The sequence below is a fragment of the Salegentibacter sp. Hel_I_6 genome (assembly GCF_000745315.1).
GTDB lineage: Bacteria > Bacteroidota > Bacteroidia > Flavobacteriales > Flavobacteriaceae > Salegentibacter.
On sequence record NZ_JQNQ01000001.1, the window covers coordinates 2421657 to 2536999 of the forward strand.

98 protein-coding genes and 2 tRNA genes (1 of these 100 only partly in view) are annotated in these 115343 nt (G+C 36.4%); 49 read left to right on the forward strand and 51 right to left on the reverse strand.

Features of this window, described 5'->3' with window-relative positions:
* Both FG27_RS10650 and odhB read left to right on the forward strand, forming a co-directional pair.
* Positions 1–2376, forward strand: partial view of a 2-oxoglutarate dehydrogenase E1 component gene (locus FG27_RS10650; protein ID WP_037318870.1) — the 3' portion only. 393 nt of this gene lie to the left of the window's left edge; 2376 of the gene's 2769 nt are visible here — the last part of the coding sequence; its start codon lies off the left edge, out of view; it ends in the stop codon at positions 2374–2376.
* A gap of 63 nt (positions 2377–2439) precedes the next feature.
* Positions 2440–3735, forward strand: a complete 1296-nt coding sequence (gene odhB, locus FG27_RS10655) for a 2-oxoglutarate dehydrogenase complex dihydrolipoyllysine-residue succinyltransferase (RefSeq protein WP_037318873.1) — start codon at positions 2440–2442, stop codon at positions 3733–3735.
* A gap of 259 nt (positions 3736–3994) precedes the next feature.
* Here the strand turns inward: odhB and FG27_RS10660 are convergent, their stop codons facing one another.
* Entirely contained in the window at positions 3995–4432 is a 438-nt protein-coding gene (locus tag FG27_RS10660; RefSeq protein ID WP_037318876.1) for a retropepsin-like aspartic protease, read from the reverse strand.
* A gap of 52 nt (positions 4433–4484) precedes the next feature.
* On the opposite strand from FG27_RS10660, the gene FG27_RS10665 reads away from it, so the two are divergent.
* From FG27_RS10665 to FG27_RS10705, 9 genes are all read left to right on the forward strand, one after another.
* Positions 4485–5252, forward strand: a complete 768-nt coding sequence (locus FG27_RS10665; RefSeq protein WP_197051684.1) for a TatD family hydrolase — start codon at positions 4485–4487, stop codon at positions 5250–5252.
* A gap of 50 nt (positions 5253–5302) precedes the next feature.
* Complete coding sequence (locus FG27_RS10670; protein ID WP_037318881.1) at positions 5303–6445, forward strand: 1-acyl-sn-glycerol-3-phosphate acyltransferase; 1143 nt, start codon at positions 5303–5305, stop codon at positions 6443–6445.
* On the forward strand, positions 6429–7457 hold the full coding sequence (locus tag FG27_RS10675) for an asparaginase (RefSeq protein ID WP_037318884.1): 1029 nt from the start codon (positions 6429–6431) through the stop codon (positions 7455–7457). Before FG27_RS10670 ends, FG27_RS10675 begins: the two co-directional genes overlap by 17 nt.
* A gap of 72 nt (positions 7458–7529) precedes the next feature.
* Positions 7530–7617: transfer RNA gene (locus tag FG27_RS10680), tRNA-Ser, on the forward strand.
* 78 nt (positions 7618–7695) lie between these two features.
* Positions 7696–8499, forward strand: a complete 804-nt coding sequence (locus tag FG27_RS10685) for a MotA/TolQ/ExbB proton channel family protein (RefSeq protein ID WP_037318886.1) — start codon at positions 7696–7698, stop codon at positions 8497–8499.
* Positions 8500–8513: 14 nt separating this feature from the next.
* A complete protein-coding gene (locus FG27_RS10690) occupies positions 8514–8951 on the forward strand; it encodes a hypothetical protein (RefSeq protein ID WP_037318890.1) in 438 nt (145 codons plus the stop codon).
* 4 nt (positions 8952–8955) lie between these two features.
* On the forward strand, positions 8956–9567 hold the full coding sequence (locus tag FG27_RS10695) for a biopolymer transporter ExbD (RefSeq protein WP_037318892.1): 612 nt from the start codon (positions 8956–8958) through the stop codon (positions 9565–9567).
* 37 nt (positions 9568–9604) lie between these two features.
* A complete protein-coding gene (locus tag FG27_RS10700) occupies positions 9605–10087 on the forward strand; it encodes a biopolymer transporter ExbD (protein WP_037318894.1) in 483 nt (160 codons plus the stop codon).
* 102 nt (positions 10088–10189) lie between these two features.
* The gene (locus FG27_RS10705; RefSeq protein ID WP_037318896.1) at positions 10190–10909 is read left to right on the forward strand and encodes a porin family protein; all 720 of its coding nucleotides are present in this window, start codon (positions 10190–10192) and stop codon (positions 10907–10909) included.
* On the opposite strand, the gene FG27_RS10710 is transcribed toward FG27_RS10705, so the two are convergent.
* From FG27_RS10710 to pyrH, 8 genes are all read right to left on the reverse strand, one after another.
* A complete protein-coding gene (locus FG27_RS10710) occupies positions 10904–11509 on the reverse strand; it encodes a hypothetical protein (RefSeq protein ID WP_037318897.1) in 606 nt (201 codons plus the stop codon). The genes FG27_RS10705 and FG27_RS10710 overlap by 6 nt on opposite strands.
* On the reverse strand, positions 11509–12975 hold the full coding sequence (gene rpoN / locus FG27_RS10715; RefSeq protein ID WP_037318899.1) for an RNA polymerase factor sigma-54: 1467 nt from the start codon (positions 12973–12975) through the stop codon (positions 11509–11511). Before rpoN ends, FG27_RS10710 begins: the two co-directional genes overlap by 1 nt.
* A 141-nt stretch (positions 12976–13116) precedes the next feature.
* The gene (locus FG27_RS10720; RefSeq protein ID WP_037318901.1) at positions 13117–13983 is read right to left on the reverse strand and encodes an RluA family pseudouridine synthase; all 867 of its coding nucleotides are present in this window, start codon (positions 13981–13983) and stop codon (positions 13117–13119) included.
* A 210-nt stretch (positions 13984–14193) separates the two neighbouring features.
* Positions 14194–15636 carry an asparagine--tRNA ligase gene (gene asnS / locus FG27_RS10725; protein WP_037318904.1) on the reverse strand — a complete coding sequence of 481 codons (1443 nt, stop codon included), beginning with the start codon at positions 15634–15636 and terminating at the stop codon, positions 14194–14196.
* 108 nt (positions 15637–15744) lie between these two features.
* The gene (locus tag FG27_RS10730) at positions 15745–18168 is read right to left on the reverse strand and encodes an RND family transporter (RefSeq protein ID WP_037318906.1); all 2424 of its coding nucleotides are present in this window, start codon (positions 18166–18168) and stop codon (positions 15745–15747) included.
* Between the two features lie 79 nt (positions 18169–18247).
* The gene (locus FG27_RS10735; RefSeq protein WP_037318909.1) at positions 18248–20701 is read right to left on the reverse strand and encodes a DUF5686 family protein; all 2454 of its coding nucleotides are present in this window, start codon (positions 20699–20701) and stop codon (positions 18248–18250) included.
* 152 nt (positions 20702–20853) lie between these two features.
* Positions 20854–21408: a ribosome recycling factor gene (frr, locus tag FG27_RS10740; protein WP_037318912.1), complete on the reverse strand. Its 555-nt coding sequence runs from the start codon at positions 21406–21408 to the stop codon at positions 20854–20856.
* Between the two features lie 32 nt (positions 21409–21440).
* Positions 21441–22148 carry a UMP kinase gene (gene pyrH, locus FG27_RS10745; protein ID WP_037318915.1) on the reverse strand — a complete coding sequence of 236 codons (708 nt, stop codon included), beginning with the start codon at positions 22146–22148 and terminating at the stop codon, positions 21441–21443.
* Between the two features lie 217 nt (positions 22149–22365).
* Between pyrH and FG27_RS10750 the strand changes: the two genes are divergently transcribed.
* The gene (locus tag FG27_RS10750) at positions 22366–23052 is read left to right on the forward strand and encodes a zinc metallopeptidase (protein WP_037318918.1); all 687 of its coding nucleotides are present in this window, start codon (positions 22366–22368) and stop codon (positions 23050–23052) included.
* A 102-nt stretch (positions 23053–23154) separates the two neighbouring features.
* Here the strand turns inward: FG27_RS10750 and FG27_RS10755 are convergent, their stop codons facing one another.
* The 4 genes from FG27_RS10755 to FG27_RS10770 all read right to left on the reverse strand — a co-directional run bounded on the left by FG27_RS10755 (position 23155) and on the right by FG27_RS10770 (position 26155).
* Positions 23155–23685 carry a ferritin gene (locus FG27_RS10755; RefSeq protein WP_037318920.1) on the reverse strand — a complete coding sequence of 177 codons (531 nt, stop codon included), beginning with the start codon at positions 23683–23685 and terminating at the stop codon, positions 23155–23157.
* A 214-nt stretch (positions 23686–23899) separates the two neighbouring features.
* Positions 23900–24214 carry a hypothetical protein gene (locus FG27_RS10760; protein WP_037318922.1) on the reverse strand — a complete coding sequence of 105 codons (315 nt, stop codon included), beginning with the start codon at positions 24212–24214 and terminating at the stop codon, positions 23900–23902.
* Between the two features lie 43 nt (positions 24215–24257).
* Positions 24258–24728: an Lrp/AsnC ligand binding domain-containing protein gene (locus tag FG27_RS10765; RefSeq protein ID WP_037318924.1), complete on the reverse strand. Its 471-nt coding sequence runs from the start codon at positions 24726–24728 to the stop codon at positions 24258–24260.
* A 53-nt stretch (positions 24729–24781) separates the two neighbouring features.
* A complete protein-coding gene (locus tag FG27_RS10770; RefSeq protein ID WP_037318926.1) occupies positions 24782–26155 on the reverse strand; it encodes a saccharopine dehydrogenase family protein in 1374 nt (457 codons plus the stop codon).
* A gap of 68 nt (positions 26156–26223) precedes the next feature.
* Between FG27_RS10770 and FG27_RS10775 the strand changes: the two genes are divergently transcribed.
* Together FG27_RS10775 and pckA are read left to right on the forward strand one after the other, a co-directional pair.
* Entirely contained in the window at positions 26224–26613 is a 390-nt protein-coding gene (locus FG27_RS10775; protein WP_037318929.1) for a DUF423 domain-containing protein, read from the forward strand.
* 76 nt (positions 26614–26689) lie between these two features.
* Positions 26690–28291 carry a phosphoenolpyruvate carboxykinase (ATP) gene (gene pckA / locus FG27_RS10780; protein ID WP_037318930.1) on the forward strand — a complete coding sequence of 534 codons (1602 nt, stop codon included), beginning with the start codon at positions 26690–26692 and terminating at the stop codon, positions 28289–28291.
* Between the two features lie 89 nt (positions 28292–28380).
* On the opposite strand, the gene FG27_RS10785 is transcribed toward pckA, so the two are convergent.
* Positions 28381–29127, reverse strand: a complete 747-nt coding sequence (locus tag FG27_RS10785; RefSeq protein ID WP_037318933.1) for a uroporphyrinogen-III synthase — start codon at positions 29125–29127, stop codon at positions 28381–28383.
* 28 nt (positions 29128–29155) lie between these two features.
* Positions 29156–29833 (reverse strand): DUF4271 domain-containing protein, encoded by a 678-nt coding sequence (locus FG27_RS10790; RefSeq protein WP_369794138.1) that lies wholly within the window; start codon positions 29831–29833, stop codon positions 29156–29158.
* Between the two features lie 85 nt (positions 29834–29918).
* Between FG27_RS10790 and FG27_RS10795 the strand changes: the two genes are divergently transcribed.
* The 3 genes from FG27_RS10795 to FG27_RS10805 are packed head-to-tail and all read left to right on the forward strand — an operon-like array spanning position 29919 to position 32525.
* Complete coding sequence (locus FG27_RS10795; RefSeq protein WP_037318939.1) at positions 29919–30653, forward strand: polyprenol monophosphomannose synthase; 735 nt, start codon at positions 29919–29921, stop codon at positions 30651–30653.
* On the forward strand, positions 30650–31993 hold the full coding sequence (locus tag FG27_RS10800; protein ID WP_037318941.1) for a dihydroorotase: 1344 nt from the start codon (positions 30650–30652) through the stop codon (positions 31991–31993). Before FG27_RS10795 ends, FG27_RS10800 begins: the two co-directional genes overlap by 4 nt.
* Before the next feature lies 1 nt (position 31994).
* The gene (locus FG27_RS10805; protein ID WP_051935823.1) at positions 31995–32525 is read left to right on the forward strand and encodes a DUF4296 domain-containing protein; all 531 of its coding nucleotides are present in this window, start codon (positions 31995–31997) and stop codon (positions 32523–32525) included.
* Here the strand turns inward: FG27_RS10805 and FG27_RS10810 are convergent.
* Positions 32522–33535 (reverse strand): NAD-dependent epimerase/dehydratase family protein, encoded by a 1014-nt coding sequence (locus FG27_RS10810; RefSeq protein WP_037318944.1) that lies wholly within the window; start codon positions 33533–33535, stop codon positions 32522–32524. The two genes, FG27_RS10805 and FG27_RS10810, sit on opposite strands and share 4 nt — an antisense overlap.
* Before the next feature lie 267 nt (positions 33536–33802).
* Between FG27_RS10810 and tyrS the strand changes: the two genes are divergently transcribed.
* Complete coding sequence (tyrS, locus tag FG27_RS10815; protein WP_037318949.1) at positions 33803–35098, forward strand: tyrosine--tRNA ligase; 1296 nt, start codon at positions 33803–33805, stop codon at positions 35096–35098.
* Between the two features lie 238 nt (positions 35099–35336).
* Here the strand turns inward: tyrS and FG27_RS10820 are convergent, their stop codons facing one another.
* From FG27_RS10820 to FG27_RS10835, 4 genes are all read right to left on the reverse strand, one after another.
* Positions 35337–36380: an acyl transferase gene (locus FG27_RS10820; RefSeq protein ID WP_369794139.1), complete on the reverse strand. Its 1044-nt coding sequence runs from the start codon at positions 36378–36380 to the stop codon at positions 35337–35339.
* A complete protein-coding gene (locus FG27_RS10825; protein ID WP_037318954.1) occupies positions 36377–36721 on the reverse strand; it encodes a T9SS type A sorting domain-containing protein in 345 nt (114 codons plus the stop codon). The genes FG27_RS10820 and FG27_RS10825 overlap by 4 nt, the downstream gene beginning before the upstream one ends.
* A gap of 149 nt (positions 36722–36870) precedes the next feature.
* Positions 36871–38160: a hypothetical protein gene (locus tag FG27_RS10830; RefSeq protein WP_037318956.1), complete on the reverse strand. Its 1290-nt coding sequence runs from the start codon at positions 38158–38160 to the stop codon at positions 36871–36873.
* A gap of 40 nt (positions 38161–38200) precedes the next feature.
* The gene (locus FG27_RS10835) at positions 38201–40960 is read right to left on the reverse strand and encodes a TonB-dependent receptor (RefSeq protein WP_037318958.1); all 2760 of its coding nucleotides are present in this window, start codon (positions 40958–40960) and stop codon (positions 38201–38203) included.
* A 177-nt stretch (positions 40961–41137) separates the two neighbouring features.
* Between FG27_RS10835 and FG27_RS10840 the strand changes: the two genes are divergently transcribed.
* Together FG27_RS10840 and FG27_RS10845 are read left to right on the forward strand one after the other, a co-directional pair.
* Positions 41138–41821, forward strand: coding sequence for a response regulator transcription factor (locus FG27_RS10840; protein ID WP_037318960.1), 684 nt, complete (start codon positions 41138–41140; stop codon positions 41819–41821).
* Positions 41821–42906, forward strand: coding sequence for a cell wall metabolism sensor histidine kinase WalK (locus FG27_RS10845; protein ID WP_037318962.1), 1086 nt, complete (start codon positions 41821–41823; stop codon positions 42904–42906). Before FG27_RS10840 ends, FG27_RS10845 begins: the two co-directional genes overlap by 1 nt.
* Here FG27_RS10845 and FG27_RS10850 read toward each other — a convergent pair.
* Positions 42838–43896 carry a glycosyltransferase family protein gene (locus tag FG27_RS10850; RefSeq protein ID WP_037318964.1) on the reverse strand — a complete coding sequence of 353 codons (1059 nt, stop codon included), beginning with the start codon at positions 43894–43896 and terminating at the stop codon, positions 42838–42840. The genes FG27_RS10845 and FG27_RS10850 overlap by 69 nt on opposite strands.
* A 186-nt stretch (positions 43897–44082) precedes the next feature.
* Here FG27_RS10850 and FG27_RS10855 point away from each other — a divergent pair, with 186 nt between their 5' ends.
* The 3 genes from FG27_RS10855 (at position 44083) to FG27_RS10865 (ending at position 47567) form a co-directional block, all read left to right on the forward strand.
* Complete coding sequence (locus FG27_RS10855; protein ID WP_037318966.1) at positions 44083–45522, forward strand: tyrosine-type recombinase/integrase; 1440 nt, start codon at positions 44083–44085, stop codon at positions 45520–45522.
* A gap of 31 nt (positions 45523–45553) precedes the next feature.
* Positions 45554–45826, forward strand: coding sequence for a hypothetical protein (locus FG27_RS10860; RefSeq protein ID WP_037318968.1), 273 nt, complete (start codon positions 45554–45556; stop codon positions 45824–45826).
* Positions 45827–45932: 106 nt separating this feature from the next.
* On the forward strand, positions 45933–47567 hold the full coding sequence (locus tag FG27_RS10865; RefSeq protein WP_037318970.1) for an ATP-binding protein: 1635 nt from the start codon (positions 45933–45935) through the stop codon (positions 47565–47567).
* A gap of 107 nt (positions 47568–47674) precedes the next feature.
* Here the strand turns inward: FG27_RS10865 and FG27_RS10870 are convergent, their stop codons facing one another.
* The 5 genes from FG27_RS10870 to FG27_RS10890 all read right to left on the reverse strand — a co-directional run bounded on the left by FG27_RS10870 (position 47675) and on the right by FG27_RS10890 (position 54448).
* A complete protein-coding gene (locus FG27_RS10870; protein ID WP_037322179.1) occupies positions 47675–48280 on the reverse strand; it encodes a recombinase family protein in 606 nt (201 codons plus the stop codon).
* 184 nt (positions 48281–48464) lie between these two features.
* Complete coding sequence (locus FG27_RS10875) at positions 48465–49322, reverse strand: AbaSI family restriction endonuclease (protein WP_037318972.1); 858 nt, start codon at positions 49320–49322, stop codon at positions 48465–48467.
* Positions 49323–49349: 27 nt separating this feature from the next.
* The gene (locus FG27_RS10880) at positions 49350–53165 is read right to left on the reverse strand and encodes a hypothetical protein (protein WP_037318974.1); all 3816 of its coding nucleotides are present in this window, start codon (positions 53163–53165) and stop codon (positions 49350–49352) included.
* A gap of 66 nt (positions 53166–53231) precedes the next feature.
* Positions 53232–54131, reverse strand: a complete 900-nt coding sequence (locus FG27_RS10885; RefSeq protein ID WP_037318976.1) for a hypothetical protein — start codon at positions 54129–54131, stop codon at positions 53232–53234.
* 11 nt (positions 54132–54142) lie between these two features.
* The gene (locus tag FG27_RS10890; protein WP_037318978.1) at positions 54143–54448 is read right to left on the reverse strand and encodes a winged helix-turn-helix domain-containing protein; all 306 of its coding nucleotides are present in this window, start codon (positions 54446–54448) and stop codon (positions 54143–54145) included.
* 872 nt (positions 54449–55320) lie between these two features.
* Between FG27_RS10890 and FG27_RS10895 the strand changes: the two genes are divergently transcribed.
* The 8 genes from FG27_RS10895 to FG27_RS10930 all read left to right on the forward strand — a co-directional run bounded on the left by FG27_RS10895 (position 55321) and on the right by FG27_RS10930 (position 60963).
* Entirely contained in the window at positions 55321–55965 is a 645-nt protein-coding gene (locus FG27_RS10895; RefSeq protein WP_037318979.1) for a hypothetical protein, read from the forward strand.
* Positions 55966–56183: 218 nt separating this feature from the next.
* Positions 56184–56858 (forward strand): tRNA (guanosine(46)-N7)-methyltransferase TrmB, encoded by a 675-nt coding sequence (gene trmB, locus FG27_RS10900; RefSeq protein WP_037318981.1) that lies wholly within the window; start codon positions 56184–56186, stop codon positions 56856–56858.
* A gap of 6 nt (positions 56859–56864) precedes the next feature.
* The gene (locus FG27_RS10905; protein ID WP_037318982.1) at positions 56865–57488 is read left to right on the forward strand and encodes a LysE family translocator; all 624 of its coding nucleotides are present in this window, start codon (positions 56865–56867) and stop codon (positions 57486–57488) included.
* A 2-nt stretch (positions 57489–57490) separates the two neighbouring features.
* The gene (locus FG27_RS10910; RefSeq protein ID WP_037318984.1) at positions 57491–57820 is read left to right on the forward strand and encodes an MGMT family protein; all 330 of its coding nucleotides are present in this window, start codon (positions 57491–57493) and stop codon (positions 57818–57820) included.
* Positions 57821–58018: 198 nt separating this feature from the next.
* The gene (locus FG27_RS10915; protein WP_037318986.1) at positions 58019–59152 is read left to right on the forward strand and encodes an Mrp/NBP35 family ATP-binding protein; all 1134 of its coding nucleotides are present in this window, start codon (positions 58019–58021) and stop codon (positions 59150–59152) included.
* The gene (locus tag FG27_RS10920) at positions 59153–59395 is read left to right on the forward strand and encodes a NifU family protein (RefSeq protein ID WP_037318988.1); all 243 of its coding nucleotides are present in this window, start codon (positions 59153–59155) and stop codon (positions 59393–59395) included.
* Positions 59396–59427: 32 nt separating this feature from the next.
* Positions 59428–60489: an NAD(P)/FAD-dependent oxidoreductase gene (locus FG27_RS10925; protein ID WP_037318990.1), complete on the forward strand. Its 1062-nt coding sequence runs from the start codon at positions 59428–59430 to the stop codon at positions 60487–60489.
* 138 nt (positions 60490–60627) lie between these two features.
* Positions 60628–60963 carry a 2Fe-2S iron-sulfur cluster-binding protein gene (locus FG27_RS10930; protein WP_037318991.1) on the forward strand — a complete coding sequence of 112 codons (336 nt, stop codon included), beginning with the start codon at positions 60628–60630 and terminating at the stop codon, positions 60961–60963.
* A 132-nt stretch (positions 60964–61095) separates the two neighbouring features.
* Here FG27_RS10930 and FG27_RS10935 read toward each other — a convergent pair whose 3' ends face one another.
* Entirely contained in the window at positions 61096–61905 is an 810-nt protein-coding gene (locus FG27_RS10935; RefSeq protein ID WP_037318992.1) for a DUF3050 domain-containing protein, read from the reverse strand.
* Between the two features lie 349 nt (positions 61906–62254).
* Between FG27_RS10935 and FG27_RS10945 the strand changes: the two genes are divergently transcribed.
* Complete coding sequence (locus FG27_RS10945) at positions 62255–63691, forward strand: hypothetical protein (protein WP_037318995.1); 1437 nt, start codon at positions 62255–62257, stop codon at positions 63689–63691.
* A gap of 63 nt (positions 63692–63754) precedes the next feature.
* Here the strand turns inward: FG27_RS10945 and FG27_RS10950 are convergent, their stop codons facing one another.
* The 6 genes from FG27_RS10950 to rplM all read right to left on the reverse strand — a co-directional run bounded on the left by FG27_RS10950 (position 63755) and on the right by rplM (position 68668).
* A complete protein-coding gene (locus FG27_RS10950) occupies positions 63755–64933 on the reverse strand; it encodes an acyl-CoA dehydrogenase family protein (RefSeq protein ID WP_037318997.1) in 1179 nt (392 codons plus the stop codon).
* A gap of 56 nt (positions 64934–64989) precedes the next feature.
* The gene (locus tag FG27_RS10955; RefSeq protein WP_037318998.1) at positions 64990–65733 is read right to left on the reverse strand and encodes a tRNA1(Val) (adenine(37)-N6)-methyltransferase; all 744 of its coding nucleotides are present in this window, start codon (positions 65731–65733) and stop codon (positions 64990–64992) included.
* A 117-nt stretch (positions 65734–65850) separates the two neighbouring features.
* Positions 65851–66678 (reverse strand): translation elongation factor Ts, encoded by an 828-nt coding sequence (gene tsf, locus FG27_RS10960; protein ID WP_037318999.1) that lies wholly within the window; start codon positions 66676–66678, stop codon positions 65851–65853.
* Between the two features lie 88 nt (positions 66679–66766).
* Positions 66767–67660 carry a 30S ribosomal protein S2 gene (gene rpsB, locus FG27_RS10965; RefSeq protein WP_037319001.1) on the reverse strand — a complete coding sequence of 298 codons (894 nt, stop codon included), beginning with the start codon at positions 67658–67660 and terminating at the stop codon, positions 66767–66769.
* Between the two features lie 166 nt (positions 67661–67826).
* On the reverse strand, positions 67827–68213 hold the full coding sequence (gene rpsI, locus FG27_RS10970) for a 30S ribosomal protein S9 (RefSeq protein ID WP_037319003.1): 387 nt from the start codon (positions 68211–68213) through the stop codon (positions 67827–67829).
* Entirely contained in the window at positions 68213–68668 is a 456-nt protein-coding gene (gene rplM, locus FG27_RS10975; protein WP_037319005.1) for a 50S ribosomal protein L13, read from the reverse strand. The genes rpsI and rplM overlap by 1 nt, the downstream gene beginning before the upstream one ends.
* Before the next feature lie 346 nt (positions 68669–69014).
* Between rplM and FG27_RS10980 the strand changes: the two genes are divergently transcribed.
* Entirely contained in the window at positions 69015–69602 is a 588-nt protein-coding gene (locus tag FG27_RS10980) for a hypothetical protein (RefSeq protein ID WP_037319006.1), read from the forward strand.
* 113 nt (positions 69603–69715) lie between these two features.
* Here FG27_RS10980 and polA read toward each other — a convergent pair whose 3' ends face one another.
* Positions 69716–72547, reverse strand: a complete 2832-nt coding sequence (gene polA, locus FG27_RS10985; RefSeq protein WP_037319007.1) for a DNA polymerase I — start codon at positions 72545–72547, stop codon at positions 69716–69718.
* Positions 72548–72690: 143 nt separating this feature from the next.
* Between polA and FG27_RS10990 the strand changes: the two genes are divergently transcribed.
* Positions 72691–73620, forward strand: a complete 930-nt coding sequence (locus tag FG27_RS10990) for an isoaspartyl peptidase/L-asparaginase family protein (RefSeq protein ID WP_037319008.1) — start codon at positions 72691–72693, stop codon at positions 73618–73620.
* Positions 73621–73752: 132 nt separating this feature from the next.
* On the opposite strand, the gene FG27_RS10995 is transcribed toward FG27_RS10990, so the two are convergent.
* A complete protein-coding gene (locus FG27_RS10995) occupies positions 73753–74610 on the reverse strand; it encodes a cyanophycinase (RefSeq protein WP_037319009.1) in 858 nt (285 codons plus the stop codon).
* A gap of 115 nt (positions 74611–74725) precedes the next feature.
* Between FG27_RS10995 and cphA the strand changes: the two genes are divergently transcribed.
* Positions 74726–77353: a cyanophycin synthetase gene (gene cphA, locus FG27_RS11000; RefSeq protein WP_037322180.1), complete on the forward strand. Its 2628-nt coding sequence runs from the start codon at positions 74726–74728 to the stop codon at positions 77351–77353.
* Positions 77354–77506: 153 nt separating this feature from the next.
* Here the strand turns inward: cphA and FG27_RS11005 are convergent, their stop codons facing one another.
* Positions 77507–78385, reverse strand: a complete 879-nt coding sequence (locus tag FG27_RS11005) for a N(4)-(beta-N-acetylglucosaminyl)-L-asparaginase (protein WP_081912614.1) — start codon at positions 78383–78385, stop codon at positions 77507–77509.
* A gap of 200 nt (positions 78386–78585) precedes the next feature.
* Between FG27_RS11005 and FG27_RS11010 the strand changes: the two genes are divergently transcribed.
* Complete coding sequence (locus FG27_RS11010) at positions 78586–79809, forward strand: metallophosphoesterase (RefSeq protein WP_037319010.1); 1224 nt, start codon at positions 78586–78588, stop codon at positions 79807–79809.
* A 125-nt stretch (positions 79810–79934) separates the two neighbouring features.
* Complete coding sequence (locus tag FG27_RS11015; RefSeq protein ID WP_037319011.1) at positions 79935–80231, forward strand: co-chaperone YbbN; 297 nt, start codon at positions 79935–79937, stop codon at positions 80229–80231.
* Here the strand turns inward: FG27_RS11015 and FG27_RS11020 are convergent.
* Together FG27_RS11020 and FG27_RS11025 are read right to left on the reverse strand one after the other, a co-directional pair.
* On the reverse strand, positions 80228–80941 hold the full coding sequence (locus tag FG27_RS11020; protein ID WP_037319012.1) for a polysaccharide deacetylase family protein: 714 nt from the start codon (positions 80939–80941) through the stop codon (positions 80228–80230). The two genes, FG27_RS11015 and FG27_RS11020, sit on opposite strands and share 4 nt — an antisense overlap.
* Before the next feature lie 44 nt (positions 80942–80985).
* A complete protein-coding gene (locus FG27_RS11025) occupies positions 80986–84282 on the reverse strand; it encodes a DUF2723 domain-containing protein (RefSeq protein WP_037319013.1) in 3297 nt (1098 codons plus the stop codon).
* A gap of 234 nt (positions 84283–84516) precedes the next feature.
* Between FG27_RS11025 and FG27_RS11030 the strand changes: the two genes are divergently transcribed.
* Positions 84517–84589, forward strand: a tRNA-Gln gene (locus FG27_RS11030).
* Between the two features lie 78 nt (positions 84590–84667).
* Here FG27_RS11030 and FG27_RS11035 read toward each other — a convergent pair.
* Positions 84668–85426 carry a DUF481 domain-containing protein gene (locus FG27_RS11035; protein ID WP_037319014.1) on the reverse strand — a complete coding sequence of 253 codons (759 nt, stop codon included), beginning with the start codon at positions 85424–85426 and terminating at the stop codon, positions 84668–84670.
* A 198-nt stretch (positions 85427–85624) separates the two neighbouring features.
* Between FG27_RS11035 and FG27_RS11040 the strand changes: the two genes are divergently transcribed.
* From FG27_RS11040 to FG27_RS11055, 4 genes are all read left to right on the forward strand, one after another.
* On the forward strand, positions 85625–86857 hold the full coding sequence (locus FG27_RS11040; protein WP_037319015.1) for a PAS domain-containing sensor histidine kinase: 1233 nt from the start codon (positions 85625–85627) through the stop codon (positions 86855–86857).
* Between the two features lie 30 nt (positions 86858–86887).
* A complete protein-coding gene (locus FG27_RS11045; protein WP_037319016.1) occupies positions 86888–87916 on the forward strand; it encodes a response regulator in 1029 nt (342 codons plus the stop codon).
* A gap of 84 nt (positions 87917–88000) precedes the next feature.
* A complete protein-coding gene (locus tag FG27_RS11050; RefSeq protein ID WP_037319017.1) occupies positions 88001–88744 on the forward strand; it encodes a universal stress protein in 744 nt (247 codons plus the stop codon).
* A gap of 167 nt (positions 88745–88911) precedes the next feature.
* Positions 88912–89478, forward strand: a complete 567-nt coding sequence (locus FG27_RS11055; RefSeq protein ID WP_037319018.1) for a carbonic anhydrase — start codon at positions 88912–88914, stop codon at positions 89476–89478.
* A gap of 181 nt (positions 89479–89659) precedes the next feature.
* On the opposite strand, the gene FG27_RS11060 is transcribed toward FG27_RS11055, so the two are convergent.
* The 6 genes from FG27_RS11060 to FG27_RS11085 all read right to left on the reverse strand — a co-directional run bounded on the left by FG27_RS11060 (position 89660) and on the right by FG27_RS11085 (position 94219).
* A complete protein-coding gene (locus tag FG27_RS11060) occupies positions 89660–90067 on the reverse strand; it encodes a group III truncated hemoglobin (protein ID WP_037319019.1) in 408 nt (135 codons plus the stop codon).
* Between the two features lie 9 nt (positions 90068–90076).
* A complete protein-coding gene (locus FG27_RS11065) occupies positions 90077–90358 on the reverse strand; it encodes a hypothetical protein (protein WP_037319020.1) in 282 nt (93 codons plus the stop codon).
* A 139-nt stretch (positions 90359–90497) separates the two neighbouring features.
* Entirely contained in the window at positions 90498–91076 is a 579-nt protein-coding gene (locus FG27_RS11070; RefSeq protein WP_037319021.1) for a YceI family protein, read from the reverse strand.
* A 129-nt stretch (positions 91077–91205) separates the two neighbouring features.
* Positions 91206–92474, reverse strand: coding sequence for a hypothetical protein (locus tag FG27_RS11075; RefSeq protein WP_037319022.1), 1269 nt, complete (start codon positions 92472–92474; stop codon positions 91206–91208).
* 24 nt (positions 92475–92498) lie between these two features.
* Complete coding sequence (locus tag FG27_RS11080; RefSeq protein WP_037319023.1) at positions 92499–93083, reverse strand: YceI family protein; 585 nt, start codon at positions 93081–93083, stop codon at positions 92499–92501.
* A 257-nt stretch (positions 93084–93340) separates the two neighbouring features.
* Positions 93341–94219 (reverse strand): ABC transporter permease, encoded by an 879-nt coding sequence (locus FG27_RS11085; RefSeq protein WP_037319024.1) that lies wholly within the window; start codon positions 94217–94219, stop codon positions 93341–93343.
* Between the two features lie 250 nt (positions 94220–94469).
* Here FG27_RS11085 and FG27_RS11090 point away from each other — a divergent pair, with 250 nt between their 5' ends.
* The gene (locus tag FG27_RS11090) at positions 94470–95396 is read left to right on the forward strand and encodes a ketopantoate reductase family protein (protein WP_037319025.1); all 927 of its coding nucleotides are present in this window, start codon (positions 94470–94472) and stop codon (positions 95394–95396) included.
* Here the strand turns inward: FG27_RS11090 and FG27_RS11095 are convergent.
* From FG27_RS11095 to FG27_RS11110, 4 genes are all read right to left on the reverse strand, one after another.
* The gene (locus FG27_RS11095; protein WP_037319027.1) at positions 95393–97807 is read right to left on the reverse strand and encodes a glycoside hydrolase family 31 protein; all 2415 of its coding nucleotides are present in this window, start codon (positions 97805–97807) and stop codon (positions 95393–95395) included. The genes FG27_RS11090 and FG27_RS11095 overlap by 4 nt on opposite strands.
* A gap of 112 nt (positions 97808–97919) precedes the next feature.
* Positions 97920–99830 carry a 1,4-alpha-glucan branching protein GlgB gene (gene glgB / locus FG27_RS11100; protein WP_037319028.1) on the reverse strand — a complete coding sequence of 637 codons (1911 nt, stop codon included), beginning with the start codon at positions 99828–99830 and terminating at the stop codon, positions 97920–97922.
* A gap of 1 nt (position 99831) precedes the next feature.
* Positions 99832–101100 carry a glucose-1-phosphate adenylyltransferase gene (locus FG27_RS11105; RefSeq protein ID WP_037319030.1) on the reverse strand — a complete coding sequence of 423 codons (1269 nt, stop codon included), beginning with the start codon at positions 101098–101100 and terminating at the stop codon, positions 99832–99834.
* Positions 101101–101102: 2 nt separating this feature from the next.
* A complete protein-coding gene (locus tag FG27_RS11110) occupies positions 101103–102512 on the reverse strand; it encodes a glycogen synthase (RefSeq protein WP_037319032.1) in 1410 nt (469 codons plus the stop codon).
* A 323-nt stretch (positions 102513–102835) separates the two neighbouring features.
* Here FG27_RS11110 and FG27_RS11115 point away from each other — a divergent pair, with 323 nt between their 5' ends.
* From FG27_RS11115 to FG27_RS11130, 3 genes are all read left to right on the forward strand, one after another.
* Positions 102836–105820: a leucine--tRNA ligase gene (locus FG27_RS11115; protein WP_037319035.1), complete on the forward strand. Its 2985-nt coding sequence runs from the start codon at positions 102836–102838 to the stop codon at positions 105818–105820.
* Between the two features lie 287 nt (positions 105821–106107).
* Positions 106108–107208: an alanine dehydrogenase gene (gene ald, locus FG27_RS11125; protein WP_037319041.1), complete on the forward strand. Its 1101-nt coding sequence runs from the start codon at positions 106108–106110 to the stop codon at positions 107206–107208.
* Between the two features lie 218 nt (positions 107209–107426).
* On the forward strand, positions 107427–107738 hold the full coding sequence (locus tag FG27_RS11130) for a GIY-YIG nuclease family protein (protein ID WP_037319043.1): 312 nt from the start codon (positions 107427–107429) through the stop codon (positions 107736–107738).
* A gap of 447 nt (positions 107739–108185) precedes the next feature.
* On the opposite strand, the gene rimM is transcribed toward FG27_RS11130, so the two are convergent.
* Entirely contained in the window at positions 108186–108713 is a 528-nt protein-coding gene (rimM, locus tag FG27_RS11135) for a ribosome maturation factor RimM (protein ID WP_037319046.1), read from the reverse strand.
* A 14-nt stretch (positions 108714–108727) separates the two neighbouring features.
* Positions 108728–109306, reverse strand: coding sequence for a 30S ribosomal protein S16 (locus FG27_RS11140; protein ID WP_037319049.1), 579 nt, complete (start codon positions 109304–109306; stop codon positions 108728–108730).
* A 262-nt stretch (positions 109307–109568) separates the two neighbouring features.
* Here FG27_RS11140 and FG27_RS11145 point away from each other — a divergent pair, with 262 nt between their 5' ends.
* From FG27_RS11145 to dnaE, 3 genes are all read left to right on the forward strand, one after another.
* Positions 109569–110015 carry a PA2169 family four-helix-bundle protein gene (locus FG27_RS11145; RefSeq protein ID WP_037322183.1) on the forward strand — a complete coding sequence of 149 codons (447 nt, stop codon included), beginning with the start codon at positions 109569–109571 and terminating at the stop codon, positions 110013–110015.
* A gap of 24 nt (positions 110016–110039) precedes the next feature.
* On the forward strand, positions 110040–110486 hold the full coding sequence (locus FG27_RS11150; RefSeq protein ID WP_037319052.1) for a PA2169 family four-helix-bundle protein: 447 nt from the start codon (positions 110040–110042) through the stop codon (positions 110484–110486).
* 240 nt (positions 110487–110726) lie between these two features.
* Positions 110727–115118, forward strand: a complete 4392-nt coding sequence (gene dnaE / locus FG27_RS11155; RefSeq protein WP_037319055.1) for a DNA polymerase III subunit alpha — start codon at positions 110727–110729, stop codon at positions 115116–115118.
* Positions 115119–115343: the final 225 nt, after the last annotated feature.

Here is a 115343-nt window from a genome sequence, read left to right on the forward strand (position 1 = left end):
CCTAGCTCGCTTCGTGATATTATAAAACACCTGGAAAAGGTGTATTGTGAATCTATCGGGATCGAATATATGTTTATTCGTAAGCCGGAAGAAATTCAATGGATTCAGGATAGGTTGAATAAAAATGAAAATCATCCCAACTTTAGTGATGACGAGAAAAAGAAGATCCTGAAGAAATTAAATCAGGCAGTTTCCTTTGAATCATTTTTGCACAGAAAATATGTAGGTCAAAAACGTTTTTCACTAGAAGGTGGAGAGAGTTTAATTCCTGCCTTAGATGCGCTTATTGAAAGAGCCGCAGATCTTGGCGTAAAAGATTTTGTTATGGGTATGGCTCACCGTGGCCGACTGAATACTCTTACTAATATTTTCGGAAAAAGCGCTAAAGATATTTTTAGCGAATTCGATGGGAAAGATTATGAGCAGGATATATTTGATGGAGATGTAAAATATCACCTGGGTTGGACTTCTTGTCGTCAAACCGATAATGGAAAAGAAATTAATATAAATATAGCGCCAAATCCGTCTCACCTTGAGGCTGTGGGTCCTGTAGTAGAAGGTATAGCAAGAGCTAAACAGGATAGACACTATGGTGGTGATAATATGAAAGTATTGCCCATTTTAGTGCACGGGGATGCCGCAATTGCTGGTCAGGGAGTTGTTTATGAAGTAGTGCAAATGGCGCAACTGGAAGGTTATCAAACCGGTGGAACTATTCATATTGTAGTAAACAACCAAATTGGTTTTACCACCAATTATCTTGATGGTCGTTCATCAACGTATTGTACCGATGTTGGTAAAGTAACCCTTTCTCCAGTATTACACGTAAATGCAGATGACGCAGAAGCTGTTGTTCACGCTATTATGTTTGCTCTGGATTTTAGAATGAAATTCAAACGTGATGTATTTATAGATCTTTTAGGATATAGAAAATATGGGCATAATGAAGGAGATGAGCCTAAATTTACTCAGCCAAAATTATATAAAGCAATTTCCAAGCATAAAAATGCATTGGATATTTATGCTGAAAAACTTAAATCGGCTAATATTATTGACGATGAATATTTGTCTAAACTCGAAGAGGAATATAAAGCTGATTTAGAAGAAAACCTGGAAGATTCCAGGAAAGAAGAAACCACCAGGATCACTCCTTTTATGCAAGATGAGTGGGATGGTTTCGAGAATGTTTACGAAGATGAAATGATGAAGGAAATGGATACCACTTACAAGATAGAAGATCTTGATAAGGTGGCAGATGCTATTTCCAAACTTCCTGATGATAAAAAGTTTATGCGTAAGGTGAAAAAGATCATTGATCTTCGCCATACACTTTACTTTGAGGATGACAAGCTTGATTGGGCTATGGGCGAGCACCTTGCTTATGGTTCTTTAATGAAAGAGGGATTTAATATTAGAATTAGCGGGCAGGATAGTGAAAGAGGTACTTTTTCTCACCGTCACGCAATTGTAAAAGTAGAAGATAGTGAAGAAGAAATTATTCTTCACAACAATATAGAAGGTAGAGATGGCGATTTTTTCGTCTATAACTCTCCGCTTTCAGAATATGGTGTAATGGGGTTTGATTATGGTTATGCTATGGCAAGTCCTAATACACTAACAATTTGGGAGGCCCAGTTTGGAGATTTTGTGAATGGCGCCCAAATAATGATAGATCAGTATATTTCTGCAGCAGAAGATAAGTGGAAATTACAGAACGGATTGGTGCTTTTCTTGCCTCATGGGTATGAAGGCCAGGGAGCTGAACACTCTTCAGCAAGAATGGAGCGTTTTCTTCAGCTTTGTGCTAAAGATAATATGTATGTGGCAGATGTTACTACACCAGCCAATATGTTTCATATCTTACGTAGGCAGATGAAAGCCGGGTTTAGAAAGCCTTTGGTAATTTTTACACCTAAAAGCTTGTTGAGACATTCAAAAGTAATTTCAACAAAAGAAGATTTCGCAGAAGGTAGTTTCCAGCCGCTATTAGACGATCCAAAAGCGAAAGCTAAAGACGTGAAATCCCTGGTATTTTGTACAGGTAAATTTTACTACGATCTGTTAGAATATAAAGAAGAAAATCATCGGGATGATGTAGCTTTAGTACGTGTAGAACAATTGTTCCCACTGCCTATAGAGCAAATGAAGAAAACGATCAAGAAATACAAGAATGCTGAAGATGTAGTTTGGGCTCAGGAAGAACCTAGAAATATGGGAGCTTACGGGCATATGTTACTACACTTTGATGAAGCTAAGAGTTTTAGAGTTTGCAGTAGAAAATTCTATGGTTCTCCGGCTGCCGGTAGTTCTGTAAGATTTAAAAAGCGTCACGAAAAAGTGATCGCAAGTGTTTTTGACAAAACAGTAGAGAATTAATTAAATTTAAATAACGAATCCAATGTTTTCGCCTGGCGGAAACTTTAAATAAAAACAAAGATCATGGCCTTAGAAATGAAAGTTCCTTCTCCGGGGGAATCTATAACCGAAGTTGAAATAGCCGAATGGCTGGTTGAAGACGGTGACTACGTAGAAAAAGATCAGGCAATAGCCGAAGTTGATAGTGATAAAGCTACCTTAGAACTTCCAGCTGAAGCCAGCGGAATTATCACGCTTAAAGCTGAAGAAGGAGATGCTGTTGCTGTGGGCGAAGTAGTTTGTCTAATCGATACCGAAGCTGAAAGGCCAGGTGGAGGTGATGATAAAAAAGAGTCTAAAGACAAGAAAGAATCTAAAGACAATAAAGATAAAGAGGAGTCTAAAGACGAATCTTCAGAGAAAAAAGAGAAGGAAGATAAGGCTGAGGCTAAAACTGAAGAACCTTCCAAGTCTTCAACACCTTCTCAAAAGCAGGATTCACATGCAAAAGGTAGCCCATCTCCAGCGGCTAAGAAGATTCTTGATGAAAAAGGGATTGATAGTAAGGATGTGAATGGTAGCGGTAGAGATGGCCGTATTACGAAAGAGGACGCTGTGGAGGCGAAAGCTTCTATGGGAAGTCCTGGGACAGGAAAACGTGGTGAATCTAAGAAGAAAATGTCCATGCTTCGTAGAAAAGTAGCCTCGAGATTGGTTTCAGTTAAAAATGATACCGCGATGCTTACTACTTTTAATGAAGTAGATATGCAGCCTATCTTTAACCTGAGAAAAAAATATAAAGAAGAATTTAAAGACAAGCATGGGGTAAGTTTAGGCTTTATGTCTTTCTTTACGCTGGCAGTTGTGAGAGCGCTGGATCAATATCCAGGTGTGAATTCTATGATAGATGGCGATCACCAAATTACCTTTGATTATAAAGATATTAGTATTGCGGTTTCAGGGCCAAAAGGTTTGATGGTTCCGGTAATTAGAAATGCTGAAAATCTTAGCTTTAGAGGTGTTGAAGATGAGGTGAAACGTTTGGCTACGAAAGCACGTGATGGAAAAATCACTGTAGATGAAATGACTGGTGGTACTTTTACAATTACCAACGGAGGAGTGTTTGGATCTATGCTTTCAACTCCAATTATCAATCCTCCACAAAGTGCAATTTTAGGAATGCATAATATCGTAGAACGTCCAGTGGCTATAGACGGTCACGTTGAGATTCGTCCTATTATGTATGTAGCCCTTTCTTATGATCACAGGATTATTGATGGGAAAGAATCTGTTGGTTTCCTTGTAGCTATTAAAGAGGCTATTGAGAATCCAGAAGAATTATTGATGGATAAAGATGTAAAAAGAGCTCTTGAGCTTTAATTTATACAATATTTAAATACTAAAAAAGGCAGCCAATTGGCTGCCTTTTTTTTTTGATACCACAAATAACAAATTAAAATAATAATAAATTCAGAATGTTTAAAAATAGAACGCATACCACAAAGATTCCCAGTAAAATATAAAGGAAACTGTTTTGAGTTTTATTTTTTGACACGCCAGGCATTCTACTAATATTGATTACCTCAAACTTAAAAAGTATGCGGTGACGGGTCAAGGGGATATTTCCCCTTATCTGTTTCTACTTTAAGTATAACGCCGGTGCTTTGTAATCTATGACGGCTTTTCCTTTTCTTAAAAGGTCAGCGCCAATTATCCCATGAACCTTTTCAGCTTCGTGGTTTATAAGGGCTTCATTTACGTGACGAAGATCAAAAAGGACAAGGTCTACTTTTTTCTTTTTCCAACCTTTAATTTCTATTCGGTTCTTTTGTGCAATTTGAGTGATCATGTTAGTTGCACCTGCCCCGGCAGCCTTAACATCGCTATCTTCTGCCAGGAGTTTAAAATGTTTAACAGATTCAAGACCAACACAAGTGCTGGAAGCTCCGGTGTCTAATATAAAGTTTCCTTCAATATTGTTAATTTTGGCTACCAATTCAAGATGTTGGGTTTTGGTATATTTCAGTTTTATACGCTTAAATCCTTTTTCTTTCAGCAATTTTTTTAAAGATGACATTCTTTGTGTTTTTCGCAAAGATAGGTCTTCAAAATAAATTATTTTTGCTTTTATGATTTTAACCGATACGCATATACATCTTTACAGCGAAGATTACGAAAATGACAGGGACGAACTGATAGAAAATGCCTTTAAACAAAACATTGAGCGGTTCTTTCTTCCCGCAATAGATTCTGATACTACAGAAGCTATGTATAGTCTTGAGGCTCGTTATCCCGATAATATTTTTCTCATGATGGGTTTGCATCCAACTCATGTTCAGGAGAATTTTGAAGCTGAATTGGAGCATGTAGAAGAACAATTTGCAGAAAGAAGACTCTACGCTGTAGGGGAAATAGGCATAGACCTGCACTGGGATAAAAGCACATTAGAGATTCAGCAGGAAGCTTTTAGGAGGCAAATTAAGCTTGCTAAAAAGTACAAGCTTCCAATTGTAATTCATTGCAGGAAAGCTTTTGATGAGGTTTTTGATGTTTTGGAAGAAGAAAAAAGTGACGATCTCTTCGGAATTTTTCATTGTTTTACAGGGAATTTCGAGCAGGCTAAAAGAGCTCTTTCTTATAATCTTAAGTTAGGAATTGGGGGAGTAGTCACTTTTAAAAATGGAAAAATTGATAAATTTTTAAAAGAAATTCCGCTTACGGAAATTCTGTTAGAGACCGATGGGCCCTATCTATCACCCTCTCCTTACAGGGGGAAACGAAATGAACCCGAGTATCTTTTAAAAGTTGCAGAAAAGCTTGCTGAAGTTTACGACAAGCCCCTGACCGAAATTGCTGAAATTACTACCCAAAATTCAAAAGATATATTTGGGATATAAAGGAGGTTAAAATTAAAATTTGTTCATTTGCCTAGCTAACACAATATTGCGTGAAAGAATTTGAAGACATAAGGTTTTATAACGAGAACGAGGTGCAAACGGCCTTGCAGGAATACAAGAGGCATCCAATGGTAAAAGCCCTTTTGCAATTTACGTTCCCCGAAAAAAGTTATTCAGAAATTGAAACTGTGCTGGGAGAATGTAATTCCATTAGAGATTTTCAAACGAAGGTGATCTATAATTCCGTGCTTAAAGTTATCGAAAAAAGTACTGAAGGGCTTACCTATAACGGCTTTGATAAATTGGATAACGATCAGGCTTACTTTTATATTTCCAATCATCGCGATATTATTCTCGACACCTGCCTTATAAACACCACGCTTTATGAGCAGGATCTTATAATGACAGCCTCTGCTATTGGAGATAACCTGGTGCGAAAGCCTTTTCTTATGGCTTTGTCTCGTTTAAACAGGAATTTTCTTGTAAAGCGAGGAATAAGCCCCAGGGAGATGCTAAAGAGTTCTATGGTACTTTCAGAATATATTAAAAAATTACTTCTGGAGGATGGACGATCGGTTTGGATGGCGCAAAGAGAAGGAAGAACTAAAGATGGAAGTGATTATACACAGCAAGGGGTGTTAAAAATGCTGGCGATGGCCAAGGGTGAAAAAAGTTTGGCAGAATATTTTACCGAAATTAAAATAGTTCCGGTAGCTATTTCTTATGAATTTGACCCTACAGATATTCTAAAAATGCCTGAACTTATGGCAAAAAGAATGAAGGAAGAATATGTTAAATCTGCTAACGAAGACTTTAATTCCATTATGCAGGGTGCTATGGGAAATAAAGGTCGTATTCATATTAACGCAGGGGAAATTCTTGGTAAAGAAGTTTTTGAGGATATTGAAAAAGAACATACTTCTATTAATGCGCAACTAAAAGCGGTAGCAACAAAGATAGATCAGCATATTTACAAGAATTATAAATTGTGGCCAGCAAATTATATCGCATTCGATTTACTAAAGAATTCAGAAAACTACGCAGATAAGTATTCCGATAAGGAAAAAAGACAGTTTGAGCGGCGCCTTAGCCGAAGAGTAGATGTGAAGAACCCCCTGGAGCTTAACAGTTATTTATTAATGTATGCAAACCCTGTAATTAATAAAGAAGCGCTTTATGAAGAAAAGAGCTAAGATCCTACTTATTTATACCGGCGGTACTATAGGGATGATTAAAGATTATGATTCGGGAGCCCTTAAAGCCTTTAATTTTGATGAACTTTTACAAAATATACCCGAATTAAAAATCCTTGAACACGAGATTAATACCTTAAGTTTTGAAGATCCAATAGATTCCTCGAATATGAATGTGGAATGTTGGATTAAGGTTGCTAATACTATTCAGGAGAATTTCGAAACCTATGATGGTTTTGTAGTCTTGCACGGGAGTGATACCATGTCTTATACCGCTTCGGCCCTGAGTTTTATGTTTGAAAATCTTACCAAGCCTATTATTTTTACCGGCTCTCAATTGCCTATTGGAGATCTTAGAACTGACGCTAAAGAGAATTTAATTACCAGTATTCAAATTGCAGGTTTACAAAAAAATGGAAAACCGGTAATTTCTGAAGTCGGGCTTTATTTTGAATATAAATTATACCGGGCTAACAGGACCACGAAAATTAATGCAGAACATTTCCAGGCCTTTGCTTCATTAAATCATCCTCCGTTGGCTGAATCTGGTGTTTATCTTTCAGTGAATTATAACGCACTATGGCGTCCAAACTGGAGACAAAGAACAAAACTTCATACAGGATTTAATAACGAAGTACTTATTTTAAAAATTTTCCCGGGAATTAATGCCAGTACAGTAGAATATATGTTATCTAAACCCGGTTTAAAAGGAGTGGTTTTAGAAACTTATGGGAGCGGTAATGCCCCAAGCAATGATTGGTTTTTAGATATTCTAAAAAGAAAAATTGCTGAAGGATTATTGGTGGTAAATGTAACACAATGCATTGGGGGTAGCGTCATGATGGGGCAATATGAGACTAGTGTTCAGCTTAAAAAAATAGGAGTAGTTTCAGGAAAAGATATAAGTACTGAAGCTGCGGTGGCAAAATTAATGTACCTTTTGGGCAAAGAATTGTCTCCAAAAGTGTTTAAAACTATCTTTGAAACCTCTCTTAGAGGGGAAATGTCATAAAATTAACGGCAGATGCTTGACGAAGTATATTTTTTTTCGTTATTTGGCGCACCGTTTAAAAAACGTTAAGAAAGAGAGGTGGCCGAGTGGTCGAAGGCGCACGCCTGGAAAGTGTGTATACGCCACAAGCGTATCGAGGGTTCGAATCCCTTCCTCTCTGCAATAATTATTATATTTTTATTAAAAATTTATTTTTATATCTTTAACCCTTTAACTAATTAAATTAAGACAAACAGTAATGAAAAGATTATTTTCTATTTTGGTAATCGCCGCGGTGATGGTACTTGGAGCCGGAAACCTAAATGCGGCCGATAATGTAAACACATTACCTGGTACAATTGTGAATTTTGTACAAGACGAAGAGGCTGCAGCTGCCGCAGATGAGGCAGAGGAAGAAACTCTTGGTTTTCATCAGGAACTTAAAAAACGATTTATAGAAGGTGGGCCTGCATTTATGGGGATCGTTCTTCTATGTTTAATTCTTGGTTTGGCTGTTGCCATAGAGAGAATTATCTTTTTAAACTTATCTACAACGAATACCAGAAAACTGGCTAGAAATGTAGAAGATGCTTTAAACAGTGGTGGTGTAGAGTCAGCTAAGGAAGTTTGTAGAAATACAAAAGGACCTGTTGCTTCTATCTATTATCAGGGTCTGGATCGTGCAGACGAAAGTATTGACGCTGCAGAGAAAGCTGTTGTAGCTTACGGTGGTGTGCAAATGGGGCAATTAGAGAAGAATGTTTCCTGGTTGTCTTTATTTATTGCTATTGCTCCTATGCTTGGTTTCATGGGTACTGTAATTGGTATGATTACCGCCTTCGATAGAATTGAAGCTGCAGGTGATATGCAACCATCTCTTGTTGCCGGAGGTATTAAAGTGGCACTTCTTACTACCGTATTTGGTTTGATCGTGGCTATTATTCTTCAAATATTTTACAATTACATCATCGCTAAGATAGATAGTATTGTAAATGATATGGAGGATGCATCTATCACTCTTATCGATATGTTGGTAGCTTACAAAAACAAAAAAAGAATCTAAGACCAGATTAAATTATGACTTTACATAAAATATTAAAATATGTATCTATCGTTATAGGCGTTATAGGTCTTATCCTACTGGGAAGGATCTTGGCTGAAGACGGTGATGCTATAGAGGCCTCGGCCGATTTGCAATCCAGTCTCCTCAATCCATTTATGTATGTAGCATATTTAGTATTGTTGATTGTTATTGCTTTGGTTGCTATCTTTGTGATTAAAGGCCTGTTTAAAGGAAATATTAAAACTACACTTATTGCAATTGGATCTTTTATAGGGATTATATTAATCGCTTATCTTGTTACAGAAGGATCTCAAATGACGCTTAAAGATGGAAGTATACTTTCAGCCGATACAGCGCATTGGATAAGTGCAGGTTTAGTAACTTTCTATATCCTTGCGGGAATTGCGATTCTGGCAATGGTGATTTCAGGAGTTAAAAAATTAACGAAGTAAAATTATGGCAAAAAGAGATGCACCAGAAGTTAATGCCGGTTCTATGGCCGATATTGCTTTCTTGCTCCTTATCTTCTTTCTGGTTACTACAACTATTGAGACAGATACAGGGATTAGCAGGAAGTTGCCGGAATGGCAACCTGAAGAGCAGGATCCGCCGATAATTAAAGAACGGAACATCTTCCAGGTACTGGTTAATTCTAATAATGAATTGCTAGTAGAAGATGAGAACATGGAAATCGGGGAATTGAGACAGGCAGCTGTTGAATTTCTTGATAATGGTGGAGGTACAGGCGAAGAAGCTTGTGATTTTTGCCAGGGACTAGGAGACCCGGCATCTTCTGTTAACCCACAGAAAGCAATTATTTCTTTGGTAAATAACAGGGGTACCGAGTATGGAACCTATATCGCAGTTCAAAATGAACTTGTTGCAGCTTATAATCAATTAAGAGATAGAGAAGCGCAACGTTTATTCGGAACTAGTTATACAGAAATGGAGGCTGGATATAATGACTCTCGTACGAGTGAAGGTGATAAAGAAACGCTTAAGGAACGTATCGAATTAATTAAAGATATGATTCCTCAAAAACTTTCTGAAGCAGAACCTCAGGGTTAATAGCCTTATAAACTAAACTTAAATTTAAGACTCAATTATGTCTAAATTCAAAAAGAAAAAATCTGAAGGCCAACCAGCTATTAGTACAGCATCTTTACCAGATATTGTATTTATGTTATTGTTCTTCTTTATGGTGGTAACCGTAATGAGGCAGAATACATTAATGGTAGAGAATAAATTGCCTTTTGCCGATCAGGTTGAGAAGCTGGACAAGAAAGACCTTGTAATGTATATTTACGCAGGGAAGCCGAGTCCGCGTTATCAGGAAAGATTCGGTTCTGAAGCCAGAATCCAGTTGAACGATAAATTTGCCAGTGTGGATGAAGTTCAACAATTTATTTTCGCTGAAAGAGAGACTAAACGTGAAGAATTGATACCATATCTTACAACTGCCCTTAAGGTAGATGAAGAAACAAATATGGGATTAGTTTCAGATATTAAGCAAGAGCTTAGAAAAGCTGAAGCCTTAAAGATCAATTATACCACTAAACAAGGTGATGCGGCTGAAAATATGCAATAACAGCCAATAATCTTTTTTCAAAACTGTAGAAACATCCTGTTCAAATTTAAATATTGGGCAGGATGTTTTTTTATCTTTAAATGCTATATATCTTCGGTTTAAATGAAAAAAATATTCACTGCCTTTCTCTTCTTTCTCTTTCTTTGTATTCCTCTTTTAGCTCAAACTGAAAGCCAGGAAGGCCGTATTCCAGACTCAGTTCCTTCGGTAATAGACAGCCTTTATAGGGAAGATCAATTTTATGTAGGATTTACTTTTAATTTAATAGGTAATAAGCCAGAGTCAATTTCTCAATCTGGTTTTTCTGGAGGACTACATGCAGGATTTACAAGAGATTTCCCTCTAAATAAACGTCGAAATATAGCCATTGCAGCAGGTTTAGGATGGTCTTTAAATAGTTATAGCCATAATCTTTTTATAGGAGAGGATGAAGGTGGAGAAAGTATTTTTAGAAACTTAACCCGGGATTTAGATTATAATACCAATAGATTTACGATGCAACTCGTAGAGGCTCCGCTGGAATTTCGTTGGCGCACTTCTACGGCTGAAACTTACAAGTTCTGGAGGATTTACACCGGATTGAAATTTGGCTATGTCTATCACTTTAGAAGCAATTTTGTCCAGCCCGATAATCAAGTTGTTCAAACAGATGTGCCCGATTTAGATCGTTTCCGTTTGGGTGCAACTTTTACTTTTGGGTATAATACATTTAATTTTCACTTTTATTATAGCCTGAATTCGCTATTTCCTGATGTAAATTTAAATGGAGAAACCCTTGATATCTCTGTATTTAGAGTTGGTTTAATGTTCTATATCTTATAACCAATAATAAAGAACCACAGCCTGCGGGATTACTCCACAGGCAAGTCCGAGTAAAAGTTCGCCGTAGGTGTGTGCTTTATAGTAAATTCTAGAGGAAGCGGTCAATCCAAGAGCGAGGATTAAGAAACTAATAGTGTAGGTTATATTAATATTGAAATTTAAGCTTAAACCTATAAGGAAGACGATAAGTCCACCCATACCCATCATATGTAGGCTGGCTTTTATTCGAAAACTCGCTAAAGTAAAGGCTAATATGGTAGCAAATAAAATTCCTACAAAATAGTAATACAAAGCTGCATAATTATAGGAATTTAAAATTTGATTTAATACCATTAAGATCAAAATGGTAAAGAAGAACAACGGCCATTTTCTTTCTCTTACATCTTCAAGAAATATAGATTGAGCTTTACCAAGATTTTTCAGTAAAAAGTAAAATACTACGGGTATAAATATGGTTAAGATAGATATCGCTAAAAGTTTAGCCTGAATTACCCCATGTGGAAAAAACCGCGGTGTAAATAAGAAATAAAGTGAACTTCCTGCTAGTGGTATCCAAAGCGGATGGAAAATAAAAGAAGCACTTTTTAAAAGGAATCTCATTAAATTTCTTTTCGCAATCTTGCAACCGAAATATCTAACTGTTCCCTGTATTTCGCTACCGTTCTTCTGGCAATTGGATAACCTTTATCTTTTAAAACTTTCGCGAGTTTTTCATCGGTAAGCGGTTTGCGTTTGTCTTCCTCTTCAATAGACATTTCCAGAATTTTCTTGATCTCTCTGGTAGAAACATCTTCCCCCTGGTCGTTTTTCATAGATTCAGAGAAGAATTCTTTTATAAGTTTAGTTCCATATGGAGTGTCTACATATTTACTATTAGCCACCCTGGAAACTGTAGAAACATCCATTTCTATCTCATCGGCAATGTCTTTTAAAATCATTGGTCTAAGATTTCGCTCATCACCAGTAAGAAAGTATTCTTTTTGATAATTCATAATTGAACTCATCGTAACCATCAAAGTTTGCTGGCGTTGTTTTATCGCTTCAATAAACCATTTTGCAGCATCCAGCTTCTGCTTTATAAACATTACCGCATCTTTCTGCGCTTTTGTTTTTTCTTTAGATTCTTTATAGCCTTTTAGCATATCACTGTAATCACGGGAAACGTGCATTTGAGGCGCATTTCTGCCGTTAAGGCTAAGTTCTAAATCCCCGTCTACAATCTTGATTGTAAAATCTGGAATAACGTGTTCCACCATTCGAGTATTTCCCGAATAAGAACCACCAGGTTTTGGATTTAAATGTTCAATTACATCTATAGCCTGGCGAAGTTCATCTTCAGAAATATCGTGTCTTGAAAGTATTTTGGAATAATGCTTTTTACTGAATTGATCGAAAGAGCGCACCATAATATCCTCGGCCAATTCTACGGCTTTTGTTGGTTCTTTTCGTTTCAATTGAATAAGAAGACATTCCTGAAGCGATCTTGCACCCACACCCGCCGGATCAAGTTCCTGGACTTTTTTAAGTACTTTCTCTACCGATTTTTCATCGGTGTAGATATTTTGAGTAAAAGCAAGATCATCAACCACATCCTGCAACTCTCTTCTTAAATACCCACTTTCATCAACACTTCCTACCAAAAAAGCGGCAATTTGCTCTTCGGTTTCATCAAATCTAAGTGTACTTAATTGTGTGGTTAGGTATTGTGTAAATGATGTTCCGGCAGCATAAGGCACGCTTTTTTCATCATCATCTGGGCTGTAATTATTCGCCTGAAGCCTATAATTTGGTACCTCATCATCACTCAAATATTCATCAACATCAATTTCGGTTTCTATAGATTCAGTTCCTTCATCTTCCCGCTCACGGTCATTATAGTCATCCTCATATTCCTCATACTCATCCTTAGTTTCCACCTTACCATCTTCCAAAGCAGGATTATCTTCCAGTTCCTGTTTTATACGCTGCTCAAAAGCTTGCGTAGGAAGTTGGATAAGCTTCATCAGCTGAATTTGCTGGGGGGAAAGCTTTTGGGATAATTTGAGATTTAGTTGCTGTTTAAGCATAAATTTATTTTACTAAGCTCACTTTATAAGTGAGATTTAATTGTTTCAACGCTATTTTGAAACAATTGTTGTTTATAACAAAAATACGGAAAACAATACTACACAGCATTTGGCATAGTAAATGATTGTGGTAAAATTTTGTTAAGTATTCTTAGCTAATCTCTTAAATTCTCTGAATTTCTTCGGAAGCGGAAGCTCGAAAACCATTTTTTCTTTAGTGATAGGATGTTGAAATTCAAGTCCTGTAGCTGCTAAAAATAAACCGCTTTTGTTTATTATTTCTGAAGCTTTTCCGTAAAGTTTATCGCCAATAATGGGGTTGCCTTTTTTAGCAAGATGAATTCTTATTTGGTGAGTTCTTCCGGTTTTAGGATATGCTTTTACGAGGCTGAAATTTTCATTTTTAAGCTTAAAATCTTTTAAAACTTCAATATTAGTTTTGGCATCTTTTTCCTCGATAGAATCATTCAGTATTGAATCTTCAATCTTCCCAGAAACCAGCGCGTAATAACTTTTCTGAATCTTTTTTTCTTCAAATAGTCTGTTTAAATCCACCTGCACCGCTTTGCTTTTAGCAATAAGCAATAAGCCCGAAGTTGGGTTGTCTAAACGGTGAACGGGTAGGGGAGCTGGTAGTGCATCTTTGGCTTTAGATTCCTTTAAATTAAAAGGAAGGGCGTTTTCTATGGTTTTAAAATAATTTCCACTGGTGGGGATTCCTGGAGGTTTATGAATTATCGCAAGAAATTCATCTTCATAAATTATTTCCAGTTTTAAAGTGAATACTTTCTTTTCCTCAATTTTAGGCTCAAGAAGCTCTATTTTTTGACCCTCATGGATCCAGTCTGAAGTTTTTGCGGGTTTACCGTCTAAAAGAATAAGTTCTTTTTTTAAAGCTTTTTTAAGTGAACTTTTGGTAGGTAAAGAAGTAAATATCGAAACCGCATATTCCTGTAACCTGATTTTTTCGGTAACAACAGGAACAATATGCGTTTCTTTGATTTTCAATGGGAGAGTCTAATGGGAGAAATCTAAATAAGTTTTTAAGATTGTCATCCTGAATTTATTTGAGGATCTAACGTGTGCAAAATTAAAATCATCTTAGAATCCCGTAGCGAAATTCGGGATAAAGTCTGAAACAAGTTCAGCTTGTCGGTGACGATTTGATTAAAAAACCTCACAGTTGTAAAAACTGTGAGGTTTGAATATATCTAATTCTTAGAATTCGGCATTTCCAGGGAATCTAGGGAAAGGAATTACATCCCTAATATTTCCCATTCCGGTTACAAATTGAACCAGACGTTCAAACCCAAGTCCGAAGCCACTGTGAACACAGGTTCCGAACTTTCGGGTATCTAAGTACCACCAAAGTTCTTTTTCGTCTATATTTAACTCCTTCATTTTATTTAGAAGTACATCTAAACGCTCTTCTCTTTGCGAACCACCAACAATTTCTCCAATCCCAGGGAAAAGGATATCCATTGCTCTTACGGTTTTTCCATCTTCATTAAGACGCATGTAGAAGGCCTTGATATTTGCAGGGTAATCAAATAATATTACCGGGCATTTAAAATGTTTTTCAACTAAAAAACGTTCGTGTTCACTTTGCAAATCGGCGCCCCATTCTTCAATAATATAGTTGAATTTTTTCTTTTTATTGGGCTTTGAATTTTTAAGGATTTCAATAGCTTCAGTATAACTAACTCTCTTAAAGTTGTTATCTATTACAAAATGAAGTTTCTCCAATAATCCCAATCCGCTGCGGTCTGCTTTAGGTTTGGCTTCTTCTTCAGCTTTAAAACGTTTGTCTAAAAATTCAAGGTCGTCCTGGCAGTAATCTAAAATATATTTTAGTACATATTTTATAAAGTCTTCAGCTAGATCCATATTGCCGTCCAGATCACAAAAAGCAACTTCAGGCTCTATCATCCAGAATTCGGCTAAATGGCGGGAAGTATTAGAATTTTCAGCTCTAAATGTTGGGCCAAAAGTATAGATCTGCCCAAGTCCCATCGCGTAGGCTTCACCTTCCAGTTGTCCTGAAACCGTTAAATTAGTTTCTTTTCCGAAGAAATCTTCATGAAAATCTATACTGCCACCTTCATTCTTTGGTGGGTTTTCCATATCTAAAGCGCTAACTCTAAACATTTCGCCGGCACCTTCGGCATCACTTCCGGTAATAATTGGAGTGTTTACATAATGAAAGTTATTTTGCTGAAAATAACTATGTACAGCAAAAGACAGTTTAGATCGCACACGCATAATGGCGCCAAAAGTATTTGTGCGCACACGTAAATGTGCCTGCTCTCTTAATTTCTCCAGGCTGTGTCGCTTGGGAGAAAGAATGGTAAGTTTTACTTCTTCGGGATTTGCATCGCCAAGAATTTTAAACTCTTTTACCTCAATCTCAACTCGTTGCTGATTTCCCTGGCTTTCAACCAAAGTTCCTTTTACAGAAACGGCAGCACCAACGGTGATTCTTTTAAGCTCGTCCTGGTCAAAATTCTCAAAATCTATTACACATTGCAGGTTGTTAATGGTAGAACCATCGTTTAAGGCAATAAAGCGATTGCTCCTAAAAGAACGAACCCAGCCGTTCACCTCAAATTCCTGTAGAAATTGATTGCTGTCTAATATTTCAGCAATTTTTGCTTGTATCATTTATGTTAGATTTAGAAAAAACAAATATAATTTATCCGTCTCAGCCTGCAAAGCAAGCCGGTTTTTATTAATCACTCAAGGAGGTTAATTCCCCAAGCGCTTTGTTGATTATCTTTCTGAATTTTTAGATTCCTCTTTTTCAATTTCGGCTTCGTCTTCTTCGGTTTCAATAATCTTCATTGCGGGTTCTTTCATAACTTCTTTGTTGGCAATATTTTTCTCTAAGGAAAGCAATAAAGAAGGAAGTAATAATAAATTAGCCAGCATTGCGAAAAGTAAGGTTGCTGAAACGAGACCACCAAGAGCTACAGTTCCCCCAAAACTACTAATCATGAATACCGAAAACCCGAAAAACAGCACAATAGAAGTATAAAACATACTAACTCCTGTTTCCCGTAGCGCCGCGTAAACCGAACGTTTAATTTTCCAATTATTAGCTTTTAGTTCCTGCCTGTATTTTGCTAAAAAGTGAATAGTATCATCTACCGAAATCCCGAAAGCTATACTAAATACCAGGATTGTAGAAGGTTTTATAGGAACACCTAAAAAGCCCATCATTCCTGCAGTTACCAGCAAAGGTAGGAGGTTAGGAACCAGGGAAACAATAATCATTCTAAACGATCTAAACATCCAGGCCATAAATATTGCAATTAATAAAATGGCCAGGGAAAGCGAAATAATAAGATTTTTTACCAGGTAATTGGTTCCTTTTTGGAAGATAAAAGCTTTACCCGTCATGGAAATTTCGTAACGTTCCTGGGGGAAAATTTTATTGATTTGGGGCCAGAGGTCTTCTTCCAGTTCTTCCATTTTATCGGTTCCCACATCTTTCATATAAGTGGTAATTCTCGCATACCTTCCCGTACTGTCTATATAAGAAGTGAGTAAATTTTCATTTGAAGAAAATCCTTTGGTGTACGGCATAATAAAGTTTTGTTCCTGCGAACTTGGTAATTGATAATATTGGGCATCGCCGTTATAAAACGCCTGTTTAGAATATTTTACCAGCCGGGTTATGGAAATTGGCTGAGAAAGTTCAGGAATTTCAGCCAGATGATTTTCCAGTTCTTCCATGCGTTTAAGGGTAGCAGGTTTTAAAACACCATTTTTTCGTTTAGTATCTACAAGAATTTCTAAAGGCATCACCCCGTCAAATTCTTCTTCAAAGAATTTAATATCCTGGAAGAATTCAGCTTCTTCGGGCATATCTTCTAATAAACTGCCTGAGATTTTTATGGTGTAAATTCCTATAATACTCGCTACTAAAAGAATAATGGAGGTAATATAGATGCTGATGCGGCGGTGTCTCACCATTTGCTCCATCCAGTTTACAAAACCACCAATCCAGCGCTTGTTAAGGTGTTTTAGATGTTTGCGCCTGGGCAAATTCATATAACTGTAGATTATAGGAATTATCAACAGGCTTAGAATAAAAATCGCCACAATATTTATAGAAGCAACAATACCAAATTCCTTTAGCAGCGTGCTATCGGTAAGTATAAAAGTTGCAAAACCCGAGGCGGTGGTAATATTGGTCATTAAAGTGGCATTTCCCACTTTGGTGATTACTCTTTGAAGTGATTTTGCCTGGTTTCCGTGTTTTTTAATTTCCTGTTGATATTTATTTATCAGAAAAATACAGTTGGGAATTCCTATTACAATAATTAATGGCGGGATAAGTGCAGTAAGTACCGTGATTTCATAATTAAACAAGCCTATTACCCCAAAGGCCCACATTACCCCAATGCAAACCGTGATCATAGAAATAATCGTTGCTCTAATAGATCTGAAAAAGAAGAAAAATATAAGCGATGTCACCCCAAGTGCTGCGAGAATAAAAAGCCCTATTTCATCAATTATATTCTGGGAATTCAAGGTTCTTATGTAAGGCATTCCAGAGACTTTTACGTCTATGCCTGTTTTTTCTTCAAAATTAGCAATGAGGGGTTGCAGCTCATCTATAACAAAGGTTTTGCGTTCTTTAGAATTAACGATTTCTTTATTTAAATAAATAGCCGATTGTAAGGTGTTGGAATGTGAACTATAGACCAGGTTTTCATAAAATGGTAACTCATTGTAAAGTTGATCCTGATATTGTTGAAGTTCTTCTTCGGTAGGATTATCTTCAGTAATAAAAGGCACCATCTCAAATCGGCTGGGATCTTCAAACTTCTTTAATTGCTGAAGATTACTAACCGAAATTGCATAATCTACCGCAGGGAAGGCTTCGAGTTTTTGTGTGATTTCTTTCCAGGCCTTAAAATTCTCAGCTTTAAAGAGACTGGAATCTTTTACTCCCAAAAGTATAATATTCCCTTCTTCTCCAAATTTGTCTAAAAACTCGTTATACGCAATATTATCTTCGTGATCGTCCGGTAACAGGTTTGCTTCGGTATAAGAGAAGCGCATATTTTGCCACTGTGTGGAAAGAAATACCGTTGTTGCTATAATAAGTAAAAGAATAATAATCCTGTTCCGCAGAATTAATCGCGCAACTGAGTTCCAGAATCCGAAACTAAAAATCTTGGCCATGGGAAGGTTTTAAGCGAGCGCAAAGGTATAAAAAGGAAGCCTATTTAACGGAGTTTAAGCAACTAAAGTACTCCAGGGTTTAAATATCTAAATGAAAGGTGAATTTAAAAGCGAAGTTTTCATCAAAAGTTGGCAAACTATATGGACCGTATCGGTATGCGGCTCCTAATCCAAAACCAACAAGGATTTTTTGTAATTCTATCCCGAATTCGTGATAACCTTCATTTAAACTTTTAAAAGGAATACTATGTCGGTCAGAATTACTGATATCTCCAATGGCGTGGCGGGAAATAAAAACAAGTTCTGGCTGAATTAGCCTGTGAATAATTATAGGTCGCAATTGATGCTTTATATGCAACATCGCCTGCCTGTCGCTAAAAAACTCATTGTAATACATGGTCTCAAAACTTCGCCTTCCAGCCACCGAAAACCGGTTTAAAATACCATCCCTGGAAGGACTGTTTGGTAAGGCATGGTATAAATGAGTAAGTGGTACTTCCCCGGTTGCATAATTTCCTTCCAGGATAATTTCGGTTCTGGATTGGTTGAGTCTTTTAATTTCGTGCTCAACCAAAAGACCGAATTTGGTATAATCGAAATCACTACCTAGAACTCCGGAAATCCCTTTGGTGATTTGCCCTGTGAATTTTGGATAACCTTTTTCTATTAATTTTGTTGAATTGGGTGTTTCTAGAAATTTCGCAAAGGGCCGCCATAAAAAGGAAAAAGTAGCTTCTGAAAGTGTATACTCTGAAAACTCCTGCCCATTAAGTAAAAACTGGTAATCCTGTGTTTGGGAAATATCGCTTTTTGAAAGCTGGAATTCAGTTTTAAAATTAGATCCGAACCTATGGGTTAAACCGCTGCTTATAGTTTGATGTTCGTAAAAGAAATTAATATTTACAAAACGCGGTTCTACTATAGAAAAGTCGTTTTTACCCTGTAAATAGCTAAAACTTCCGGTTTCAACGATATCGCGCGTGTAATTTAATTTTAGATTGGTTTCGTTAGCTTTATTTAGATAAATAGAAGTTCCAAGTTTATATTTAAAAACTTCATCTTTTGTTCCGTAGACCAGGTAACCGTTTATACTGAATTTATCTGAAATTTGCCCATTGGTTTTTCCGCCAAAACCCAGCCTGATCCCTTCGTAATTATTGAATTTAAAAAATTTACCCAGGTCAAAATCCCAAAATCCTACGGGGTAATATCCCGATGAAACGGAGTTTTGCAGGTCTATTTTTTCTTCAATTTCCTTTTCTCCAATAAGTCTTCTGGCTCGTTGTTGGCTGATCTCGTCTTGTGTGCTTAAAGCTTCCGTCCTGTTCTCTTTCCAAAAGCTTTCTCCAATCGCATTTGCCTCCGGTTTTACTAAAATTTCAGCGGAAGTATCTAAAGTTTCATCTGTATTCAGCCTTATATCGAAATTGGTGCTTTTAGCATTTAAAAACAGGTTTGGATCATCCTTGCCAGGCGCCAGGATGTTATTTAGAATTGATTCTTTTTGTTGAAGTGTTCCAGCTGATATAACTCCGCCAAAAACTGAGATCGCCTGGTCTCCATTTCCCGGGCGAATGGTGGTTGTTTGCGTTTTTGGAAACCATAAATCCTCTTCTGGAAAATATTGATATTCCTGGTCTATCTCCAATTTTATCGCTCCAAGAAGTTGTGCTTTTGCTTTCTGAATTGCAAAGGTTTCCGTATCCAGATAGAGGAGGCCCTCCAATCCGGCAACAGCCCGTTGTCTTTTTGGTTTAAAGTAGATTACATAAGCCGGGCGCGAAGTTTTAGTAGTATCTAAAATTCTATAAGTGTAATTCTTAAAAGCCGATTTTTGTAATGGGCCTGCATAATCGGTCTCAAAAATTTGAAAATCTTTGTGGTAAAGTGAAAACGGATTCACAGAAAGCGATAAGATCTCGTAAACCGGTTTTTCAAATCCGGCGTTATTCAAAGCCTGCACTTCTTCTTTTAAACCTTTGTTCTGTGAATAATAAAACCTGGATAATTTTTCAGAAAAATAACTGGCAGCTGAATTAATAACGGTGCCTATTTCAAAATTGGTGCTGTCGCTTTGCATTTTTAATGCATCAGCTTCATTATCTACAATAAACTTGTTGTAATTTTTAAAGTTGAAATTTTTCAGCTTTGCTTCAGGATCGTTTTGAGGTTTTTGCGCGATAGCTTTTTTGATAATTTCATTGGCGCTATTGTTGGCCGAAGAAATAGTAACAGGATCCAGGTCTTCAACTTTTGGCGATAGTTTAATCCTGATGTATTCAACCTCTTTAGAAACTTCAAAATTCTGAGATTTATAACCTACATAAGAAATTCTAAGTTGAGTTTTATCTTGGTTAAGGTCAAGGGAAAAACTACCGTCTATTTTACTTAAAGTTTCTTCCTGCCCATAATTTATTTTCGCATAGGCAAGGGGATCGCCGGTTTTTTCATCTACAACGCGACCGCGAACCTGTTGTTGTGCAAAGGAAGTGGAGGAGAAGAACAGAAAAATAAGCAATAACGGGTAACGCATAAGTTTTTCTGATATATGAACAAAATCAATAAGGGTAAAACAATAGAGGCTGGTTGAGAAAGCTTGTTTTCGTCGTGCTGAAACAATTCAAGGTGACGATTTTTAAAATTCTTCAACCAGCCTCTAAATTAATATAAGAAACCGACTTATCTTTATATAGTCATGATTTCTTTTTCCTTATTTTCAAGGATGGAGTCTATACGTGTAATGTGAGCATCGGTTAATTCCTGAACGTCATTTTCAGCATCTCTAAGTAAATCTTCAGAAACATCGAGTTTCTTCAGTTCATTATTTGCTGTCTTTCTATCGTTTCTTACACCCACTTTGGCATCTTCTGCTTCAGCTTTTGCTTGTTTTGTAAGTTGCTTACGGCGCTCTTCAGTAAGTGGCGGAACATTTATAATTACATTTTCACCGTTATTCATAGGATTAAATCCAAGATTGGCCATCATAATTCCTTTTTCAATTTCTTTGATAAGGCTTTTCTCAAATGGCTGGATAGAAATAGTTCGAGCATCTGGGGTATTTACATTGGCTACCTGTTGTAGCGGGGTTTGAGATCCATAATATTCTACCATAACGCTCCCCAGCATTGCAGGGTTTGCTTTACCAGCACGAATATTTTGCAATTGTTTTTTTAAATGTTCAATTGCCTTATCCATATTTTCTTTGGCGGTGTCTATAATAAATTCAATTTCGTCTTCCATTTTTTAAAATATTAGTTGAGCGTAATAAATCTTTATAAGTTAACTTTTGTACCTATTCTTTCTCCGGTAACCACTTTTAATAAATTTCCCGGGGTATTCATATCAAAAACAATAATAGGAAGTTCGTTTTCCTGGCTTAAGGTAAATGCTGTGGTATCCATTACTTTTAGACCTTTTCTAATCACATCGTCAAAAGAGATAAAATCGAATTTTGTAGCTTCTTTGTCTTTTTCAGGATCGGCGTTGTAGATTCCATCTACACGAGTTCCTTTAAGAATTACATCGGCGTGAATTTCAATTGCTCTTAAAACAGCAGCAGAATCTGTAGTGAAATAAGGATTTCCTGTTCCGCCTCCAAAAATTACCACGCGGCCTTTTTCTAAATGGCGTATAGCCTTTCTTCTAATAAAAGGCTCGGCTACTTCATTTATTTTTACCGCAGATTGCAACCTGGTTTGTACATCGGCATCTTCCAGGGCGCTTTGTAAAGCAAGCCCATTAATTACGGTGGCAAGCATCCCCATATGGTCACCCTGCACACGATCCATGCCTTTGCTGGCGCCAGAAACACCTCTAAAAATGTTACCTCCACCAATTACAATCGCTACTTCTATTCCTTTATCGGTAACCTGCTTAATTTCTTCCGCATATTCTGCCAATCGCTCGGGATCTATGCCATATTGACGTTTTCCCATTAATGCTTCTCCCGATAATTTTAAAAGTATTCTTTTGTATTGCATAGCCTTTTTGTAGTGATTGGTGCAAATATAGGTAATATCTTAAATTGAGAAATAACATATTCACAATCAATCTTCCGCTAATTACTAATTTTTTTATTGAAGTCTAAGTTTGTTTTGAGTTAAAATTATGTGAGGGTTTTTTTAAATGTCAGCCCATTTATGGAAATTCAAATGGCGAGGTTTTTGCTATCTTTGAATTAATTAAAATAAAAAAGGAATGTTAGGATATTATATAATTGCAGGGCTCATTTTTATAGTGAGTATGTATGTGAGTAACAAGCTAAAAAGTAAATTCAAAAAATACTCTAAAGTTCATCTTCAAAATGGGATGAGCGGGAAAGAACTTGCTGAAAAAATGTTACGGGATAACAATATTACCGATGTAAAAGTAATTTCTACCCCTGGAATGTTGACCGATCATTATAATCCGCAGAAGAAAACCATTAATCTTTCTGAAGGAGTCTATAGCCAGAGAAATGCCGCTGCTGCTGCTGTGGCAACTCACGAAACAGGGCACGCCATTCAACATGCAAATGCTTATAGCTGGTTAACAATGAGGAGCCAGTTAGTACCGGTGGTTAGTGTGGCTTCCAGATTTTCACAATGGGTGATTTTTGGTGGTTTAATTCTTATGGCAACTACGGCGATTGGAAGTACCGTACTTCTTATAGGGATCATCATGTTTGGAATGGGAACTTTATTCAGTTTTATTACCCTACCCGTTGAATATGATGCGAGTAAGCGCGCTTTGGCCTGGTTAGAAACTGAAAATATGGTTTCTGGAAAAGAACACGAGGCAGCAGAAGATTCCTTAAAATGGGCTGCAAGAACTTATGTTGTGGCTGCGGTTGGTTCTTTAGCTACTTTACTTTATTTCCTTAGTATATATATGGGAAGGGATTAGAAATATTCTTAGGAAGAATTTATAAAAAAAACCCGCTTCAGCTGAAGTGGGTTTTTTAGTATTTCAATTCAGGTCTTCGTAAATTACCCTGATTAAATAGTTTTATTCCGGGCGTTTGTCTCTAATTTGAGGAATACGCTCGTCTAATAATTTAAGTCCAAGGCCTTCTGTTCCCATAAGGTCAAATAATTCAAGAGCCCTTCGCATCATTTGTTCTTCTTCCATTTGCTCTTCAATAAACCAGTGTAGAAAATACTCGGTAGTATAATCGTTCACTTTTCGGCATTTGCCTACAATATTATGAATGGATTTTGTGATTGATATTTCCTGATCTAAGGCGGTTTCGAAAATTTCTTCCAAAGATTTGAAATCATGATTTACGCCCCCAACTTCCGGAGAATATGCGGTGCCGCCATTATCATTAATATAGCGGAAGATCTTCATCATATGCTCTCTTTCTTCTGCAGCCTGATCGTAAAAGAATTCGGCGCTAAAAGAAAGTGCATTGTGATCACACCATGAAGCCATTGCTAAATAGGCTGAAGATGAATGTGCTTCCTTTTCTATCTGTTTATTTAAAAGATCCATAACATCTACATGGATACTTAATTTTTGTCTTACTAAATCTTTCATTGTTTATAAATTTAAGGCTAAAAAGGGATGCATCACAGGTTTAACTTTTTCCTTTCTAATTAATCCCGAAGGTTATCGAGATAGGATAATTGTGTACTACCACTTATAGCGTTCGGCATGTTCCCGAATATTGGTCATTTTTTATAAAATTAACCAAATGGCAAGTAGAAACCTAATCGCGTTGTGAATTTAGAAGTAGTCTAAAGTGAAATAATTAAACGGAAGTTGCAAGTAGTGAATTAAGCTCAAGCATAGCGAAAGTGCCGGTAATAAATTCTTTTAGGTCAATGCTTTCTAAGGTATTAAACACGAAGAGATGTTGACGGTTACAAAGCATAAGTATTTCCATCCCGTGAGCGTTTTGTCCATTAAAATGAGCCTCCAGGTCAATTTCTTTAACCTGTTGTCTAAACGCTAATAATTGACAAAAACCAAGCTGAATAGTTTTATGAGGAAATTCAATGAAAAAGCATCGCTGCTTATCGCACTGATAAGAAATAAAAAATTGAGATTGGTGTAGTACTTTCATCCTGGCGCCAAAATTAATTCTTATTTAGAATAAATCCAAAGAATTAAATCTTGATTTGCCTTTTTATTTGCTGATTTAAGGAAATAAAAGTTTCTGTTCGAGAAACCCCTTCTATTGCCTGAATATTTTTATTCAGCACATTCATTAAGTGCTCATTATCCCTGCATAGTATTTTAAGGAAAATAGACCAGTTTCCGGTGGTATAGTGACATTCAATAACCTCGGGAATCCCACTAAGTTGCTTTACTGCTTGCGGGTTACTAACTGCTTTATCTAAGTAAACCCCCACAAAAGCCATAGTTTTATAGCCAAGTAAGCGGGGATTTATCATAAGTTTAGAACCTTCAATTAAACCCGCCTTTTCCAATTTTCGTAAACGTTGGTGAACTGCCGCGCCGGTAATTCCAATATTTCTGGCAATTTCAAGAATAGATTTTTTAGCATCTTCCATTAAGAAATTCAAAATGGTTTTGTCTATACCATCTATAACAACAGTTTCATTTACAAGTTTCATGGGGGTGGTTAGTTTAATTAAAAAGCTAAAATAGCAAATTTGAATTCAAAAATTTAGTTTCCTACTTCTCCAAAAGGGTTATAGCCTAAATATTCGGTTTCCTTTTCTTTAAAAATAATATCGTGCTCTTCCAGTTCTTTTAAAATTGGTTCATAAACTTCTTTTATTATAGGAAGCTGAACCCCGGGCGTAGTTATTTCGCCTTTTAAAATTTTTAGGGTAGCTATTGCTACGGGTAGACCTACCGTTTTGGCCATTGCGGTTTCTTTTTGATCTTTTCCAATATGTACCATAGTGGCATCTATTTGCTTTTTTATACCATTTAATTCGTAACCGAATTTATGGTACATCACAATCATATCTTTGTCATCTGGCGCCAGGCTCCATTTATCCATTAATATCTTCTGTAGCGCTTGCGCAGGAGTGGCCTCTTTAATACCAATTTTTTTGTCTTTATTGAATAAATCCAGCTCCAAAAGTTTCTCCCACATTAAATCGTCCTGATCTATTTTTAAGTTATGTCTCAGTTTAAGTTCTACCGTATCGGTGGGCGAGTATGGGAGAAAGGAATTTACAAAATCCCGATAGCTCATATTTTCTGAATCTTTCATGGTAAAACTATCATCGGTCATTCCTAATTGAACAAACATATTCCAGGCACGGCTAAAACCAACTCTTCTAATGGTGCCACGGTAAAGCGTAAGTACATCTTCCAGCCCATAAATACTCATATAATCTAAAGAGTTTCTATTAGCATAACCTTCAAATTTCCCGTAGCCTTCCACGTGTAAAAACTCGGTTCTCCTAAATAAGCGATGATATGGGATGTATTTATACTTTCCTTCCTGTATAAATTCTGCCACACCACCTTGCCCGGCAACTACCACATTCCTTGGGTTCCAGGTGAATTTATAATTCCATGGGTTGGTGTCGCTTTCTGGAGCTACTAACCCGCCGGTAAAAGATTCAAATAAAAGAATTTTTCCGCCCTTATCTCGAATTCGGTCTATAACCTGCATGGCACTCATATGGTCTATACCGGGATCTACCCCAATTTCATTCATAAAAATGAGTCCGTTTTGTTTTACCTCCTCATCCAAAGCTTTCATTTCTTTGCTTACGTAAGAAGCGGTTACCATATTTTTCTTGAATTTCACGCAGGCTTTAGCAACTTCTATATGAAATCTTGCCGGAAGCATAGAAATTATGATATCGGCACTTTTCACAGCGTCTTCTCTACTTTCAGTATTAAAAACATCTAAACTAAAAGCTTCACAACGAGCTTTGTTTCCGCAGGCTTTTTTGGCGTGTTCCAGATCCAGGTCTCCAATTTTAAGATAGATATCTTCGGTCTCGGCTTTAGACAAAAGATGATCGATTAAGACAGAAGTAGATTTTCCAGCTCCAATTATTAAAATTTCTTTCATAAAATAAATTAGTTTTGTGTAGTGGTTAACGAATGTATTAAATCTTTAACTCATAAAAAATATCCCAAATGAATAGGAAGTTTTTAATAACCGGTGCGATTTTCGGAATTTTAGCGGTAATAATTGGTGCTTTTGGTGTGCATGGTTTAAAACCATTATTAGAAGAAGGCGCTAGAGAATCTTTTGAAACCGGGGTAAAATACCAGATGTATCACGCTTTATTATTTCTCCTGGTGGGAAGTCTTAATTTTACCAAATTTCGCTTTCAAAAACTGATTTTTTTCTTGCTTTTGGTTGGAGTAATTTGCTTCTCAGGATCAATTTATCTACTTGCTACCAATAATTTAACAACTATAGATTTTAGTAGAATTGCATTAGTTACCCCATTGGGAGGCGCGTTATTAATAGCCGCATGGATATTTTTACTTATAGAATTTACTAAAATAAAGCAGAAATAATTTAAGAAAGTTTAGCGGTTTATCTCTATAAGATTTATAATTTTGTACCCATAAACAAACCACACACTTTAAATTTATGGACGTACATACCCAAACTACGAAAACGATTTCGTTGGAAAACTACGGAATAAAAAACGCAAGGGTACATTACCAGTTATCTCCTGAAGAACTTCATTATGATACGCTAGAACATGGCCTGGGAACCGAATCCGACTCTGGTGCTTTAGCTATTAATACCGGTCAATTTACCGGGAGATCCCCAAAAGATCGTTTTATAGTAAAAGATGAGGTTACCAGCGATAAAGTTTGGTGGGGAGACATTAATATTCCTTTTGATGCTTCCAAATTTGATAAACTTTATAACAAGGTTGCAACTTATCTTTCTGGTAAAGAAATTTATGCTCGTGATGCTTATGCTTGCGCTGAAGAAAAATATAGACTAAATATAAGGGTAGTCAACGAATATCCCTGGTCTAACATGTTTTCTTATAATATGTTTCTAAGGCCAGAAGAAGAGGAATTGAAAAATTTCAAGGAAGACTGGTTAATTTTAAACGCGCCGGGATTCAAAGCCAATCCTGAAGAAGACGGAACAAGACAGGAAAATTTTGCAATTTTAAATTTCAGCAGGAAAATTGCTTTAATTGGAGGAACCGGCTATACCGGTGAGATCAAAAAAGGAATTTTTTCAGCTTTAAATTTCATACTTCCTGTAGATAAAAATACGCTTCCTATGCATTGCTCTGCCAATGTTGGGGAAGATGGCGATACCGCTATCTTTTTCGGGCTTTCGGGAACTGGAAAAACTACACTTTCTGCAGATCCTGCCCGAAAATTAATTGGAGACGATGAACATGGTTGGACCAAAGAAAACACGATTTTTAATTTTGAAGGCGGCTGTTACGCCAAAGTGATTAATCTTACCGAAGAAAATGAACCCGATATTTACAGGGCTATTAAACCGGGCGCCATTTTAGAGAATGTTATTCTGGATGATGAGGGCAATGTAGATTTTACTGATACTAGCATTACTCAAAATACAAGGGTGAGTTACCCTATTCATCATATAGATAACATTCAGGTGCCTTCGGTAGGTGAAAACCCTAAAAATATATTTTTCCTAACCGCTGATGCATTTGGAGTTTTACCTCCTATTAGTAAACTAACACCGGGCCAGGCGGCTTACCATTTTATAAGTGGGTACACGGCAAAAGTAGCAGGTACAGAAGCCGGGATTAATGAGCCGGTACCAAGTTTTTCAGCTTGTTTTGGCGCTCCATTTATGCCTTTGCTCCCAACTAAATATGCCGAAATGCTAAGTGAGAAAATGAAAGAGGCGGGTGTAAATGTTTGGTTGATCAATACGGGCTGGACTGGTGGACCTTATGGAACTGGAAACCGAATGAAATTAAAATATACCCGAGCTATGATTAGCGCTGCACTTAATGGGGAATTAAAAGATGCTGAATTTAGTACTCATAATATGTTTGGGTTACAAATGCCTCTAAATTGTCCAAATGTCCCTGAAGAAGTGTTGAATCCAAGGTCTACCTGGAAAGATACCGCAGCCTACGATAAAAAGGCCGGGGAACTGGCAAATTCATTTAAAAAGAATTTTGAAAAGTTTGAAGCTTATGCCAATGATGAAATTATGGCCGGTGGCCCAACTTTATCATAGCATTATTTTTAATTAGTTAATTGAATCAGAAAAATCCGGTGTGTAATGCACCGGATTTTTTATTTGAAAATTTATTAGAAGAAAGTAATTTATTTCTTATTCGCTTCGCTTATATATTTGTGCAGTGCCATCGTCATAGATGGAGTGTCTGGTGTTGGTGCTTTTATATTCACGGTTAGCCCATGTTCTTTAGCTGCCTTAATAGTCGTGTTTCCAAAAACGGCTATTTTAGTTTCTTTCTGTTCAAAATCCGGGAAATTTTCAAATAAAGATTTAATTCCGCTCGGGCTAAAGAATACAAGAATATCATAAGTAACGTCACGCAAATGAGAAAGATCGCTTACCACAGTTTTGTAAAATGTGGCTTGTTTCCATTCAACTCCTAATTTATTGAGGGTTTTAGGAACATCTGGCTTCAGCATATCTGAAGATGGAAGTAAAAACTTCTCGTTCTTGTATTTTTTAATAAGTGGAGAAAGATCAGCAAAAGTTCTTTTCCCTACATAGATCTTTCGTTTACGGTAAACTACATATTTTTGTAAATAGTAAGCTACTGCTTCGCTTAAGCAAAAATATTTTAAGGTATCTGGTACCTTAAAACGCAATTCTTCAGCAATTCTAAAGAAATGATCTACAGCATTACGGCTGGTGAGGATTATTGCAGAATATTTGGTAAGATCTACTTTTTGCTGGCGTACTTCTTTAGAAGAAACACCTTCTACGTGAATAAAAGGGATGAAATCAATTTTTACTTTTTGTTTTTCCTCAAGCTCAAAATAAGGAGAGTTCTCTACTTTAGGCTCGGGCTGGGAAACCAAAATTGTTTTCACTTTCATATATCAATACTTTTATTTGATCCTTTTTTTAAATTGTAATTAGCTTGTACAAAATAATATAAGGGGCAATTTCGAGAGCGCAAAGGTACAAAATAAAATAAAACCAATTACCTGTAATAAGACTTTGATTTTTTCGATAAATCAATAAAAGGCTAAATATATTGGTTAGGACTAAAATACCCAATAGACTATATAGGGTAAAGGCAGTTGGAGTAAAAGTGTAGATGAATATTAGACTGGGGATTAGCAGGATAAGTCCTATAAAATTTCGGTAGCTTAATTTTTGATAGAGGTAGGAATCTATTTGTGAATCTAAATCAAAAACGTTCCCAACTATTTTTTCCAGGCCAAATTTCACCAATACAAAACTACCGTAAGCCGTAGCAATTCTTATAAACAAAAACACGGGCTCTATTGTAGTATCTTTCCAAAAGAAATTAAAAAACAGGTAAAAAAGTAAGGAAAAAGATATAAGATGAACAAAGAAAAGTAAAATGTTAAAAGGATGAAAAGCCTTGTTCTTCTTTCCTCTAAACATCATAAATTTGTTGGAAGTGAGCAGGGATAGAAAATCTTCAAAACGCTGTGGATAAGCAGTTTTCACAATGGCTAACAATAGAAAGGCACCCATTAGCGTTAGGGTAATCCAGTCCAGTGAATCAACATGTCTTTCTATAGCTTCCAGGATTAAAATTTTTATGCAAATGTATAATTATTTTGAGGTTAAAACTTGAAGATTAAGCCTGGAAACGAAGATTTAAAATGCATACATTTGTGCAAAAATTAGTAAAATGGTAAAGGGGATAGTCATTGTACCTACCTTTAATGAAATTGAAAACGTTGAGCGATTAGTTAGAAACGTGTTTTCCCAACATAAAGAATTTCATATTTTGGTGGTAGATGATAATTCTCCCGATGGCACTGCAACCCGTGTTAGAACCCTGCAGGCTGAGTTTCACGACAGGCTTTTTCTTGAAGAAAGAGAAGGCAAATTGGGTTTGGGAACTGCTTATATTCACGGTTTTAAATGGGCATTGCAAAGGGATTACGAGTATGTTTTTGAGATGGATGCCGATTTTTCTCATAATCCCAACGATCTTATAAGACTGTATAATACCTGCAAAAGGAATAATGCCGATCTAGCCATAGGTTCCCGTTATGTGACCGGGGTGAATGTAATTAATTGGCCAATGAGCAGGGTTTTATTATCCTGGCTGGCATCTAAATACGTAAGATTTATAACCGGAATGGATATTCACGATACCACGGCCGGTTTTGTTTGTTATAAACGGAAGGTTTTAGAGACTATAGACCTGGATAATATTCGGTTTGTGGGTTATGCCTTCCAGATAGAAATGAAATTTAAGGCATATTTGCTGAAGTATAAATTAGAAGAAGTTCCTGTAATTTTCACAGATAGAACACGAGGAACTTCAAAAATGAGTGGCTCTATAATTTCTGAAGCCATTTTTGGGGTAATAATAATGAAGATTAAAAGTCTTTTTAAGCAGATTAAATTGAAATGAAGAAAGTCTTAATCAAGAACGCGAAGATTGTAAATGAGGGTAAGATAAAAGAAGCCGATGTTTTTATTGAAGGTGGAATTATCGTAGAAATTTCAGAAAGTATTAGTGCTAAATCCCCAGATGTACAAATCTTTGATGCCGAGGGTACACACTTAATACCCGGCGTAATAGACGATCAGGTACATTTTAGGGAGCCTGGGCTTACTCATAAAGAAAATATTGAAATGGGTTCTCGCGCGGCAGTAGCCGGTGGGATTACTTCTTTTATAGAGATGCCCAACACTATTCCCCAAACTACTACCATAGAAGAACTGGAAAATAAATTTGAGCTGGCTGCAGCGAAATCTTACGCTAATTATTCTTTTATGTTTGGAGGTACTAACGATAATCTTGAAGAGATTCTTAAGGTAGACCCAAAAACTACAGCTGCTTTAAAACTATTTTTAGGTTCTTCTACGGGAAATATGTTGGTGGACGATGAAAAAGTTTTAGAACAAATTTTTTCAAAATCACCACTACTTATTGCGGTACATTGTGAAGATGAAGATACAATTCAGAAAAACTTACAGGAGTGTATAGAGCGCTATGGCGACGATATTCCTATTGAATTACACCCAAAAATTAGAAGTGAGGAAGCCTGTTATAAATCTTCTTCAAGAGCGGTTGCGCTGGCTAAAAAAACCGGAGCAAGATTGCATGTTTTTCATGTTTCTACAGCAAAGGAGCTAAGCTTGTTTAGTAATAAGAAAAAGCTTAAAGATAAAAAGATCACTGCTGAAGTTTGTATACACCACCTTTGGTTTAATGATTCTGATTATCAAAAAAAGGGAACGTTGATAAAATGGAACCCGGCGGTAAAGACCAAAAATGATCAGGAAGCTTTAATGAAAGCTTTAAATGATGATTTACTGGATGTCGTAGCCACAGATCATGCACCGCATACCAAAGAAGAAAAGAAAAATGTTTATACCAAAGCCCCAAGCGGCGGTCCTTTGGTACAGCATTCACTTGCAGCAATGTTACAATTTTATCATCAGGAAAAAATTTCTTTAGAAAAAATTGTAGAAAAAATGTGTCATAATCCTGCTATCTTATTTGATATAAAAGACCGCGGATTTATTCGTGAAGGTTATAAGGCCGATTTGGTACTGGTAGATCTAAACGCGCCATGGGCCGTACAACCAGATAATATTCAGTATAAGTGCGGTTGGTCTCCATTTGAAGGGGTAACCTTTAAATCTCGAGTAACGCACACTTTTGTAAACGGAAACCTGGTTTATAGAAATTTCAAACATCAGCCTTTTGCAAATGTGGCAGAGCGTTTGCAGTTTGATCGATAATATGTTAAAAAAACTATTTTTAGTTTTAAGTATTGCGGCTTTCGCCGCCTGCCAGGATATTGATAAATCTGAAAAGTCTAATGATCTTATTCCGGAGGAAAAAATGGTAGATGTGATCACCGAAATTTCCCTGATGCAATCGGCACGTAATTTCAATAAGCGGCTTTACGAAAATTCAGGAATAAAGGGGGAAGAGTATATTTTTAAAAAATATAATGTAGACAGTCTTCAGTTAAAACGAAGTAATAATTATTACGCTGATAATTATGTAATCTACCAGCGCATTTATGATAGTGTTAAAAAGCGTTTCGAAAAAATGAAAGTTAAGCTTGATACACTTCAAAATCAGGAAAGGCGAATTAGAGATTCTATTGCCGAAGCAAAGAGGGATTCTTTGGGAGAGAAAGTAGACTCGTTAAATCCTGAATTAGAAAAAAGAGTAGATGAGCTTTCTGATTCTTTAATTAAGGAAAAAGATTCTTTGCGAGAAAGTGCTATAGATAGTCTGGTAGAACCGATATCCAGAAATTAACCTTTATCTTTTTTATAATACCTGGCCGTTTCATTGATGACGTTTTTCATTGGTGTAAATTCAAAATCAAGAGTTTCCTTTATTTTTTTGCTAGAGTATTTTGAATGTTGAAATAAGGTATTTACAGTATTTCTGGTAATTTCTCTTTTTGCACCAAAAAAACCTCCGATTTTCTGAAAAAGCCATCCAAGCCAGACCATCCATTTCTTTAGTGCTTTTTTGGGTTTTGGTTTATCTAATTCAGCGGCAGTTAGATCGAAAAATGTTTTAAAACTAAGGTTTTCGGAAACAAGTATATAGGCTTCATTTTTAATTTCAGCTTCCATTAATTCCTGCATGAGAGTTACCAAATCTTTTACCCCAACGAACCCGGCTATTTTAGGAAAGTGATAATTCATTCCCTTATCGATTTTATAAAAAATTTGACCTGTTCCTTCATTCCAAAATCCGGGACCAATTATAATTCCGGGTTTTACAATTACTGTGGGGATGCCTTCCTGGGTGCCTCGCCAGGCTTCAATTTCGGCGCCATATTTAGAAATCGCATAATCGCTGTGGTCGTCTTCGGGATTCCAGATCGCGTCTTCTGTAATTTCTTTGTTATTTAAACTTTTCCCAAGTGCAGCTACACTGCTTACGTAACATAGTTTCCTAACTTTAAAAGCAACGCACAGGTTTAGAATATTTGCGGTTCCTTCAATATTGATTTTCCGCAATTTTTTATCGTCTGCGGGATCGAAAGATACCAATGCTGCACAGTGATAAACAAACTCTATATTTTCAAAAGCGATATTAAGTTGAGGTACGTTTGTTATATCAGCTTCAAACCATTCTATTTTTTGGAAAAGTCTTTTCGCTTCTGTAGGAGAAGTGTAGTAGTTAAAAATTTTTTCAACAGCAGCGAGATCACTGCTATGACGATGAAGCGCCCGTACTTTTTTGCCGGCCTTTAATAAGTTCAGCAATAAATGTGAGCCCACTAATCCGGTGCCGCCTGTAACTAAAATCATGTGGTAAATATACCAAAACCGCTTAGGAAAAATAAGAGATTATAGCAACTTTACGGAAAACTCTTGAATTAAATTTGTGAGGAGTTCCACCTTTTTAAAAAGGTATATCCCGAAATTTTCCTGTGTATTTTCTTTAGAAGGATTTGGTGAAAAATCGGAAATCATTACACATAGGTTTGTCTGGAATTAAAAATGTTTTTTATAAAATGCATCGTAGGCTTGCTCATAGGTGATTTACTATTATTTTTGTGCAAAATTATTAGAATCATGAATAAGAACTTTGTAGAGGAACTTACCTGGAGAGGCATGTTGCACGATGTAATGCCGGGCACCGAAGAACATTTAAAAGAAGGAATGCGCGGCGCTTATGTGGGAATAGATCCAACCGCCGATTCCTTGCATATTGGTCATTTAGTGAGTGTGATGATGCTTAGACATTTTCAGCTTTGTGGTCATAAACCTTTTGCTTTAATTGGCGGCGCTACGGGAATGATTGGTGATCCTTCAGGGAAATCTGCAGAGAGAAATTTGCTTGATGAAAAAACTTTACGTCACAACCAGCAGTCTATAAAAAATCAACTTTCTAAATTTTTGGAGTTCGGGAAGGAAGAGGAGAATGCTGCGGTAATGGTGAATAATTATGACTGGATGAAGAATTTCAGTTTTCTGGAGTTTATTCGGGATGTTGGAAAGCATATTACCGTAAATTATATGATGGCCAAAGATTCAGTAAAAAAGCGGTTATCTTCTGATGCTGCCGAAGGAATGTCTTTTACTGAATTTACTTACCAATTGGTGCAGGGTTATGATTTTCTACACTTGTTCAGGGAAAATGACTGTACTCTACAAATGGGCGGAAGTGACCAGTGGGGAAATATCACTACCGGTACCGAGATGATTCGCCGAATTGGAAATGGAAAAGGTTATGCTTTAACCTGCCCGTTAATTACGAAAGCTGACGGGACTAAATTTGGCAAAACCGAAGGCGGAAATGTATGGCTGGATCCAAATCGTACATCTCCCTATAAATTCTACCAGTACTGGTTAAACACCAGTGATGTTGATGCTGAAAAATATATCAAAATCTTTACTTTATTAAGTAAAAATGAAATAGAGAAGTTGGTTGAAGAACATAAGGAAGCGCCACACTTAAGGGGTCTACAAAAAACTTTAGCTGAAGAGATTACAGTAATGGTTCACTCCCGTGAAGATTATGAGAATGCCGTAAAAGCTTCTGAAGTGCTCTTTGGAAAAAGTACCGCTGCCGATTTAAAATCTTTGAACGAAGCTACTTTTTTAGATGTTTTTGAAGGGGTGCCACAAGCTGAAATTGCAAAATCTGAAATAGAAAGTGGCCTGGATATGATCGCAGCTTTAGCAGCTAAAACAGATTTTCTAAAATCTAATGGAGAAGCCAGAAGAGCTTTAAAAGAGAATTCAATTTCTGTAAATAAAGAAAAAGTAAAAGAAGATTACAGCATCACTCCGCAGGATTTAATTAATGATAAGTATATCATTATCAATAAGGGGAAGAAAAATACGTATATAATAAGAGCGGTTTAAGAAAAATAGTTGTTATTACAAAGCCCCGTAAACAGGGAGTCTACGGGGCTTGCAACTAACTAACCAATCTAATATGAAAAAATTTCACTTAGCCTGTAAGAATCAATTCAAGTTATTCAAATTTCATCTTACATATACTAAGTCGATAGAAGTCTTGAAAATTTACAGGCTTTAGCAGATTTTAACTATAAATATCTGATATTTAGTTTTTTATTAAATACTGTTTATTGGATTTTTACTATAGCATCAATAGATTACAACCACGAACATCGCTGTTATCAAATCTTCCAAGAATTTCTATAGTATCAGAACTTATTTTTTTGCCTAAGTCCTGAGTTGCAATAAATGAACAAGAGTTAATATTTGCAAGGTCAATTACATTAATTCCGCCGGTTTTATTGTTTGGCAGGTAACTTAAGGCATCTTCTGGATCCCGAATTAAGATTTTCATCCAGGGTGGGCAGTTAAAAACTCCATTTCCTGTAGAGTACGCCTGGGAAAGTAATTCGGTCATTCCGTATTCACTGTGAATGGTATTTACACCAAAACCTTCAGCAAGAATATGATGTAATTCTTCCCGAATCATTTCTTTGCGCCGGCCTTTCATTCCCCCGGTTTCCATGACCATGGTATTTTTTAGATCAAATTCGTAGTTTTCAACCAGCTCCAGTAATGCGAAAGAAACCCCGAGGAGTAGAATTTTTTTTCCGCTTTTATCCAACTTTTTGAGTTGTTTTTGAAGATTTTCAAGATCGTTTAGATAGAAGCCACTTTCAGGGTGCTTACTGCGATTAATGAGGCTATTAGCCATATAGATTAAAGAAGAACCCTCGCGTTCTAAATAAGAGGGGAGGAGTGCTAAAATGACTGTGTCTTCAGGATTTCCGTAGAAAAGTTCAAAGGCTTTTAAAAAACTTTGTTCATAGACCTCTAAATCACTTACATAATGTTTACTGGTGGTTGCGCCGGTTGTTCCGCTGCTGTTAAAAATGATCTCCACAGGTTGTTTCCCAGAAACCACAATTTTCTTTTTGAAAAATTCTATAGGTAAAAAAGGAATGTCTTTTAACTCGGAAATATTTTCTGGGGTCCTATTTAGTAATTCGCAAAATTCCCGGTAAACTAAATTGTGTTGAAATTGATAAGAAAAAATTTCAAGGGCAATTTGATTAAAATCTTTCTGATCAGAAATATTGAAAATTCTTTCAGATAACATTCTTTTGGAAATTTTGTAAAGTGAAGTTAAGGAATCTAAAAGCTGTGCGTAGAATTTAAAATTTATCTAACTACCAATTTTCGAGTAGCACTAGATTTTTCTTCCCTAATTTTAAGAATATAAATACCTGCACTAAGTGAAGAAACATCGAGTTCTTTACCTCTTAATTTGGTACGTTGAACAGGCTTACCCAAAACATTATAAATCTGGATATCTTTTTCTTTATTTTGAGAAGTGCTAATGTAAACTTTCCCGTTAGTAACAGGGTTTGGGTAAATGGATAAACCCTCTATTGGAACTTCGGTTTTGTTCCCCGAGCTTGTAGTATCCTGCGCAAACGCCGCATTTGGTACGGAGAATGTGAGGAAAACAGCTAAAATGAAAGTATAAAGGTAATATTGCTTCATTCTTTAAAATCGAGGTTTATACAAAACTACAATAAAAATTCAAAAACAATGCCAGATATATTGTGTATTTAATATTAATGTTTTATTAAAAAAGGCTGCCGGTAAGGGCAGCCTTTTTTCTTTGGCTAATTTACTTAATACTGGATATTTTATTCGGTCAATAGTGCTGGAATATCATATCCAGTCCAATCGAAAATTGATGAATCTGTACCAGTATTTCCTTCTACTACATTAATATCTGCACCAACCTCGTTTTTAATGGCTGCGGCATCAATGCTTCCTAAAACGCTTACACTTATAGAAGTTGAGCCGGAACCGGGTCCTGCTGAATCAGTAAGATCAATAAAGTCACCAGCGGTTCCTACATTTTCCCCGTCTGCAGCCATAATAGCAACTAAACCATTGGTTATTGTTGCAGAGCTTCCCCTTCTAATTTTAATCATATCAGACATGGTTGCTGTAGATTGGTGGTGAAGGGTAAGGTTATTAATAGTTGGGTTAGAACGCGGTTCAGCATCATTATTGGATGAGTTACTATCTGCTTCAATTCCTCTTGGGTCTTCAGTAACATCATTGAATCCAAACTGACGTAGACCGTAGAAGTTGGTGCCTGTTCCATTCCAGCCTTCTGCCCAGTCAAACCAGTCATCTTTAGCATTAATTACTAAAGCGTTTTCTACATCCACAGTTCCGCCAAACCACTCCATACCATCATCATCACCATAGTTTACCACGATGTTGCTAATACTTGTGCCGCTGCCTACACCATAGAAAGTGAAACCGTTAAATTCCTGGTCCCCATTAATTCGTGCTCCAGTGTATTCCAGGATCATATAGTCGATAACTCCTGAATTGTCTTCGGCGTTGTCCCCACCATAAGGAATACCTGCTACTTCAGTTTCAGCAGTTTCACCAGAGTTAATAGGAGCGTAACCAGCAATCATAAGGCCACCCCAATCTCCAGATCTCGGATTATCTGCTGCAGAAGTAATCATAATTGGAGAATCTGCAGTACCTTGAGCATCAATCATAGCGCCTTGCTCAATAGCTATATAAACGTTTGTGCCGCCGGCAGCTGCATTAATAGTTGTTCCTGCCTCGATAGTTAAAGTAGCTCCGCTTTTTACTTCTATTGGTCCGGTTAACATCCATTCTGTATCCGCTGTTATGGTTACATCTGCAGTAACGTCACCTTGAAGGGCATTTGAATCTAAATCTGGATCGTCTTGAGAATCGATTACCCCATCTTTTTCGGCAACAGTATCACAAGGTGTACAGGAGCCACCACAATCTACCCCGGTTTCGTTACCATTTTGAATCCCATCACTACAAGTTGCTGTTGCATCTGGATCTGGATTTACTTGGTCATCATCGCTTGAACAGCTTGCCATAGCAAGAATAAGCGCTAGTACTGAAAAGCTTGTTTTTAGTCGTTTCATAATGTTTAAGTTAAAATTAAAGTTTAGGTTATAATAGTTATTAAAGTTTATAGCTTACTCCTAGGCTGAATGTTATGCCTTTTCGAAAGTTGTTGATGGTGTTTGTGTTGCCGTTAAGGTCATCTTGAGTTAATGTAAACTCTGGATCAAGCATATTCTGAATTTTTAAATTTAACCCCCAGTTTTCCCCTAAACTTGTTTGGTTTATAAAATCTAAAGTTGGAATGCCTGTTTCCACTATATTTCCCTGTTGTTGTACCCCTAAAGAAAATATTCGGTCACTAAAATAGTTGAGCACTAAAGAGGATAATAAATCAAAACCTTGTGTCTCATAATTATAGGTGAGGTCTGAATTAATTACGAAAGGAGAAGCTCCCTCCAACATATCTTCGGTATTGGTGAAATTTGTAGAGTTATCTGTAAGGTCCTGTCTGGAATATAAGTAGGATGCGTTAAGTCCAAAGGTTAATTCTTTCTGTGAAGATTCCTTGTTGGCCTTAAAAACATCCTTTCTTATTTCAACTTCTACCCCGGCCACATCGGCTTCTTTCCCAGAGTTTATGTAGGATAGTTGATTAGCAGCAGAATTAACCTGTATTCTATTTATAGGATTGAGTATTTTTTTGTAAAAACCAGTAATGGAGATTAACTGGTTTCCTCCAAAATAATATTCATATTTTAAATCAAGGTTGTAATTATCTGAAGGTTGCAATTCAGTATTACCAAAACTTGAGAAATTAACATCTTCATATAAAAAAGGGGCAACTTCTTTAAATTGAGGAAATGTATATGTTTTACTTCCTACCAATCGTAATATACTGTTTTCATTAAAACTGTACCTGCTGGTTATACTGGGTAAAAAATATGTTTCGTCTAAAGTTGATGGGTCTACATTGAGTTGGTTCTCGCTACTGGAAATGTTGGTGTTCCAGTTTACGTATTGTTTTACATTCTCTACCCTCAATCCGGCACTAACTATAAAAGAATCACTAAATGAAAAATTTCCATTTAGGTAGGCAGCGTGTATATCTTTCTCACCTTCATAGAAAAAGGGGTCTAATGGATTAAAAGCATCCCCGAAACCACTGTTGGTAACTAACCTAAAGGTCCCGTCGCTAAGGTTTTCCTGGTTAAAAAGTAAATCTGGATTTTCTATATTTATTAATGCGGGGGTCGGGAAATCGTGATTAAATTGTAGAAATTCGAAATTGCGATCGGTATTTCTATAATCATACCCCAAATTAATTTGAGCCGGGCTAATGCCATCTTCATTTTTAGACCCTAAACCATAGGCAAGGTTTAAGTGACCAACAACTTCATCTTCCTTAAGCTCAGAAAAGAACCTAAGATTATAGCCTGGAGTTCCTACAGCTACTCGATAATTTTGGTTGGTTTCGTTATATACAAAGGTGTTCTGTCTTCTGTCTGGTTCATCTGCCCGGGTAATATTGTAACCAACATTAGCCTCTAATTCTAAATCTTCAGTTAACGAGAAAGTGGTTAACAATTGATTTACAAAAATATTATTGTCGTTTACTTGTTGTCTTTTTATATAAGCCGCATCATCTGTTTCTTCAGAAATATTTGCAGACTGACCAAAGTAAGTGCCTACACTCTGGGAATTACTATGAATATAAAGAGAGTTGAAACTTATTTTATTTTTATTGAATTCATAACTTGCATTCCCCATAAGAATTTGGGTAACATCATATAAGTAAGTTTGAAAATCCAGGTCTCTTAATGGTAAGCCCTGGGCATTTACAACCTTGGTGTTGCCTTCCCTAAAGCTGTAATCATTTTTCATAGAGGCAACAAACATGGTTTTTAGATTATTTTCGCCAATCTTAAATTTTTTCCCTAATTGTATAGTCGCGCTCGTATTGATGGGTGTGGAATAATTTGATGTAGCCCAGTTGTTGTCAAAATTATAATTTTCAAGGCTTGAAATTGGGCTTGTGTTTTTCATACCATAGCCAAACCAATTTGCACCATCTACCTTTTGAAAATCATTTCTAGTCACTGCTAGTGAATTTACGCTGGAACCTATACTTACCTGGATATCTTCAGCTCCATAAAGTTCCTTAGAATTGATGTTAAGGTTGGCTCCGGCAAAATCTCCATATACATCGGTTTGAAAGGTTTTATTTATACCTACACTTCTTATTATATTCGAATCGAAGAATTCTAAGGCTATATTTTTATATTCAGGATCCTCAGAAGGTAATGGCAAACCGTTTAAGGTAGTAGAGTTGTATCTGTCCCCAAGACCTCTTACAAAAACATTTTTAACTCCTTCCTGCTTACTTACACCTGCCATTTTGTTTACAGCCCCTTGTGCATCTCCTACACCCTTTCTAGCCAATTCCTGGGCGCCGATACTTTCTTTGATTTGAATGGCTCCTTTTTGTTCTAAAAGTAAAGCAACTTCAGAATCCTGTCTTGAAACTGTTGAAATAACAACTTCATCTAAAGCAGCTGCGCTTGCTCCAAGTCCGGTATTTATTTCTGTAACTTTTCCCGCTATAACTTCTACATTTGGTATTTGTAAGGTTTCATAACCTACAAAACTAAATTCTACGGTGTAAGTGCCAGGTTCGATATTTTTTAAAGAGTAAAGCCCATCAAAATCTGAAGTGGTTCCTTTATTGGTTTCTTTAATTATTACATTCGCAAAAGGTAGCGGTTGGCCCTCCACCTCATTATCGGATAATTTCCCGGCAATTGTGCCGGTAGTTTCGTCTTGTGCTTGCATTGTGATACTTAAAATAATTACGCTTACGATAAATAAATAATTCTTCATTACTATGTTTAGTTCTCTGCCGCAAATTAACGATGAAGTATGTAAAGCCTTTGTTAAGCTGAAATTATGAGTTTATGATTATAATGTTAGCTTAAGGTTACCAACGTAGTTGTGCTTAAAAATGTTCAAATTAATAATTACTTTTACCTCCTATTTACCAATACAACCAAATTAAAAATGAAAAAAAAGGACATTAAAATTCTACTCGTAGACGATGAGCCAGATATCCTGGAAATTGTTGGGTATAACCTTTCTGCTGAAGGCTACCAGGTAATTACAGCAGATAATGGTGCAGATGGAGTTAAGCTCGCTAAAAAGAAAAAGCCGCAACTTATTATCCTTGATGTAATGATGCCAGAAATGGACGGGATTGAAGCTTGTGCGCAAATAAGAAAACTACCAGAACTAGAGGAGACGATTATAGCTTTTCTTACTGCCCGTGGAGAAGATTACTCACAAATGGCAGGTTTTGATGCCGGTGCTGACGATTATATTACCAAACCTATTAAACCAAAGGTATTGGTTAGCAAAGTAAAGGCATTATTGAGAAGATTTAAAGACGATACCGCTTCTTCTAATGTGGTGAAAATAAAAGACCTTATAATAAACCGCGATGAGTATAAGGTAATTAAAGACGGAGAAGAAATTATTTTACCAAGAAAAGAGTTTGAACTACTTTCATTGCTAACTTCAAAACCAGGAAAAGTCTTTAAAAGAGAAGATATTTTGGATAGTGTGTGGGGAGCCGAAGTAATTGTGGGAGGCCGCACCATAGATGTGCATATTAGAAAACTTAGAGAGAAAATAGGCGATGAATCTTTTAAAACAGTTAAAGGAGTAGGTTATAAGTTTGTTGTTTAATGGCAAAACAGTTTAAGCGCTCATATAAATTCGCAATAAAGACTTCACTTTATATCACACTTTTTTTGAGTGTGGTTTTGGCGGGTTTTGCTCATTTTACAAACGGATTTATTGCCGGGCCGTTCTTTGCCTTTGTGCTTATCACTTATTTCACCTGTTTTTTTATACTTCAATATAGGGTAGAGCATTTTATTTACAAGCGAATTAAAAAGATCTACGATAACGTCGCACTCTTAGAGTCTACCACAATAAAACCCAGCCAGGTTACTACAGATATGGCTACCCTTACCCGTGAAGTTGAAAAATTCACCAAAGACAAAAAACTGGAAATTGAAACCCTAAAAGTAAGGGAGGAATATAGAAAAGAGTTTATGGGTAATGTTTCTCATGAACTTAAAACACCGCTGTTTACTGTTCAGGGTTATATTCTCACGCTACTTGATGGCGCTATGAAGGATAAAGCAGTTAGAAAAAAATACTTGCAGCGTGCCAGTAAAGGAGTGGAGCGACTTATTTATATAGTGAGAGATCTGGATATGATCACCAAACTTGAAACCGGGGATCTGCATTTGGAAAAAGAGGATTTTAATATTGTAGAGCTTATAGAGAGTTCTTTCGATCTGTTAGAAATGAAAGCTTCTAAAAAGAATATAAGCCTAACTTTTGATATTGATTACGAAGAGCCGATTTGGGTTTATGGTGACCGGGACAGAATTCAGCAGGTATTGACTAACCTTATTGTAAATTCTATTAAATACGGAAAAGAAGACGGCACCACCGAAATAAGTATTGAAAACCTCATTAAAAATAAAGTAATTGTGAGGGTTACCGATAATGGAGAAGGAATAATAAAAGAAAATCTTCCTCGTGTTTTTGAACGTTTTTACCGGGTAGATAAAAGCGGCTCCAGGAAAGAAGGTGGCTCTGGCTTAGGACTTTCTATTGTAAAACACATTATTGAAGCTCACGATGAAAAAATTTACGTGGAAAGTGTTTTTGGTGTGGGCAGCGAATTTTCATTTACGCTGGAAAAGAGCAAAAACATCCCTGAAATTGACGCTGAAATTAAAGCTGCTAAATCCTGAAAAATTCTTTAATTCGTTCAACCTAGAAAGCTTAAAATCTTCCTGCTTACAAAAAGCTGCGATCCCTAATCTACTAAAGCGTTCAGCGAGATATTCTTGCTCAAACTGCCCGGGAGTGGGAATAAAAAAAGCTTTCTTTTCCAGCTTTGCCAAATCCATAATACTAGAATATCCCGACCGGCAAATAATAATTTCGCTGCTAATAATAGCTTCTTCAAGTAGTTTTGATGTTAAATAGTTTTTAAAGTGAATATTCTTATTTTTTGTAGCAATAGGCTTTTCATCAATAATGCCTCGAATAAAAATCAATTTTTTATCTGAGTCCTGAAATTCAGACAGTAATTTTTCTTCCAGTAAAGTCCGTTGCGGCTCCGGGCCCGATAAGATTACGGCATAATCATATTTTTTTGGATGAGATAGTTTATTAAACCGGCTAAGCGGGCCAATATATTTTACATTTTCAGGCATTTCTTTTAAATGTCCCATAATTCCACTTAAATTATGGTTTCCGGGAGTGTCGGGGATCCAGCATTCATCAAAATTAGAAATATATTTCTGATGCAATTTACTGCTTAAATAAGTGGTGTAGCCGCTTAGTACACTAAATTGATGCGTAATAAAAACACATTTTAGCTGTTTATGCCTGCATCCAAATCGGTTATCAGAGATTATCCCATGTAAATTATATTCTTCAACCAATTCTTTAATCCTCTTTTTTTCCTTTTTAATTGTTTTTAAGATATGCGGAGTTTCAGCCATTAGTTTCCATCTAAAAGAAGCAGCTGTCTTGCCGTAGGAAATATTATAGGAAGGAAGTTCAAACGATTTTAGGAATGGAAATTCCTTTTTTAGCAGTTGCAAGGCAGCCCCATCTGAAGCGATATAAACTTCGAAATTATGATTCAGTAGTTCATTGATAATAGGAATAGAACGTGTGGCGTGACCAAGCCCCCAATTTAAAACAGCCACTAAAATTCGTTTCTTCTGCATATATCAAATATAATATTAAGTGCCTGTGCGCTATTTTCTTTAATTTTACCAAAATATTAATTTTAAGTAAAATCAAATGGTATGCTCTGTAAATAGGCTTATATAGGGAGTTTATAAGGGTTTAAATTTTGCTAATGTTGTACACATGTTGTACACTTGTCTTTTTGAATAAAATATTATCGAATAATGGCATCCGTAAAAGTAGTTTTCCGACCAACATCTTCAAATAAAAATGTGGGACATCTTTACTTAAGAAAAATTAAAAATAGGAAGGCCAAATTTAAATCTTTAAATATAAAAATTAGGAAGACTCAATGGGATGAAAAATTGGGAATGGTATTGCCTACCGAGAAAAATCACAAAAAGTATAATCACAGAATTGAAGAAGCTTTAGATAATATTTCTGACGAACATTTAAAGTTGGGTTCAATTATAGATAGTACAAATGATGTTGTCTCTTTCTGGGAAGCGCATATACGCACAGTAGATAACAGTTCCACGCAAGCTAGCTATCGGGTAGCACTTAATAAATTTAAGGCATTTTTGCAAGTAAAAAACATAAATGAATTACATTTTAAGAATCTTACACCAGAGATAATAGGCGATTACCAATCCTTTCTTAAGGCTGACGGAGTTCAAGATTTAACGGTAAAAATTTACCTAAGCTTTTTCAAAGCCATTGTGAATAAAGCTATAAGATTGAGATTAACGGGCTATCTAGTACACCCATTTGTGGAAATCAAAACCAAACCAACTCGAAAAACGTCGTACGGGCTTGATATTAAGGAAATCGGTAAATTGATGAGAGTTGAATTGCCAGATAGATTGGATTACTACCGTAATTTATTTCTATTCCAATTATTTGCTGGAGGTATGAGGATTGGAGACTTACTTTTGTTAAGATGGAGTAATGTTGAAATAAGAACTAATGGGATATATTTAAAATATAAACAAATTAAGACCAAAAAAGAAATTATCTCAAAATTAACACTAACGTCATTAAAGTTTTTAGATATGCTTTTTTGGGAGGGAAATCCATCGGTAGTGGGTGATATAGAAATAAAAAGGAAAAAGCTCAATGATTACCTTCTGAGAAAGGAGCAAGTAGAACTTAATATGGATTACTCTATGATAGAGAATGCTCAACTTCAGGGGATGATAGAGGGGAAGATTTCAAAGTCTGATTTAGAGCTAGAAGAAATTGAGGAAGGTATTGCGGAAATGACTCACAAATTAATAGAACATTATAAATTTCTTGTGGTAACAATGCAGGATGAATTTGATGGAAATACGATATTCAATGAGTTGAGAAAACTTAAGTTTCCCAAAAATGGGCTCATAAATGAAGCTAACAAGAATAAGATAATTGGAGCTACTCAAAAAGTGAATTACAATCTAAAATTAATTTCTACCCGCACAGAATTACCTAAAATAACTACACATAAGGCAAGGCATTCCTATTCGCAATTGTTAGTTAACCAGAATATAAACTTGCATTTCCTTAGCATGGCTTTAGGACACTCAAGCTTAGCTGTTACGCAGAATTACATTCAAAGCTTACATACTAAGGCTTTGGATGATGTAAACGAAAACTTATCAGACAGTATGGCTATGTATCTTAGATAATTTGGGTGGTTATTATGTTAAAAAATAGATTATGAATAAAAGGATAGAGAGTACATTTTTAACGGAATCTATTCGTATAGAATTGAACTATAAGTATGAATGTTTGTATGCGAAAATAGATTCGGGTTTGCTAACTCCAATCAAGGATATAAATCTTTTTATAAAAGAAAATGCTCGATTGCTGGGGGAAGAAGAAATAAATTTTATTGTTGGTTTCCACATTATGGTAGAAAAACAAAAGTCTATTGGAGAAAGAAATCAGGATAATTTGAATAATCTTATTTCTTCCATTTCTAAATTATAGCTCATGCAACCATATTGAAATAAAGCTTAATAATTTTTTATATTACTAATTAACTTTTCATCTTTTAATTCTAATTTTATAACACAAATAAGCAATTACATAATTAATGATTGAAAATAGCGAATTTGATAAGAAGTCTTTAAAAATTATAAAAGGGAAAACTTCAGATTGGAGTGAACTTGCCAAGGATTGTGTATGCTTTGCAAACGGTAAGGGAGGTACAATTGTAATTGGGGTAGAAGATGACCAAGATGAACCTGAGCCTTCTCAGAAAATTCCAGATAGTTTAGTAGAAAAAATTAATAAGACAATTCCAGAACGAACTATTGGTGTGGCAGTATCTGCTTCCAAAGAGGTACGTTCTAATGGGGGCGAAATAATTAATCTCAAGATATTCCGTAATAATCAGCTGATTGCATCAACCTCTGATGGTAGGTATTATGCTCGTGTTTCTGATGATTGTAAGCCAATACCCCCTGATGAAATAACAAGACTTGCAGCGGAAAAACAGGCTTTTATATGGGAGGAAAAAATTGTGAGGAAGATTCCATATCAAAAAGTTAATCTTCAAAAATTGAATGATTTCTTTTCAGATATCAAATCTTCGTCGAGGGTAAGTTCTTTTGTAAAAGATATGCCCCTTGAGGAATTACTTGAGTATTTCTTTATGGCAAAGGATGGATATCTTACTAATTTAGGTGTATTGTGGTTAGGGGAAAGAAATGATAGGGCTAATCTTCATTATGCCCCATCTGTGCAATTTATCAAATATGATGAATACGAAAACAAGGTAAATAAAGTGGTATGGGATGATTTTTCCCTTAACCCTAAAGAGCTTCTAAGTGCTATAATATCTCTTAGTGATTGGGATGAATCATTGGAAATTTCAGATGGGATTTTTAGAAAGAATATACCAAATTATAATATTGAAGTTATTCGAGAGTTAGTGGCTAATGCGATGGTTCATAGGGTTTATACTATGCGAGGTGATATTTTTATTAATTTATATCATGACCGTTTGGAAATCCACTCTCCTGGATTATTACCAATGGGGGTTACGCCAAATAACATAATTAATAAATCAGTCTATAGGAATACGCACCTGGCAAAAGTATTCTACGATTTGTTACTTATGGAGAAAGAAGGAAGTGGTTATGATAAGGTGTATGAATTATTACTTTTCAATGGTAAGCCCGAACCCATAGTAGAGGAATGGGATGATAGAGTGGTTGTGACCGTTAAGAAAAATATTATAAGCAAGGAAACTGTACGATTAATGTCCAAGGCTAATGATGATTTTAACTTGAAGCAAAAGGAAATTATTGCTTTAGGATTAATAGCTCAAAATAATGTGCTGTCAAGTGTAGCACTGAAAAAGAAATTAGCTATTAAGGGAAATGATGGATTAAAATATTGGGTTGGAAATCTATTGAAGTATGGAATAGTCTTGAGCAAAGGAAAAACAAAAGCTACTGAATATATTGTTAATCCTGATTTATTGAAGCAATTGGACTTTAAGGGGAAAACTGATTTAAAGAAAATAGAAACTCATAGACTTGAACACTTAATATTAGAAGACCTAGAAATCTATCAACCATGTTCCATCGGACATATTCATGAAAGGATAGGTAAGGAAATTAATAGAAAGAAAATTAAAAGACAATTAGAGAAAATGATTGAAAACGGTAAGATTAAGGCTGTTGGAGAGAATCGTTGGAGAGTTTATGAAATTAATGATTAACTCTATTGGACATTCTATCGGACATTCTATCGGACAAAATAGATTATTTCTCTAAATTTTGTCCGATAGGTGAAAATCAAACTCACTCTCAGAGTTAATTCCAGAATCTATGAAACCGCCATTTCTTTTTTAACACTCTGCACAGTACCAACACTCTTACCAGTGATTTTTGCCAATTTTCTGATAGATAAATCTGGGTGATTTTTGATTTCTTTTACTACATTGGAATATTTATACAAAAATTCTTCCGTACTCATAGAAGAACCACGAACACGCCCTTTATATTTTCCATTAGCTTTAGCAATGGCAATACCTTCAAGCTGACGTTCCCGAATGTTTTGCCGCTCCATTTCAGCTACATTTCCCAACACACTTATAATAAGTTTAAAAACCTGATTTGGTTTTCCTTTAATCATAGATTCAATTCCAAGATTATCTACTTTTAGAATAACCTGGTTTTTAGTAAAATAATCCAGAGTATCTAAGATATCATTGATATTCCTACCCAATCTATCTACGGAACTAATCGATATATAATCAATCTTCTTGTTTTCAATGGCTTCTAGTAAGCTAATACCCATTGGCCGTTCAGCAAATGGAATAGAACCACTAATAACATCATTAAATATTAATTCCTCAGGATGGTTTTTAGCTAATTGCCGTTCAAGTTTTTGGTTGGGTGACGAGATGCGGTTATAACGTGCTTTTTTCATACTGGAAGTTTTCACGAATATAGGTCATCTATACATTACGTGCAAATTTAGGGTGGTTGTTTTTGAACGTTGCAATCCTAGGAAAACGGTTGTTGTATTATTGAGAAATTATACTGCCAATTAGGTATAGTTTAAAAATGAACATCTGAAAAGACTTCAGAAGTTACTTGAAGCTGCTAATATCTTAAATATTGGAGTAGGTTTTGACCTCAGTAGAAATTCGTTTCCAAACGAGACCATCCTCATAATTACTATCTTTTACGGATAATTCATATTCACCTTTAAAACGGTACAAAAGATGACCAAGTGAGTCCTTACCTCTGGCAAAGACTATCCTTATTTTACGTGAATTATTCAATTCTTCTTTTATATGGTTCTTTTGTTTTTGAGGATTTAAACTTTTTTCAATTATAGTGTTTTCATCATCAGAAATTTGATTACGCCAATCACCGTTCGCATATAATTTTGGAAACCAAATGAGTTTGTCTACTTCGTAAGGATGGTTAACACCTCCTTTTTGCCATCTTTTATAATTATAACCAAAACAATTTGCAGCCAAGTGTTGATGAGTAAAAACAACATTGTCATTGATACTAATAAATCCTCGCGAAATGTAAGTTTCAGGATTTTGTTCTTCTGTAATACTCCAAGGCACGAAGTTTTTAGAGTTGGCCTTTAATTCTAAAATTAACTTTACGATAGAATCAATTCGATTATTTATCTCTTCCAGAGAATTTGTACAATCTATTTCTTCAATTCTATGGTTAGTAGCATTTATTATATCTCTTTTTCTAAGTCTATCTCGCTCTTTCTGATTTAAATGATAACTTTCGTCTACTTCAACGTGCAGGTCAAATTGCGGGAAATACATGTCTGTTAATGCATGTCCGTTTGGTCTTTTTATATACTGCTGAGTAATAAATTTAATATCTGCATCATTTAATTTATGCCAAATTCCTGAGGTTACGTAGTGCTCGAACCTCTTTTTTTTAGTTCTATTCAGTTGTTTGGTTATGTATGTAAATTTATCTGAATTGTTCATTCAAAGTTTAACTAGGTATTCATTATACTATAGGGAGTTACTCCATTTTTTTGCTCGCACCTCAATGAGTTGTGCCTTTTCATTTAGCACAAAACTGGAAATCACCTTTTTTTCTTTTAAATCCTTTATCAGTTTCAGGGTTTCCGTAGTTTCTGGAATATTAGGCCTATGATAACTTTCTACCATTTCGGAATATACCCCACCTAATCTATGTACTAACACTCTAAGTTGATTCTGAGAAAAGGAATGTAGGTTCAGATTAAGCAACTTTATTTTTAATACTGTGTTGTTTTGATTTTTAAATAAATCTCTTAGAAAAGAATATTCGATATCTTTTACCTTAAGCTTAGCTAATATAGAAATGACTATTGAGGATAATTGTTTATCATTTGCAATAAAACCATCGTCTAAATCATCAATATATTTTTTCTTCTGAGCAATTTGTATAATATCAGATTTCAGCAAATAATGAACATCCCCTTCTTCTAAATTATAGTTAGAATAATTTTCCGAAAAAATATTCCAGTTTTTTTCTATCAAGTAGAGATGAAGGTAATTATTTGTTTTTTTTAATTTTTTAAAGTTTTCATCTTTAAGAATTACTATTTGCTCATCGATTAAAGCTTTTAATTTTTTTGAATCAATCTTGGCCAAATCTATACCATCCCAATCTTTCTGTAATGATTTAATGAGATTGGAATAGCTCTGCAAGTTTAATTTTGAATTATATATAATGGATAATCCTAGAAAAGTTTCAGCTTCTGTTTCGTCCTCAGGATTATCTCTGTTTATTGATAAATTTTTTAAGACTGCATTTACAGATTTATCATCAAGAAAAGCTTCTAATGTTTCATTAAGTTTAGTGTCCGTTCCTAAGGCTTTAAAATAATCAAGAACATTCTCCCAGTTTATTTTCAATTTTTTATTTCTGAGCAAAATCTCTTTTGCTTCTACATCATCTATTTTGGATAAATCGTTTATTATTTGATTGGATTGTAAAACAGCCTCTTCTTTCTGAATATCAGTAAGCTCATCTTCATCAAGTAAATATATTATAGTGCTTTCAGATTCATTAGTATTACTTTTTAATTCTAGAAAGACATTATTCATATAATAATAAATATTTTCTTTTGTATATTTTATTAAGGGCTGGAACTTTGACTCAAGAATGCAAGTAAGATTCTGAGTTTGTAAATCTTCAAACGAAAATTTTTTCTCGCTATAGTTTCTTAAGATAAAATGGATATTTCCAAAATTTAGTTGATAGTGGCTTTCTTTTATTAAGAACTCTTTCAGTTCTTTATTTGTAGTGGATTCAAGAATCCCAATTTCCCGAAATTCAAGGTTCATCTTTTTGATAAGGTTCTTTACGAAAGTAATATCATCTTTAATCAAAAGATTTTCCAACGCTATAGGTTCATTATTAACATAGGATTTGAACTTAGATTTTGAAGAAATATTTACTAGATTTTCTATTTTGGAATTATTGATTATTAGAATAAATAGCTTTTCAATTTGAGTACGCTCATAATTATGATTTTCAATATAATCCCATATTGTACCCCACTTCGCTGTTAATAAGGAAAATAGTTGGGGGGTTTTATCAGAATTCTCAATAAACGACTCCAAAAAATCTATAGAATATTCATCTTCCTTACTTATTAGATTGGTTATATCATTTAATTCATTTTTATACATTTTGGGGTTAGAAAGAAGAAATTCTAAAAGATTAATATTTAATGCTGATTGCTTACCGAAAAAACCTTTTGGAATATTTTGAATAACATATTTCTCATTTTGCATTTGTTGATTATAATCATTGTCAACTTCATTTAGCACATTGAGAATAAACTTTTTCTCTTCAACTGTTATCTCAGTATCATAGAATCTTGATATGTAATGACTGTAGTGCTCATCTATATAACCATTTCGTAGTAGAAATATAATCAACCTTTCCTTTAATAAATCAGTATGGTCTAGAACATATTCTGAAATAGTGTTTTCTTGCAAAATTTGATAAATACTTTTTGTAGATAGAAGATTAATTTCTCTTTTTCTTGTACTTAGCTCTTGCTTTTTCTTTTCAACCTGGTTTCGATTCTTTTCTAAAACAAGGTTTTCTCTTTGCTTATATTTTTGATTAGAGTTAACCTCATTTTCTATGTCTTTAAATCCAAATGGCTCATTCCGATGTCCTTCATATTGATTTTGATTAATAGTATAATATGTAATACTAGAGCATTCAGAAAGTTCTTTAAATTTATCGTCTTCAAATAGCTCCTTAAAGGTTATTTTCTTGTCGTTAATTCGAACAGCAGTGGGACGGTCTCGACAAACCTTAAATATGCCACTGATATAAATACCTCGTAGTTCCGATATATTTTCTTCACACATATTTTCGAGAGATTCAATATCCTCGGTAAATCCTTTTATTTCCTCTCTTAATTCTTCAATTTTTTTGCTTAAAAAGTTGTTTTTCTGTTTTATAAGCTTGTGAAGTTTTCCATTATTATTCTGTAGTAAATCAAAATCTTCAGGCTCTAAATTTTTATATACGATTAAAGCTAAAAGTTTATTTTGGTCGGGAATTTCTAATAAAGATTCTCTATAGATAAAATATTCGTTACAAATATTATTTACCATTCTCATATCATTGATGAAAAATGAAATTTGATTGATAAAATCTTCTGTAGGTTTATAGAGGATTTCTCTTGTATTTCTATCCTCTGGTTTTAAATTTTCATCGTTTTGTTCCACAATATCAGAACTATTTTTAGTTTGAAAATTTGTTTTATAGGATGGCAATGAAAGAAGCTTGTCCTTTAATTTGGACTTAGAATTAGAATAATTTATTACTGGTATTACTGGAATAGTTAAATCGAAGAATTTCGTTCTATTTTCGCCTTCGAAGATATCATCTCTTACTGCATAAAGAAATATTACTCTTTTGCTAATTTGGTTAGATTGATTTATTAAATAATTAATTTCTCTTAGCTTGGAGAAGATATGGGTGTCGTTGAATCTGTCTAAATCCTCGATTATAACTAAGTCAAAATTATTCTTTTCGAAAAAGTATAATACTTCATCTAAATGTTTGTTGAGAATTGATTCGTTGACATTTTTGCCAATGTCAATTTCACCTTTTACACTAATTCTGGTTACTTTAGAATTGTTTACAAATCTTAATCCTTTTTTATATAAGAAAGTTCCTAAACCACCAAAGAAAATTAAACTAAGTAGAAGAGCTGAATAGTCAAATTCATTGTTTATATGCCACGTGGCAGGATTAAGGTTTTTTATATAACCATAACCAAAAAGAGCAAAGGAAGAGTATAGCCATAAAAGAATAGATACTGAATATATGAACAACTCCCACCATTTAAAGTCTATTATTCTTTTAAATCTAGAATCAGGTAATTTTTTCGAAGAAACACGATAAATAATCTGTTGGAGTATACTTAATTCTAATAATTTTTGATATTTATTAAAACTTTTATCGCTTTCATCTGGTTTCTCGAAAGATGCTAGTGATAATTCTAAAACATTGAAAATGCCTTCATTTTTGGAAACAAAAGTTTTAATGATACTACTCTTTCCTGACCCGTATGAACCAGCTAGGGCAATGTTTGTTATATTCTCATTCCTAACCGCTTCGTTTAAAGAAATTAGATAACTATCTATTGAATTATCGGAAATAATTCTAGGAGATAAAGGAGTTAAGAAGTTGGTGGTTTGAGCAAATTTTTCTTCAATTTTGTTAATTTGCTCTTTAGAATATTTAAGGATAAACTTATAAAACGCTATTTTCCAAATATTTATTTTTTTAATTATTGCTTTTCTCATATAAGTGGATTAAAAGTCAAAATCGGTAATATGATTTTTTGGTTTAATTCAAATAATCCATCTTTCTTAATATCCATAATTATCTTGGTTGCCGTTTCTAAATGAATTCATTATATGCTTCTCTTCGTTATCTGATTCCACGAATGAAGTTGGTATCACCGAGGAATATTTTATTCCAGTTTTCTTAAATTCTATATTTATTTCCTGGAATAAGAGATGATATATTTCTTCCAATTCTTCACACCTGTCATTAATATTATTAGATGGAATATGTTTTATAATGCCGTATCTAAGTTTGAAAAAATTCATTCTATCTCTATAAAAGGAATATTTATTACAGTAATTAATACTATCAAGTAGTGTATTGTATTTATGATTTATTCTCAGCAAGCTGTTCCATAAATTTTGATACATTCTTAGTTCCTTTTTCCAGAATTCTGGGAATTTCTTTTTAAAAACATTAGCACCAAGTACTATGGCTGCATAGTGGTGATTAAACCACCATTCCAGAGTTTCTATATTTTTTTCTTTGTATATAATTGATTTGAAATTCAAATATTCTCTTTCCTCTTTGAAAACTGATTTCTTTTCGTAAGCAGCTAGCTTCTCTTTTAAAATTTTTATTGAAGGGTTTTTGCTCTTAAAAAAATTTTTTAGTGGTTCAATGTGGAGTAACTCATGTTCCCACATTTTTTTACATTTTTCATCAGCAGCTAAACCTTCTTTTATAAGAAAGCTTGATAAATCATTAATTAGGGGGAGGGCCTCTTTGTAAGGATTTTTTTTATTGTATGCATCAAATAATGCCTGAAACTCTTGGGATTGGTTAATAGGTTTCAAATCATTGAAATAATGAAGGTATTCTTCCAAATAAGCATTATTTTTTTCGGTTTTATAAAGCTCTCTTATATCTCGAAGGATTCGATGGGTATCAAACCAAAACTGCCTAGCGTAAGATTTTGACATTTTGCTACATTTTATTTATCGAATACCATAAAGAAGGCGAAGTTCTTTAAAATTTGAATTCCCTGGGAACTAATACTGTATTTACCACGTCTAGGCTTATTAAACAAACTAGACGTATTCAAATAGCTTAAAGCCCATAAAATACGGTCGTGAAAAATATGACCATTCCCTGAAGGGTACATTATGGCTATTTCTTCTTCTGTAAGCTTAAAATGTTTTCCTAGAGGTTCTACGAAGTCTTTTAGTTTAAGTACATCATGCGTTGTGAGAAGTTGGAGTGCAGGTACTCGTATCTCATCATGTGTAGTTATTGCCATCTATAAGTTGAGGTTATGATTAAATAGGGTAGGGTTCCAGAGTTTAAAAGTAATGTTTTTTAAATATCTTAACAAAAATAACTTATTGGCTTCACTTGAGCCCTAAGCAGGAGTTTGAAAGTGTCTTACTAGTAAATTAGGGTAAACTCCCAGAGTTTACTAAAACTAATCGCAAACGGCGTAATTTTAATTAATAATTATTTATAAATTACTGCGAACAACAATGTTACTTTTGTGTACTTTTAGGACTGTTTATATGTACTTTTCTTGCAGTATGTGACAGTATAACTAGGGTAGTTGTGAAATAGATAATTGGTATATATTATTTTATAATTTATTGATTAGAAAGTGTGTCAGACCCCTCCCTGACTGGTTTGGATGAGGGTGTTGTATCCTCCCTCCCTTTAGAGACCTACCCCCGTTAGTGTTTATGAAAACACGGGTTAGTCTTCAAATTTTTCATAAAATTTTTTAGATTTTATTTTTTTAGGATAAAATAAAGATAGAGTTGGGATATTTGAATTTTCCAATCAATTCAAAAATAAAATTCAATATTAAATATTGGAGTTTCTATTCTAAAGATAAAAAGAAAGGGTAATATCTAGATTACTTCTTAGTATTTTTAATATATACTTTAAATTAACTTTAATAAGTTACTCTAATTATGAAGTAACCCTCATCTTACCATAGGGAAATGTCTATGTTACTTTAGGGTAATGTAAGAATTACCATAATATACTTTGTACATTATTTATTATGTCCTTCAATAGGTTTTCAAAAAAACTTAATGAGGTGGCATTAGTATTTTCTTTGTTTTCCGAAAACAAAAATGTAGACTTGTTAGTGAATACTAGAAATAACAATAAAATATTATGAGTAATATAAGCAGATTAGAAGAATTAAATAAAGAAGTCTATGGTATAAGATTTTTAAAAAAATATCCAATATTGGAAAAAATTGAGTTAACTAGATTAGAAATTAATCTTATAGAGTTGATATTATCGTTTCAAAATCAAAATAAACAACTCCAAATGAGGTATGATAAAATTGGATATTACATTGGAGTACAGGGAGAATATAAGAATAAAGGTGTAGGCAATATCGTTTTAAAACTAAAAAAAGCTAAAATCATAAATACCAAGCCCGAGAAGTATGGAATTAATAGAGGCGCTAAATCTTCACTTTCGGTTAATTTAGATAAGCTTATCAGTTTAATAGAACATAAAGTTCAAAATGAGAATTCATCCAAGAAAAATGAGGGTGAAGTTAAAAATGTGCCAGAGGAAGTGAATATACACAAGTATACTGGTAACGCGGATTTTTTGAAAATACTAAGAAAAAATTTCGGTAGCTCATCTGTAGAAAATACAGGGTTACTTGAATTTCTTGAGGAGTTTGAGATATATTGTGTAGACAAAATCAAAAATGGTGATAAATCGTTATTTAATTTAAAGCGGGATATAAGTTATATGATTGAAAAGCTAAAAGATGATTTTCCTAATTTAAAAATAGCATAAAAATAAGATTGTTTGGATATCAATTCAAGGAAAAAGGATGGAGGTGAAGATGGTTCTCATAATAAATTTATCTTTGCCTCCATTATTTACGAAATTATGTTAAAGAATCCGATTTGTTGTACCATTGTTGTACAATAATATTGTTTTATAGCTTAAGTAATTGATTTATAAATAACTATAGGTGTTTCTTTAATTTTACCAAAATATTAAATTAAGGCGTGGGAAGTAAGAATAAATTAAGACGATTCAGGGAGAACGAAACATTTGAAAATGTGATACAACCCTCCCGGGAAGAGCTGGAGAAGGATCAGTTCAAATTAAAAGGAAATTGGAATAAAGATTTTTTTAAAAATGATCATCCTATCGTTTTGGAATTGGGCTGCGGAAAAGGAGAATACACCATTGGCCTTTCTAAGCAGGATTCAGCAAAAAATTTTATTGGAATAGATATTAAAGGAGCCAGGTTTTGGAGAGGTGCAAAGACGGCTATAGAAGATGATCTAAAGAATGTAGCTTTTCTAAGAACGCAAATAGAACTTATAGATACTATTTTTGCTGAAAATGAAGTAGATGAAATCTGGATCACTTTTCCAGATCCGCAAATTAAATACAAGCGCACCAAACACCGCTTAACGAATACCGAATTCCTTCAAAAATACAAACACATTCTAAAACCTGAAGGAGTGGTAAACCTTAAAACCGATAGTGAATTTATGCACGGTTATACGCTTGGTCTTCTCCACGGCGAAGGTCATGAGATTCTATATGCACATCACGATATTTATAAAAATGAATATTCTCCAAAAGCAGTTAGAGAAATTCAAACTTTCTATGAAAAACAGTATCTTGACCGGGGAAAACCTATAACTTACATTCAGTTTAGAATAAAATAAGTCTCTTTGGAGGAAACAAAACTTTTTCTAATCACTTATTTGGCGGCCTTACTTGGGGTAATACCTCCAGGTTTGGTGAATATGACAGTGGCTAAAACCTGTGTTGAAAAAGGAAAGAAAAACGGACTTTACGTTGCGTTCGGTGCTACTATTGTAGTGATTATTCAGGCAACCGTGGCCGTGCTACTCGCTAAATATATATTCGGAAATGAATTTGTGCAGAATATTTTATTGCGGGCTGGTCTTGTAATATTTATTCTCCTGGCGGTTTACTTTTTTATTCAGGCAAAGAAACGAGGAGGTATAGAACATAAATCCCGCAAAGCAAATTCCAACAGTATTTTTAAAGGAATGCTTGTGGCCGCCCTTAACATTTTTCCCGTTCCTTATTTTGTGGCTATAGCCGGTGCACTTAATATTGGAACAGGTATTTCTTACGATTGGTCCCGAATTATAGCATTTGTTTTGGCTGCATCTATGGGAAGTTTTACCACCTTGTATATATACGTGATTTCTTTTATTAGAATTGAAAAACAAGCGGAAGCTTTTTCAAAATACTCTAATTATTTTATGACAGCCCTTATGCTGGTATTGATAATTGTAACACTACTTAGAATTTATTACTCTTAATTTTGGAAGAAAAGAACTTTTTTGAAAGGGTTTATGAGGTAGTAAGACAAATACCAAAAGGAAAAGTAACTTCTTATGGCGCCATTGCAAAAAGTGTTGGTGCATCAAAAAGTGCCAGGATGGTTGGTTACGCAATGAATTCGGCTAAAGATCTTGAAGATGTTCCTGCACATCGGGTGGTGAATAGAAATGGTTTGCTTACCGGTAAGAGTCATTTTGAAGATCACAATGCTATGCAAGAGATGTTAGAAGAAGAAGGAGTGCCGGTTAAGGATTTGAAAGTGCAGAATTTTGAAAAGTATTTTTGGGATCCTATGAGAGATTTAAAATAGAATTTTCTTCAGAAATTATCCCATAACTTCACTTTATCATCCTATAGATCAATTATAGATAAATACTTCGTTTTCTTAGCTTTTACACTTATATTTGCGTTTAGAATGAATCTATATAAGCTGATTGGTTTTTGAAGAAAAACTCACCTAATACAGCTAAAAATATCCTGAAATATTTAGGATCATAAAATGTTTTAAATGAAGTTAGACAGAAAAGAAATATTAAAATCGCTGGAAACTATTTCTGTAGCCGGAGACGGTAAAAATATGGTGGAGAGTGGTGCAGTTCAAAATGTAATGACTTTTGGCGATGAGGTTGTAGTAGACCTGGTTTTAGAAACCCCTGCCTTACATATTAAAAAGAGGGCTGAAGTGGACATTATGAAAGCTATTCACGAGCAAGTAAATCAAAAAGCTAAAGTTAAAGTAAACATTAAAGTAGAATCGGCAGATAAGAAACCTGAAATCAAAGGAAAAAATATTCCTGGAATTTCTAATATTATAGCAGTAGCTTCTGGAAAAGGCGGAGTTGGTAAATCTACGGTAACTGCTAATCTTGCCGTGACTTTATCTAAAATGGGCTTTAAAGTAGGGATTTTAGATGCCGATATTTATGGGCCATCTATCCCTATGATGTTTGACGTAGAAACGGAGAAACCTCTTTCGGTAACTGTAGATGGTAAATCTAAAATGAAACCTATTGAGAATTACGGAGTAAAAGTACTTTCTATTGGTTTTTTTACTAAACCTAATCAGGCAGTAGTTTGGCGTGGGCCAATGGCGGCCAAAGCGCTAAATCAAATGATTTTTGATGCCGCCTGGGGCGAACTGGATTTTCTTTTAATAGATCTGCCTCCGGGAACTGGTGATATTCATCTTTCAATAATGCAATCCCTACCTATAACTGGAGCGGTTGTGGTAAGTACGCCGCAAAATGTGGCTTTAGCTGATGCTAAAAAAGGAGTTGCCATGTTCCGCCAGGAAAGTATAAATGTGCCTGTTTTAGGAATAGTAGAAAATATGGCATATTTTACTCCAGAAGAGCTTCCTGAAAATAAATATTATATTTTTGGAAAACAAGGTGCTAAAAACCTTGCTGAAGATATTGATGCTCCATTTTTAGGTGAAATTCCCCTGGTGCAAAGTTTAAGGGAGTCTGGCGATATTGGCCATCCTGCAGCTTTGCAAACCGCTACGCCTTTAGAAGCGGCTTTTGAGGATATTACCCGAAATATGGTTCAGGAAACAGTAAATAGAAATAAAAGTCTGCCTCCAACTGAAGCGATAAAGATTACCACAATGGCCGGATGCAGTGCAGTAAAAAAGAAATAAATGACGAGCGAAGAAGTTAAATTAAATGTAGAAAAGGCCCTTGCCGAAATTCGTCCTTTTTTGGAGAGTGACGGGGGGAATATTTCCCTGGTTTCTATCGAAAACGACCGCCTGGTTAAAGTTCGTTTAGAAGGAGCCTGTGTAGATTGCACGGTAAACCAGATGACTCTTAAATCTGGAGTAGAAATGACTATTAAAAAATATGCACCACAAATAGAGAGTGTGGTTAATATTCAAAAGTAAGCACCTGGCTTACGATCAAACTTGAAAGTAGCATGATCAAAACCGATATACTTATCATTGGCGCAGGGCCAACAGGCCTTTTCGCGGTTTTTGAAGCAGGATTATTAAAGTTAAAATGCCATCTAATAGATGCGCTTCCCCAACCGGGAGGGCAGTGTTCAGAGATCTATCCTAAGAAACCTATTTATGATATTCCGGGGTTTCCCGAAGTTTTAGCAGGGGATCTCGTTACTAATTTAATGGAGCAAATAAAACCTTTTGAACCTGGGTTTACCCTGGGCGAAAGGGCCCAAACCATAGACAAACAGGAAGACGGTAGTTTTATAGTGACTACAAATAAGGGAACAAAACATCACGCCCCGGTGGTGGTAATTGCCGGTGGCCTCGGGAGTTTTGAACCCAGAAAACCACCTATTCCGAACATTACTGATTTTGAAGATAAAGGGGTGGCTTATATTATTCGGGAACCCGAAGATTATCGCGATAAAAAGGTAGTTATTGCCGGTGGAGGTGATTCAGCCTTAGATTGGGCTATTTATTTAGCCGATGTTGCTTCAGAAGTTTCCCTGGTACACCGAAGAAATGATTTTCGTGGCGCTTTAGATTCCGTGGAAAAAGTAGAAGAACTTTCTAAAATTGGGAAAATAAACCTTATTACCAATGCTGAGGTAACCGATCTTCAGGGAGAAGATGAACTGGAAAGTGTAGTAATTACCCACAAAGCATCTGCTTCAGAAAAGGAAATCAAGGAAACCGATTACTTTATTCCGTTGTTTGGGCTTTCGCCTAAATTGGGTCCTATCGCAGATTGGGGGCTGGAAATAGAAAAAAACGCAATAAAAGTTGATAATGCTTACGATTATCAAACCAATATCCCGGGTGTTTACGCTATTGGCGATGTAAATACGTATCCCGGCAAGTTAAAGCTTATTCTTTGTGGTTTTCACGAAGCAGCCATTATGTGCCAGAGTGCTTACCAACGCATTTTTCCAGATAAGAAATATGTGATGAAGTACACCACCGTTAGCGGTGTTAGCGGATTTGATGGCAGTAAAAAAGAAGCGAAAAAAGAAGTAGTAAAAAGTATAAATTAAAATAATAGATTGTCTATAAAGTAATCGTCATTACGAACGGAGTGAAGTAATCTTTCAAATGAAATTATTACTATAAATTACAGATTGCTTCGTGCCTCGCAATGACGAGTTCTTATTACGATCTAGCTTAAGCAAGATATGTCTGATATTAAAATAACAATTATAGACCGGGAAGGGGAAGCCCACGTGGTAGATGCTCCAACAGATATGAATATGAACCTTATGGAGGTAGTTCGTTCCTATGAGCTTGCTGCTGAAGGTACTATTGGGATTTGCGGCGGCATGGCAATGTGTGCCTCCTGCCAGTGCTATATTCTTAATTTCGAACATATGCTCCCAGAGCAAAGTATTGAAGAAGAAGATATGTTGGATCAGGCGTTTTTTGTGGAAGATAATAGTCGTTTAAGCTGCCAGATTCCTATTACCGAAGATTTAGATGGATTAGAAGTAAAACTCGCTCCTGAAGCACCTTAAACTTGCTTTTATTCGTCAAGCTGAACTGGTTTCAGCTTCTAGTATGAGGCTAAATTCAGGATGACGATGGTATGATATAAAAACCTCACAGATGTTATGATCTGTGAGGTTTATTTTTTGTCTAAAAATTCTTTAAATTGTCTGCAAGTTTTTAGAACTTATATTTTCTGAAATTTCTTCTTCAATACCTCGCCACAGTTCCAACCTGGCATCTAACGCTTCTTCGGCAATTTGCTGCGCTTCCTGCCATTTTTCATCATCATTCCCACAGAGTTCTGCTACCATTTTAAAAGCCATTGGCCCGTGTTCGTCGGCATCTAATTCTATGTGACGATCAAAATAATACTTGAAAAGGCTTAGATCTTCTTTTGGGAAGTTTTGCTGCACCTTTTCTATAATAGAAGTAAACATCCCGGGAATAAGGCCTTCACGACCAAATGTAAAGGCTGAAGCGATCTTATGGGATCTTCCTTCGGTAATTACTTCGAAAGTATTCTTTAGAAAAATTTTTATGTTATGCGGAAGTTTTGTGGCTGCAATCAATAAAAAAATATCGGTGCCATGAGTTACCTGCAGCAAAAAGTTTTTTATCCTGCCGGTATCTGCACCGCTTTTTTCCATAGCATCCAGGTACATCTCAAAATGGCTTTGATGTTTTCCGAAAGAATTCACATCTGTTTCTTCAGCAAGGACAATTTCGTTGATAAGATATCGGGTTTCAGGATTACCAACAGGAACCCACGGATTCGTAGTTTTGGTAAGTTTTTCCTGTAAAGCGGTAAGCAAGGACATAAAATCCCAAACAGCAAAAACATGGTGCTCCATAAAGATTTGCAAATGTTCTGGAGTGGTTATTTTTTGATATAAGGAATGTTCTAAAAGTTGGTTTATTTTAGGTTGTAATGCTTTATTTACCTCGTTTATCCTATTTTCGTATCCCATCTTGCAAAAATAAGATTCTCAACAGGATTTATAAAATTTAAACATTCATTTAAAATTGAATTAACGTACAATTTCAGGTTTTTAAAGTATATTCAAAATATGGCGAAACAGTTTTTAAATTCATATAATGTCATTGTTTTTTATTCAAATAAATCAAAAGATTATTTGCAAATAGACGGGGTTGTGGCTAAAAATCCCAAACCGCTTAAAAAAGAATGCTGCGAAAAATATAAAAAGGGCAAACGCTGTAAACGCTGCCCTTGTTTTGATCTACTTTAAAAACATAATTTTTGTTAAAAAATGTTAATAAATGTTTTATTTTAGCTGACAATCAAAAATCATCAGTCAAATGAAACGTTTATCTCTTGCCTTAGTTTTAGCCTGTTTTAGCCTATTAAGTTGTTCAACAGAAGAAGAACCAGAAGTGAATCCAACACCATCTGAACCTGCTCTTTTAACAGGTGTTTTTTTAGATTCTCCTGTAGAGGGGCTAATTTATAAAACTAATACCCAAGAAGGAGTAACCAATTCCGCTGGAGAGTTTCAGTTTGAAGAAGGTGAGACAGTCAGTTTTTTTGTAGGATCAGTCAAAATCGGAGAAGCTAAAGGTGAAAATACAATTACGCCCATTGATATTGCTGTTACTCCAAACGCTAATATTAACACTTCTGAAGTGAAAAATATTGCTGCTTTCTTACAGACTTTTGATGCCGATAAAGAAGCTGAAAATGGTATTCAAATTTCAGATGAAGCGGTAGAAGCTATGTCGCTAACTGAAATTGATTTTAGAAATCCTATTATCCAATTATTGGGTGAATTAGTGATGGAAATTAATATGAATACTCTAGCAGATCTGGAGGTTGTTTTGCCTGGAGAAGCTACGAACCATCTTGCTCAAAATCTCGAATTAGATTACGAAATGTCTGGATTAGAAGGGGGTGCTTTCTTTCATATTGTAGAATCATGGGAAACCAGAACCCGGAATGTGCATTGGATTCATGAATTTGATTCCGAAGGGAAAATTTCAAAGTCTAAGGCGTTTGAGAAATATCCCTGGAGGCCACTCCTTTCTTACAGCTATAGTGATCACAATGCTAATGGATTTCCAGAATTTTTTACCGGAGACCATCTCCGTGCAGATGGTTCAAGCGGATTTACCTTGAATTATTATTTTTCCTATGAAGAAAATTCTAAAATCGAGTCTTTTTCATATAGTCCCTCATCGATGATTGATTCAGATCTATATGTTTGGAAAATAGATGCAATTGATGAAGAAAGAAGAGTAACCGAGGTCTCGATTTTTGAGCAGGGTACTTCTACTGCAAGCACTCTTTATGAGTTTGATGATCTTAATAATTCTAATAAGATTCTAATATATGTTAATGGGATGAGCGAACCAAAAACGATAGAAGAACTTGTTTTTAACGAATTCGGCTCTTTAGCAATCAAGAAAATGTATGATGGGAGTAGGCTAACTCAATTAACTAATAGATATTATCGGGAAGATTATACTCCCGAGAAAGAAGTAAGAATAGATTACAGAGATTCATTGCCAGATATCAAGACAATTGAATTTAAAGATGAAAACGGGCAGATTAATAGAATAGAAAAATATGCGGCTGACGTTTTGGTTGAACTTTTTGAAAGGTTAGAAGACGGTTCTTCTACAAATACAGTTTACAATATAGAAGACGGATTTTATTATATTGAATATAGAGATACCAATAACCAAAAGTATAAGACAGAATATTATGATGCTGATGGGAACCTCCTTTCCACTGAATAATAAAAGAATTTATAAAAAAAAGGCCCGGTTACTAAATATCCCGGGCCTTTTTACTTTTTACTTTTACTGAAAAGCCGGTATCCCGGTAATATCCATGCCTGTAATTAATAAATGAATATCGTGAGTACCTTCATAAGTAATTACACTTTCCAGGTTCATCATATGTCGCATAATGCTATATTCACCGGTAATTCCCATTCCGCCTAAGATTTGGCGCGCTTCCCTGGCGATGTTTAAAGCCATTTCAACATTATTTCTTTTAGCCATAGAGATTTGAGCCGATGTTGCTTTTCCTTCATTTTTAAGAACGCCCAGTCTCCACGCTATAAGCTGCGCTTTGGTGATCTCGGTAATCATTTCTGCTAATTTTTTCTGCTGAAGTTGCGTGCCTGCAATTGGTTTATCAAACTGAACACGTTCTTTTGCATATCTTAGAGCGGTATCGTAGCAATCCATTGCAGCACCAATCGCACCCCATGAAATTCCGTAGCGGGCAGAATCAAGACAACCCAATGGAGCGCCAAGCCCGCTTTTATTCGGCATTAGATTTTCTTTGGGCACTTTTACATTGTCAAAAATAAGTTCGCCGGTTGCGCTGGCTCGAAGTGACCATTTATTATGAGTTTCAGGAGTAGAAAAGCCTTCCATTCCTCTTTCTAGGATAAGACCATGAATACGGCCGTTTTCATCTTTTGCCCAAACTATAGCAATATCTGCAAAAGGTGCATTAGAGATCCACATTTTAGCCCCATTTAATAAATAATGATCGCCTTTGTCTTTAAAGTTGGTGGTCATCCCACCGGGATTAGAGCCGTGATCTGGTTCGGTAAGCCCAAAACAGCCCATAAATTCTCCCGAGGCTAATTTTGGAAGGTATTTTTTGCGTTGTTCTTCTGTCCCGTAAGTGTAGATAGGATACATCACCAGTGAACTTTGCACAGAGGCGGTAGAACGAACGCCACTATCACCACGTTCAATTTCCTGCATAATAAGTCCGTATGAGATTTGATCCAGGCCTGCACCACCATATTCTTCCGGAATATAAGGGCCAAAAGCTCCAATTTCAGCTAAACCGCTTATGATAGATTTAGGGAATTCTGCTTTTTGTGCAGCATCTTCAATTATGGGAGAAACTTCGCGTTTTACCCATTCCCGGGCAGCATCGCGAACTATCTTGTGTTCATCGGTTAGTAGCTCATCAATATTATAATAATCTGGAGCCTGGAAGTTATCTGTTCTCATTCGTGTGGTGTTTTACACAAATGTAACTAAGCTTTTTAAAGCAAACAATTTTAAGATTATAATTTAAGATAGAAGTCTTTTACAAGCTTTTTATAAGCATCTGTATAATTATGCCGTGAAATTTCAATAATAAGTTCACTTTCTTCTATGGAAGTTTTATTGAAGGTGAAATTCAATAGACTTCTTTTTATTTCTGAAGATCTTGTGCCTCTAACCCTTGTAATTTGCTTCGGAAAAAGACCAAATTTGCTGGCCAGCGCTATAAAACCTGTTTCCTCTTTATGCGGAATAATCGTGTTAAACTCCCCTTGTGGATGAAGTAATTTTGAAACACCTCCAATTAATTCAGAAAAAGGGAGAGCATCATAAAACCTTGCATTTTGTCTAGCACTGGAAATTGAATTCTCGCTCATTGGGGGAGTTAGAGGGGGCTCATAAAATGGAGGATTGGAAATAATAAGCTCATATTTATCTTCTTCATCCTGCATTTCTTCCACAAATTCATCAAAAGCGGCGTGATAGCAAAATAGTCTGTCTCCCCAATTGCTTTGTTCAAAATTTTCTACAGCCTGTTCATATGCATCTTCGTCGATTTCCAAAGCATCAATAAGAAGGGCAGGAGAGCGTTGTGCGAGCATTAATGCAATTAAACCTGTTCCTGTGCCAATATCAAGAATGCTATCTGGTTGTTGCTCCAGGGAAGCCCAGGCGCCGAGTAGAACGCCGTCGGTGCCAATTTTCATAGCGCATCGATCCTGCTCTATACTGAATTCTTTAAACTGAAATGCTTTTTCTGACATGGGACAAAATTAAAAAACCGCTTCAGATTAATGAAGCGGTTTTGAGTTTATTTGAGATTTCCGTCTTTACTGAAATAAATTCAGCACAGGCTACGGAAATGACATGAAAAATTTTAATTATTCTCCTAAAGCAACTCTTTCAAAAGCTACAACCTGAAGATCTGAATCTACAGATTTTACGTAAGCTGCAACGCTTTGTTTGCTGTCTTTAATATAGTCTTGATTAACAAGAGTGTTGTCCTTAAAGTAACGTTTGATTTTACCTTTAGCGATATTGTCAAGCATTTCTTCAGGCTTTCCTTCCTGGCGAAGGGTATCTTTAGCGATCTCGATCTCTTTTTCAATTGTAGTTTGATCTACACCTTCTTCGTTAAGGGCAACTGGATTCATTGCTGCAGCTTGCATAGAAACATTTTTAGCAGCTTCATCAGCGCCTTCAACATTTTTAGAAAGTCCGGTTAGAACAGCAATTTTATTACCCGCGTGAATATAAGAACCTACAAATGGAGCTTCAAGAGTTTTAAAAGATCCTATCTCTATTTTTTCTCCAATTACACCGGTTTGCTCAGTTAATTTATCTTCAACTGAAATTCCGTTATAATCAGCTTTTAGCAATTCTTCTTTAGAAGAAACCTGCAAAGCGATATCAGCAAAACTATTTGCCATTTTCACGAAATCATCGTTTTTAGCAACAAAGTCGGTTTCACAGTTAAGAGAGATGATAATACCTTTAGTATTATCGTCGTTTACTTTAGCAATAGCAGCACCTTCAGCCGAATCTCTATCAGCTCTTTTAGCAGCAACTTTTTGGCCTTTTTTACGAAGTACTTCAATAGCTTTATCAAAATCACCATCTACTTCTACAAGTGCTTTTTTACAATCCATCATACCTGCACCGGTAGCTTTTCTTAATTTGTTTACTTCTGCGGCGGTTATCTTAGCCATAGTATTGTGTTTTATTTAAAAAAGTCGCTTAGAGACCAACTGTTAGGAAAGAAACTAAACGACTTTTTGGATGTTATAAAATGTTATTTTATTCTTCTTCGTTAGATGAAGCTTTATCTAAGGTTTCTTTCTTAGATTCAAGTTTTACATCTTTTTTGGCTTCTTTCATCGCCTTTTTGTCTTCAGCATCTTTAGAAGGAGCTTCAGCCTCTGGTTGCTTTACGGCAGCCTTTGGTGCTTTAGGCTCTTTTTCTTCGTTTTCTGCTTTATCTTTTTTAGAATCTTTAGAAGCTTTTCTTTCAGAAAGACCTTCTACAATAGAATCTGCAACATAAGAAACAACTTTGTTGATAGACTTTGAAGCATCGTCATTAGATGGAATTACGTACTCAACCTCACGAGGATCTGAGTTTGTATCAACCATAGCGAAAATTGGAATGTTTAATTTTTGAGCTTCTTTAATAGCAATGTGTTCACGAGTGATATCAACTACAAAAAGCGCTCCTGGAAGTCTGCTCATATCAGAAATTGAACCAAGGTTCTTTTCTAATTTAGCTCTTAAACGATCTACCTGAAGACGTTCTTTTTTAGAAAGTGTATTAAAGGTACCATCTTTCTTCATTCTATCTATGGAGGCCATTTTTTTAACGGCTCTACGAATAGTTACGAAGTTGGTAAGCATACCACCGGGCCAACGCTCGGTAATGTATGGCATGTTAGCTTTTTCAGCATGTTCAGCTACAATTTCTTTAGCTTGTTTCTTGGTAGCTACGAAAAGTATTTTTCTACCGCTGGCTGCAATTTTTGCAAGGGCATCACCTGCCTCCTGCATTTTAGCAGCACTCTTATATAAGTTGATGATGTGAATCCCATTACGCTCCATATAAATATATGGGGCCATATTTGGATTCCATCTTCTTGTAAGGTGTCCAAAATGTACACCTGCATCAAGTAATTCTTTTACTTCTACTTTGTTTGCCATTTTTGTAATAGTTTACGTTCTGTTGAAGATAGCAACAAGTAAGTGGCTGTTTTTATAAACACGGCCTTACCTGTTTAGATGCTAAACTAACTTCCGCTGGCAGCGGAATAACAACAAAAATCTTTTTAATATTAAATGAACTTTGGAATATAGATTCCAATAAAAATTAACGCTTAGAGAACTGAAATTTCTTACGGGCTTTCTTCTGTCCAAATTTCTTACGCTCTACCATTCTTGGGTCTCTGGTCATTAAACCTTCTGGTTTTAACACCGCTCTGTTCTCTGCATCCAGTTCTACCATTGCTCTTGCAAGTGCAAGACGAATAGCTTCTGCCTGTCCTGTAATACCACCACCATAAACATTTGCAGTAATGTCGAAGTTCTCGTCATTGCCGGTAAGGTTTAGGGCCTGGTTTACTTTGTAAAGTAAAGGACCTGTGGTAAAGTAGTCTTTAAGGTCTTTTTTGTTTACGCTAAATTTCCCGCTTCCTTCAGAAACGTAAACACGCGCAACCGCCGTTTTTCTACGGCCAATTTTGTGAATAACCTCCATTACTTAAGATCGTTTAAGTTAATAGTTTTAGGTTTTTGTGCAGTATGATCGTGATCTGTTCCTGCGTAAACCTTTAAATTTCTGAATAGGTCTGCTCCAAGTTTGTTTTTTGGTAGCATTCCTTTTACTGATTTTTCGATTAATCTCTCAGGATTCTTTTCGAATAATTCAGCGGCTGTTAGACTTTTTTGTCCCCCAGGGTAGCCGGTGTGACGAATGTATTCTTTCGAATCCCATTTCTTACCGGTTAAGTTGATCTTTTCTGCGTTGGTAACGATTACGTTATCACCACAATCAACGTGCGGGGTGAAGTTAGGCTTGTGCTTACCTCTTAGTAGCTTGGCTACTTTAGATGATAGGCGGCCTAGCGTCTGTCCTTCAGCATCTACGTGTACCCAATCTTTGGTCACGGTAGCCTTGTTGGCTGATACTGTTTTGTAGCTTAATGTGTCCACACTAATTAAATTTACTTATTATTAAACATTCCATTCCTCGTTCCCTACATGAATCATGTCGGGAAAACGGGGTGCAAATGTACAATTATAAATTCATATAGCAAATCCGAAATTAATTAATTTGTTTTGAGGAATATAGCTGTACATCAGAAATTTAGAAACTACGATCACTTTATAAAGCAAAATTCTTTCAATGCTTCATTTTTGAGACTTTATTCCTACCTAACCTCTCTTACTTATATCGATAAAAAACACTAAACGAACGTTAAACGGCAATTTTAATGTTAATAAAGTCATAAAGTGGAGTTTTTCTTCCGTAGTTTTGTCCTCTCAAATTGATTTAGCTATGAAAAACCTACTTACTTTAAAAAGCTTTTGTGCAGTCTTAGCAATGGCGCTTATAATATCCTGTGAACCTAACCAGGATCACGTTGCGGAAACTGAAGTTAATTCTTTAAATGCTACGGCAAATATTACCCCTGAAGATCTTGAAGGAGAGTGGAAACTCTCAGTAATGGAAGCCGATACCCTGGTAGACCTTAATAATGACGGGGTTTACAATACTAATATTTTATTAGAAACCGATTGTTTTGAAACAATGGGTGTTACTTTTAATGAAAATGGAAGTATGATAACCACAAATTCTAAACTTGATTTTAAAGCCGGTGAAAGTAATGATGATTTTAAATGCCTTTCTGGAAGAACAGATAACGGGAGCTGGGATGTTAAAAATGTGAATAACGACGAACGATTGGTTATTACGATGACTATTGATGAAACTACTCGTACCCACAGCAGGATTTTAGAAAGAACTGCCAATACGTTTGCTTTTGATATCAGTAAATTTGAATCTGAACAATATTATGGAAATCCGGATGGGACGGATGCAGAAGAGGTTACCGTTTTATCTTTAGAATATACAAGGGTGAACTAACCTAACCAATCTTTTTAGTGTTAGATAGAAAAACCTCGCAACTTTGGTTGCGAGGTTTTTTATTTTACTAGAGATTGCTTCAGTCGTGCCTCCATCGCAATGACGGAGAAATTCTAATGCGCTTCCAGCCAGTTATTGCCTTCTCCCAATTCTACGTCTAAAGGGACTTCCAGTTTGTAAGCGTTTTCCATTTCAAACTGAATCATTTTCTTTACTTCTTCTACTTCATCTTTATGGGCGTCAAAAACCAATTCATCATGCACCTGAAGTAACATTTTGGTTTTGAATTTTCCTTCCGTAAGTTTTCGGTAAATATTAATCATTGCCAGTTTTATAATATCCGCTGCGCTACCCTGTATTGGGGCGTTTACCGCATTTCTTTCTGCAGCGCCACGCACTACCGCATTTTGCGAATTGATATCTTTTAAATATCGTCTTCTTCCTAAAATGGTTTGTACATAACCGTTTTCTCTGGCAAAAGCAACCTGGTCTGCAATATAACCGGTTAACTTAGGGTAAGTTTTATAATAGGTGTCAATAAGTTCTTTTGCTTCAGAACGAGATAAATTGGTCTGATTGCTTAAGCCGAAGGCTGAAACACCATAAATAATTCCAAAATTCACAGTTTTAGCGTTGCTTCTTTGCTCGCGAGTTACTTCATCTATATTTACATTAAAAACCTGGGCGGCGGTAGAAGCGTGAATATCTTTGCCTTCTTTAAAGGCTTTAATCATATTATCTTCTTCGCTAAGCGCCGCGATAATTCGTAATTCAATTTGGGAATAATCGGCAGCCAGTAGAATATGATTTTCGTCCCGCGGAACAAAAGCTTTTCTCACCTGGCGACCACGCTCGGTTCTTATCGGAATATTTTGAAGGTTGGGATTGTTGGAACTCAATCTTCCCGTAGCTGCAATAGTCTGCACATAATCGGTGTGAATTCTTCCAGTGGGCTTTTGTACCTGGTTTGGTAAAGAATCAATATACGTATTTTGCAACTTCACAAGAGCTCTAAACATTAAAACATCTTCTACTATTTTATGCTCCTTCACCAATGCCGACAAAACATCTTCGCTGGTTGAATATTGGCCGGTTTTAGTCTTTTTGGGCTTTTTTACCAATTCCATTTTTTCAAATAGAATAAGTCCTAATTGCTTTGGAGAACTGATTTTAAATTCTTCCCCGGCTTCTTTATAAATACTTTGCTCCAAATCTTTAATGTCACTATCCAGTGCATCAGAAAGGGATTTTAGGAAATTTTCGTCTAATTTTATGCCTTCCAGTTCCATTGCAGCAAGTATCCTAACCAGCGGGATTTCAATTTCATCAAAAAGCTTTCGGGTTTCTGCTTCTTTTAATTCCTGCTCAAAGAATTTTTTAAGCTGAAGAGTAACATCGGCATCTTCTACGCCATATTCGGTTTGCTCTTCAACCGGAACCTCCCGCATCGATTTTTGATTCTTTCCTTTTTTTCCTATTAATTCTGAGATAGGCTGCGGTGTATAATTAAGGTAAGTTTCGGCAAGTACGTCCATATTATGACGCATATCTGGATTGATCAAATAATGCGCGATCATGGTATCGAAAAGCTTTCCTTTTATTTCAATATTATATTTTGCTAAAACCTTGATGTCATATTTAAGGTTTTGCCCAATTTTTTCAATTTTTTCATCTTCAAAAAACGGTCGCAACTCCTCAATAAGTTCTTGTGCTTTTTCGCGTTCTTCGGGAAAAGGCAGATAAAAACCTTTGCCGGGTTCCCAGGAAAATGCAATACCAACCAGCTCTGCTTCCAGCGCATTTAAACTTGTGGTTTCAGTATCAACGCAAACACTGTTTTGTTTTATTAAATTTTGAAGAAACATTTGCCTGGCCATTTTAGTATTCAGGCTTTGGTATACGTGAGCAGTATCTTTTAGAGATTTTCTTCCGCCAGAACTGGCTTCAATTTTTTCTGAATCGTCTCCTGAAAACAATGAAAATTGCCCTTCTCCGGCAGTTTTTGAAACTTTTTTAGCTGAAGGAGAATTACTAACCTGGGTTTGCTGTTGATCTTCTTCGCCGCTAAATAACTTTATAAATTGATCTTTAAGTCTTCTAAATTCAAGTTCATCAAAGATCTCCTGAACTTTATCTGAATCAGGTTGAGAAAGCTCATAATCTTCAGCGTGAAATTTCACATCACAATCGGTAAGAATGGCTGCCAATTTTTTAGAAAGAATTCCCTGCTCGGCGTGACTTTCAACTTTTTCTTTCATCTTTCCTTTTAGCTGGTCGGTATTGGCCAGCAGCTCCTCCATGCTTCCAAATTGTTTCAGGAATTTTTTGGCAGTTTTTTCGCCTACCCCGGGAAGTCCAGGGATATTATCTACGGCGTCGCCCATCATTCCAAGGAAATCTATAACCTGCTCTGGTCGCTCCACCTCAAATTTCTTTTGAACTTCGGGAATACCCCAAATTTCAATTCCGTTACCCATCCTTGCAGGGCGATACATAAAAATATTTTCGGTTACTAGTTGCGCGAAATCCTTATCTGGAGTTACCATAAAAACCTGGTAATTTTCCTTTTCGGCTTGTTGGGCGAGGGTTCCAATAATATCATCGGCTTCCATTCCGGCTAATTCCACTACGGGAATATGCATGGCTTTTAAAATATCCTGGATAATAGGAATCGCCTCTTTTATTGGTTCTGGCGTAGCGTCTCGGTTAGCTTTATATTCGGCAAACATCTCGGTTCTTGCCTGGCTTCCTTCTTTGTCAAAACAAACGGCAAGATGATCTGGTTTTTCCCGCCTAATTACATCAAAAAGGGAGTTGGTGAAACCCATTATTGCCGAGGTGTCAAAACCTTTGGAGTTTATCCTTGGATTTTTAATAAAAGCATAATAACCACGAAATATAAGCGCGTAAGCGTCCAGTAAAAATAAGCGTTTTTGAGCTGCCATCTATGTTTTTTAAAGTCTATAAAACTACAAAACTTATAGCTGCATTTAAAATGCAAGTTGTAATTTTCGGAAGTAAAAAAGGACTGTAAAATTGTTTTTGATTTTTCAATGAAATAAAAATTTCAGACTTAACACAGAAGAAGGTGAAAAAAATAGCATTGGCCATTCACGGCGGCGCAGGTACTTTATTAAAAGGAATGATGACTGCGGAGAAAGAGGTTTCCTATAAAAAAACATTGGAAGCAGCGCTCAACGCTGGATACAATATTCTTGAACATAATGGAAATTCGGTAGATGCAGTTGTTGAGGCTGTAAAAATGCTGGAAGATTCTCCTCTTTTTAATGCTGGAAAAGGCAGCGTTTTTACAAACGCTGGTACGCACGAAATGGACGCAGCGATAATGAATGGCGGCAATCTTGAAGCTGGGGCGGTTTCTTTAATTAGCGGAATTAAAAATCCGGTGTTGCTGGCCAAAGATATTATGGGAAAAAGCGAGCACGTTTTCCTTGCTGGAACCGGTGCTATGGATTATGCGGAATTATTAGGCTATAAATTGGAGCCTGAAGATTATTTTTATGATGAATTTAGGTTTCAGCAGTGGCAGGAAATCAAGGATTCCGGGAATTTTCAATTAGACCACAGTGTAAAAAAAGATTCGAAATTCGGAACGGTGGGTGCCGTGGCCTGCGACTTTGGAGGCAATCTTGCTGCAGCAACTTCCACCGGGGGAATGACCAACAAAAAATTTGGCAGAATTGGGGATAGCTCGATGATTGGTGCAGGAACTTACGCCAACAATAAAACCTGTGCTGTTTCCTGTACCGGTAGCGGGGAGTTTTTTATTCGCGCCGTGGTAGCCTACGATGTTTCCTGTCTTATAGAATTTAAAGGTTTAAGCCTAAAAGAAGCTACAGAAGAAGTAGTACAAAACCGACTTTTATCCATCGGTGGCGATGGGGGTTTAATTGCCATAGATGCTGAAGGAAATATTGCCATGCCTTTTAATACTGAAGGAATGTACCGTGCCAGTATAGACACACAAGGCAATAGAAACATAGCAATTTATAAGTAAACAACTTCTGGGGCAAGCCTTCTTCAATCTCAATTATCGACAAAATAACTGCATTTTTCCTGCAAGATTTTTAAACCCATTTGTGTTTTTTTAGAAAAATCCTGATTTTATATTTTTTCCATTTTCCCCGGTTTAGTCTATAAAACTTTTGGAAGAAGCCATCACCCTAATTTCCCGTTCTTTTAGATAATAACTATCTCCATCTGAAAGAACGTGCGTAATAAGGTTCGTCATAGTTAGGGGGGTTCCTTCCTTAAGCCTTGCGAAGTTATTGTGTTTCAGTTTTCCTGGATCAAAAACAATCACCATTCCCGAACCAATAATGTCGCATTCGTTTCCATTTTTAATAACAATGCCGGTGTCTTCCGCCAGTCCAAAACCAATAAGTTCGGGGAATCTTGCTACAGCTTCAGATAATCTTCCAAAGCGTCCGCGTTGTATAAAGTGAGTGTCTATAATAAGTTGGGGGATAAGGTTAAGTCCTTCGCGCAATTTAATCGCGCCTTTAATAAAAGATTCTTTACTGCTACCGCCGGTTATCATTTCTTTAGACATACACATAGCGCCAGCACTGGTTCCTGCCAGTACAAAGTTTTCTTCGTGGTAACGTTTTGCAAGTAAATCGTGAAAAAGGGTTCCTTTAATATTTCTGGTGATTTTATATTGATTTCCGCCAGAAAACATCACACAATCTGCTTCTTTCAGCAAGCTTAAATTTTCTTCAGAATTTGCTTCTTCTTTTGAGCCTATATAAAGGTGGGATACATTATTACAGCCCAACCTTTCAAAAGCATCCAGATAGCTTTGTCCTACTTCTTCAGGTATACCAGAAGCTGTAGTGATTATGAGTATTCGTGAGCCATTTCCGCCACTTTCGTAAACTACACGAGAGAGAATTCCCTGGCTTATGTAATCCAGTCTAAATCGGTCTGCTCTATGGAAGCCTTTATCTTCATTTCCACCAATGGGTATTAAAGTTCCTTTAATCATATTCAGTTTATAATTAGCCGTAAAAGTAACTTATATATGTCCGGCTTCAAATATTACGTACATTTAAATGCGGCTAAGAACAGGGCGCCAAAAAGATAATAACAGAAGTAATTTTATGAAGATACGGGAGATAAATGCAATGCGAGGTCCTAATTACTGGTCGGTTAGGCGACATAAATTAATAGTAATGGTCCTGGATCTTGAAGATATGGAACAGAAACCTACCGATAAGGTGCCTGGTTTTAATGAACGGATCAAGGCAATGTTTCCCAGTATGTATGAGCATAGATGTTCTGAAGGATGCCCAGGAGGGTTTTTTATGCGGGTAGATGATGGTACCTGGATGGGTCACGTTATAGAACATATTGCCTTAGAAATTCAAACCCTTGCAGGAATGGATGTGGGGTTTGGAAGAACCCGGGGTTATGGCGAAGAAGGCGTTTACAACGTAGTTTTTAATTATTTAGAAGAAAATGCGGGAAGATTTGCTGCTGAAAGTGCGGTACGAATTTGCGAAGCTCTTATAGCAGGAATTGACTACAACCTGGAAGCCGATTTGCAGGAAATGCGAGAACTTAGAGAATCTGAAAGACTTGGGCCAAGTACAGGATCTATAGTAGAGGAAGCGGCCAGCCGTGGTATTCCGTGGATTAGATTAAACCAATATTCTTTATGCCAGTTGGGTTATGGTGCAAATCAGAAAAAAATTCACGCCACCGTAACTAGCCAAACCAGTAGTATAGGTGTAGAATTGGCATGTGATAAAGAAGATACCAAATATTTATTGGAACAGGCCGAGGTGTTGGTTCCTAAAGGAAGGATTATACGTACCGAAAGAGAACTTAAAAAAGCGATAAAAGAGATAGGCTTTCCGGTGGTTACCAAACCTATAGATGGCAATCACGGTCGTGGAATTAGCGTCGATATTAATACGATAGAAGCCGCTGTAATAGGTTTTAAAGCGGCTAAAAAAGTATCAAGCTCAGTAATCGTAGAGAGTTTTATTACTGGTGACGATTATAGGTTGTTAGTAATAAACAATAAACTGGTAGCGGCGGCAAAACGTACTCCCGCCCACGTAATTGGTGATGGGAAATCCAGTATTCAGGAATTAATCGATGAAGTGAATAGCGATCCTAGAAGGGGTTACGGGCACGAGAAAGTGCTTACCATGATTACGGTAAACGATCTTACCAAAAGTATTATCCAATCTTATGGGTATACCCTGGAAACGGTAGTAAAAAAGGGAGAACAGGTTATATTAAAGGATACTGCTAATTTAAGTACGGGCGGAACTTCAGAAGATGTTACCGATATGGTGCATCCCGCCAATATTTTTATGGCTGAAAGGATTTCAAAAATAATAGACCTGGATATTTGTGGAATCGACCTAATGACTACCGATATTAGCAAACCTCTTGAAGAAACCAATGGTGCGGTAATAGAAGTGAATGCAGGCCCTGGTTTTAGAATGCACCTGGCACCTTCAAAAGGAATTCCAAGAAATGTGGCGGCAAATGTAGTGGATATGCTTTTTCCTCCGGGAACAAGTGCCAGAATTCCTATAATAGCAGTAACCGGTACCAACGGAAAAACCACCACCACCAGGCTTATTGCCCATATGCTTAAAATGAAAGGTCACCGTGTGGGGTACACCACCAGTGATGGTGTATATATTCAAAATCGAATGTTGATGAAGGGCGATTGCACGGGGCCATCCAGTGTAGAGTTTGTATTGCGGGATCCTACGGTAGATTATGCTGTACTGGAATGTGCTCGTGGCGGACTTTTAAGAGCCGGACTCGGATTTCATAGATGTGACGTGGGGATTGTAACCAACGTTACAGGAGATCATCTTGGGCTAAAAGGAATACACAGTATTGAACAGTTAGCTCGAGTTAAGGGAGTGCTTCCGGAAACGGTAGTAAAAGAAGGATATGCCATATTGAATGCTGACGATGAGCTGGTATTTAATATGAGTAAAAATGTAGAAAGCAATGTGGCCTTGTTTTCTATGGATGAAAATAACATCCATATAAAAGCGATGGCTGCAAAAGGTGGCTTGTCTGCTATTTATGAAAATGGCTATATCACTATTTGCAAAGGCGATTGGAAATTAAGGATTATAAAAGCGGTAAATGTGCCATTAACTTACGGTGGCAAAGCTGTTTTTATGATCCAGAATGTTTTGCCCGCAGTACTCACCGCTTATGTAAGAGGTTTTAGTATTGAAGACATTAAAGTCTCTTTGGAAACTTTTATACCCTCTCCCGGGCAAACTCCGGGAAGGCTCAATTTGTTTGAATTTGAAGACTTTCAGGTTTTAATAGATTATGCCCATAACCCTGCAGGTTTGAGAGCTTTGAAAGATATGGTAGCGAAAATGGAAGCCAAAACTAAAGTAGGGATAATTGCCGGGGTGGGAGACAGGCGCGACCAGGATACCCGGGAGATTGGAAGTATTGCTGCTGAAATGTTTGATGAAATTATAATTAGGCAGGATAAGAATTTAAGGGGCAAACAGGCTGATGAGATTATAAAAATACTGAAAGACGGGATTCAGGAGAATAATCCCAAAAAGAAAATAAGTGTTATATCTTCGGAAAAAGAAGCCATCACCCATGCCATTAATCATGCAAAAGAAGGCAGCCTAATAGTAATGTGCAGCGATATGGTTTTAGAAACGCTTGATCTTGTGATGAAGTTAAAAGAAAAAGAGGCCAGTAAATTATATGGTGTATAATTCTTGTATTTGCTTTTCGAAAGAACATTACGTTGTAGCCTAATCTGAAATGCTGTTTTATAACACTTTGATATTTTGTTAGTTAAAAATCGGCTTTTTTTAACGGTGAATTTTTCATCTAAATAGTTATCAATAGGAAATTCTTTGTTCTATTTATAGATAAGATTTACTGGGAATATTAGTGTTTTTATTATCCCTATATTCTACATAAGAATAACCTTCGTGAATGCAGTAAGAGCCTATATCTCCATTTTTGTTTAAGGCTAAGAAAGCTACCTGAAAATCTTTGTAATTCGGGTTTTGCTTAATAATTCTTTTTACAGCAGTTTCACAAGCTTCCTGCGGACTTTTGCCCTGGCGCATTAGTTCAACAATAAGAAAACTCCCAACACTTTTCATAATTGCCTCCCCCATTCCGGTGGCAACCGCACCCCCAATCTCATTGTCAAGGAATAACCCAGAACCAATAATGGGAGAATCACCTACGCGCCCATTCATTTTATAAGAAAGCCCAGATGAGGTACAGGCTCCGGCAATATCGCCTTTTTCGTCCAGGCATAGCATTCCAATAGTATCGTGATTTTCAATGTTAATTAAGGGTTTATATTCTTTGTTTTTAAGCCATTCCCTATAAGCTTTTTCAGAACTTTCTGTAAACAGTTCCTCTTTCATAAAACCCTGTTGCTGTGCAAATTGATCGGCTCCTTCGCCGGCAAGCATAACGTGCGGAGTTTCTTCCATCACTTTCCTTGCTACAGAAACAGCGTGGGTATTATTCTTTAAATAAACTACGGCACCTGCATCGCCGTTAGGTGCCATTATACAGGCATCCAAAGTCACATTGCCCTCCCTGTCTGGAGCGCCTCCCTTTCCTACAGTGGTGTTTTTTAGATTGGCTTCTTCAATTTTAACGCCTTCTTCCACTGCATCTAAAGCTGTGGCGCCTGAATATAACATCTCTCCTGCTTTTAGAGTCGCCTTCGGGAAATTCCAGGTAGCAACGCTAATTGGAGTTGGTTTTCGTTTCATCATATAAGCTGGGTATATAAAAATGAGATCGAAAAATACTTCTTATAGCTGGCATAGTCAAATTTTATAAGTCAATAGTATTTCTGGCATTATTTAGGCGAGGTAGTATTGGGTTTTAAGCCTTTCACAGGCGTTAAATTAAACCTAAACGAAATTTATAAAGTGATGATTAAAAGTATATTCGCCAAAAATTTAAATTGCTCATGCGCTGGATAATATTCATAGTCTTTTTCCTTTTTATAGAAATTTACGCCTACCAGGCATTAAAGACCATAACCCGAAACCATTGGGTGGTGATTGTCTATTTTTTAGTAACTGCGGCGGTATTAGGTAATTTCCTTTACCAATGGCTAGCACCGGTAGAAGGGAGTGTGCTTACGGGGGCACGTGGTTATGCCTTTGGGTTTTTGCTCTCGTTAATGCTTTTTAAACTTTTCCTTACGCTAATAATGTTTGGGGAAGATTTATTTAGATTAAGCCAGGGCGCATTTGAAAAATTTTCTTCTAAAGAAAATTTTTCCCTTCCTTCCCGTAGAAAGTTTTTGAGTCAGTTGGCGATGGGTATAGCTGCCATTCCTTTAGCTTCGGTTTTGTATGGAATGTACCAGGGAAGATATAATTTTAGGGTACTTAACTATACGCTATACTTTGAAGACCTGCCTGATTCTTTTGATGGTTACAGGCTTGCACAAATTAGCGACATTCACAGTGGTAGTTTTGATAATGAAAAGAAGATAAAATACGGGATAGACCTTCTAAATGAACAGGAGTCTGATATGGTAGTTTTTACTGGAGATTTGGTAAATAATGAAGCTTCAGAAATGAAACCCTGGCAGGAATTATTTGGTCAAATAAAAGCCAGGGATGGGGTTTATTCCATTCTGGGAAATCACGATTATGGGGACTATAAAGACTGGAATACAGCTGAAGAGAAAAAACAAAATTTAGATACTTTAAAAGAAACCCATACCAAAATGGGCTGGAAGCTCTTGCTTAATGAGCATAAATTTATTGAGCGAAACGGGGAAAAGATAGCACTGGTCGGTGTAGAAAATTGGGGAGCAGGCGGATTTAAGAAGGAAGGCGATTTAGATAAAGCAGGAAATGGGTTGAGCGAAAAAGACTTTAAAGTTCTTTTAAGTCATGACCCATCTTACTGGCAGGAGAAGATTAAGAAAGATCAAAAGAATTATCATTTAACACTTAGCGGGCATACCCACGGAATGCAATTTGGCATTGAAATTCCCGGTTGGTTTAAATGGAGCCCGGTGCAATATCGTTACCAGAACTGGGCAGGAATCTATGAAGAATTTGGTCGTTATATAAATGTAAACCGCGGATTTGGCTACCTTGCTTTTCCCGGGAGAGTAGGTATTTGGCCAGAGATAAGTGTGATTGAACTCAAAAAAGGCTCAAAACCTGCATAATCTGAAGAATTTACTATATTTGAGTTAGTGAATTCTCCGGAAATAAAATGAAGTGGGTTAGGATAATTTCAATCTCACTTTAGTGCGTTAGATTGAGGTATAAATTGAATTAAAGAAAAAACTACATGTCAAAATTTGGTGAATTAATAGATCTCAATATTCCGGTGTTGTTAGATTTTTATACCGAATGGAACGAAGATTCTAAGGCTATGAATCCCGTAATGCGGGAAGTTGCGGCTTCTTTAGGGAATAAAGCAAAGGTGATAAAAATTGATATTGATAAAAACTCACAGCTTGCCGAGGCGCTTCGGGTAAAGACGCTACCTACGTTAATTATCTACAAAGCAGGCGAAATGAAATGGCGCCAAAGTGGCGAACAGGATGCAGCTACCCTTGTAGGAATTCTTAAAGAATATATCTAAAGCGCTTTAAAACTGAAGCCTTTTTTAGCATAATAATCCAACACTTTTGGAAGCGAAAATTTCAGGTTTTTTGAAGCTTTTATACTATCGTGGAAAACAACAGTACTTCCTTCTGAAGCATTATTGGTCACATTTTTAAAGCATTTTTCTTTAGAAATTCGAGAATCAAAATCCCCGCTCAATACATCCCACATCACAATTTTATACCCCCGTTTTACAAGTTCTCCAGCCTGTGAATTTTTAATTTTTCCGTAGGCCGGTCGAAATAATTTTTGGTTTGAAGTTTCTGGTTGCGAGTTTTGGCTTCTTCTCGATTTCTTGATTTCTAATTCCTGATTCTTTTCTATATCAGCTCTGCTCTCATTTCTTTTTTCAGAAATTATTTCTTCGGTTTTAAGCACGTTCTCAATATAGGCTTTGGTATTGCTTTTCCATCCATTTATATGATTAAAGGTGTGATTTCCTATGCTATGCCCGCGATTGATAATCTCCTGAAATATGTCAGGATTTTTCTGAATATTTTCGCCTATGCAAAAAAAAGTGGCTTTGGCATTATAGCCTTCTAATTGCTCGAGAACCCAGGGTGTGATCTCCGGAATTGGGCCATCGTCAAAAGTGAGGTAAATAGTATTAGACTCTTCGATTCTGGTAATGCGATTCGGGTAGAGCCTCTTTAGTAGATAAGGATATTTTACAAAAAATGGATTCATAAGAAAACCTGCGGAAGTGTCTAGAACCTCCGCAGGTTAATATTTTATTCTGAAGAATCTATTCTAAGCGAATTATTCCCCTGATTTAATTCTGGGTTTATTCCTTGCTCCAGTAAGATTTCCTCAGGATCCTGCGGATTTATTTCCTCTTCTTCACCATAGAAATGGCGAAAAAGCTCCAGGTGCTCATTAAACTCTTCGGCTTTCTCTTTGAGTATTTCTTCATCCTGGTGCGCTACCAAAAGATCTACAAGGGCACGGTAGCGTTCAATATCTGATACAATTTCGCTAAAATACCTGTATTGTCTATCTATATCCCAGGTACTATAGTATTGTAATTTCTCTTGATAACTAGTTGCGATTTTTTCCCAGATCTCTCTTGCTTTTTCAGGCTCACCAACATCGTAATAACCGCTCACATAAGGTTCTAAAAGCGCATAATAGCTATAATGTTCTACCGGCATATTTTCCATAGCTAGGTCCAGCACATTTTTTGCGCGGGTGGTATCCTGTTCATTCAGCAGATTTTCTACAAGCCTCGCCAGGTTGCTTCGGTAAGTTATAGAATTCCTACGTGTTTCAGTATCATGATAAATATCGTCTGATCCCATATTACCCCAATCCCAGTTCATCACAATATCATACATCTTGTTGGTGTTAATACGTCCCATATCATAAGGATTTCGCTTGTCTATAGGAGTTTTTATAGGCACCAGTTTATAGGCAACACCTTCTAGTTGAAGATATTCCTTCATCCATAAATAATCTTCATCGCTAAAGCTCCCACCTGAGAAATAGATTGGTCGTTGCCAATTGTTATTAGCAAGAATATCTAACATCATTAAGGTGTTCTTATAAATAACCTGGGATTCTAAATTGATCACAATTTCATCAACAATTTGATCGGCAAATCGCTCTTCAACGATCCCATTTTCTAAAACAGCTTCTTTATCTACAGGAATACGAATATTCTTAGAGGGGAACGTATTAATCATTTGGCCGCTTTGTAATTCGGCCTGTGTTCTTGGATCGTTGTTTTGAATATAATTTAACCAGGTTTTTATGGGCAGGGTATCTTTTGTGACTTCCCTTGCAAAAACAGCGTCATTAACTCCGTTGTAATCCTTGTTTTCAAATTGTGACGGAATTGGGTCGCTATCAAAAGCTTTTCGCTTCATTTGATCTATATACCAATCGGTAGCGAAAAGACTGGTATTGACTACTCTTACATCTGTTCTGTAGCGTTCTATTTGCTGTACATACCAAAGGGCAAAGGTGTCATTATCTCCAATGGTGAAAATTATACCATTTTCGTCTATAGAATCAAGGTACATTTTTGCCATGGTGAGGGTAGAATCTCTTCCGCTACGGTCGTGATCGTCCCAGTTTTCTGTAGCTAAAAGCACCGGTACTGCCAGGATTGATGCGGCAATTACAATAGGCGCGGCAAGTTTTGGTTTTAGGAATTTCTTGGCCCAATCAAAGAGGGCATATGCCCCGAAGCCTATCCAGATCGCAAATACATAGAATGAGCCAACTAAAGCATAATCACGTTCGCGAGGTTCAAAAGGTCTTTCGTTTAAATATATTTTTAATGCAATTCCTGTGAAAAGGAAAAATACAAGTAGTACCCAGAAATTATTTTTGTCTCTTTTAAATTGAAAAACAAGTCCAATTAACCCTAAAATTAAGGGTAAGAAATAGTAAGTGTTTCGGGCTTTATTATTCTTTACATCGCTGGGAAGATTATCTTGAGGACCAATATGCATCTCGTCTATAAAATTGATGCCACTAAGCCAGTTACCGTGCAAATCGGTATATTTTCCCTGGTTATCGTCCTGTCGCCCAACAAAATTCCACATAAAATAACGCCAGTACATATAGCCGATTTGATACTCTAATAAATATGCGATATTTGAAGAAAAAGAGGGCTTTTCAATATTTAGATATTCTCCAAACTGTCTTAAAAAGTTGTGATAATCATTGTTGTCTAATTCTCCCTGTGCATACCTATTTTGAAACTCGTTTACTGCGCTAACCAGGCGTTCTTCGCCCTGGTATTCCTGTTTGATCGTGAAATCTAGAGGGCCGGTGAAATCCATATAATTGGCTGCATGTTGCGAACTCCATAAACGGGGTAAAACTGCTTTATGGGAATCATCAAGATTCTGTTTTGCGTTTTTATAATCGTTTACGATAATATATTTTCCGGCTTCTTCATCTTTTTCGTATTTCGGTTTTGCGTCAGTATAAGGATTGTTTTCATCCAGACCGGAATACATTTCAGAAAATTGCGGGCCGTAAAATAAATGGGTTTCCCCGTATTGTTCCCTGTTGTAATACGCTAAAAGTTCCCTGGCATTATCAGGACTGTTCTCGTTAATTACCGTTGGCGCATTAGATCTTATAGGAAGCATTACCCAGCTGGAAAACCCGATAAGTATAAAAAGAATACAAAGAAATAATGTATTTAGCTGAAAGTAATTTTTCTTCCGCGTATAGTTTATTCCGAAGTAGAAAGCGGCAACAATCGCTAAAAGTGCAATTACAGTTCCGGTATTAAAAGGAAGTCCCAGCGAATTGGTAAAAAATAATTCCGAAGCAGCAAAGAAGGTAAGTGTATAAGGTAAGAGTAATTTAAAGATGAACATTAGTACAGCAACCACCACAATATTGGCAATAATAAAATTCTTGACGGTAATTTTTTTGTAATTCTTAAAGAAGTATAAGAAGCCGATAGCGGGTATAGTAAGGAGCCCCATAAAATGTACTCCAAAAGATAAGCCTACAACTAGCGAAATTAAGATCAACCAGCGATTTCCACGGGGTTTAAACATATCTCGTTCCCAAAGTAAACCTAAATAAAACATAAGTGCCATAAGACAGGCTGCCATTGCATAGACTTCGGCTTCTACAGCACTAAACCAAAAACTATCGGTGAAAGTAAAGGCTAATGATCCAACCATAGCGCTTCCTAGCACAGCTATTTTATTAGCAGGTTTTAACTTCTCTACGGGTCCGGCAACTTTTAAAACCAATAGGCTTATAGACCAAAACATAAATAAGACAGCAAACGCACTTGCCGCCCCAGACATGAAATTCACCATTAATGCAACCTGTGAATTATCTGGTGCAAAGGCAGAAAAGAATGCGCCCAACATTTGATAAAAAGGTGCTCCCGGTGGGTGTCCTACTTCAAGATTAGCAGAGGTGGCAATGTATTCACCTGCATCCCAAAAACTTGCGGTAGGTTCCAAAGTGAGGGTGTACGTGGTAAGTGCGATAAAAAATACAAGCCATCCTAATATCTTATTCCACTTCCTGAAGCTAAAATCTGTCATTTTTGAGTAATGTTGAGTCTTATTTGGCGAATTTAATAATAAAATTGTGAATGCTTTAGTAACGGACTTTAAAACGGAATATTTTCTGAAAAGACTGAAAATTAAGCTGTTTTAAGCTGCTTCATTTTTAATAATTGCAGCAGTATCTTGCTTTGAAAAAATTGATTTTATTTTTTTCAGAAAAAGTTTGCGCAATAGAAAGTTTGTTTTAAATTTGCATCCGCATTACAGCATTGGCCTATGGTGTAACTGGCAACACGTCTGGTTTTGGTCCAGAAGAGTCTAGGTTCGAGCCCTAGTAGGCCAACAAAAAGAAAACCGAATTCTGAAAAGAGTTCGGTTTTTTGTTTTTTGGAAATTCTAGGAAGAGATTTTGATTACAATTCTAAAAACTAAACCCAAGCCCAATTTGTAACTGCGAGGTGTACTCTCTGGTGTTTAATGGTGTTTTGCTGTCAAAATAATAATCATAGATCATAAAAACTTTAAACCAGGCTGCCAGCGGAATATCCAACCGAAATTGTTCTAATATTCTGTAATCTTCAAGGTTTCTGTATAGGGGCTGGTAATAAACAGTATTCGTGATAGAAAAATTCTTTGATTTTGATAAATAGGAAACGGAAAGATAGGTGCTGTTTCTATGGTTGTAATCTGTAGTGCCGGCTCTATCACTGTATTCTACTTCATACAAATAGCTATTGCCAAGATATCCTGAAAAATTTTCGCGATTCATCCATTTCATTCTTAGGCCTGCGCCAATAAGATTTCTCTGCTCAACCACCAGAAGTTGGTTGTATTGGCCCTGTAAAAATGCTTCGAATCGTAGTAATGAGTTGAATTTATAATTAAAGCGTGTGTGCAAAAACCAGGAATTCTGCAGGTTACCACCATCAGAATCTATTAATCTATAATTTCCTAAAAATAGATAGGTCTTCTTAAAATCTTTAGATTTTAACTGGGTAGTTAAAGTTCCGTTTAATTGGTTTACGCTAAGGCCATCGTTGTTGGAGTGATTAAAAGCAAAATCGGCATTTAATACAAATCTTAAAGAATCGGTTTGAAGGCGTTTAGTCTCAATATTTACCAACTGGGCCTGGGCTGGAATAGATATTAATAAGAATAAGAAAATAACTTTTTTAAACATCTCAAGTTGTTGGTAGCGCAAAGATAGAAATCAAAAATTGGATGCTAAAAATGTTGAAGCCATAAAAGTGTGCATTTTCTCCCAGGAATCTCTTGAGTATTATTTCAACTTTTTATTACCGTAAATTTAAAATCTTCTTTTCTTAATAATTCGTTCAACAGTTTGTAATTTAGTTCAGCAAATCTTAACCAAAATATTGTGGCTGTAGAATTTTTTAAGGAGAATGAGCAAATATTCGACACTTTATTCGAAGCGGCTTCAGAAGGAGTTATCGTAGTAGACAGTAAACAAATAATCGTTACCGCCAATAAGGCAGGATTAGATATGTTTGGTTACAGCAAAGAAGAGCTTTTGGGGGAACACCTCAATATTCTTATACCCGTGCAATATAAAGCCAATCATCATGAACATTTTGATAAGTTTATGGAGCATAGCGAAAAGAGGCAAATGGGGCATGGGCGTGATCTTTTTGGAGTGAAAAAAGACGGAACACAATTTCCGGTTGAGGCGGGTTTAAACCCCTTTAAAGTAGATGGCGAATGCTTTGTAATGTCTTTGATCGTAGATATTACCATTAGAAAAGAAAACCAGCAGCGCATTAGAGAACTTAATGCAGAATTGGAAGGGAAGATCAAAGTTAGAACCCAGGAACTTAGGAATACGGTTGATGTCCTGGAGAAAGAAATCACCAAAAGAAAAGAAGCCGAAAAACGCATAAAATTAGCTTTAAAACAGGAAAAGGAACTCAACGAGTTAAAAACAAAATTCCTGTCTCTTGTTTCTCATGAATTTAAAACTCCATTAAGCGGAATATTGACTTCGGCTACTTTGGCTGAAAAATATACTAAAACCGAACAGCAGGAAAAAAGAACAAAACACCTAACTACCATAAAAAATAAGGTGCATTACCTGAATAATATCCTGAATGATTTTCTTTCTCTGGAGCGCCTGGAATCTGGTAACGTGAATTATAAATACACCGCTTTTAGTCTCAATAAACTGGTGAACGAGGTGATCTATAATGCTAACGTCACTCTAAAATATGGGCAGGACATAGAATATGATAATGAGATGAAAGATGTAACCTTATATCAGGATGAAAAAATTCTGGAGCTTATTCTTTCAAATTTAATTGGAAATTCAATAAAATACTCCCCTGAAGATTCCACGATATATTTTAGAATCTTTCCGAAGGATAAACAGATTATTTTTGAAGTTGAAGATGAAGGAATGGGAATTCCGCAGAAAGACCAAAAACATATTTTTGAACGATATTTTAGAGCTGAAAATGCTTTACTAAACCAGGGAACAGGTATTGGGCTCAATATTGTGAAGGTACACGTAGAAAATATGGGAGGTAGAATTAAGTTTGAAAGCATAGAAAACAAAGGCACTAAATTTACAGTAGTATTACCAAACCAAAATAGATAAGCCTATTATTTGGGTAAAATTTATAATCAGATGAAAATACTTTTAATTGAAGACGATGTAACCGTTAGAGAGAATACAGCAGAATTGCTGGAACTTTCAAATTATGAAGTAGTGACTGCACCCGATGGAAAAAAGGGGGTAGAAAAAGCCAAAGAAGAAATTCCGGATATTATTGTTTGTGATATTATGATGCCAGAGCTAGACGGGTATGATGTATTAACCCGACTTTCAGCAGATTCTAAAACCAACGGCATTCCTTTTATTTTTCTTTCAGCGAAAACCGAGCATAAGGATGTAAGAAGAGGTATGGATCTTGGTGCCGACGATTATTTAACCAAACCTTTTGAAGAAGAAGATCTTTTAAGCGCTATTGAAAGTAGGTTAGCGAAAATAGAAATTTTGCGGGCGCAGAAGCAGGAAAATGGTGGGGAAGCTGTTCAAAATTTATCGGCTTTTCGGGAAATGATGAGAAATAGGGAACAGGTGAATTTTAAGGCCGGTGAGAATATTTATGAAGAAGGAAAATCTTCCCTGCATTTTTATATGGTAGAACGCGGGGTGGTAAAAGCTCATAAATTTGATAGTCGCGGTAAAGAAATGATCACCGAGTTGTACAAAGAAGATGATTTCTTCGGAAATCTTAGTTTCAATAAAAACTCCGCTTATGGGGAGTATGCTACTGCTTTAGAAGACAGTGTGCTTTACGTGGTTTCAAAAGACGAGTTACGCGAAATTTTGAAGAATAACAGCAATATTAGTATGGAATTGCTGCAGGAAATGGGCGATCATTTAATGGGCGTTAAAGAGCAACTTATGGAAATTGCGTATGCATCAGTAAGAAGAAAAACGGCACGTACCATTTTACTTTTTGCACATAAAATAAAGAAAAATCCCTTGCATAGTATTCGTATCTCCCGGGCAGATCTTGCCGGGGTAGCCGGTATTGCTTCAGAAACTTTAATAAGAACCCTTTCTGACTTTAAAAAAGAAGGGCTTATTGAGATTGAAGGCCGAAATGTAAAACTCTTGGATGCAGAAAAATTAGAGCGGATTAGTTAATTTTTAAAGACCTGACGGCTATCATATTTACGATTGATCTTTCACGCTATTTTTGACCCAAATTAGCGCTGAAATTTCAAGCCCATGAATGTTTTAATACTTACAGATTTTTCTGCCCAGGCTTATAATGCTGCCCGGTATGCCCTAAATTCTACTTCGGGCTCTTCCAATTTCTATGTGCTTCACGCTGCTACAGGCGAAGCCGTTAAAATGAATGAAACCCTTTCAAAATTTGTTGCAGAACTGGAAAATGAAACTGCTGCAAAAGGCCATTCGTTTACTGCATTGCCTTTTGCAGATAATCTTATAAATGCAACCAGAAAAGCTGTATCAGAAAAAAGGATAGACCTTATTATTATGGGAGCTTCAGGAAAAAATACCTCGAATATTCAGGGTTTGGGGGGCAACACATGTAATGTAGTAAAAAAGGTAAAATGCCCGGTTTTGGTAGTTCCCAATTGTGATTTTAAGCAATGGCAGAATTTATATCTGCCTCTAGATCTACGTTTCCCGGTTAATGCGGAAGCTCTGCAATTACTACAGAAATTGCCAATTTCCTCTGATGTTGCTTTAAAGGTTTGGGAATTTGATTTAAATAACTCGGGCTCAAAAGCAGCAGATTTTAAATTACCAACTTATAAGCTTAGCCGGCAAACGCTTACTGAGGAATCAGATTTTTTAGATAAATTCTGGCCAGAAGCAAATGCAAAAGCCAATCTTATCGTATTTTTTGCCCGTCAACTTCATATTTCAGAAAAGCTTTTAAATCGGCTTTCGGCTTCAGAAACCAGGAAGCAGGAACTTCCTGTGCTTATACTACACGATTAAACTTATAAAGTTTGGTTAAAGTTTGCTTCAAGCCTATTAAAATTAGCTCTTTAAGCGATTGTGACTTTGCTAAATTTACCAGAAATCCTTATGTTTAGAAATGATAGGGAAAGCTGTATTATGCTTTCTATTCAGAAGAAAACTTAATCAAATTTAAATAAAATATTATGACTAAAGACGAAGTATTAAATAGACTTAAAGATGGTAATGGGCGTTTTACTGCCGATAATAAAGAGGGAAAATTACAGGATAAATCCCGAAGGGAAGAACTAACCAAAGGGCAATCACCTTATGCAATTGTTCTAAGCTGTGCCGATAGCCGTGTGGTGCCAGAGCTTGCTTTTGATTCTGGTCTGGGCGAATTATTTACCGTGCGTGTAGCTGGAAATATTGCCAACAGTTCTTCTATAGCAAGTATGGAATATGCTGTGGCGCATTTAGGAACTGAAATTATTGTAGTGATGGGACACGAAAGTTGTGGTGCTGTTACTGCTGCTATGAATGGTGGTGATAACGGGTATAACCTAAATCACCTTGTTTCTCACATTGCACCAGCCATTGCAGCTTCAGGTAAAGATGCTCATGTAAATGATGTTGTAAAGAAAAATGCACAACTAACTGCAGAAGAGCTTAAAACGCGTTCTACAATAATTAGAGAAGCCGCTGATAGTGGTAAAGTGAAAATTGTAGCAGCCTATTATAACTTAGATTCAGGAAAAGTAGATTTTCTATAAATCGAAATATATTTCAAAAGCCCTAAAGGTATTTGCTTTTAGGGCTTTTTTTATGTTCAGTTTTCTGAAATTGGGATCTAAAAAGTTCTAATTTCTTCATTCTGAACTTGTTTCAGGATCTAGGGTTTCCATTTGTGACAAATTGTATTCTGAAACAATTTCAGGATGAGGTTTTAAAATCTTAAAGAGAGCTACTTTTATTTATTTTTTCTCTCTCCTGGAAAATCTTCAAATACAAATGCGAAGACATTTTACGAGCATTATTTTTAGCCCGGTTTGCCAGTTCACCTGCGTATAATTCATCTATAGTTTCAAACCAAAGATTTAACCAGACCCCAAAGTGATAGGAGGAAATTTGCTGGTTATTTTCCTGGTCTACTTTTAAGTGCACCTTCTGCGGGTTTCCCTTATAAAGAGCTTTTAAAAAGAGATTACTTTCCCAGAAATCGGTTAACTTCTCGATATGTGCATGCCAATCGTGTATAACCTCATTAAAAAAATGACCAATTTCAGGATTCTGCCTTACTTTTTTATAAAATCCCGAAACCAGTAAAAAAACATCTTCCCGGGTTTTAATATCATTTTTCATAGAAAGGCTTTAAAAAATGTTTACAAGGATAAAGATAGAAGATACAGCAAGGCTAAGCAAAAGTGCATTAAAAACGATCTTTGGTTTAAACTGGGCTAAAATTACCGTATTAAATCCCATACAGGCAACAACTACAACAAAGAGTTGAAACATATCTACAAAGCTATGACCATTCATTAAAATTAGCATAGCAGCCACAGATCCTAGACAACTGGAAGCGATGATCCCCATTGCAGAATATCCTAAACTCATCTCTTCAAAATCTGCCAATAAAGTCTTGTAAAGTTTCATGATTTTTAGTTTTAAATTCTGAAGTAAAATTATCTAAATCACACAGCACATCTTATGATTAGAGTCATATATGAAGAAATTTAAGCATAAAAAAAGCCGAAAAAATCGGCTTCATGATTTTTAAAATTTAAGAGGGGAATTAAGTTTGAATATTCAGGTTGAAATTAATTTCAATTTCTTCATCCAAAACAATTAAACCAAATATTTTACTGGGAGCTTCCAGGTTAAAGTCTTTAATATTTAGCTGAAGTTTACCATCAAAGCAAAGTAATTTATCTCTGGTGATCTCCACCGGGAATTTATAGTCTTTGTCTATTCCGGCAATATTAAAAGTTAAGGTAACCAGGGCGTTTCCATCCCGGCTCATATCTATTTTTTTAAGTTTCAACAGAATTTCGGGATGTTTTTCAGACTTTAAGAGATCGTGAAAATCTTTGTTTATTTTCCGGTTTCCGCAGTCAAAATTGGCATTTTCAAGAGGTAGAATGCTGTTTTTGAAATTCAGAATATCTCCGTTTTCAGAATAATGAACCTTAAAGCTTTGATCTTTAAAATAAATGGTATTAAAATCACATTCAAAGTCGTTGATGTTGGTAGTGCCAGAAATACTAAGATTGCTATTGGGTAAAATGGCGATCTCCCTGGTTTCAAAACTGGATTGGGCTATACCTGAAACAGCAAAACATAATGCGAAGAAAAATAGGAAATAAGTTTTCATCCTGATTAATTTAAGGAGCATTTTTATAAATATAAAAAATCATAATTTGATTGTGAAACTGCTGAAAACAGGAAATAAAAAGCCCCGGCGAATCTCTTGGGAGATAGCATCCGGGGCTCAACATTCAACTTAAAAACTAATCGCTGCTTCTAGCATAAGTCCGTTGAATTGTCCCTCGTGGAAAATAGTTTCGGGATTAAATCCATTATATTGTTGATTCACATATTCCACTTTTGCAAGAATATTTTTAGTCATAAACCAACCTGCACTTAGCTGCATTCTGGAAAGATCTATATCGTTTCCATTAGCTTCTTCGCCTTCTACAGTGTTATATCTACCACCTATGTAGAAATTTTCATCCTGGCCAAATCTGTATATAAGTTCTCCCGCAAGTTGAGTGAATGATCTTGTGTCAGTTTCTGTTGAACGTTTACCACTAGAGTGCTCTACTGTTCCAAAGAATTCCAGACCACCATACTTTAAGAATGGGTTAATCATAAAAGCTGTAACCTCATTTCCAAAGTTAGGGTTGTATCTACCAGATCTAAAGTTACCTACTGCAGAAGCTTCTGGGTTTTCCATCACTAAATAGTATCTTGAACCCGCACGGTCTGCGCTGTAGAGGTAAGAAGTAGCAACCTGATTGGTGTGATAAACCGATCCTGTTAATCTAAATCTTAAATCATCGGCACCAATAAATGGTTGATTGTCATATCCCAATTTTGCCAACCATGAAACTCCGGAAGCATCTGGGTTAGTTACAGACTGGTTTAATTTACCATTGGTAGCTCCAAGCATCCCGATAAATCCTCTATCACGGTAGTACACTTCAGCACCAACTTCAGTAGTGAAAGCATCCATAATTAAGTTTCCAACAAATGGGTTGTAAATAGCCTGGGCATTATCGGTTCTTTTAAAGTGAGCATCACCATAGTTATTTTCCATATGCCCAATTTTTACAGTCACTTTGTTCATAAGGTCTTCCATAAAACCAGGTCTTACGAATTCCAATTTGTCAATTTGAATATATCCATCCTTTACATAAGGTTCCGGGTGGTGCCGTGAAGAAAGATATGTTCTAAGGTGCATTCTAACTCCATCGTATAATTGAACATCAAGGTCTAAATTGGCAGTAGGCAGGTTAAAGTTGCTACCTATATCAATTAACGGCACACCAGAATTTTCGTGATCTAAAGCCTGGAACTGAATGGTAGAAGCTCCACCAACTCTTACTTTTACGCCATCAAAAGAAGTAATGGTGTCTTTCGGGGCTTCAAACACGTTAATTCCGCGTTGATCTCTTGGTCTCATATTATCCAGGTCCCTGTCCTGTGCTTGCATTTGTAAGCCAAACAAAACGAATGCAATTAAGCCGAAGTATTTGATTGAATTTTTCATCGTAATAGTTTTTAAATTGAATAGTTATTTAGAAAATGTTGATTTGAATTTAATAGTAAGTTCTTCTCCTGTGGTAATTGTTCCAAACATTGCAGTTGGAGGATCAATTTTATAATCTTTCATATTAAGGTTTTCCTCGCCATTAATTTCCAGTTTATCGCCATTAAGTTTTGCAGTAAACGCTACCGGAACTTGTTTAGTAACTCCTGAAATTTTTAAAGTTGCCAGGCCATTTATTTTATATGAACTTCCATTGGCTTCAATTTTTTTAACTTCATCCAGCTTAAATTCTATATTTTTATGATCGCCGGTTTTAAGTGCCTTATATGCATTTTTGTCCATTCCGCTTTTTCCGCTTTCTAAACTTTCAGCAGGAACAGTTACTTGTAGTTTGGAGATTCCGGTAAGTTTTCCATCTTCTGTAGTAATTGTAGCCCCTCCTTGTTTGGAAGTTGCCTTCATTTCCCAGTCATGAATATTGGAAGTTCCTTCTATAATAATTTCAGAAGAATTATCCATTCTGTAATTCTGGCCAAACATAGTGCCTGCAGTTAGCAGTATAAAAAATACACCAGTAAGTATTACTTGATATGATTTTAAGACTTTCATGATATTAGGTTTTTAAGTTTGGTACAAAGTTGGGGTAGAAATGCAGCAGAATTTATGACGAGAGTCAGGTTTGGGGATATTTAATTTATGGTGTATTATAAATAATAACACGCTAAACTATAATATTATCAGGTAGTTACGAAAACTAAAACGTTTGCGATATCTAATATTTTATGCTTAGAAAATCGCAAAAGTGAAGTGAGAATTATTCTGAAATAATTCTTTTTCTGAAGAAAAAATGAAATCCGGAATGCTTTTTAGTAGTAAAGCTCGTCGGTTTTTAGGTTTAGAAACCTTGAGGTGGCGAAAAATGTGCTTAACCAGGTAATAAGAATTCCCATAATAAAAACTCCTAAGAATAGGCCTGCAAGTAGTTTTACATCTGAAGTTAAACTTAGCTGAGGAAAACTGCTGTTGAGGTAGTAGAGTGCGCCCGCCATTCCAATAAGAGCGATAATAGCACCAATTATTCCTAATTTTACACTTTGCCAGATAAATGGCCTGCGAATAAAGCCTTTGGTGGCGCCAACCATTTGCATTGTCTTTATAATAAAGCGTTTAGAATAAACCGAAAGTCTAATAGAGCTGTTTATCAATAATACTGCGATAAACGTGAAGACCCCGCTGGCAATAAGCACCCAAAAACTAATTTTCTTTACATTTTCGTTTAAGAGCGCAATAAGCGGTTTGTCGTAAACTACCTCATCTACAAAGTTTTTAGAAGTAAGCTCGGCTGCGATCTCATCTACCTGCTCCCCAGAAACAAAATCGGCATTCATATAAACATCTATAGAATTCTGTAAGGGATTATAGCCTAAGAACTCCATGAAATCTTCACCTATTTCTTTACTATGTTCTTCGGCAGCCTGCTCTTTAGAAACGTATGTAGAAGACTTGGTATATTCTGCCATCGCCAGGCTTTTCTTAAGTTGTTCTATTTCTACTTCTTTGGCGGTATCTTTTAAATACACCGTAAGGGCGATTTGTTCTTTAAAATGATCGGCTACTTTTTTGGTGTTTAAAACCAGCAATCCCAGCATCCCCAATAAAAAAAGTACTAAAGCAATACTAATCACTACCGAAAAATAAGACGAAATTAAACGGCGTCTCTGGTACTTTTCAAAAGATGTGCTCATAGGTGACCTTAGATTTTGTGTAAAAATATAAAAGTTAAGCGTTCAATTTCTTTAAAACGTTTAAAGTTTAAAAAAATTAGCAAAGTCTTAAATTTTTTATTCAGGAATGAGAAACGACTATAAGGTAACTGCGAAAATTATTCGTCAAGCTGAACTTGTTTCAGCTTCTAATATGTTCATTAACTTAGATGCAGAAAATATGTTTAGAGTTTAAAGATATTTCTAATTTCATGTTGAAAAGCAGAATACTATGAAAATACTAATCTTCGGAATTGGTGGTGTAGGTGGTTATTTTGGCGGGAAACTAGCCCACGCTGGATTTAATGTTTCTATGATCGCACGCGGAAAGCACTTGGAAGCAATCAAAGAAAACGGACTTGAAGTTGAAAGCATCAACGGGAATTTCACTGTAAAACCCAAACTCGCTACCGATAATTTAGCTGAAGTTCCTACTCCAGATCTAGTGATTTTAGGTATAAAATCCTGGCAAATTCCTCAAGTTGCCAGTCAACTAAAACCGTTCATTTCAGCTGAAACTATGATCTTGCCTTTGCAAAACGGGGCCAATAATGTTGAAAAGCTGTTAGAGAGTTTTCCGAAGAAAAATATACTCGCCGGGCTTTGCCATATCGTGAGTTTCGTAGAAAAACCCGGAAAAATTAAGCACGTGTCCTTTGAACCCAGAATCACTTTTGGAGAAATAGACAATTCAAATTCAGAAAGAGTTCAGCAGCTAAAATCGGTGTTTGATAAAGCTGGGATCACTAATTTTAATCCTAAGAATATTCAATTGGAAATCTGGAAGAAATTTTTATATATCGCAACTGTTAGCGGGCTTGGCGGGTTAACTAGAGTTTCTATAGATAAAATTAGGGAAAGTGAGTATTTATATGATCTACTGCAAAAAACTGCGCAGGAAATTAAATTATTAGCCAACGCAAAGGGAGTGCCGTTGGCAGAAGAACATCTGGAAAAGACATTTGAACTTATTCAAAATCAACCGCCGGGAACTACCGCTTCTACACAACGCGATATTATGGCTGGTAGGCCTTCAGAATTAGAAAATTTTAACGGATTTATTGTAAAAGAAGCTGAGAAATTGGGCATTGCAACACCCGTAAATAAAATGATTTACGAGTGTTTAATGCCTATGGAAATAGCGGCGAGGAATTCTTAATTATTTCCGTTCTCTGCGCTTAGATCTATCATCGAGAAGTTTTCTTCAATAATCATCGTGAGGCAACCATTAATTTGAAGGTGCTCCAAAGATTTTGTTTCATTATCTAATTGAATCTTTTTGATCTCAAATGGTAATCCGTGAATTTGTAATTTAAACTGCTTACAATCTGAGGCGAAAGTTCCTTCTTTATGCTGCTGTATTACCAGTTGATTTTTTCTACCGGTAAGTTTAAAGCTTCTCAAACAGAAACGCCCTTTAGTATAGTCGTAGCCATCTTGTGCATCCTCAAAGAACTGTGAATCTTCTTTTCCATTTTTATAATAAATATCCAAAACAACTTCTTCTATCTTTTTTTCTCCCACATATTGTTGAACCGGGTATTTTGGAATAATCGCACCTTCTTTGATAAATACGGGCATACTTTCTATATCTGCATCTACCCACATTTCTTTGCCGCCTTTTACGAGTTCATCGGTCCAGTAATTATACCATCCGCCTCTTGGTACATACATTCTTCTTCCTTTAGCATTAGGTTCTAAAACCGGACAGGCAAGGATACTATCACCAAAAATAAATTCGTCTATTCGGTAATGCGTGTTCACATCTTCCTGGTCAAACATCACTAAAGATTTTACCATAGGCACACCTTTTTCTGTATAATCCCAGAATGCTGTATAAAGATATGGTAGCAACTGATAGCGTAATTCAATAAATTTCCGAACAATATCGGTAATATCTTCATCAAATGTCCAGGGTTCCTGATCTCCGTGATCCCCGGAAGAATGAACCCTAAAGAAAGGATGAAAAGTTGCTAATTGAATCCATCTGGCAAATAATTCCCCGTGAGGTTGCTCGGCAAAACCACCGATGTCACTTCCGGCAAATGAAAAACCAGACATAGCAAGGCGCTGAACCTGCACATTAGCAATCCATAAATGCTCCCAGTTTGCAATATTGTCTCCGGTCCAGGTTGAGGTATAGCGTTGTGTTCCCGAATAGGCTGCGCGTGTAATTACAAATGGACGTTTAGGATGTGAAAATTTCTTTACGCCTTCGTAGGTAGCTCTTGCCATTTGCATTCCGTAGATATTGTGAGCTTTTCTATGGCTACAGGGATTTCCGTCGTAATCGTGTCTCACATCGTGAGGAAAGGTTTTATTAGGGACTTCCATCACTGCGGGCTCGTTCATATCGTTCCAAATACCTTTTACACCTATATCTTCAATTATTTCTTTAAATAAACCAGACCACCATTCCCTAACTTCTGGTTTTGTGAAATCGGGGAAGTAACATTCCCCTGGCCAAACTTTTCCTTTTATATAAGGACCATCGGCACGTTTACAGAAATAATCATTTTCCAAACCTTCCTTATAAACCCAATAGTTTTTATCAATTTTAATCCCCGGATCTATAATTGCCACGGTTTTAAACCCATCTTCTTCCAGTTCTTTCACCATTCGCTTAGGATCTGGGAAATACTCTTTGTTCCAGGTAAAGCACCTGAAACCTTCCATATAATCTATGTCAAGGTAAATGGCATCACAGGGAATTTGTAGTTCTCTAAATTTAGATGTGATTGCTTTTACCTTGCTTTCTGGGTAATAACTCCATTTACACTGGTGAAATCCTAAAGCCCAAAGTGGTGGTAGATCTGGTTTTCCAGTAAGATCGGTGTAATATTCAACAACATCGGTCATTTTTGGGCCGTAGATAAAATAATAGTTCATCTCACCGCCCTGGGCCCAAAAACTGGTTACAAACCTTCTTTCCTGTGCAAAATCGAAATAAGATCTAAAGGTGTTGTCAAAGAAAATTCCGTAGGCTTTATTGTTGTGAAGCCCCGTGTAAAATGGAATGGTTTTATAAATAGGGTCGGTTTCTTTTCCATAGGCATAAGAATCGGTTACCCAGTTTTCAAAGCGTTTTCCTTTTAAATTTAAATGTCCCGGTTTATCGCCCAGGCCAAAATAGCTTTCTCCATCGTGAGAAACCTTGCTCATTTTTACGATGTCGCCACCAAATTCATAACTCTCTTCCCAGTGGAAACCAAGTTCATCCTGGTTTATTAAGCTGCCATCTGCCTTATCATAAATCTTGATGAGTAAACCTTTTTTGGAAACCTCACATATAATTTTGGAAGTTGTGATACTATAACAATCTTCTTTTTCCTCAATATCTAATTGGTTGTAACCAATACTTGCATATTTGGTAATCGCATAAGAAAAATCGTTGGCGAACATACCTGTAGTTGAATATCTAAAACGCAGCAAGCCGTCTCTAAGGATTGTGATTTGCAAAGCCACGTCATTTTCTGTGGTAAAATATAAAGAATCAACATCTTTGCTGAAGGAAATTACGTTAGAAGGAAATGCATTTCCCTTTTGTTCTAACTCGGTATTTGTGATCATATTATATAATGAATTTCTAAGCGATAAAAGAACTGAATACTTTTCATATATAAGTTAATATTCACATTTTATTTATAAGCGTTTATTAACTATATCGTTGTTGTTCATTTAATTAAGTTGAATACTTAAAAGCTAGCATCGCTAAAGGTGGTATATCTATTACTGCTGAATATTTCCTGGAATGCCAGGTTTTGGTAGAAGTTTTAGCGCTTTTGTTTGTATAATTTCCACTGCCGTAGAATTGCGTTTTATCGCTATTAAAAACTTCTCTTAGTATTCCTGATTCAGATAAGCCAATTCGATAATTTTCTCGCGGAATTGGAGTAAGATTACATACAATAATTAAATTGTCTTTTGGCTCATTTCCTTTTCTGATAAAGCTTATCACCGAATTTTCAGCATCGCTGTAATCTATCCATTCAAAACCTTCGGGTACAAATTGTTTTTCATATAAAGCCGGCTGGGACTTATAGAATTCATTTAAAGATTTTATCAATTCCTGAACCCCTTTATGGGAGTCGTATTCTAACAAATGCCAGTCTAAACTATTCTGAAAATCCCATTCTTCACTTTGCCCAAATTCACAACCCTGAAACAATAATTTAGTTCCCGGGTGCATAAACATATAGCTATAAAGCAGGCGTAAATTAGCAAAGCGTTGCCAATCATCTCCCGGCATTCTTCCTAAAATCGAACGTTTTCCATACACTACTTCATCGTGAGAAAGCGGTAACATAAAATTTTCGGTAAACGTATAAGTAAGGGAGAAAGTGATGTTATTTTGGTGATGTTTTCGGTAAATGGGTTCTTTAGAAAAATATTGAAGGGTGTCGTGCATCCAGCCCATCATCCATTTCATCCCAAAACCAAGTCCGCCTAAGAATACTGGTTTTGAAACTCCGCTGTAGGCAGTAGATTCTTCAGCAATGGTTTGTACATCAGGAAAAGAGGCATAAACTTCTTTGTTGAGTTCTTCTAAAAATGAGATTGCTTCCAGGTTCTTATTTCCACCGAATTCATTGGGTTCCCATTCGCCGTCTTCACGGGAATAATCCAGGTAAAGAATAGAAGCCACGGCATCTACCCGAAGCCCGTCAATATGAAAATGTTCTAACCAATAGATTGCGTTGCTAATTAAAAAAGCTCTTACCTCGTTGCGGTTATAATTAAAGATCAAACTTTTCCAATCGGGGTGATAACCTCTTTTTGGATCGGGATGTTCGTAAAGATGTGTTCCATCAAAATAACCCAGCCCGTGGCTGTCTTCAGGAAAATGGGAGGGTACCCAATCTAAGATTACTCCAATATCATTTTCGTGAAGTTTATCTACTAAAAATTTGAATTCATCTGGATAACCAAATCGGGCGGTTGGCGCAAAATATCCTGTGATTTGATAACCCCAACTGGGGTTGTAAGGATATTCCATTATGGGCATAAATTCAACGTGGGTAAAGCCCATTTCTTTAACATAAGAAACCAGCTCAGTAGCTAGCTCATAATAAGAAAGCGAGCGGTTTTCTTCAGTTTTTTTCTTCCAGGAAGATAAATGTACTTCGTAAACCGAATAAGGAGCATCTAATGAATTATTCTTTTTCCGTTTTTGCAACCAGGATTTATCTTTCCATTTATAATCATCTTCCCAAACTACTGAAGCCGTATTTGGCGGATGTTCACAGCGCCGGCCATAAGGATCGGCTTTTTCGGTAATGATGCTATTATGATTACTATGAATTTTATATTTATATAAATTCCCTTTTTCAACATTTGGGATAAAACCTTCCCAAATCCCGCTGCCGTCCCAACGCACATTTAATTGATGCTCGCCATCCTTCCAGTAATTAAAATCCCCAACTACCGATACCTGTTTAGCGCCTGGAGCCCAAACGGCAAAATAGGTCCCTTTAGCCTCATTTAAAATGATAGGGTGGGAGCCGAACTTCTCGTAAAGCCGGTAATGTTTCCCTGATTTAAATAAATTAATGTCAAATTCAGAAAACAGGCTGTGCGTTTTAACTTCTGTCATATTATCCTATTGTGGTTCCAGGTGGTAGTATGGCTTCTTTTTTAAGCACTACAATTCCTTCTTTTATTACGTATGCATCGGTTTCTGTATCTTCTAAATGCGATCCGCCGTTTATGGTGGTATTGTCACCAATCCTGCAATTCTTATCTATTATGGCATTTTGTATGTTACAGTTTTCACCTATACCGGCAAGGATATCAATCTTTTTTTGTTCAATTTCATCTAAAGATTCATAAAAGTCGGTTCCCATCATATAACAGTTCTTTATTACTGAACCTTTACCAATTCTAGACCTCACACCAATTACCGAAGATTCAATTTTATCAGCATGTATAATACAACCTTCGGCTATAACTGCTTTTTTTAGTTTGGTTCCCGAAATTTTAGAGGTTGGAAGAATTCTGGCTCGTGTATAAACCCTATTTTCCATATCGTAAAGATTGAATTTCGGAATATCTTCGGTTAAACCAATATTGGCCTCGAAAAATGATTCTATATTTCCAATATCGGTCCAGTAACCCTCAAATTGATAACCGCAAACTTTTTTATTTCCTATAGCCTGCGGAATGATCTCTTTACCAAAATCTACCGTTTTGGGATCGTCCATTAATGTTTCCAACAATTTTCTATTAAAAACATAAATCCCCATAGAACCCAGGTAATTTCTGCCTTCCGCTTCCATTTCGGGACCTACAGGTGAGGTCCAGTCAGGTAAAAGTTCAGATTTCGGTTTTTCGATAAACGAGGTAATATTATTATCCTTATCGGTTTTCATAATCCCAAAGCTTGGTGCCTCTTTCGCATTTACAGGTACGGTTCCAATAGTAATATCGGCGCCGGTATCAATATGTTGTTGAACCATAAGATTGTAATCCATATGATATAATTGATCTCCTGAAAGGATTAAAAAATAATCAAATTTGTGCTTCCTAAAATGATGCATTCCCTGTCTAACCGCATCTGCTGTGCCCTGGTACCAGGTTTTATTATTTGGAGTTTGTTCTGCGGCCAAAACGTCTACAAAAGCCGAACTAAAAAAGCTAAAGTGAAACGTGTTCTTGATATGTTTGTTTAGCGACGCCGAATTAAACTGCGTCAAAACATACATTCTTTTAATGTTAGAATTAATACAGTTTGAAATTGGAATATCTACCAGCCGATATTTACCCGCGATAGGAACTGCAGGCTTAGACCTGCTTTCTGTTAATGGATGTAGCCTGGTACCCTGACCGCCTCCAAGAATTACCGATAATACTTTGTCGTTTAACATGTTTAGCCGCTTTTTAGTGAGTTATACAAATCGATATACTGTTGAGCCGAAACATTCCAGGAATGATCAATGCCCATAATATGTTTTCTGGTTTTTTTAAATGCAGGTTTATTATTATAAAATGCTATAGCCCTTTTTAAAGTTTGAAGAATATCATCTTCTGAAGCTTCCTGGTGTGAAAATCCAAAACCGCCATCTTCAACATCTATAACGGTATCTTTTAAACCGCCAATACTTCGCACAACAGGGATGGTTCCGTACCGAAGGGAATATAATTGATTGAGTCCGCAGGGTTCCACGCGGGAAGGCATTAATAAGAAATCTGCACCTGCATAGATGAGGTGCGAGAGTTTTTCATCATACCCAATAAAAGTGTTGTAAACGCCCTTATGTTTTTTATTTAAAGTTTTTAAGCTCTCTTCTACTTCAGGATTTCCAGAACCTAAAACGAGAATATTGCATTCTTTTTTTGAAAGCACTTCATCAAAAACTTCCGGTAGTAAATCGGCGCCTTTTTCGTAAACCAGTCTGCCAATAAAGGCGAATAATGGTTTTGAGACTGAAAAGCCAAACTCTTTACAAAGCCATTTTTTGTTCGCTGTTTTCCCGGTTTGAATATTTTTTGCTGAATAATTTTTAGTGATAAATTCATCGGTTTCAGGATTCCATACCTCGGCGTCAATACCATTTAGAATTCCAACACATTTTTCGTTTTCATGGCTCAATAAACTTTCTAAACCATTCGCAGCTTGTTGTAATTCCTCCATATAACTTGGAGAAACCGTAGTTACCCGCCAGGCGCATTTAATTCCAGCAGCCAATGGATTTATACTACCATCCCAATCCAGTAAACCAATATTTGAAATATCAAAAGCAGGAAGGTAATGTACCTTATCGTGCGCGAACCAGCCCTGGTATTGTGCGTTGTGAATAGTAAGAATAACAGGAATTTGATTCAACGATTCATATTTAAAGCACTCCTGCGCCATAAAAGGAATTAATCCTGTATGATGATCGTGACAATGAATTACGGAAGGTTTTGTTTTTAGGGTCAACATCCAATCTATTACCGCGATTTGAAAAGCGGTAAAACGCGCCGTATCGTCTGCAGAGTATACATAATCCTTAAATAAAAGTTCAGGAATATCTACAAACAGAACTTCAATGTCTAAAACCTCCTTTTTTAATTTCAATATACGATACGAGAAATTGTCTTCACCCAGAACCAATTCTGATTCGTAAACACTTTCAAATTTGTGTGCAGCGGTAAATTTATTGTCATAAAATGGCATTACCACCTTAGCGCTAACTCCTGCCTGTTGCTGATATTTTGGTAAAGAACCAACCACATCTCCCAGGCCTCCAACTTTTGCAATAGGGTAACATTCAGCGCTTACGTGTATCACGTTCATATTGAAATTTTTTGAAAAAAAATATAGAGTTAATCAGGTTGTTTCTAACGATTATAAGATCAGGAATTTTGATGGTCTCAAAAATTCAGACCCTGTTTATCGTCAAATCCCTATAAATTTAATAAAATAATGGAAGAAGTTAACTATTCAAGGTAATAATCAGGGTTTAAAAAATGAATCAAATCCAGATTGTAAAAAATCTGAGCGTATTTACTTCTTAATCCCTTCTCCCTAAATTCCCATAAGTGGTTTAAAATTGTAAATTTGCAGCCAATAATGTGGAGCCGCTTTGCGCGTAATCAGCAGCTAAGAAAAATAGAACAATGAGTTACAACTTTAACGATATTGAAGACAAATGGCAAAGATACTGGGCGAAAAACCAAACTTTTCGCGCCAGCAATTCTTCCGATAAACCGAAATTTTATGTTTTGGATATGTTTCCATATCCTTCAGGTGCCGGCCTTCACGTTGGGCACCCGCTAGGTTATATTGCCAGCGATATTTATGCGCGCTACAAACGCCATACAGGGCATAATGTGTTGCATCCGCAAGGTTACGATAGTTTCGGCCTACCTGCCGAGCAATATGCCATTCAAACCGGGCAGCATCCGGCGCTTACCACAGCTAAGAATATTAAAAGATATCGGGAGCAGCTCGATAAAATCGGCTTTTCTTTCGATTGGAGCAGGGAGGTTCGCACCAGTGATCCCGAATATTATAAATGGACGCAGTGGATCTTTATTCAACTTTTTGATAGTTGGTATGATTTGGAAGCTGATAAATCAAAAGATATTTCAGAGCTTGAAGAAATTTTTGCTTCAGAAGGGAATTCTCGTTTAAATGCCGCCTGTGATGATGAGGTTCAGGAATTTTCAGCTGATGCCTGGAATACTTTTTCTTCGGAAGAAAAACAACAAATATTATTAAAATACCGACTTACCTATTTAGCTGAAACCGAAGTAAACTGGTGCCCGCAACTGGGGACCGTTTTAGCTAACGACGAGATTGTTAATGGCGTTTCAGAACGTGGCGGCTATCCCGTAGTTCGTAAAAAAATGACGCAATGGAGTATGCGAATTTCAGCATTTTCAGAACGTTTATTACAAGGTTTAGATCAACTGGATTGGACTGAAAGTTTAAAGGAAAGTCAGCGTAATTGGATCGGGAAATCGGTTGGGGCACACGTAGATTTTAATGTTCAGGATTCTGATGATAAAATTGGAGTTTTTACCACCAGGCCCGATACTATTTTTGGAGTGACTTTTATGACTTTGGCTCCGGAACACGAACTGGTTAAAAAGATAACCACGCCTCAGCAAAAAGAAGAAATTGAAGCCTATGTTGCCGCCAGTGCAAAACGCAGCGAGCGCGAACGTATGGCCGATGTAAAAAGTATTACCGGGGTGTTTACCGGCGCTTATGCCGAGCATCCTTTTACCGGTGAGTCAATACCTATTTGGATTGGCGATTATGTACTTGCGGGTTATGGAACCGGTGCCGTAATGGCTGTGCCTTGTGGCGACCAGCGGGATTATGATTTTGCCAGACATTTTAATATTCCGATTAAAAATATCTTTGAAAATGCCAATATTTCTGAGGCTGCTTTCTCCGGAAAAGAAGGAACGGTAATCGCAAATTCCGATTTCCTTAGCGGACTCGAATATAAGGAAGCACTTCAAAAAGTGATTTTAGAATTGGAAAAAACCGGTCACGGTTACGGAAAAACCAATTATAGATTGCGCGATGCGGTTTTTAGCCGTCAGCGTTATTGGGGTGAACCCTTCCCGGTGTATTACGTAAAGGGAATGCCGCAAATGATAGATGTGCAACATTTGCCTTTGCATCTTCCTGAAGTTGAAAAATACCTACCCACAGAAACCGGCGAACCACCTTTAGGAAATGCTGCCGATTGGGCCTGGGATACCGAAAAAAATGAAGTTGTTTCTAATGATAAAATCGACGACAAAACTGTTTTTTCTCTTGAATTGAATACGATGCCTGGTTGGGCGGGAAGCTCCTGGTACCTATTCCGCTATATGGATGCCGGAAATACTGAGGAATTCGTTTCTTCAGCAGCTCAAAACTACTGGGAAAATGTAGATCTATATATAGGTGGAAGCGAACACGCCACCGGTCATCTATTATATTCCCGTTTCTGGACAAAATTTCTTCACGATCGCGGACAGCTTTCGGTAGAAGAACCTTTTAAAAAGTTGATCAACCAGGGAATGATTTTGGGGCAGAGTGCAATAATTTACAGGGCAAGTATAAGAACATTTTGGGAGCAGGAAACTGCTGAAGATATATCAGAATATTTGAATAAACATTTAATTTTTATTTCTTACGATGAGTACATTGCTGCTCGAGAGTTGGGTGAGACTAACTTATTAAAAAAAGCTACTGAAGATCTCAAAAATAAATTAACTGATAAATTTAAAGTAGAATTAAAATCCTTTAGAATTGATTTTGCGAACGCTGTTCCATTAAGAGTTGACGTGAACTTGATAAATACTTCTGATGAGTTAGATATTGCTGGTTTCCGGAATCATGCTCTTTATAGAGATTATAAGGAATCTTTTTTTATAACCAGTGAATCTGGAAAATTTTTAGTACAAAGAGAAGTCGAAAAAATGTCGAAATCTAAATACAACGTGGTAAACCCCGATGATATTTGTGAAGATTACGGCGCTGATACGTTGAGAATGTACGAGATGTTCCTTGGGCCACTTGAACAGGCAAAACCATGGAATACAGCAGGAATTACAGGAGTGCATAACTTTCTTAAGAAGCTTTGGAAATTGTATCACAACGGCGAGCAATTTGAAGTTTCCGAAGAAAAAGCTTCAGCCGATTCCTTAAAAAGTCTGCATAAAACCATTAAAAAGGTTACTGAAGATATCGAGGAATTTAGTTTTAATACTTCGGTTTCCACGTTTATGATTTGTGTGAATGAGCTTTCTGCACAAAAATGCAATAGCAGGGAAGTTCTTGAACCTCTTGTTATTTTATTAGCACCTTACGCGCCTCATATTTCAGAAGAACTTTGGAATAAATTAGGGCATTCAGAATCTGTAGTAACCGCTGAATATCCGGTTTTTGAAGAAAAATACCTGGTAGAAAGCACCAAAAATTATCCAATTTCCTTCAATGGGAAAATGCGATTTACAATGGAATTACCACTGGATATGCCTAAAGATGAAATCGAAAAAACCGTTATGGCAGATGAACGAACTCAAAAACAATTAGATGGTCGCTCACCTAAAAAAGTGATTGTAGTGCCGGGAAAAATTGTAAATATTGTGGGATAATATCGATTTGAAGATTTATTTATTTAAAAATTTGAAAAAATCCGTTTCCTTATTGGGGAACGGATTTTTAATTTCGGAAAAGCTTCATTTTTACGAAAAGCATAATTCGAAAGATAGATTTAATCACCTCACCCCCTTTAAAAATAAAAATAAATCCATTAAAATATATTTTTGTTATAAATACCCCCTATTTTTTGAGCGCCCTAATCAATTAATTCAATATATTTAAAACACACCCCTTAATTTGTAAATAAATTGAATTATTTTCGTTGCAAAATATTCGACTTATGATAATTGGTGTCCCAAAAGAAATTAAGAACAACGAAAGCCGAGTGGGGATGACCCCGGCTGGTGTTTTAGAACTAACCAAAAGCGGTAATACAGTATATGTGCAAACCACGGCCGGGGAAGGCAGCGGATTTTTAGATGATGATTACGAATTAGCCGGTGCAGAAATTCTTGGTTCCATAGAAGCGGTTTATTCGGCTGCAGAAATGATCGTAAAAGTAAAGGAGCCTATTGAAGAGGAGTATTCGCTGGTAAAGAAGGACCAGGTGGTGTTTACCTATTTCCATTTTGCATCCAATCAAAAACTTACCGAGGCGATGATGCAGAGTGGTTCGGTTTGTATTGCTTATGAAACGGTGGAAGATGCTTCAGGTACATTGCCATTGCTTACGCCAATGTCTGAAGTAGCCGGGAGAATGGCAATTCAGCAAGGAGCCAAGTATCTTGAAAAACCGGTAAAAGGGAAAGGACTTTTGTTAGGGGGAGTTCCCGGGGTAAGACCAGGGAAAGTTCTGGTTTTGGGAGCTGGAGTTGTAGGTATACAGGCTGCGAAAATGGCGGCTGGATTAGGATCCCAGGTTACTATTATGGATATTAATATGAATCGTTTGCGCTACGTAAACGATGTTATGCCTAGCCATGTGGTAACCGAATTTTCTAATGAATTCAATATAAGAAAGCATATTAAAACCCACGATCTTATAATCGGCGGAGTATTGATTGCCGGTGCAAAAGCACCAAAACTCATTACGCGCGATATGCTAAAGGACATGCAAAAAGGCAGTGTAATTGTTGATGTTGCTGTAGACCAGGGCGGATGTATAGAAACTACAAGGCCAACAACCCATGAAGATCCTGTTTATATAATAGATGATGTTGTGCACTACTGCGTGGCTAATATGCCGGGTGCAGTACCACACACTTCTACACTTGCGCTTACCAATGTTACGCTTCCTTATGTTTTAAAATTGGCTAAACTAGGTTGGGAGAAAGCCTGTGCCGAGGATGCTGATCTGGAAAAAGGCTTAAATATTATTAACGGTAAAGTGGTTTACCAGCCCATCGCTGAAGCTTTTGGTTGGGAAGAAATGATGGCGTAGTTTTTCTAAAGGAATAAAATACCGTCATTGCGATGGAGGAACGACTGAAGCAATCTGTTGGTGAAAAAAACGGATTTTATTCCACAGATTGCCGGGTCAGGCTATCGCCTTCCTGGCAATGACCAACACTTTAACCGTCATTGCGAGGCTGCTTCTTTTTAACAGCTGAAGCAATCTCAACCAGAAACGCGTAAATCCCCTTATTTTTAATATTAGTATTGAATTATAAATTTAGGAATGAAAAATCCTGGGTGTATATTCTTACTAATAGAAACAATACCGTTCTTTATACTGGAGTTACTTCCAATCTTCAGAAAAGGATTTATGAACATAAAATTAAAATTTATGAAGGATTCGCAGCGAAGTATAATTGTGATAAACTGGTTTATGTTCAGGAATTTACTGAAATAAATCAGGCAATTGAATATGAAAAGAAAATCAAAGGAGGAAATAGGGCGAGAAAGGAAAAACTTATAAATAATCAGAATCCAGATTGGAATGATCTTTCTGAAGATATGATTTTAGGCTAACCCAAAATAAGATTCCCGGGCTCCTTCGTCGCTCGCTGACAGTGAAGAAATTATGTGAGATGTCATTACGATGCTGCTTTTTTGCAGCTGAAGCAATTTCATAGTAGGGAAATCTTATTAAAGAAGATTCGGAAAACTAATAATAGATTGCCATGCTCCTCGGTCGCTCGCAAGGACGAGGAACAATTTAACCGTCATTGCGAAGCCATTTTTTATGGCTGAAGCAATCTCTTCTTTGGAAATTTAACTAAAGAAATTTGGGAAAGCAATAACAGATTGCCGCGTCACAATTCTCATATTGTCGATTTGTTTCTCGCAATGACGCTACAATTGAAAAGAATAAATAGTGATATGAGAAATTTTGAAAAAAAAGAGATTGCCACGTCAGGCTATCGCCTTTCTCGCAATGACGTTTAAAACAACTGAAAACTGCCAACTAAAAAACTGCTAACTAAGATACAATTCCACCAAACCTTCCGGAGTAGTTAGATAGATAGTCTTGTTTTCCTTATCTATCTTCTCAATAAACTCATCGTTCATAGGGATAAGGATCTGTTTTTCGCCGTGTTGAATTTCGAATAGTGCTTGCGCGGTAGAATCGTTTATAGAAGTGATCTTGCCAATATTGCCGTGAGTGGAGTCTATTACATCAAAACCAATAATTTCGTGAAAGTAAAATTGGTCTTCTTCCAGATCTGGAAGCATGGTGAGTGGAAGATAGGTGAGAGCGCCAATAAGATCTTCAGCGTCCTGCTCGGTTTCAATATCCTCAAATTTAACGCGAAGTAAAGTGCTTTTTTGCAGGTTACTCCTTTCAATAAAAAATGGAACCAGGTTCTCATTATATTCAATGAGCACTGATTCCATTTCTAAATACATTTCGGGCACATCGGTGTCTAATTTAATAAGCACCTCGCCCTTAAAGCTAAATTTACCAACGATCTTTCCTAAAAAGAAACATTCACCTTTAGTCATCGCCAGTTAAGGTTTTAGCCTTTTTTTTCTTCAGTTTTTGCTTCTTCGGCAGTCTCTTGATCAACTTCCTTTTCTGCATTTGCTTCAGGTTCACCTTCTTCGGTTACTGCAGCACCTTCAGCTTCAGCAGCAGCTGCCCCTTCGGCTTCTTTTGCTTCAGCTTCACGCTTAGCATTAACCTCTTTTTCAGCATCAAGAGCTTTCTTTCTAGCTTCTTGTTCTTCTTTACTAAGGTTGTCTTTTTTGGCAGTTATTTTAGCTTCTTTTTCTTCCAACCAGGCTTCGAATTTCTTCTCAGCTTCTTCTTCAGTTAAAGCACCTTTTTTAACGCCACCTGCAAGGTGTCTCTTAAGTAAAACTCCTTTGTAAGAAAGGATAGCACGAGCCGTATCTGTTGGCTGCGCACCATTTTCTAACCATTTTACCGCTCCGTCTACATCTAATTCAATAGTTGCTGGATTGGTGTTTGGATTGTAGATTCCTAATTTGTCTAAGAATTTACCATCTCTTTTTGAGCGCGCGTCTGCGGCTACGATCCAGAAAAAAGGTTTTCCTTTTTTACCGTGTCTTTGTAATCTTAATTTAACTGGCATAAAAATTAAATTGTGGGGTTCCCGACCCCGGTTATTAATAAGGCTGCAAAGATACTACATTTTTCTAATTCACAAGAAGTTGGCTTTAAATATATTTGAAGCCTTTAGATTGATGTGATATGAGGTAATTAGGAAGTTTTTTGGTTAAAAAACTACTGAGCTGTTAAAAGCAGTTAATTAGTGCTAAACCCTGTTAAACAGGTTGTTGCTGTGGGTTATGCGTTTTATCTTTATGATAGAAAATATTACAAAAATTAATCAAATGAGTTATTCTGAAAAGGTCTCTAAGAGACTAAATATGTTGCTTGAAAAGAATTATGATGCCGAGAAAGGATATAAATATGCTGCTGAAAATGCTCAGGATCCGCAGTTAAGGGCATTTTTTTCTGAGCGGGCTCAGGAACGATACGATTTTGGCCACGAGCTTAAAACTGAAATCCGCAATTTTGGGGAAAATCCCGATAAAGGTTCCAGTTTAGCCGGTGATGCCCATCGTACGTGGATGAACCTTAAAACCAGCCTTTCTTCAAATAAAGATGAGGCTGCTTTAGAGGAAGCAGTTAGGGGTGAAAAAGTGGCGGCAGATGAATATGAAGAGGTTCTAAAAGATCCTGAAATTCCGCCTTCCACGGCTAATATTTTGATGAAGCAAAAAAATCAAATTGTAGCCTCGTTGAATAAATTGAAAAGTTTAGAGCTTAAAGCCTAATCTTTCTTTAAAACCAATCTAATTATGAGAACAAAAGAAGAAATGGGCGAAAAGCTCAACGAATTACTGGAGAAGAGTTATGACGCAAAAGAGGGCTTTCATTCTGCTTCAAAAAACGCGAAGAATAAGAAATTGCAGGAATATTTCAGGCAAAAATCTGAAGAGCGTGATATGTTTATCAAAGAATTGAGGGAAGAGATAGCTGGTTACGGCCAGACCCCAAAAGATGATGGTAGCGTAAAAGGAGATATGCATCGCACCTGGATGAATTTAAAATCCTCGGTTGGAGATAATGACGAAAGTATGTTGGAAGAAAGTCTTCGTGGAGAAAAAGCAGCGCTGGAGGATTATAAAGATATAACCAAAGAAAAAGATTTGCCGCCCACACTTAGTTCTAAACTTAACAGGCAGCAACAAAATATACAAAGTAGCATTAATAATGTAAAAGTGTACGAGCAGATGTTTGATTGAAGTAGTAGTTTTTAGTGTTCGTATAGGCCTCACAGGTTCCCGGAAACGGTATTTGTGAGGCTTTTTTATGGCAAAATATTGCGAAAAGCTTGATAGAACGCAGCTTATAAAACGTTGATAATTCCTGAAAAATTAACTTGAGGCTGCGCTAAATTATATGTAATTTTAGCCTCGAAGCAGATGATTTTTCTTCTGAAATAATCGACTGACATTCAGCTTAATTCCTAATTTTCGCCGCGCATGTACCTTATTTTTGATACCGAAACTACCGGTCTTCCCAAACGCTGGGATGCTCCTTTAACCGATTCTGATAACTGGCCAAGATGTATACAAATTGCCTGGCAGTTGCATGATGAAATGGGGCGACTTGTAGAAAGTCAGGATTACCTGGTAAAGCCCGAAGGTTTCAATATTCCTTATGATGCTGAAAAAGTACACGGAATTTCTACCGAACTTGCTGCCGAAGAAGGAATTTCCTTAACTGAAATGCTAGAGAAATTTCAGGAAGCGCTGAATAAAACCAAATTTGTAGTAGGACAAAATGTAGGTTTTGACCTGAATATTATGGGTGCCGAATTCCATAGGGAAGCGATGGAAAATAACCTCCAGGAGTTACCGGTTTTGGATACATGTACCGAAGTAACCGCACAAATGTGTAAAATCCCCGGTGGGCGTGGCGGTAAATTTAAATTACCCACCCTAACCGAATTACACGAATTTTTATTCGATGAACCTTTTGGCGAAGCCCACAACGCTACTGCCGATGTGGAAGCGACTACCAGGTGTTTTTTGGAATTGGTGCGTCAAAGAGCTTTTACAAAGGAGCAGCTTGATGTACCTGCAGATTATTTTGAGAATTTTTCAGAAGCTAATCCGCAGCGAATAAAGCTTATTGGGTTAAAACATATTAACCTTAAGAAGGCTTCTGAAGAGATTAGAAAAAGACTTCAGAAGCAACAACCTACCGAAGAAATTACCACAGAAGAAATCGAGGAAAACCTCGAAAAGCTTGATGAGGTTCTTTTTTCGCATTTACACAACCATTCTCAGTTTTCGGTTTTACAATCTACTATAAGCATAAAAGATCTCGTAAATGTTGCTGCAGAACATAACATGCCTGCTGTAGCGCTTACCGATCATGCAAATATGATGGGGGCTTTTCATTTTGTGAAAGAAATAGGAGATTATAATAAAGCAATTAGAGCAAAGAATGAAGCTTCGCTTGCCAATAATGAGCCGGCAGAAGCCAGAGAATTGAAAGGTATTGTAGGCTGCGAATTCTTTGTTTGTGAAAATCACGCAGATAAATCCCGAAAGGATAATGGCTACCAGGTGGTGATGCTGGCTAAGAACAAAAAAGGCTATCATAACCTGGCAAAAATGTCTTCTAAGGCTTATACCGATGGGTTTTATTATGTGCCGAGAATTGACAAAGAGATTATAAAGGAATACAAAGAAGATATTATTGTACTTACCGGTAACCTTTACGGTGAAGTGCCGAGTAAGGTTTTAAATGTTGGGGAACACCAGGCTGAGGAAGCTTTACTTTGGTGGAAAGAAGAATTTGGAGGCGATCTTTACATAGAGATTATGCGCCACGATCAGGAAGATGAAAACCGTGTAAATACGGTGCTGGTAGATTTTGCTAAAAAGCATAATGTAAAACTGGTGGCGAGCAATAACACTTATTATTGCGCGAAAGAAGATGCCAATGCTCACGATATTTTACTGTGTATAAAAGACGGGGAGAAGCAGGCGACTCCAATAGGTCGTGGTCGTGGTTACCGTTATGGTTTGCCAAACCAGGAATATTATTTTAAGAGTGGCGAAGAGATGAAAAATCTCTTTAAAGATCTACCTCAAGCCATTAGTAATGTGCAGGAGGTTGTAGATAAGATTGAGCCTTTTGAGCTGGCCCGTGATGTATTATTACCTGCCTTTACCATTCCTGAAGAATTTTTAGTAGAAGAAGATAAAAACGATGGAGGTAAACGAGGGGAGAATGCTTACCTGAAACATATCACTTTTGTTGGTGCTAGAGAGCGATATGAAGAAATTACCCCGGATATTGAAGACCGACTTAATTTTGAACTTTCGGTTATTGAAAATACCGGTTATCCCGGTTATTTCCTTATTGTGGAAGACTTTATTCGCGAAGCCCGGAATCTTGACGTTTCTGTTGGTCCGGGCCGTGGTTCAGCGGCGGGAAGTGCGGTGGCCTATTGTTTGGGAATTACCAATATAGATCCTATTAAGTACGACCTGCTTTTTGAGCGTTTCCTGAATCCCGATCGTGTAAGTATGCCCGATATTGATATTGACTTTGATGATGAAGGTCGAAGCCGGGTGATGGATTATGTAATTCAAAAATACGGTGCCAACCAGGTTGCGCAGATTATCACTTACGGCACTATGGCGGCAAAGTCCTCTATTCGGGATACCGCCAGAGTGCTGGATCTTCCTCTGGGGGATGCCGATAGGATTTCGAAATTGATCCCCACCATGTCCAAGCTCGGGAAGATCTTTGGAATGGATGAGAAGGAACTCAAAAAGAAATTCAGGAGTGAAGATTTAGAGAAAGTAAACGAACTTTTAAATATTGCTGAAGGGGACGATCTGGAAGCACAAACGGTAAACCAGGCGAGAATTCTGGAAGGCTCGGTTAGAAATACCGGGATTCACGCTTGTGGGGTAATTATCACTCCGGGAGATATTACCAATTATGTGCCGGTTTCGGTAGCAAAGGATTCCGATCTTTATGTTACGCAGTTTGATAACTCCGTTGTAGAAAGCGCCGGACTACTAAAAATGGACTTTTTAGGGTTAAAAACACTAACCCTTATTAAAGACACGGTTCAAATTGTAAAAGGCAGGCATAATATAGATTTGGTGCCCGATGAATTTCCTTTAGATGATGAAGAAACCTATAAGCTCTTCCAGCGCGGGGAAACGGTAGGGATTTTTCAATATGAATCGCCGGGAATGCAGAAGCATATGAAGGATCTGAAACCTACGGTTTTTGATGACCTTATTGCCATGAACGCATTGTACCGCCCGGGGCCTATGGAATATATTCCTAGTTTTATTGCCCGAAAGCACGGCGACGAGGAAATTGCCTACGATTTACCCGAAATGGAAGAATATCTCCAGGAAACTTACGGAATTACGGTTTACCAGGAGCAAGTGATGTTACTTTCGCAAAAACTAGCCGGCTTTAGTAAAGGTGAAGCCGATGTTTTACGTAAAGCAATGGGTAAAAAAATCTTCGCCTTACTGGAACAATTAAAACCGAAATTTTTAGATGGTGGTGAAGCAAAAGGGCATCCGCGTGATGTTTTGGAGAAGATTTGGAAAGACTGGGAGGCTTTTGCCGCTTATGCTTTTAATAAGTCTCACTCTACTTGTTATGCCTGGATCGCTTACCAAACCGCCTATTTAAAAGCGCATTATCCTGCGGAATATATGGCAGCGGTGCTTTCTAATAATATGAATGACATTAAGCAGGTTACTTTCTTTATGGAAGAATGTAAGCGAATGAAGCTTGATGTACTGGGGCCAGATGTAAATGAATCTTTTTATAAGTTTTCGGTAAATAAAGATTATGCCGTTCGTTTTGGAATGGGCGCCATAAAAGGAGTAGGTTCCGGGGCTGTTGCTACTATTGTGGAAAACCGAAAAACAGAAGCTGGGCCGTATAAATCTATTTTTGATATGGCAAAACGTATTGATTTGCGTTCGGCTAATAAAAAAGCCTTTGAAAACCTGGCGCTCGCTGGAGGTTTCGATGGATTTGGCGATACCCACCGCGCGCAATATTTTCACGATGATGGTGACGGAATCACCTTTTTGGAAAAAGTGATCAAGTATGCTGCAAAATTCCAGGAAAATGAAAACTCTTCCCAGGTAAGTTTGTTTGGAGAAGCCAGTGAAGTACAAATTCCAGAACCTGTTGTGCCACCTTGTGAAGAGTGGGGCACTATGGAAAAACTGAGAAGAGAACGGGAAGTGGTAGGAATCTATATTTCGGGTCACCCGCTGGACGATTTTAGGTATGAGATGGATTATTTCTGTAACTCTAAATTGGGAGAATTTAATGATTTGGAAAGATGCGTAAACCGAGACCTTACCTTTGGTGGGGTGATAAGCGATGTACAGCACAGAGTATCAAAAATGGGTAAAGGCTGGGCGATGTTTTCGGTTGAAGATTATACCGATACTTATGAGTTTAGAATGTTTGGAGAGGAATATTTAAAATTCAGGCACTTCCTGGTTCCAAATTCCTTTGTGCATATCAAGATCTTTGTGAAAGAAGGTTGGACGAATAAAGAAACCGGTAAAAAAGGAGAACCGAGAATTCAGTTTAACAACATTTATTTGTTGCACGATGTGATGGATCAATTTGCAAAAAAGCTCACGATTCAACTGGATATTGCTGATCTCCACGAAGAGAAAATTAACTGGTTTAAAGATGTTTTTAGAACCCACAGAGGTGATCATAAACTGAATTTTGTAGTGTATGAAATGAAGGAACAGGTGAAATTACATATGCCGAGTAAGAAACAAAAAGTGAAAATTTCGCAAGAGCTTTTACATACTTTGGAAGATGAACAGGTGATGTATAAGTTGAATTGATTTCAGTTGGCAGTTTTTCAGTAACAGTAAGCAGTAATAAATTTTTAAAGCCACGAATGCACGAATATTTTTTCGTCATTGCGAAGGAGGCTTTTTAGGCGACTGCGGCAATCTTTTATTATCTGTTATTTTGGTTTCTTTAGCAATTTGCAGTTATCTAGATAAATCATAATTTCAATAATAATTATATTTTACTATTCACTGCCCACTGCCACTGGAAACTAA

Coding starts and splice junctions, on each gene's coding strand:
- odhB (WP_037318873.1), top strand. CDS start 2,440: ATGGCCTTAGAAATGAAAGTTCCTTCTCCGGGGGAATCTATAACCGAA.
- FG27_RS10660 (WP_037318876.1), bottom strand. CDS start 4,432: ATGTCATCTTTAAAAAAATTGCTGAAAGAAAAAGGATTTAAGCGTATA.
- FG27_RS10665 (WP_197051684.1), top strand. CDS start 4,485: ATGATTTTAACCGATACGCATATACATCTTTACAGCGAAGATTACGAA.
- FG27_RS10675 (WP_037318884.1), top strand. CDS start 6,429: ATGAAGAAAAGAGCTAAGATCCTACTTATTTATACCGGCGGTACTATA.
- FG27_RS10685 (WP_037318886.1), top strand. CDS start 7,696: ATGAAAAGATTATTTTCTATTTTGGTAATCGCCGCGGTGATGGTACTT.
- FG27_RS10690 (WP_037318890.1), top strand. CDS start 8,514: ATGACTTTACATAAAATATTAAAATATGTATCTATCGTTATAGGCGTT.
- FG27_RS10695 (WP_037318892.1), top strand. CDS start 8,956: ATGGCAAAAAGAGATGCACCAGAAGTTAATGCCGGTTCTATGGCCGAT.
- FG27_RS10700 (WP_037318894.1), top strand. CDS start 9,605: ATGTCTAAATTCAAAAAGAAAAAATCTGAAGGCCAACCAGCTATTAGT.
- FG27_RS10705 (WP_037318896.1), top strand. CDS start 10,190: ATGAAAAAAATATTCACTGCCTTTCTCTTCTTTCTCTTTCTTTGTATT.
- FG27_RS10710 (WP_037318897.1), bottom strand. CDS start 11,509: ATGAGATTCCTTTTAAAAAGTGCTTCTTTTATTTTCCATCCGCTTTGG.
- rpoN (WP_037318899.1), bottom strand. CDS start 12,975: ATGCTTAAACAGCAACTAAATCTCAAATTATCCCAAAAGCTTTCCCCC.
- asnS (WP_037318904.1), bottom strand. CDS start 15,636: ATGATACAAGCAAAAATTGCTGAAATATTAGACAGCAATCAATTTCTA.
- FG27_RS10730 (WP_037318906.1), bottom strand. CDS start 18,168: ATGGCCAAGATTTTTAGTTTCGGATTCTGGAACTCAGTTGCGCGATTA.
- FG27_RS10735 (WP_037318909.1), bottom strand. CDS start 20,701: ATGCGTTACCCGTTATTGCTTATTTTTCTGTTCTTCTCCTCCACTTCC.
- frr (WP_037318912.1), bottom strand. CDS start 21,408: ATGGAAGACGAAATTGAATTTATTATAGACACCGCCAAAGAAAATATG.
- pyrH (WP_037318915.1), bottom strand. CDS start 22,148: ATGCAATACAAAAGAATACTTTTAAAATTATCGGGAGAAGCATTAATG.
- FG27_RS10750 (WP_037318918.1), top strand. CDS start 22,366: ATGTTAGGATATTATATAATTGCAGGGCTCATTTTTATAGTGAGTATG.
- FG27_RS10755 (WP_037318920.1), bottom strand. CDS start 23,685: ATGAAAGATTTAGTAAGACAAAAATTAAGTATCCATGTAGATGTTATG.
- FG27_RS10760 (WP_037318922.1), bottom strand. CDS start 24,214: ATGAAAGTACTACACCAATCTCAATTTTTTATTTCTTATCAGTGCGAT.
- FG27_RS10765 (WP_037318924.1), bottom strand. CDS start 24,728: ATGAAACTTGTAAATGAAACTGTTGTTATAGATGGTATAGACAAAACC.
- FG27_RS10770 (WP_037318926.1), bottom strand. CDS start 26,155: ATGAAAGAAATTTTAATAATTGGAGCTGGAAAATCTACTTCTGTCTTA.
- FG27_RS10775 (WP_037318929.1), top strand. CDS start 26,224: ATGAATAGGAAGTTTTTAATAACCGGTGCGATTTTCGGAATTTTAGCG.
- pckA (WP_037318930.1), top strand. CDS start 26,690: ATGGACGTACATACCCAAACTACGAAAACGATTTCGTTGGAAAACTAC.
- FG27_RS10785 (WP_037318933.1), bottom strand. CDS start 29,127: ATGAAAGTGAAAACAATTTTGGTTTCCCAGCCCGAGCCTAAAGTAGAG.
- FG27_RS10795 (WP_037318939.1), top strand. CDS start 29,919: ATGGTAAAGGGGATAGTCATTGTACCTACCTTTAATGAAATTGAAAAC.
- FG27_RS10800 (WP_037318941.1), top strand. CDS start 30,650: ATGAAGAAAGTCTTAATCAAGAACGCGAAGATTGTAAATGAGGGTAAG.
- FG27_RS10805 (WP_051935823.1), top strand. CDS start 31,995: ATGTTAAAAAAACTATTTTTAGTTTTAAGTATTGCGGCTTTCGCCGCC.
- FG27_RS10810 (WP_037318944.1), bottom strand. CDS start 33,535: ATGATTTTAGTTACAGGCGGCACCGGATTAGTGGGCTCACATTTATTG.
- tyrS (WP_037318949.1), top strand. CDS start 33,803: ATGAATAAGAACTTTGTAGAGGAACTTACCTGGAGAGGCATGTTGCAC.
- FG27_RS10825 (WP_037318954.1), bottom strand. CDS start 36,721: ATGAAGCAATATTACCTTTATACTTTCATTTTAGCTGTTTTCCTCACA.
- FG27_RS10830 (WP_037318956.1), bottom strand. CDS start 38,160: ATGAAACGACTAAAAACAAGCTTTTCAGTACTAGCGCTTATTCTTGCT.
- FG27_RS10835 (WP_037318958.1), bottom strand. CDS start 40,960: ATGAAGAATTATTTATTTATCGTAAGCGTAATTATTTTAAGTATCACA.
- FG27_RS10840 (WP_037318960.1), top strand. CDS start 41,138: ATGAAAAAAAAGGACATTAAAATTCTACTCGTAGACGATGAGCCAGAT.
- FG27_RS10845 (WP_037318962.1), top strand. CDS start 41,821: ATGGCAAAACAGTTTAAGCGCTCATATAAATTCGCAATAAAGACTTCA.
- FG27_RS10850 (WP_037318964.1), bottom strand. CDS start 43,896: ATGCAGAAGAAACGAATTTTAGTGGCTGTTTTAAATTGGGGGCTTGGT.
- FG27_RS10855 (WP_037318966.1), top strand. CDS start 44,083: ATGGCATCCGTAAAAGTAGTTTTCCGACCAACATCTTCAAATAAAAAT.
- FG27_RS10860 (WP_037318968.1), top strand. CDS start 45,554: ATGAATAAAAGGATAGAGAGTACATTTTTAACGGAATCTATTCGTATA.
- FG27_RS10865 (WP_037318970.1), top strand. CDS start 45,933: ATGATTGAAAATAGCGAATTTGATAAGAAGTCTTTAAAAATTATAAAA.
- FG27_RS10870 (WP_037322179.1), bottom strand. CDS start 48,280: ATGAAAAAAGCACGTTATAACCGCATCTCGTCACCCAACCAAAAACTT.
- FG27_RS10875 (WP_037318972.1), bottom strand. CDS start 49,322: ATGAACAATTCAGATAAATTTACATACATAACCAAACAACTGAATAGA.
- FG27_RS10880 (WP_037318974.1), bottom strand. CDS start 53,165: ATGAGAAAAGCAATAATTAAAAAAATAAATATTTGGAAAATAGCGTTT.
- FG27_RS10885 (WP_037318976.1), bottom strand. CDS start 54,131: ATGTCAAAATCTTACGCTAGGCAGTTTTGGTTTGATACCCATCGAATC.
- FG27_RS10890 (WP_037318978.1), bottom strand. CDS start 54,448: ATGGCAATAACTACACATGATGAGATACGAGTACCTGCACTCCAACTT.
- FG27_RS10895 (WP_037318979.1), top strand. CDS start 55,321: ATGAGTAATATAAGCAGATTAGAAGAATTAAATAAAGAAGTCTATGGT.
- FG27_RS10915 (WP_037318986.1), top strand. CDS start 58,019: ATGAAGTTAGACAGAAAAGAAATATTAAAATCGCTGGAAACTATTTCT.
- FG27_RS10920 (WP_037318988.1), top strand. CDS start 59,153: ATGACGAGCGAAGAAGTTAAATTAAATGTAGAAAAGGCCCTTGCCGAA.
- FG27_RS10925 (WP_037318990.1), top strand. CDS start 59,428: ATGATCAAAACCGATATACTTATCATTGGCGCAGGGCCAACAGGCCTT.
- FG27_RS10930 (WP_037318991.1), top strand. CDS start 60,628: ATGTCTGATATTAAAATAACAATTATAGACCGGGAAGGGGAAGCCCAC.
- FG27_RS10935 (WP_037318992.1), bottom strand. CDS start 61,905: ATGGGATACGAAAATAGGATAAACGAGGTAAATAAAGCATTACAACCT.
- FG27_RS10945 (WP_037318995.1), top strand. CDS start 62,255: ATGAAACGTTTATCTCTTGCCTTAGTTTTAGCCTGTTTTAGCCTATTA.
- FG27_RS10950 (WP_037318997.1), bottom strand. CDS start 64,933: ATGAGAACAGATAACTTCCAGGCTCCAGATTATTATAATATTGATGAG.
- FG27_RS10955 (WP_037318998.1), bottom strand. CDS start 65,733: ATGTCAGAAAAAGCATTTCAGTTTAAAGAATTCAGTATAGAGCAGGAT.
- tsf (WP_037318999.1), bottom strand. CDS start 66,678: ATGGCTAAGATAACCGCCGCAGAAGTAAACAAATTAAGAAAAGCTACC.
- rpsB (WP_037319001.1), bottom strand. CDS start 67,660: ATGGCAAACAAAGTAGAAGTAAAAGAATTACTTGATGCAGGTGTACAT.
- rpsI (WP_037319003.1), bottom strand. CDS start 68,213: ATGGAGGTTATTCACAAAATTGGCCGTAGAAAAACGGCGGTTGCGCGT.
- FG27_RS10980 (WP_037319006.1), top strand. CDS start 69,015: ATGAAAAACCTACTTACTTTAAAAAGCTTTTGTGCAGTCTTAGCAATG.
- polA (WP_037319007.1), bottom strand. CDS start 72,547: ATGGCAGCTCAAAAACGCTTATTTTTACTGGACGCTTACGCGCTTATA.
- FG27_RS10995 (WP_037319009.1), bottom strand. CDS start 74,610: ATGATTAAAGGAACTTTAATACCCATTGGTGGAAATGAAGATAAAGGC.
- cphA (WP_037322180.1), top strand. CDS start 74,726: ATGAAGATACGGGAGATAAATGCAATGCGAGGTCCTAATTACTGGTCG.
- FG27_RS11005 (WP_081912614.1), bottom strand. CDS start 78,385: ATGATGAAACGAAAACCAACTCCAATTAGCGTTGCTACCTGGAATTTC.
- FG27_RS11010 (WP_037319010.1), top strand. CDS start 78,586: ATGCGCTGGATAATATTCATAGTCTTTTTCCTTTTTATAGAAATTTAC.
- FG27_RS11015 (WP_037319011.1), top strand. CDS start 79,935: ATGTCAAAATTTGGTGAATTAATAGATCTCAATATTCCGGTGTTGTTA.
- FG27_RS11020 (WP_037319012.1), bottom strand. CDS start 80,941: ATGAATCCATTTTTTGTAAAATATCCTTATCTACTAAAGAGGCTCTAC.
- FG27_RS11025 (WP_037319013.1), bottom strand. CDS start 84,282: ATGACAGATTTTAGCTTCAGGAAGTGGAATAAGATATTAGGATGGCTT.
- FG27_RS11035 (WP_037319014.1), bottom strand. CDS start 85,426: ATGTTTAAAAAAGTTATTTTCTTATTCTTATTAATATCTATTCCAGCC.
- FG27_RS11045 (WP_037319016.1), top strand. CDS start 86,888: ATGAAAATACTTTTAATTGAAGACGATGTAACCGTTAGAGAGAATACA.
- FG27_RS11050 (WP_037319017.1), top strand. CDS start 88,001: ATGAATGTTTTAATACTTACAGATTTTTCTGCCCAGGCTTATAATGCT.
- FG27_RS11055 (WP_037319018.1), top strand. CDS start 88,912: ATGACTAAAGACGAAGTATTAAATAGACTTAAAGATGGTAATGGGCGT.
- FG27_RS11060 (WP_037319019.1), bottom strand. CDS start 90,067: ATGAAAAATGATATTAAAACCCGGGAAGATGTTTTTTTACTGGTTTCG.
- FG27_RS11065 (WP_037319020.1), bottom strand. CDS start 90,358: ATGAAACTTTACAAGACTTTATTGGCAGATTTTGAAGAGATGAGTTTA.
- FG27_RS11070 (WP_037319021.1), bottom strand. CDS start 91,076: ATGAAAACTTATTTCCTATTTTTCTTCGCATTATGTTTTGCTGTTTCA.
- FG27_RS11075 (WP_037319022.1), bottom strand. CDS start 92,474: ATGAAAAATTCAATCAAATACTTCGGCTTAATTGCATTCGTTTTGTTT.
- FG27_RS11080 (WP_037319023.1), bottom strand. CDS start 93,083: ATGAAAGTCTTAAAATCATATCAAGTAATACTTACTGGTGTATTTTTT.
- FG27_RS11085 (WP_037319024.1), bottom strand. CDS start 94,219: ATGAGCACATCTTTTGAAAAGTACCAGAGACGCCGTTTAATTTCGTCT.
- FG27_RS11090 (WP_037319025.1), top strand. CDS start 94,470: ATGAAAATACTAATCTTCGGAATTGGTGGTGTAGGTGGTTATTTTGGC.
- FG27_RS11095 (WP_037319027.1), bottom strand. CDS start 97,807: ATGATCACAAATACCGAGTTAGAACAAAAGGGAAATGCATTTCCTTCT.
- glgB (WP_037319028.1), bottom strand. CDS start 99,830: ATGACAGAAGTTAAAACGCACAGCCTGTTTTCTGAATTTGACATTAAT.
- FG27_RS11105 (WP_037319030.1), bottom strand. CDS start 101,100: ATGTTAAACGACAAAGTATTATCGGTAATTCTTGGAGGCGGTCAGGGT.
- FG27_RS11110 (WP_037319032.1), bottom strand. CDS start 102,512: ATGAACGTGATACACGTAAGCGCTGAATGTTACCCTATTGCAAAAGTT.
- FG27_RS11115 (WP_037319035.1), top strand. CDS start 102,836: ATGAGTTACAACTTTAACGATATTGAAGACAAATGGCAAAGATACTGG.
- ald (WP_037319041.1), top strand. CDS start 106,108: ATGATAATTGGTGTCCCAAAAGAAATTAAGAACAACGAAAGCCGAGTG.
- rimM (WP_037319046.1), bottom strand. CDS start 108,713: ATGACTAAAGGTGAATGTTTCTTTTTAGGAAAGATCGTTGGTAAATTT.
- FG27_RS11140 (WP_037319049.1), bottom strand. CDS start 109,306: ATGCCAGTTAAATTAAGATTACAAAGACACGGTAAAAAAGGAAAACCT.
- FG27_RS11145 (WP_037322183.1), top strand. CDS start 109,569: ATGAGTTATTCTGAAAAGGTCTCTAAGAGACTAAATATGTTGCTTGAA.
- FG27_RS11150 (WP_037319052.1), top strand. CDS start 110,040: ATGAGAACAAAAGAAGAAATGGGCGAAAAGCTCAACGAATTACTGGAG.
- dnaE (WP_037319055.1), top strand. CDS start 110,727: ATGTACCTTATTTTTGATACCGAAACTACCGGTCTTCCCAAACGCTGG.